This window comes from Embleya sp. NPDC059213 (assembly GCF_042754445.1).
GTDB lineage: Bacteria > Actinomycetota > Actinomycetes > Streptomycetales > Streptomycetaceae > Embleya.
In genome coordinates this window covers 1-114,435 of sequence record NZ_JBHZAV010000014.1, presented here as the reverse complement: position 1 = coordinate 114,435, position 114,435 = coordinate 1, and the positions used below count along the sequence as shown (strand labels likewise).

At 70.9% G+C, this 114,435-nt stretch carries 101 protein-coding genes and 4 tRNA genes (1 of these 105 only partly in view); 49 read left to right on the top strand and 56 right to left on the bottom strand.

Annotated features, from left to right (window positions below; genetic code table 11):
- From ACFXMF_RS08615 to ACFXMF_RS08605, 3 genes are all read right to left on the bottom strand, one after another.
- Window positions 1-773 carry the 5' portion of a DUF2637 domain-containing protein gene (locus tag ACFXMF_RS08615; protein WP_380020581.1) on the bottom strand. Its footprint begins 25 nt before the window's first position, so 773 of the gene's 798 nt are visible here — the first part of the coding sequence; the start codon lies at window positions 771-773; its stop codon lies off the left edge, out of view.
- 377 nt (window positions 774-1,150) lie between these two features.
- Window positions 1,151-2,254 (bottom strand): DUF3631 domain-containing protein, encoded by a 1,104-nt coding sequence (locus ACFXMF_RS08610; protein ID WP_379991955.1) that lies wholly within the window; start codon window positions 2,252-2,254, stop codon window positions 1,151-1,153.
- 479 nt (window positions 2,255-2,733) lie between these two features.
- A complete protein-coding gene (locus tag ACFXMF_RS08605) occupies window positions 2,734-3,009 on the bottom strand; it encodes a hypothetical protein (protein ID WP_379991956.1) in 276 nt (91 codons plus the stop codon).
- Between the two features lie 84 nt (window positions 3,010-3,093).
- Here ACFXMF_RS08605 and ACFXMF_RS08600 point away from each other — a divergent pair, with 84 nt between their 5' ends.
- Both ACFXMF_RS08600 and ACFXMF_RS08595 read left to right on the top strand, forming a co-directional pair.
- Window positions 3,094-3,747 carry a helix-turn-helix transcriptional regulator gene (locus ACFXMF_RS08600; RefSeq protein ID WP_379991958.1) on the top strand — a complete coding sequence of 218 codons (654 nt, stop codon included), beginning with the start codon at window positions 3,094-3,096 and terminating at the stop codon, window positions 3,745-3,747.
- A complete protein-coding gene (locus tag ACFXMF_RS08595) occupies window positions 3,744-5,327 on the top strand; it encodes a tyrosine-type recombinase/integrase (protein ID WP_379991959.1) in 1,584 nt (527 codons plus the stop codon). The genes ACFXMF_RS08600 and ACFXMF_RS08595 overlap by 4 nt, the downstream gene beginning before the upstream one ends.
- 51 nt (window positions 5,328-5,378) lie before the next feature.
- Here the strand turns inward: ACFXMF_RS08595 and ACFXMF_RS08590 are convergent.
- Both ACFXMF_RS08590 and ACFXMF_RS08585 read right to left on the bottom strand, forming a co-directional pair.
- Window positions 5,379-5,467 (bottom strand) — tRNA-Ser (locus ACFXMF_RS08590).
- 104 nt (window positions 5,468-5,571) lie between these two features.
- Window positions 5,572-7,119 (bottom strand): trypsin-like peptidase domain-containing protein, encoded by a 1,548-nt coding sequence (locus tag ACFXMF_RS08585; RefSeq protein ID WP_360311167.1) that lies wholly within the window; start codon window positions 7,117-7,119, stop codon window positions 5,572-5,574.
- Window positions 7,120-7,404: 285 nt separating this feature from the next.
- Between ACFXMF_RS08585 and ACFXMF_RS08580 the strand changes: the two genes are divergently transcribed.
- The 3 genes from ACFXMF_RS08580 to ACFXMF_RS08570 all read left to right on the top strand — a co-directional run bounded on the left by ACFXMF_RS08580 (window position 7,405) and on the right by ACFXMF_RS08570 (window position 10,035).
- Window positions 7,405-8,232, top strand: coding sequence for a glycerophosphodiester phosphodiesterase (locus tag ACFXMF_RS08580; RefSeq protein ID WP_360311169.1), 828 nt, complete (start codon window positions 7,405-7,407; stop codon window positions 8,230-8,232).
- 206 nt (window positions 8,233-8,438) lie between these two features.
- Entirely contained in the window at window positions 8,439-8,912 is a 474-nt protein-coding gene (locus ACFXMF_RS08575) for an ATP-binding protein (protein WP_379991960.1), read from the top strand.
- A gap of 151 nt (window positions 8,913-9,063) precedes the next feature.
- Complete coding sequence (locus tag ACFXMF_RS08570) at window positions 9,064-10,035, top strand: DUF5926 family protein (protein ID WP_360311171.1); 972 nt, start codon at window positions 9,064-9,066, stop codon at window positions 10,033-10,035.
- Window positions 10,036-10,120: 85 nt separating this feature from the next.
- Here the strand turns inward: ACFXMF_RS08570 and ACFXMF_RS08565 are convergent, their stop codons facing one another.
- Complete coding sequence (locus tag ACFXMF_RS08565; protein ID WP_379992604.1) at window positions 10,121-11,851, bottom strand: sensor histidine kinase; 1,731 nt, start codon at window positions 11,849-11,851, stop codon at window positions 10,121-10,123.
- Window positions 11,852-11,862: 11 nt separating this feature from the next.
- Complete coding sequence (locus tag ACFXMF_RS08560; protein WP_360311175.1) at window positions 11,863-12,606, bottom strand: response regulator transcription factor; 744 nt, start codon at window positions 12,604-12,606, stop codon at window positions 11,863-11,865.
- A 158-nt stretch (window positions 12,607-12,764) separates the two neighbouring features.
- Here ACFXMF_RS08560 and ACFXMF_RS08555 point away from each other — a divergent pair, with 158 nt between their 5' ends.
- Entirely contained in the window at window positions 12,765-15,002 is a 2,238-nt protein-coding gene (locus tag ACFXMF_RS08555; RefSeq protein WP_379992603.1) for an MMPL family transporter, read from the top strand.
- A 266-nt stretch (window positions 15,003-15,268) separates the two neighbouring features.
- On the opposite strand, the gene ACFXMF_RS08550 is transcribed toward ACFXMF_RS08555, so the two are convergent.
- Both ACFXMF_RS08550 and ACFXMF_RS08545 read right to left on the bottom strand, forming a co-directional pair.
- Window positions 15,269-15,892, bottom strand: a complete 624-nt coding sequence (locus ACFXMF_RS08550; protein ID WP_379991840.1) for a hypothetical protein — start codon at window positions 15,890-15,892, stop codon at window positions 15,269-15,271.
- A gap of 179 nt (window positions 15,893-16,071) precedes the next feature.
- A complete protein-coding gene (locus ACFXMF_RS08545) occupies window positions 16,072-16,680 on the bottom strand; it encodes a bifunctional DNA primase/polymerase (protein WP_380020579.1) in 609 nt (202 codons plus the stop codon).
- A gap of 542 nt (window positions 16,681-17,222) precedes the next feature.
- On the opposite strand from ACFXMF_RS08545, the gene ACFXMF_RS08540 reads away from it, so the two are divergent.
- Both ACFXMF_RS08540 and ACFXMF_RS08535 read left to right on the top strand, forming a co-directional pair.
- Window positions 17,223-17,984, top strand: a complete 762-nt coding sequence (locus ACFXMF_RS08540) for a glycosyltransferase (protein WP_360311181.1) — start codon at window positions 17,223-17,225, stop codon at window positions 17,982-17,984.
- Between the two features lie 49 nt (window positions 17,985-18,033).
- Window positions 18,034-19,509, top strand: a complete 1,476-nt coding sequence (locus ACFXMF_RS08535) for a glycosyltransferase family 87 protein (RefSeq protein WP_360311183.1) — start codon at window positions 18,034-18,036, stop codon at window positions 19,507-19,509.
- Here ACFXMF_RS08535 and ACFXMF_RS08530 read toward each other — a convergent pair.
- The 4 genes from ACFXMF_RS08530 to ACFXMF_RS08515 all read right to left on the bottom strand — a co-directional run bounded on the left by ACFXMF_RS08530 (window position 19,442) and on the right by ACFXMF_RS08515 (window position 24,297).
- Window positions 19,442-21,571, bottom strand: coding sequence for a hypothetical protein (locus ACFXMF_RS08530; protein WP_360311185.1), 2,130 nt, complete (start codon window positions 21,569-21,571; stop codon window positions 19,442-19,444). The two genes, ACFXMF_RS08535 and ACFXMF_RS08530, sit on opposite strands and share 68 nt — an antisense overlap.
- Before the next feature lie 81 nt (window positions 21,572-21,652).
- Entirely contained in the window at window positions 21,653-22,846 is a 1,194-nt protein-coding gene (gene larC / locus ACFXMF_RS08525) for a nickel pincer cofactor biosynthesis protein LarC (protein WP_379991842.1), read from the bottom strand.
- A gap of 93 nt (window positions 22,847-22,939) precedes the next feature.
- A complete protein-coding gene (gene larB, locus ACFXMF_RS08520; protein WP_379991843.1) occupies window positions 22,940-23,755 on the bottom strand; it encodes a nickel pincer cofactor biosynthesis protein LarB in 816 nt (271 codons plus the stop codon).
- A gap of 101 nt (window positions 23,756-23,856) precedes the next feature.
- Entirely contained in the window at window positions 23,857-24,297 is a 441-nt protein-coding gene (locus tag ACFXMF_RS08515; protein ID WP_360311191.1) for an ATP-binding protein, read from the bottom strand.
- 284 nt (window positions 24,298-24,581) lie between these two features.
- On the opposite strand from ACFXMF_RS08515, the gene ACFXMF_RS08510 reads away from it, so the two are divergent.
- The 7 genes from ACFXMF_RS08510 to ACFXMF_RS08480 all read left to right on the top strand — a co-directional run bounded on the left by ACFXMF_RS08510 (window position 24,582) and on the right by ACFXMF_RS08480 (window position 32,326).
- Window positions 24,582-25,310, top strand: a complete 729-nt coding sequence (locus tag ACFXMF_RS08510) for a hypothetical protein (protein ID WP_360311193.1) — start codon at window positions 24,582-24,584, stop codon at window positions 25,308-25,310.
- A gap of 128 nt (window positions 25,311-25,438) precedes the next feature.
- The gene (locus tag ACFXMF_RS08505) at window positions 25,439-26,191 is read left to right on the top strand and encodes a YcnI family protein (RefSeq protein WP_360311195.1); all 753 of its coding nucleotides are present in this window, start codon (window positions 25,439-25,441) and stop codon (window positions 26,189-26,191) included.
- Window positions 26,192-26,358: 167 nt separating this feature from the next.
- Complete coding sequence (locus tag ACFXMF_RS08500) at window positions 26,359-27,078, top strand: SCO family protein (RefSeq protein ID WP_360311197.1); 720 nt, start codon at window positions 26,359-26,361, stop codon at window positions 27,076-27,078.
- The gene (locus tag ACFXMF_RS08495) at window positions 27,075-27,668 is read left to right on the top strand and encodes a copper chaperone PCu(A)C (protein ID WP_360311199.1); all 594 of its coding nucleotides are present in this window, start codon (window positions 27,075-27,077) and stop codon (window positions 27,666-27,668) included. Before ACFXMF_RS08500 ends, ACFXMF_RS08495 begins: the two co-directional genes overlap by 4 nt.
- On the top strand, window positions 27,655-29,481 hold the full coding sequence (locus tag ACFXMF_RS08490) for a copper resistance protein CopC (protein ID WP_360311201.1): 1,827 nt from the start codon (window positions 27,655-27,657) through the stop codon (window positions 29,479-29,481). Before ACFXMF_RS08495 ends, ACFXMF_RS08490 begins: the two co-directional genes overlap by 14 nt.
- A 1,145-nt stretch (window positions 29,482-30,626) precedes the next feature.
- Window positions 30,627-31,895, top strand: a complete 1,269-nt coding sequence (efeB, locus tag ACFXMF_RS08485) for an iron uptake transporter deferrochelatase/peroxidase subunit (protein WP_379987940.1) — start codon at window positions 30,627-30,629, stop codon at window positions 31,893-31,895.
- 5 nt (window positions 31,896-31,900) lie between these two features.
- On the top strand, window positions 31,901-32,326 hold the full coding sequence (locus tag ACFXMF_RS08480) for a hypothetical protein (RefSeq protein WP_360311203.1): 426 nt from the start codon (window positions 31,901-31,903) through the stop codon (window positions 32,324-32,326).
- A 60-nt stretch (window positions 32,327-32,386) separates the two neighbouring features.
- Here ACFXMF_RS08480 and ACFXMF_RS08475 read toward each other — a convergent pair whose 3' ends face one another.
- On the bottom strand, window positions 32,387-33,328 hold the full coding sequence (locus ACFXMF_RS08475; protein WP_379987922.1) for an NADP-dependent oxidoreductase: 942 nt from the start codon (window positions 33,326-33,328) through the stop codon (window positions 32,387-32,389).
- A 67-nt stretch (window positions 33,329-33,395) separates the two neighbouring features.
- Here ACFXMF_RS08475 and ACFXMF_RS08470 point away from each other — a divergent pair, with 67 nt between their 5' ends.
- Window positions 33,396-33,803, top strand: coding sequence for a winged helix-turn-helix transcriptional regulator (locus tag ACFXMF_RS08470; RefSeq protein ID WP_379987923.1), 408 nt, complete (start codon window positions 33,396-33,398; stop codon window positions 33,801-33,803).
- A 78-nt stretch (window positions 33,804-33,881) separates the two neighbouring features.
- On the opposite strand, the gene ACFXMF_RS08465 is transcribed toward ACFXMF_RS08470, so the two are convergent.
- Window positions 33,882-34,700 carry an ABC transporter permease gene (locus ACFXMF_RS08465; RefSeq protein WP_360311345.1) on the bottom strand — a complete coding sequence of 273 codons (819 nt, stop codon included), beginning with the start codon at window positions 34,698-34,700 and terminating at the stop codon, window positions 33,882-33,884.
- Between the two features lie 8 nt (window positions 34,701-34,708).
- Window positions 34,709-35,776: an ATP-binding cassette domain-containing protein gene (locus tag ACFXMF_RS08460; protein WP_379987924.1), complete on the bottom strand. Its 1,068-nt coding sequence runs from the start codon at window positions 35,774-35,776 to the stop codon at window positions 34,709-34,711.
- Between the two features lie 150 nt (window positions 35,777-35,926).
- Between ACFXMF_RS08460 and ACFXMF_RS08455 the strand changes: the two genes are divergently transcribed.
- Entirely contained in the window at window positions 35,927-36,682 is a 756-nt protein-coding gene (locus tag ACFXMF_RS08455; protein ID WP_379987925.1) for a TetR/AcrR family transcriptional regulator, read from the top strand.
- A gap of 98 nt (window positions 36,683-36,780) precedes the next feature.
- Entirely contained in the window at window positions 36,781-38,841 is a 2,061-nt protein-coding gene (locus ACFXMF_RS08450) for an FGLLP motif-containing membrane protein (RefSeq protein ID WP_379987926.1), read from the top strand.
- Window positions 38,842-39,297: 456 nt separating this feature from the next.
- On the opposite strand, the gene ACFXMF_RS08445 is transcribed toward ACFXMF_RS08450, so the two are convergent.
- Window positions 39,298-40,929, bottom strand: coding sequence for an alpha/beta hydrolase (locus ACFXMF_RS08445; protein WP_379987927.1), 1,632 nt, complete (start codon window positions 40,927-40,929; stop codon window positions 39,298-39,300).
- A complete protein-coding gene (locus ACFXMF_RS08440; RefSeq protein WP_360311219.1) occupies window positions 40,923-41,252 on the bottom strand; it encodes a hypothetical protein in 330 nt (109 codons plus the stop codon). Before ACFXMF_RS08440 ends, ACFXMF_RS08445 begins: the two co-directional genes overlap by 7 nt.
- A gap of 322 nt (window positions 41,253-41,574) precedes the next feature.
- Here ACFXMF_RS08440 and ACFXMF_RS08435 point away from each other — a divergent pair, with 322 nt between their 5' ends.
- Both ACFXMF_RS08435 and pheA read left to right on the top strand, forming a co-directional pair.
- Window positions 41,575-42,408, top strand: coding sequence for a BRO family protein (locus ACFXMF_RS08435; protein WP_379987928.1), 834 nt, complete (start codon window positions 41,575-41,577; stop codon window positions 42,406-42,408).
- Window positions 42,409-43,259: 851 nt separating this feature from the next.
- Entirely contained in the window at window positions 43,260-44,210 is a 951-nt protein-coding gene (pheA, locus tag ACFXMF_RS08430) for a prephenate dehydratase (protein ID WP_379987929.1), read from the top strand.
- A gap of 19 nt (window positions 44,211-44,229) precedes the next feature.
- Here the strand turns inward: pheA and ACFXMF_RS08425 are convergent, their stop codons facing one another.
- Window positions 44,230-45,876 carry a diacylglycerol kinase family protein gene (locus tag ACFXMF_RS08425; RefSeq protein ID WP_379987930.1) on the bottom strand — a complete coding sequence of 549 codons (1,647 nt, stop codon included), beginning with the start codon at window positions 45,874-45,876 and terminating at the stop codon, window positions 44,230-44,232.
- A gap of 30 nt (window positions 45,877-45,906) precedes the next feature.
- Entirely contained in the window at window positions 45,907-46,719 is an 813-nt protein-coding gene (locus ACFXMF_RS08420) for a phosphatase PAP2 family protein (protein WP_360311227.1), read from the bottom strand.
- A gap of 102 nt (window positions 46,720-46,821) precedes the next feature.
- Between ACFXMF_RS08420 and serS the strand changes: the two genes are divergently transcribed.
- Complete coding sequence (serS, locus tag ACFXMF_RS08415) at window positions 46,822-48,099, top strand: serine--tRNA ligase (protein WP_360311229.1); 1,278 nt, start codon at window positions 46,822-46,824, stop codon at window positions 48,097-48,099.
- Entirely contained in the window at window positions 48,096-48,890 is a 795-nt protein-coding gene (locus ACFXMF_RS08410; protein WP_360311231.1) for an HAD family hydrolase, read from the top strand. Before serS ends, ACFXMF_RS08410 begins: the two co-directional genes overlap by 4 nt.
- 1 nt (window position 48,891) lies before the next feature.
- Here the strand turns inward: ACFXMF_RS08410 and ACFXMF_RS08405 are convergent, their stop codons facing one another.
- The 5 genes from ACFXMF_RS08405 to ACFXMF_RS08385 form a co-directional block, all read right to left on the bottom strand.
- Window positions 48,892-50,151 (bottom strand): CynX/NimT family MFS transporter, encoded by a 1,260-nt coding sequence (locus ACFXMF_RS08405; protein WP_379987931.1) that lies wholly within the window; start codon window positions 50,149-50,151, stop codon window positions 48,892-48,894.
- On the bottom strand, window positions 50,148-50,918 hold the full coding sequence (locus ACFXMF_RS08400) for a FadR/GntR family transcriptional regulator (RefSeq protein ID WP_379987932.1): 771 nt from the start codon (window positions 50,916-50,918) through the stop codon (window positions 50,148-50,150). Before ACFXMF_RS08400 ends, ACFXMF_RS08405 begins: the two co-directional genes overlap by 4 nt.
- 72 nt (window positions 50,919-50,990) lie before the next feature.
- Window positions 50,991-51,467, bottom strand: coding sequence for a hypothetical protein (locus ACFXMF_RS08395; RefSeq protein WP_360311237.1), 477 nt, complete (start codon window positions 51,465-51,467; stop codon window positions 50,991-50,993).
- Window positions 51,464-52,282 carry an alpha/beta hydrolase fold domain-containing protein gene (locus ACFXMF_RS08390; RefSeq protein WP_360311239.1) on the bottom strand — a complete coding sequence of 273 codons (819 nt, stop codon included), beginning with the start codon at window positions 52,280-52,282 and terminating at the stop codon, window positions 51,464-51,466. Before ACFXMF_RS08390 ends, ACFXMF_RS08395 begins: the two co-directional genes overlap by 4 nt.
- 56 nt (window positions 52,283-52,338) lie before the next feature.
- The gene (locus tag ACFXMF_RS08385) at window positions 52,339-53,733 is read right to left on the bottom strand and encodes an MFS transporter (RefSeq protein WP_360311347.1); all 1,395 of its coding nucleotides are present in this window, start codon (window positions 53,731-53,733) and stop codon (window positions 52,339-52,341) included.
- A 170-nt stretch (window positions 53,734-53,903) separates the two neighbouring features.
- Between ACFXMF_RS08385 and ACFXMF_RS08380 the strand changes: the two genes are divergently transcribed.
- The 4 genes from ACFXMF_RS08380 to ACFXMF_RS08365 all read left to right on the top strand — a co-directional run bounded on the left by ACFXMF_RS08380 (window position 53,904) and on the right by ACFXMF_RS08365 (window position 57,554).
- Window positions 53,904-54,575, top strand: a complete 672-nt coding sequence (locus ACFXMF_RS08380) for a TetR/AcrR family transcriptional regulator (RefSeq protein WP_379987933.1) — start codon at window positions 53,904-53,906, stop codon at window positions 54,573-54,575.
- Window positions 54,576-54,633: 58 nt separating this feature from the next.
- Entirely contained in the window at window positions 54,634-55,521 is an 888-nt protein-coding gene (locus ACFXMF_RS08375; protein WP_379987934.1) for an LLM class flavin-dependent oxidoreductase, read from the top strand.
- An 85-nt stretch (window positions 55,522-55,606) separates the two neighbouring features.
- The gene (locus ACFXMF_RS08370) at window positions 55,607-56,410 is read left to right on the top strand and encodes an HAD-IIB family hydrolase (protein ID WP_360311245.1); all 804 of its coding nucleotides are present in this window, start codon (window positions 55,607-55,609) and stop codon (window positions 56,408-56,410) included.
- Between the two features lie 169 nt (window positions 56,411-56,579).
- Window positions 56,580-57,554: a phosphotransferase gene (locus ACFXMF_RS08365; RefSeq protein WP_360311247.1), complete on the top strand. Its 975-nt coding sequence runs from the start codon at window positions 56,580-56,582 to the stop codon at window positions 57,552-57,554.
- 69 nt (window positions 57,555-57,623) lie between these two features.
- On the opposite strand, the gene ACFXMF_RS08360 is transcribed toward ACFXMF_RS08365, so the two are convergent.
- From ACFXMF_RS08360 to ACFXMF_RS08285, 16 genes are all read right to left on the bottom strand, one after another.
- Window positions 57,624-59,192, bottom strand: a complete 1,569-nt coding sequence (locus ACFXMF_RS08360; protein ID WP_360311249.1) for a protein kinase — start codon at window positions 59,190-59,192, stop codon at window positions 57,624-57,626.
- Between the two features lie 395 nt (window positions 59,193-59,587).
- Window positions 59,588-60,739: a protein kinase gene (locus tag ACFXMF_RS08355; RefSeq protein WP_360311251.1), complete on the bottom strand. Its 1,152-nt coding sequence runs from the start codon at window positions 60,737-60,739 to the stop codon at window positions 59,588-59,590.
- Window positions 60,740-60,904: 165 nt separating this feature from the next.
- Window positions 60,905-61,438 (bottom strand): bacterial proteasome activator family protein, encoded by a 534-nt coding sequence (locus ACFXMF_RS08350; RefSeq protein WP_360311253.1) that lies wholly within the window; start codon window positions 61,436-61,438, stop codon window positions 60,905-60,907.
- Between the two features lie 27 nt (window positions 61,439-61,465).
- The gene (locus tag ACFXMF_RS08345) at window positions 61,466-64,303 is read right to left on the bottom strand and encodes an FtsX-like permease family protein (protein WP_379987935.1); all 2,838 of its coding nucleotides are present in this window, start codon (window positions 64,301-64,303) and stop codon (window positions 61,466-61,468) included.
- Window positions 64,300-65,049, bottom strand: a complete 750-nt coding sequence (locus tag ACFXMF_RS08340; protein ID WP_379987936.1) for an ABC transporter ATP-binding protein — start codon at window positions 65,047-65,049, stop codon at window positions 64,300-64,302. The genes ACFXMF_RS08345 and ACFXMF_RS08340 overlap by 4 nt, the downstream gene beginning before the upstream one ends.
- The gene (locus tag ACFXMF_RS08335) at window positions 65,046-65,630 is read right to left on the bottom strand and encodes a PadR family transcriptional regulator (RefSeq protein ID WP_360311259.1); all 585 of its coding nucleotides are present in this window, start codon (window positions 65,628-65,630) and stop codon (window positions 65,046-65,048) included. Before ACFXMF_RS08335 ends, ACFXMF_RS08340 begins: the two co-directional genes overlap by 4 nt.
- Window positions 65,631-65,728: 98 nt before the next feature.
- Window positions 65,729-66,541: a hypothetical protein gene (locus tag ACFXMF_RS08330; RefSeq protein ID WP_360311261.1), complete on the bottom strand. Its 813-nt coding sequence runs from the start codon at window positions 66,539-66,541 to the stop codon at window positions 65,729-65,731.
- A 152-nt stretch (window positions 66,542-66,693) separates the two neighbouring features.
- On the bottom strand, window positions 66,694-67,413 hold the full coding sequence (locus tag ACFXMF_RS08325; RefSeq protein WP_379987937.1) for a hypothetical protein: 720 nt from the start codon (window positions 67,411-67,413) through the stop codon (window positions 66,694-66,696).
- A gap of 196 nt (window positions 67,414-67,609) precedes the next feature.
- Window positions 67,610-68,590: an NAD(P)H-quinone oxidoreductase gene (locus ACFXMF_RS08320; protein ID WP_379987938.1), complete on the bottom strand. Its 981-nt coding sequence runs from the start codon at window positions 68,588-68,590 to the stop codon at window positions 67,610-67,612.
- A 10-nt stretch (window positions 68,591-68,600) separates the two neighbouring features.
- Window positions 68,601-69,749: a potassium channel family protein gene (locus ACFXMF_RS08315; RefSeq protein WP_360311267.1), complete on the bottom strand. Its 1,149-nt coding sequence runs from the start codon at window positions 69,747-69,749 to the stop codon at window positions 68,601-68,603.
- Window positions 69,746-70,936 (bottom strand): molybdopterin molybdotransferase MoeA, encoded by a 1,191-nt coding sequence (locus ACFXMF_RS08310; RefSeq protein ID WP_360311269.1) that lies wholly within the window; start codon window positions 70,934-70,936, stop codon window positions 69,746-69,748. Before ACFXMF_RS08310 ends, ACFXMF_RS08315 begins: the two co-directional genes overlap by 4 nt.
- A 23-nt stretch (window positions 70,937-70,959) precedes the next feature.
- Window positions 70,960-71,817 (bottom strand): DUF6457 domain-containing protein, encoded by an 858-nt coding sequence (locus tag ACFXMF_RS08305; protein ID WP_379987939.1) that lies wholly within the window; start codon window positions 71,815-71,817, stop codon window positions 70,960-70,962.
- Window positions 71,814-72,566, bottom strand: coding sequence for a TrmH family RNA methyltransferase (locus ACFXMF_RS08300; protein WP_360311273.1), 753 nt, complete (start codon window positions 72,564-72,566; stop codon window positions 71,814-71,816). Before ACFXMF_RS08300 ends, ACFXMF_RS08305 begins: the two co-directional genes overlap by 4 nt.
- A 91-nt stretch (window positions 72,567-72,657) precedes the next feature.
- Window positions 72,658-73,953, bottom strand: coding sequence for an HTTM domain-containing protein (locus tag ACFXMF_RS08295; protein WP_360311275.1), 1,296 nt, complete (start codon window positions 73,951-73,953; stop codon window positions 72,658-72,660).
- A complete protein-coding gene (locus ACFXMF_RS08290) occupies window positions 73,940-74,761 on the bottom strand; it encodes a DUF5819 family protein (protein WP_360311277.1) in 822 nt (273 codons plus the stop codon). Before ACFXMF_RS08290 ends, ACFXMF_RS08295 begins: the two co-directional genes overlap by 14 nt.
- Before the next feature lie 227 nt (window positions 74,762-74,988).
- Window positions 74,989-76,635, bottom strand: coding sequence for a long-chain-fatty-acid--CoA ligase (locus tag ACFXMF_RS08285; RefSeq protein ID WP_360311279.1), 1,647 nt, complete (start codon window positions 76,633-76,635; stop codon window positions 74,989-74,991).
- 122 nt (window positions 76,636-76,757) lie between these two features.
- On the opposite strand from ACFXMF_RS08285, the gene ACFXMF_RS08280 reads away from it, so the two are divergent.
- A complete protein-coding gene (locus ACFXMF_RS08280; protein WP_360311281.1) occupies window positions 76,758-77,447 on the top strand; it encodes a PaaI family thioesterase in 690 nt (229 codons plus the stop codon).
- Window positions 77,448-77,471: 24 nt separating this feature from the next.
- Here ACFXMF_RS08280 and ACFXMF_RS08275 read toward each other — a convergent pair whose 3' ends face one another.
- Both ACFXMF_RS08275 and ACFXMF_RS08270 read right to left on the bottom strand, forming a co-directional pair.
- The gene (locus tag ACFXMF_RS08275) at window positions 77,472-77,804 is read right to left on the bottom strand and encodes a rhodanese-like domain-containing protein (protein ID WP_360311283.1); all 333 of its coding nucleotides are present in this window, start codon (window positions 77,802-77,804) and stop codon (window positions 77,472-77,474) included.
- Window positions 77,805-77,938: 134 nt separating this feature from the next.
- Entirely contained in the window at window positions 77,939-78,757 is an 819-nt protein-coding gene (locus tag ACFXMF_RS08270) for a hypothetical protein (RefSeq protein WP_360311285.1), read from the bottom strand.
- 182 nt (window positions 78,758-78,939) lie between these two features.
- On the opposite strand from ACFXMF_RS08270, the gene ACFXMF_RS08265 reads away from it, so the two are divergent.
- Window positions 78,940-79,527, top strand: a complete 588-nt coding sequence (locus ACFXMF_RS08265; protein WP_020557109.1) for a TetR/AcrR family transcriptional regulator — start codon at window positions 78,940-78,942, stop codon at window positions 79,525-79,527.
- Between the two features lie 222 nt (window positions 79,528-79,749).
- Here ACFXMF_RS08265 and ACFXMF_RS08260 read toward each other — a convergent pair whose 3' ends face one another.
- Together ACFXMF_RS08260 and ACFXMF_RS08255 are read right to left on the bottom strand one after the other, a co-directional pair.
- Window positions 79,750-81,132 carry a DUF2252 domain-containing protein gene (locus ACFXMF_RS08260; RefSeq protein ID WP_360311287.1) on the bottom strand — a complete coding sequence of 461 codons (1,383 nt, stop codon included), beginning with the start codon at window positions 81,130-81,132 and terminating at the stop codon, window positions 79,750-79,752.
- Between the two features lie 122 nt (window positions 81,133-81,254).
- A tRNA-Leu gene (locus ACFXMF_RS08255) sits at window positions 81,255-81,338 on the bottom strand.
- A gap of 387 nt (window positions 81,339-81,725) precedes the next feature.
- On the opposite strand from ACFXMF_RS08255, the gene ACFXMF_RS08250 reads away from it, so the two are divergent.
- The 8 genes from ACFXMF_RS08250 (at window position 81,726) to ACFXMF_RS08215 (ending at window position 90,673) form a co-directional block, all read left to right on the top strand.
- Window positions 81,726-82,616: a DUF3662 and FHA domain-containing protein gene (locus ACFXMF_RS08250; RefSeq protein WP_360311289.1), complete on the top strand. Its 891-nt coding sequence runs from the start codon at window positions 81,726-81,728 to the stop codon at window positions 82,614-82,616.
- A gap of 10 nt (window positions 82,617-82,626) precedes the next feature.
- A complete protein-coding gene (locus tag ACFXMF_RS08245; protein ID WP_360311291.1) occupies window positions 82,627-83,163 on the top strand; it encodes an FHA domain-containing protein in 537 nt (178 codons plus the stop codon).
- Between the two features lie 5 nt (window positions 83,164-83,168).
- Window positions 83,169-84,755, top strand: coding sequence for a PP2C family serine/threonine-protein phosphatase (locus tag ACFXMF_RS08240; protein ID WP_360311293.1), 1,587 nt, complete (start codon window positions 83,169-83,171; stop codon window positions 84,753-84,755).
- A 10-nt stretch (window positions 84,756-84,765) separates the two neighbouring features.
- Window positions 84,766-86,427, top strand: a complete 1,662-nt coding sequence (locus ACFXMF_RS08235; RefSeq protein ID WP_360311295.1) for an FtsW/RodA/SpoVE family cell cycle protein — start codon at window positions 84,766-84,768, stop codon at window positions 86,425-86,427.
- A gap of 37 nt (window positions 86,428-86,464) precedes the next feature.
- Window positions 86,465-87,979, top strand: a complete 1,515-nt coding sequence (locus ACFXMF_RS08230) for a penicillin-binding transpeptidase domain-containing protein (protein ID WP_360311297.1) — start codon at window positions 86,465-86,467, stop codon at window positions 87,977-87,979.
- Between the two features lie 206 nt (window positions 87,980-88,185).
- Entirely contained in the window at window positions 88,186-90,078 is a 1,893-nt protein-coding gene (gene pknB / locus ACFXMF_RS08225) for a Stk1 family PASTA domain-containing Ser/Thr kinase (protein WP_360311299.1), read from the top strand.
- A gap of 249 nt (window positions 90,079-90,327) precedes the next feature.
- On the top strand, window positions 90,328-90,465 hold the full coding sequence (locus tag ACFXMF_RS08220; RefSeq protein ID WP_020557117.1) for a DLW-39 family protein: 138 nt from the start codon (window positions 90,328-90,330) through the stop codon (window positions 90,463-90,465).
- Between the two features lie 135 nt (window positions 90,466-90,600).
- Window positions 90,601-90,673: transfer RNA gene (locus tag ACFXMF_RS08215), tRNA-Ala, on the top strand.
- Between the two features lie 78 nt (window positions 90,674-90,751).
- On the opposite strand, the gene ACFXMF_RS08210 is transcribed toward ACFXMF_RS08215, so the two are convergent.
- On the bottom strand, window positions 90,752-91,354 hold the full coding sequence (locus ACFXMF_RS08210) for a DUF5324 family protein (protein WP_360311349.1): 603 nt from the start codon (window positions 91,352-91,354) through the stop codon (window positions 90,752-90,754).
- A 201-nt stretch (window positions 91,355-91,555) separates the two neighbouring features.
- Here ACFXMF_RS08210 and ACFXMF_RS08205 point away from each other — a divergent pair, with 201 nt between their 5' ends.
- Window positions 91,556-92,086, top strand: a complete 531-nt coding sequence (locus ACFXMF_RS08205) for a peptidylprolyl isomerase (RefSeq protein ID WP_360311301.1) — start codon at window positions 91,556-91,558, stop codon at window positions 92,084-92,086.
- Window positions 92,087-92,148: 62 nt separating this feature from the next.
- Window positions 92,149-93,030 carry a rhomboid family intramembrane serine protease gene (locus tag ACFXMF_RS08200; RefSeq protein ID WP_360311303.1) on the top strand — a complete coding sequence of 294 codons (882 nt, stop codon included), beginning with the start codon at window positions 92,149-92,151 and terminating at the stop codon, window positions 93,028-93,030.
- Between the two features lie 216 nt (window positions 93,031-93,246).
- Here ACFXMF_RS08200 and crgA read toward each other — a convergent pair whose 3' ends face one another.
- Window positions 93,247-93,498 carry a cell division protein CrgA gene (crgA, locus tag ACFXMF_RS08195; RefSeq protein WP_020557121.1) on the bottom strand — a complete coding sequence of 84 codons (252 nt, stop codon included), beginning with the start codon at window positions 93,496-93,498 and terminating at the stop codon, window positions 93,247-93,249.
- 130 nt (window positions 93,499-93,628) lie between these two features.
- On the opposite strand from crgA, the gene ACFXMF_RS08190 reads away from it, so the two are divergent.
- The 6 genes from ACFXMF_RS08190 (at window position 93,629) to ACFXMF_RS08165 (ending at window position 98,178) form a co-directional block, all read left to right on the top strand.
- A complete protein-coding gene (locus ACFXMF_RS08190; RefSeq protein ID WP_360311351.1) occupies window positions 93,629-94,378 on the top strand; it encodes a DUF881 domain-containing protein in 750 nt (249 codons plus the stop codon).
- A 49-nt stretch (window positions 94,379-94,427) separates the two neighbouring features.
- Window positions 94,428-95,120 (top strand): class E sortase, encoded by a 693-nt coding sequence (locus ACFXMF_RS08185; RefSeq protein WP_380020574.1) that lies wholly within the window; start codon window positions 94,428-94,430, stop codon window positions 95,118-95,120.
- A 46-nt stretch (window positions 95,121-95,166) separates the two neighbouring features.
- The gene (locus ACFXMF_RS08180; RefSeq protein WP_360311308.1) at window positions 95,167-95,424 is read left to right on the top strand and encodes a hypothetical protein; all 258 of its coding nucleotides are present in this window, start codon (window positions 95,167-95,169) and stop codon (window positions 95,422-95,424) included.
- Window positions 95,421-96,059: an aminodeoxychorismate/anthranilate synthase component II gene (locus ACFXMF_RS08175; RefSeq protein WP_360311310.1), complete on the top strand. Its 639-nt coding sequence runs from the start codon at window positions 95,421-95,423 to the stop codon at window positions 96,057-96,059. The genes ACFXMF_RS08180 and ACFXMF_RS08175 overlap by 4 nt, the downstream gene beginning before the upstream one ends.
- Window positions 95,984-97,351, top strand: a complete 1,368-nt coding sequence (locus tag ACFXMF_RS08170; protein WP_379992363.1) for a class E sortase — start codon at window positions 95,984-95,986, stop codon at window positions 97,349-97,351. The genes ACFXMF_RS08175 and ACFXMF_RS08170 overlap by 76 nt, the downstream gene beginning before the upstream one ends.
- Before the next feature lie 65 nt (window positions 97,352-97,416).
- Window positions 97,417-98,178 carry a class E sortase gene (locus ACFXMF_RS08165; protein WP_360311314.1) on the top strand — a complete coding sequence of 254 codons (762 nt, stop codon included), beginning with the start codon at window positions 97,417-97,419 and terminating at the stop codon, window positions 98,176-98,178.
- A gap of 107 nt (window positions 98,179-98,285) precedes the next feature.
- Here ACFXMF_RS08165 and ACFXMF_RS08160 read toward each other — a convergent pair.
- The 9 genes from ACFXMF_RS08160 to dnaA form a co-directional block, all read right to left on the bottom strand.
- Window positions 98,286-98,359 (bottom strand) — tRNA-Ile (locus ACFXMF_RS08160).
- 50 nt (window positions 98,360-98,409) lie between these two features.
- Window positions 98,410-98,832, bottom strand: a complete 423-nt coding sequence (locus tag ACFXMF_RS08155; protein WP_380017933.1) for a DUF3566 domain-containing protein — start codon at window positions 98,830-98,832, stop codon at window positions 98,410-98,412.
- Between the two features lie 393 nt (window positions 98,833-99,225).
- Window positions 99,226-101,850, bottom strand: a complete 2,625-nt coding sequence (gene gyrA / locus ACFXMF_RS08150) for a DNA gyrase subunit A (RefSeq protein WP_360311316.1) — start codon at window positions 101,848-101,850, stop codon at window positions 99,226-99,228.
- Window positions 101,851-101,932: 82 nt separating this feature from the next.
- Entirely contained in the window at window positions 101,933-103,969 is a 2,037-nt protein-coding gene (gene gyrB / locus ACFXMF_RS08145) for a DNA topoisomerase (ATP-hydrolyzing) subunit B (RefSeq protein ID WP_360311318.1), read from the bottom strand.
- A 403-nt stretch (window positions 103,970-104,372) separates the two neighbouring features.
- Window positions 104,373-104,900 carry a DciA family protein gene (locus ACFXMF_RS08140; protein ID WP_360311320.1) on the bottom strand — a complete coding sequence of 176 codons (528 nt, stop codon included), beginning with the start codon at window positions 104,898-104,900 and terminating at the stop codon, window positions 104,373-104,375.
- On the bottom strand, window positions 104,893-106,035 hold the full coding sequence (recF, locus tag ACFXMF_RS08135; protein WP_360311322.1) for a DNA replication/repair protein RecF: 1,143 nt from the start codon (window positions 106,033-106,035) through the stop codon (window positions 104,893-104,895). The genes ACFXMF_RS08140 and recF overlap by 8 nt, the downstream gene beginning before the upstream one ends.
- A 19-nt stretch (window positions 106,036-106,054) precedes the next feature.
- Window positions 106,055-106,996, bottom strand: coding sequence for a phosphogluconate dehydrogenase (NAD(+)-dependent, decarboxylating) (gene gnd / locus ACFXMF_RS08130; RefSeq protein WP_360311324.1), 942 nt, complete (start codon window positions 106,994-106,996; stop codon window positions 106,055-106,057).
- 227 nt (window positions 106,997-107,223) lie between these two features.
- Entirely contained in the window at window positions 107,224-108,357 is a 1,134-nt protein-coding gene (gene dnaN, locus ACFXMF_RS08125) for a DNA polymerase III subunit beta (RefSeq protein WP_360311326.1), read from the bottom strand.
- 843 nt (window positions 108,358-109,200) lie between these two features.
- On the bottom strand, window positions 109,201-111,189 hold the full coding sequence (gene dnaA, locus ACFXMF_RS08120) for a chromosomal replication initiator protein DnaA (RefSeq protein ID WP_379991256.1): 1,989 nt from the start codon (window positions 111,187-111,189) through the stop codon (window positions 109,201-109,203).
- 350 nt (window positions 111,190-111,539) lie between these two features.
- On the opposite strand from dnaA, the gene rpmH reads away from it, so the two are divergent.
- The 5 genes from rpmH (at window position 111,540) to ACFXMF_RS08095 (ending at window position 114,324) form a co-directional block, all read left to right on the top strand.
- Window positions 111,540-111,677 (top strand): 50S ribosomal protein L34, encoded by a 138-nt coding sequence (gene rpmH / locus ACFXMF_RS08115; protein WP_010849920.1) that lies wholly within the window; start codon window positions 111,540-111,542, stop codon window positions 111,675-111,677.
- Between the two features lie 16 nt (window positions 111,678-111,693).
- Entirely contained in the window at window positions 111,694-112,197 is a 504-nt protein-coding gene (rnpA, locus tag ACFXMF_RS08110; protein WP_360311331.1) for a ribonuclease P protein component, read from the top strand.
- Window positions 112,194-112,538: a membrane protein insertion efficiency factor YidD gene (gene yidD / locus ACFXMF_RS08105; RefSeq protein WP_020557146.1), complete on the top strand. Its 345-nt coding sequence runs from the start codon at window positions 112,194-112,196 to the stop codon at window positions 112,536-112,538. Before rnpA ends, yidD begins: the two co-directional genes overlap by 4 nt.
- A gap of 2 nt (window positions 112,539-112,540) precedes the next feature.
- On the top strand, window positions 112,541-113,707 hold the full coding sequence (yidC, locus tag ACFXMF_RS08100; RefSeq protein WP_360311333.1) for a membrane protein insertase YidC: 1,167 nt from the start codon (window positions 112,541-112,543) through the stop codon (window positions 113,705-113,707).
- Window positions 113,708-113,772: 65 nt separating this feature from the next.
- Entirely contained in the window at window positions 113,773-114,324 is a 552-nt protein-coding gene (locus tag ACFXMF_RS08095; protein ID WP_379991255.1) for a protein jag, read from the top strand.
- Window positions 114,325-114,435 lie beyond the last annotated feature (111 nt).

Genomic DNA, 114,435 nt, shown 5'->3' with positions numbered 1-114,435 from the left:
GCGGCGTCGGCCTCGTCGCGCAGGGTCCGCATCAGGTCGGTGAGGCGCTCGTTGGAGACGCGGCGGCCCTGGTCGCGCAGGGCGTTGGCGACGATCGCCCGGGTGATCCGGCCGCCGTCCGCGACGGCCCGGCGGGCGGCCGGCAGAAGGTCGTCCTCGGCCGTGGCGGGGTCCGGCTCGGCGGAGAACACGGTTGCCTCCGGTCCGGCGAGGGCGAGTTCGGTCTGCTCGACGTCCCCAGTGACCGTTGCTGTGGGCATCCGGTCGGTCACCGGGTCGCCGATCCGGGACGGGTGTCCGGGCGCGATCCGCCGGTCGGTCGCGGCGGTGGCGGGTGCCGGTTGGCGGGCGATGAGGATGTAGAGGTGGACCGCTCCGGCGAGGGCGAGCGGGGCGAGGGTCGACAGGACGCCGACGGTGGTGTCGCCCAACCGCAGCCCGGGGTCGCTCGGGTCGGTCTGCTGGTTGATGCGGACGGCGTGGAGGGCGTTGGCCCAGATGCTCGCGCCGGTCGCCGATCCGAACAGCAGCCACACGTACACCCGGGCGGCCGGTGGTGCGGTCCGCAGGACCAGGAGTGCGCGGATGCCGTAGGCGATGAACCCGTCGATCAGTAGCGGGAACAGGAAGCTCAGGGCGCCGCGTACGTGGACGGCCACGGCCATCTGCCGCAGCGCGTCGTAGGAGAGGGCGAACCCGGCGAGGCCGAGCCCGGCGATGGCCGCGCGGTCCCAGGCCGTCGCCTGGGCGTGGCCGGTGGTGGTGTCGGTGATGGTGGTCAGGGTCGCTCCTTGTGGGGGCGTGGGTGGGGTGGGCAGGGGTTTGGGCGAGGGTCGGGCGCGGTGCCGTTGCACTCGTCCCACTCGTTGCATGGCTGGTCGGCGCGGTACGGGTCGTGTCCGTGGGACGGGTCGACTCGTCCCATGCGGAGGTTCGCCCCGGCGCCGACCTGCGCGGGGACGGCTGGGACGAGTGGGGACGGATAGCGCCCGAGATCGGTCTCGTCCCGGTAGCCGCAGGTGTGCCGACGCGTGGTGGAGGTCCGGTGCGGTGGGTGCGTGGGACGGGTCGACTCGTCCCGCCCGGGGACTCGTCCCCGCGCTGACCTGCGCAGGGACGAGTGGGACGGGTGGGACCGGTAGCGGTCTCGTCAGGGACTCTGGGCCGGCTCCGTCCCCGGCGCAGGGCAGTAGCGGTGCCATGCGTCGGCGAACTGGTTGCGGGTGAAGCCCTTGCGCTGGTTGTGGTCGGGGAAGCGGATGTTGGACGAGGTGATCCCGTAGTCCTTGAGCAGGATCCCCAGTGCACGCGGGGTGAGGCCGTTCGCGCCGTGGTCGGCCCAGGGAGCCTCGGCGTCGGCGCGCAGCGCGTTCAGGAGTTGCCCGGTGGACAGCGCCGCGATGTCGTTGTGCTGGGCGAACACGCTCCGGCAGTCCGCGAGCAGGCGGATGCCCAGGCCGCCCTGGTCGTCGTTCGCCTCCTCGGCGGCGGTCATCTCCGCGCATGCCACGCGCGCTGCCCGGGGCCAGGACCCGCCGGCGAGGTCGGCGACCACGACCAGGGGCTCCCAGGTGTCGGCCGCTCGGTCCTCGACGGGCATCTCGGGCTCCGCGTCGGCGGCGGCGTCGGCCACCGAGCGCAGCCACGCGGCGAGCCGGTCGCGCAGGTCGTTGAGCGCCGGCTGGTCGCGGCGGGTTCGGAAGGGCGCTGCGCGTTCTCCCTTGATCTTGCGGCGCATGCGGATGACCACGGCGCGGTCCATGATCGTGTCGGGGAGGTCACCGATCCCGGCTATCGCCGCCATGGCGAAGGTGTTGAAGCGGTGCGGCTTGTGGTCGTTGCCCACCACCCGCAGGGTGTAGCGGTTGCGCTGGTGGCCGGCGTTGAGGAGACCGCGCATCTCCTCATTCTTCTCCGCGACCTTCGCGCTGCCGAACAGCGTGTCGGCCTCGTCGACGAGCAGTGTCGGCGGCTCGTCCGTGATCGAGCGGAAGATCGCCGCCGGCGTCGCGTTCACCGTGATGCACGGGTCGTGCACGGTCTCGTGCAGGACGTCCAGGAGGCGGGACTTCCCGCACCGCTTCGCCGGAGCCACCACCGCCAGGCGCGGCGCGTGCTGGAACGCCGGCTGCAGGTGGGTCGCCGCCGTCCACAGGGTCACCGCGTCCAGGGCGGTGGCGTGAGGCAGGATCACGTAGCGCGCGATCGCGGCACGCAGCTCGTTGAGCAGGGCGTCGCCCTCGGTCGCGGGCATGTCCGGCAGGGAAACCGGCGGGCGCGGACCGTCCACATCGTCAGGCATCGACGCGTCAGCCGCCGAGCCCGGCTCTGCGGCGACCGGTCCGCCGGGGATCCGAACCGGAGGCCAATCCGCGTAGCGGGGCGGGCGCTCGTCGGTCGACGACGCGCTTGGCGTCGAAGGACGCGGCGTCGTACTGTGGGGCACAGATTCTCCTCACCCGGTGGCGACGAGCCCGGCAAGGCCCGCCGCTACCGCGCAGTGATCGTTCAGGACTGGGCGTATCCGGTGTGGATCTTGAGGCCCTTGGCGTTGGTAGACGCCAGGGGCTTCTTCATGTCCGAGGTGGCTGTCAGGTGTCCCCTTGCGATGTGCGGGGCGTGGTAGCGCCTCGCAGCGGTCCCGCAGGGCTGGCACCCCGGGGCGGACCAGGAACATACGTGGTAGCCGCCTGAGAGATCTAGTTTTTCTCGCCGCTGCGACACAATCGACATCTAGGCGGCCTCTCGCCCGTGCTCTGCAGCCCGATCGGGCTGCTCCTCGATCTGGAGCAGACGGAGCAGGTCGGCGGTGATCACTCGGTACACGTTGCCGAAGTGGAGGACCGCGCATGGGTACTTGCCTTGCTTGGCCAGCTCGTATCCCTTGGTACGCCCCAACGAGAGGGCTCGGTTCGCGGTGTCGAGATCGATCGCAGCAGGCAGGTTGAGCAGCTCCGAGCGAGTCATGCCACGTGTCGCAGAGGCACTCTTCTTGTCGTTCAAGGGCATCTCCTTCGGGTAACGACGGTTCCTTCCGGAGAAGTTGTATCACACGAGTCGCACACACACTTTTCTCTCTGCTATTGTGCATCTATGACACAGAAAGATTTCGACTCGGCGGTGGTCGCGATGATCGCCGGCCAGATCAAGCGGTACAGGAAGGAGAAGGGCTGGAGCGCCCAAGAGTTGGCCGACGCGTGCGCGGCGCTCGGGTACCCGATCCCGCGGACGGTGCTGGCCAACCTGGAGAGCGGACGCAGGTCGCTGGTCTCGGTGGCGGAGGTCTTCATCCTCGCCAGAGCTCTGGACGTGGCCCCGATCAGCCTGATCTTCCCCCTGGGCACGGAAATCGACGTGCAGCTGGAGCCGGGCAAGAACACGCCCACCTGGGAGGCGATGACCTGGTTCACGGGGGAGTTGCCGGCGAAGGAGGAGCCGCCGGAGGGATCGCCGTGGGCGGTGCTGCACGACTACCGACTGCACTGGAACGCGGTGGTGGGTCTCCGTCGGATGCTGACGGTCTACCAGGAACGGCAGTTGGAGGCGGTCACCGCGCGGAGCGCGAAGCGCCGAGAGGAGCTGAACCTGTCCAACACGCAGCTCGGATTCATGATCCACAGCGAAGCGCACGCCCTGCACGAGCACCGTCTCGAAATGGTCCACGCCGGCTACGCGCTACCCGCGCTTCCCGATGATCTGGCTTTTGTGGACGAGGACTTCGACGACGACGAGGAGGGCGATGCGTGAAGGGATCCACCACACGGCGCTGCGGGTGCCAAGACCCTAAGACGGGCAAGAAGCTGGGCACCAAGTGCCCCCTGCTGCGTAAGAAGGGCCACGGGAGTTGGGCCGTCCGGCAGGAACTGCCGCCGACCGCCGAGGGGGAGCGCCGGTATTTCCGCCGGTCCGGATGCGAGAACGCGACGAGCGCCCAGGCGGTCCTCGACCACGTCCGCGCGCTGCTGTCGGCGCCCGCCGAGAAGGACACGTTCGCTCGTGACCTCGTCGCCGAGCTCCTGGTCGCGGTCGCCGCCGACAAGCGGCTCCCGCTCCCGGACATCGACCGCTTCCGGGGCATCCTCGCGCTGTCCGTCGACGAGGAGCCCGAGGACCGCAACGCGATCGCCGCGTTGTTGCGCTCGTGCGTCACCAGCGGCGAACCGCTCCCCGAGGTCGACGAGACGGCCCGAAGGCTGAGCACCGGTCAGTCCATGACCAGCCGCATCACCGTTGGGGACCACCTCGACGCGTGGCTGGCCGGCAAGAAGCGTGTGGGCGAGGGCACGCTGCGCGGCTACCGCTCGATCGTCGAGCTCTACCTCAAGCCGTTCCTCGGGCACCGACGCCTCGATCGGCTGCGTACGACCCACGTCGCCGACCTCTTCGACTGGATCGAGGAGCGCAACGAAACGATCATCGAGGCCCGCGCGACGGGCAACCGCGAGCAGTTGGCCGACCTGCCCGGCCTGCGCAAGTGCCTGGTCGGCCGCACCACCATGGGCCGCATCCGCGACGTCCTGCGCAACGCGTTGAACGACGCGATCCGGCAGCAGTTGCTCACCTTCAACGCGGCGCAATGGGTCGAACTGCCCCCGGCCGAGCCGGCCCGGCCGATCCTGTGGAACGACGAACTGGTCGCCCGCTGGCGCGAGACCGGTGAGCGTCCCTCCCCCGTCATGGTGTGGACCCGCGAGCACACCGGCGCCTTCCTCGACCACGTGGTCGACCACCCGATGTACGCCCTCTTCCACCTCGTCGCCACTCGGGGCCTGCGTCGCGGCGAGGCGTGCGGGCTGCCCTGGACCAACGTCGACCTGGAGGCCAACCGGCTGACCATCTCGCAACAGATCGTGCACTACGGCACGACCGTCAAGATCAGCTCGCCCAAGAGCGAGACCAGCACGCGAACCGTCTCGCTGGGGACGAGGAACGTGCCCGTTCTCCGCACCCACCGCGTCCGGCAGAAGGAGCAGAAGCTCGCCTGGGGCGCGGCCTGGGTCGACAACGGCCTCGTGTTCACCCGAGAGAACGGTGAGTCGTATCACCCGGCCGACCTGACCGACGAGTTCCGCGCCCTCGTCGAGTCCGCCGGCCTCCCGCCCATCCGATTCCACGACCTCCGGCACGGCGCCGCGGCGATCCACCTGGGCAGCGGCGGCAACATGAAAGAGGTCCAGGTCATGCTCGGCCACTCCACGTACGCGTTCACCGCAGACGTCTACGCGACCCTCTTCGAGGAGGTCGCCGCCGCATCGGCCGAGGCCGCCGAGCAGTTCATCCCGCGCGCCAACGAGAAAACCGCCGGGCACACCTCGGGCACACCTTAGGTCCCGAGACACGCACCGGCGGTCTCTCAACTCCGCATTCCTGCAGGTCAGCGGAGGACGTGGGATTCGAACCCACGAACAGAGTCACCCCTGTTAGCAGTTTTCAAGACTGCCGCCATCGGCCACTAGGCGAGTCCTCCAGCGCCGCGACCTGGTTGGGGCGCGGGCGGCATCAGTCTCTCATGAGCGGTGGCTCGGATCACTGGGGATTCCGGGCGGGCCCACGGGTGGCCGGGGGCGGGGGTCAGTTGTCGCCCACCCGCTGACCCAGGGTGACCTCGGTGGTGGCCTCCTTGCCGTCGCGCTGGTAGGTGACCTTCACCTTGTCGCCCGGACGGTGGCTCCAGATCTCGCTGAACAGGTCCTCGTAGGAACCGATCGCCCGGGTGTTCAGCTTGGTGATCACGTCGCCGGCCTTCAGGCCCGCGTTCGCCGCCGGGCCGTTCGCGGTGACCGGGTCCTGGCCGTTGGTGCCCTGCGCCATGATCTTGGCGCCGGTGCCGGTGTAGCGCGAGTCGGGCAGGACGCCCATCTGTGCGTAGACCGGCTTGTTGCCCTGGATCAGCGTGTCCGCGACCCAGCGGGCCTGGTTGACCGGGATCGCGAAGCCCAGGCCGATGCTGCCGGACTCCTGCTGCTGGCCGAACGGCGACTGACCGCCGCCGCCGGTCGAGCGGATCGCCGAGTTGATCCCGATCACCTCGCCGGCCGCGTTCAGGAGCGGACCGCCGGAGTTGCCCGGGTTGATCGCCGCGTCGGTCTGGATCGCGTTCATGTACGAGACCTTTTGCTGGTCGCCGGAGGCCACCGGGCGGTCCTTGGCGCTCACGATGCCCGTGGTCACCGTGTTGGACAGGGTGAACGGCGCACCGATCGCGATCACCGGGTCGCCGACCGCGACCTTGTCGTTGTCGCCCAGCGGCAGCGGCTGGATGCCGGCGGGCATGTCGTCGACCTTGATCACCGCGAGGTCGTAACCCTCGGCGCGGCCGACGATCTTGGCCGGCTTGGTGGTGCCGTCGGAGAAGGTCACGCTCAACTCGCCACCGGCGGCGGCCAGCGACACCACGTGGTTGTTGGTCAGGATGTGGCCCTGCTTGTCGTAGACGAAGCCGGCACCGGTGCCGCTCTCGGTGCCCTGGCCGGACACCTTGCCCTTGGTCTTGATCGTCACCGTGCTCGGGACCGCCTGCTTGGCGATGCCCGCCACGCTCGTGGGCGAGCGGTTCAGCGAGGCCGGGTCCACCGGAGAGGAGGACGGGCCGACACCCGCCGAGGCCGGCTTGTCGTCCCGATCCACGATCCACGCGCCCACCCCGCCGCCGACGCCGCCGGCGAGCAGCGCGGCCACCACGGCCGCGACCAGGATTCCGGACGGCCGACGCTTGGGCTTGGGCGGTGCGCCGAAACCGGGGTAGCCCGGGTAGCCCGGATAGGCGCCGGTCCCCCCGAACGGCGGAGCCCCCGCCCCACCCGCGGCGGGTCCGGCCGCGAACGCGGCGGGCACCTCGGCCGTCGGCTCACCCACCGGCGGCAGCGCCGCGGTCGGCGCCCCGACCTCCCCGTACGCCCCGGCCTCCCCGTGCGGCTGTCCCACGGTGGGCGCCCCGACCGGCTTGGCCGGCACCTCGGTGCGGAACTCCGGCTCCGCCGCCGGGCCGACCCCCGGCTGCGCCGCCTCGGACCCGATCCCCGGCTGCGCCGGCAGTGGTGTGGCGGAGGACGATCCGTGGCCCTCCCCCGGCACCGGTGAACCGACTTCGCCGCCGGTCACGTCGCGGTCGTCGCTCACGGTCTTCCTCCCACACACATCGGAATGTTTGATGAGCACAGACTCCCCGACGCCCTGTCTGAACACCGTAAGCGCCGGACGCGCCGGACGCCCCTCCCCCTTATCCCGGGGTTATCCGTGCAGGTCCGGCCACGCGCGTCGGCACGGAAATCCCGGCGGAATCACCGAGGATCGGCCCCGAAAGCACCCCGACGACCCGATTCGGGAGCCCGTCCGGGCGCGGGACACCGTCGCCGGACACCCGGCCGTCACCGTGCGCTCACCTCGGGATGGCACGATTGTTCCGTGTCCACCACCGGGGCGCGCCCACTGCGCGCCAACGTGCAGGTCGTCGCCCACCGAGGCGCGTCCGACACCGTCCCAGAGCACACGCTCGCGGCCTACCTCCAGGCCATCGAGGACGGCGCCGACGCCCTGGAATGCGATGTCCGCCTGACCGCCGACGGCCATCTGGTGTGCGTCCACGACCGCAAGGTCGACCGCACCTCCAACGGCAGCGGGATCGTCTCGACGCTGGAGCTCGCGGACCTGTCCGCGCTCGACTTCGGCTCCTGGAAGGAATCCGGCGTCGAACGCGAACGCCCCGACGAACCGGAGGCCCCCGACTGGGACCGCCGCTCGGTGCTCACCCTGGAGCGCCTGCTCGAACTGGTGGTGGACTCGCCCCGCACGGTGCGCCTGGCGATCGAGACCAAGCACCCCACCCGGTACGCGGGCCTGGTCGAGCGCCGCCTGGTCGATCTGCTGGAGCGGTTCGGGCTGACCCGGCCCGCCACCGAGGACCCGTCGCTGATTCGGGTGATGAGCTTCTCCCAGCTGTCCCTGCGCCGGATGCGACTGATGGCGCCCGAGCTGCCCACCGTGTTCCTGATGGAGCACGTGCCGCTGCTGTTCCGCGACGGCACATTGCCCCGCGAGGTGCGCATCGCCGGCCCCAGCATCGACATCGTGCGCGCCCACCCGCGCTACGTCGCCCGCCTGCATCGAGCCGGGCACCGGGTGCACGTGTGGACCGTGGACGCGCCCGAGGACGTCGAGCTGTGCCTGCGGCTCGGCGTGGATGCCATCATCACGAATCGGCCACGACAGGTACTGGCCCAGGTGTCCGGTTAGACCCCATTGGGGGGCGTACGCTGGTGGCCTTTCGAGACGTTATATCCGTCTTGGCGGGATCACATACCCCTATACGCCCCCGAGCGAGTCTCAGCGCACAGCGCCCCGCCGTTTCCCGTCCGTCGGCATCGGGCATCTCAAGCCCGACGCGCGCGAGAGACCTGTGCGCAAGGCAGACGTGTGCACTAAGGAGGCCGGGGGTGGCAATGGTCGTGGCCCGTGGGGTGCCCGATTCCGCGGCGGTGTTGGTACCGCACGCTCCGGTCGGTGTGTCCGCGGCTCGGCACCGCCTGGCCATCGATCTCGGCGAACGCGGCATCGCCGGGGCCGTCGTGGACGACGCGGTGTTGATCCTTTCCGAATTGTTGAGCAACGCGCTGCGCCACGCCCGCGCCCTGCCGTCCGGCAACGTGCGCGCGGCCTGGTGGGTGCGTCCCGACGGGTTGTTGGCGATCGAGGTCACCGACGGCGGCAGTTCCACCCGTCCCCGGCAGGCCAGCCCGTCACTGAGCGCACACGGCGGTCGCGGTCTGTCCATCATCGGCACGCTGGCCGCCGACTGGGGCGTGCGCGGCACGCCGGACGAGGTCACCGTGTGGGCGCTGGTCCCGATCGAGTCCCGCGCCGCCGACCACCTGTGGGACGAATTCGACCTGGACGCGGTCGACCCGCTCGACTGAACCCGGCGCGCCCCGGTGCCGCCCGCCCCCGGTCGACGGTCGCGTCGTGCACGCGTTCGAGCGTCCACTCGTGCTCGCGGAACTCAGTACCCTCGGACCTGGTGAGTCGTCGACCACCATCCCCCCGACACCGAGGCGGAGAGACCGCAGCATGGGCAAGAAGGCCGCGCTGAAGGGCCACACCGGCAACAAGACCCAGACCGCAGCCGCCACGGGATCCGTCCCGGTCGTCGGCGGTCGCGAACCGTGCCCGTGCAACTCGGGCCGCCGGTACAAGGCATGTCACGGGCGCGAGGCATCCGTCGCCGCCGAGACGCTCGTCCTGCGTCCCTTCCAGGGGCTGCCGAACGAGTGCGACTGGATCGCGCTGCGCGAATTGGTCCCGGCCGCGACCGCGCGGCTGACCCTGACCGGCGAGCACGCCGACCAGGTGGTCACCCTCGCGACCGTGCTGCCGATGGCCTGGCCCGCGCTGCGGCGCGCCGACGGCGCCATCCTGGTCGGGCTGCAGACCCACACCAGCTCGGGCGACGTCAGCCGGGACATCGCGCACGCCCTCGAACGCGCGCTCGCCCAGGAGGACGGCACCTCGGTCGCTCCCGGCCCGCTGCCCGAGTCCGGCGACCGGCTGCAGGACCTGCTCGACCTGTCCAAGCCGCTCGAGATCACCGTGCACCCGGGCTTCGACTTCTGGGTGGACGACCCGGCCGCGATGAACGCCGAGGTGAGCGCGTCGCTGGAGCGGGCCAACGCGGCGGCCATGCCGACCGTCCGGCTGACCTCGGTGGACGCCGCGTACTGGTGTGGCACCACCGAGAAGAACCACCTGCGCTGGGTCATGCCGCACGCGGAGGAGGAACTGCTCGACGCCATCGCGCGGCTGCACGCGGCCGGCGAGTCGAGCCTGGGCGAGGGCACCCGCTTCGTCGGCTCGTTCCGCGCGCACGGGCTGCTCGTCCCGGTGTGGGACCTGCCGACCGCGATGACCGCCGAGGACGTGGAGAAGCCGGCCCGCGAGTTCGGTGAGCGTCTCGCCGCCGCGATGGCGGACACCAGCCCGCTGACGCCGCGTCAGCGCAGCGCCCGCAACGGTCTGCTGAACCGCCAGATCACGCTGAACTAGGCGACCCCCGGCCGACCCGCCTCGACGTGGGTCGGCCGGGACGAGGGCCGAACGCCCCGGGCACCGGCCACCCGGGGGAACGCGCCTATCGGGATTCCGGGGACACGAGCGCCGGCGGCCGGGTGCCGGCCGCGTCGCCGTCCCGCTCGTCCACCCCGCCACCGGGCCGGCACACGTCGACGTTCGCGGCCGGCAGTTCGATCACGACGGTCAGGCCCGCGCCCGGTTCGGTCTCGACCCGCACACTGCCCCGGTTCGCGGCCACCCCCGCCCAGACGATGGCCATGCCGAGCCCGCTGCCCGTACCCGAACCACTGCCCGAGTCGGCACCGCCCGCCGTACCGGTACGGCCGTGCTCGCGCGCGGCCCGGAAGAACCGGTCGAAGATGCGCTCGGCATCCTGCGGTCGCATGCCCGGTCCCTCGTCGCGCACCCGCAACACCGCACGCCGCTCGCCGTCGTCGCCCGCGGTCTCGGACACCGACACGTGCACGTCCGCCGACACCGGCGTGTGTGCCCGGACATTGGCCAGCAGATTGCCGACCACCTGACTCAGCGTCGCCTCGTCGGCCAGCACCACACAGGTGTCCGGCGCGTCCGTATGCACCCGCCGAGTCGCCTGCTGCGCGGACAGATCGGCGACCGCCCCGCGCACCATGCCCACCAGGTCGATCGGGCGCGGTCGCAACTGCGGGCGCTGGTCCAGCCGGGCCAGCGCGAGCAACTCGTCGACCAGCCGGGCCATGCGCTCGGCCTCGCCCCCCATCCGGTTCAGGGCCCGGGTGCGCTCGTCCTCCGAGACGAGCATGCCCTTCTCGTACAACTGCAGATAGCCGCGAATCGCCGCCAACGGTGTACGCAGCTCGTGCGACGCGTCGGCCACGAACCGCTTGAGGTGCGTCGCCGCGTGCTCGCGGATCTCGAACGCCGACTCGACCTGCTGCAACATCGCGTTCAACGCGGTCCGCAACTGCTCGACCTCGCTGAACGACCTCTTGCGCGCCGCCACACGCGCGGACAGGTCGGGCCGGTCCGGACCGCCCTCGGCGATGCCCGACGCCGTCTCGACCATGTCCTCCAACGGCCGCAGCCGCCACCACGCGAGGCAGTAGATGGAACTGCCCAGCAGCACCAGCAGCACGCCGCCGACCATCAGTTCGAAGTGCACGACCCGGTCGACCACGGCGTCGAGCTCCTCGGTCGAGCGGGCCAGCAGGATGTAGCGGCCGTCGCCGAGGCGCACCGCGGCGGACCGGTAGGAATCCCCACCGAGCGAGATGCCGCGCGGCCCGGCATGCGGCATCAGGCCGCGCCCGTCCCGAAACGTCGACGCCAACGCGCGTTGCAGGGCATCCGGCGCCCGGTCGGCGATCGGCAGGGCCACGCCCCGCTCGTCGACCAGCACGAAGACCTTGCCGTGCAGCCCGGCCGACATCAGCACATCGCGCATGCCCGCGGTCGGGCCCGGTTCGGACAACTGCGCACTGGTGATGCCGGTCCGCTCGATGCCGGTCCGGCCGGTGGACAGGTCCTCGTCGACGCCCGACTCCAGATAGTGCCGAACACCCATCATGCTGAACCAGATCAGCAGCGCCAGGCCGGAGGCGAGCAGCGCGATGCTGCTGAGCGCCAGCGTCGCCCGCATCGCCACGATGTGCGGACGCTTGCGCACCGGCCGCGGCAGGAACCGTCGACGGACCCGGCCGGCCCGCCCACTCTCGCCGTCGCCACCACCGGCGGACCTGCCCGCGTCCCCCGGCCGTTGCCCCGGTGCGCCCGGCCCCTCGGTCGACTCGCCCACGTCGCTCCGCTTCATCGGCCCGCCCGTCATGCGCCGTGGCCCGCCGGCCGCAGCCCGTACCCCACGCCCCGCCGCGTCGTGATCAGGGGCGGCCCGTCCGGCACCAGCGGATCGAGCTTGCGGCGCAGATAGCTGATGTACGTCTCGACCACCGTCGACTCCACGACGTGCTCGTACTTCCAGACCTCGCGCAGCAGTTGCTCCTTCGGCACGATGCGATCGCCGTGCCGGATCAGATGGCGCAGGAGGGCGAACTCGGTCGGGGTCAACTCCACGCCGTGCCCGCCCCGGCTCGCGGTGTACGTCGCCTCGTCCAACTCCAGGTCCCCGTGCCGTAGTACCGGCGGACGCGGGACCGGCGGCGCGGCCTCGTCCGGCGCCGGCCGGGTGCGCCGCAGCACCGCGCGGGTGCGAGCGACCAACTCGTCGACGTTGAACGGCTTGGTGATGTAGTCGTCGCCGCCCAGGGTCAGCCCCTTGACGACATCGGCGGGCGCGTCGCGGGCGGTGAGGAACACGATGGCGACGTCCGGTCGTTCGGCGCGCAACACGCGGCACACCTGGCGTCCGTCGCCGTCCGGAAGGGAGATGTCCAACAACACCACGTCGGGCCGCTCCCGGCGGGCGGCGGCCAGGGCCGTGTGTACGCCGTCCGCGGTGACCACCTCGAAGCCGTGGAACCGCAGGGTGATGGCGAGGACGTCGCTGATGCTCGGCTCGTCCTCGACCACCAGGACCGTGGCACCCGCGCGTGGCTGACTGCTGCTCATGTCCCCAGTATCCGGCGGAAGTTTGCGGAAGTTCGGGGGACAGATTGTGAGCTTCCTGTGAGTCCGCCGCCGGCTCGCCGGACCGCCCGCGCGTCGACCGAATCTGGCCTGGAGACGCACGACCGGGCCTGGCGGCCCGCATGAGGAAGGAAACGGCTATGGCGGCCTGGGCGCGATGGTGCCTCAATCACCGGTCGACGGTGATCCTGCTCTGGGTGGCCGCACTGTTCGGATCCGTCGCGGCGAGCGTGATGGCGGGCAGTGCGTACTCCAATGTGTTCAAGATCCCCGGAACCGAGTCCTCCAGCGCGTACGAGCGCCTGCAGAAGGCGTTTCCGGACACGGCGGGCGACGTGGACAACGTGGTGTGGCGGACCGAGCAGGGCACCGTGCACGATCCCGCCGTCCGCGAGCGGATGAGCGCGCTGCTCGCCGACATCGCGCGCATGCCCGACGTCGGTCGGGTGGTCGGCCCGTACGACCCGGCCGGCGCCGCGCAGGTCAGCGCCGACGGCCGGATCGCGTTCGCGCAGGTGACCTTCGTCAAGCAGCAGTTCGAGCTGGACACCAAAGACCTCAAGCACCTGATCGAGCGCGCCGAACAGGCGCGGGCACCGGGGTTGCGGGTCGAGCTGGGCGGACCCGCGATCGAGGCCGCCCAGGAGCCGCCGGCCGGGCTCGCCGAGGGCGTGGGCATCATCGCGGCGGGCGTCATCCTCTTCCTCGCCTTCGGATCGTTGTTCGCGATGCTGCTTCCGCTGGTCAGCGGAGTGTTCGCGGTCGGCACCGGGATATCCACGGTCGTCCTGCTCAGCCACGTCACCGACATCCCCGAGACCGCGACGCTGCTGGGCAGCCTGATCGGGCTCGGTGTGGGCATCGACTACGCCCTGTTCATCGTGACGCGGCACCGCAACGGCCTCAAGGCCGGCCTCGCCCCCCGGGAAGCCGCGGTGCGGGCGTTGGACACCTCCGGCCGGGCCGTCGTGTTCGCCGGCGGCACGGTGTGCGTCGCGCTGCTCGCGCTGTTCACCGTCGACATCGCCCTGTTCGACGGAATCGCGGTCGCCACCACCCTCGTCGTGGTGCTCAGCGTGCTCGCGTCCGCCACCCTGCTGCCCGCCCTGCTCGACCTGCTCGGCACGCGCGCGCTCAGCCGCCGCGAACGCCGGGCCCTGGCCGCGCAATCCGCCGCCGGCACCGTGCACAGCGAGGAAGCCGGGCGTACCGCCGTGCGCTGGGCGAGCCTGGTGCAGCGCCGGCCGCGCACCCTGGGCCTGGTCGCACTGGTCGTCATGGCGGCCCTGTCGATCCCGGCCCTCTCGCTCCGCCTGGGCACCAACGACCAGGGCAACCAGCCGACTTCGCAGACGGTTCGACAGGCGTACGACCTGCTCGCCAAGGGCTTCGGCCCCGGCTTCAACGGCCCGCTGCTGATGGTCGCCGAGCTGCACGGCCCGCAGGACCGGCAGGCACTGGACGCCCTGATCGCCGACGTCCGCGGCACCCGCGGCGTGGTGCGGGCCGACGAGGTCCCGGTGCCCGCCGACGCCGCCGGCCTCGCCGCCGGCACCCGGGTCGTGCAGGTCGTGGCCGCGACGTCCCCGCAGGCCGAGGCCACCGACAAGCTGATCGACACGCTGCGCGACCGGACCGTCCCCGCCGCCGCGAAGGGCAGCACGCTCAAGGTGCACATCGGCGGCGACACCGCGCTGCAGAAGGACTTCGCCGCCGTGGTCGGCGATCGTATGCCGGGCTTCATCGCCCTGATCGTGGGGCTGGGCGCGCTGCTCATGCTGGTCGCCTTCCGCAGCCTGCTGGTGCCGCTGACCGCCGCGCTGATGAACCTGATCGCCGCGTGCGCGTCGTTCGGCCTGCTGGTCGCGATCTTCCAGTGGGGCTGGGGCATGGACCTGCTGGGGCTCGGCAAGGAGGGCCCGATCATCTCCTTCCTGCCGGTCATCATGTTGCCGCTGCTGTTCGGGCTTTCGATGGACTACCAGGTGTTCCTGGTCAGTCGCATGCACGAGGAATGGCTGCGCACCGGCGACAACGCCCGGGCGGTACGGGTGGGTCAGGCCGGCACCGGGCGGGTGATCAATTCGGCCGCGCTCATCATGATCTTCGTGTTCGGCTCGTTCGTCCTCAGCGGCGACCGCGGCGGCATGATGGCGGGCCTCGGCCTGGCGGGCGCGGTCGCGCTGGACGCCTTCATCCTGCGCATGTTGCTCGTCCCGGCCATGATGCATCTGCTCGGACGCGCCAACTGGTGGTTGCCCGGATGGCTCGACAAGCGGCTGCCGCACCTGGCGGTGGACCCGCCCGACCGGCCCGTGGACGGTCCGTCGGGGGACGCCGAGGGCAGCGCGGACAAGGTGCTCGCACCCAGCCGGTAGCGAATCGGGGGCCGGCGTCGGTGTCCCCGGCGCTCGGCACCCACCGGGTACGACGATCGCCCGCACGCCCGACCACGGGCGTGCGGGATCGGTCGGGGAGGGTCGCCGACCGGCCCCGGATTGGAGATCCGCCGGCTTGTTGTTACCTTTGATCCAGCTCGGTCGCTGATGCATCCCCCGTCTTCAGCGGCCGGGCCTCTCACTTTTCCGGGGTCTTTTCCCGGTCCCACCGACCCGGTTTCACCGGCGCGTCGGGGTGGTGCGGGTCAGCGCTGAGCGGTCGCCGAGCCCGAACGCAGCAGCTTGGTCAGGCCGTCCTTGGAGGCCAGCTCGGCCACCGCGGACCAGCCGTCGAGGCCCTTGGGCGCCCGCACCCGCGGGGTGTCGCAGCGACCCGCGTCGTCCTTGGCGGCGACCGTGCAGTTCACCCGCAGGGTGTTGCCGTCCGGCTGCAGGACACTCATCACCAGCAACAGCGGTTCGGGCGTGGGGTTTCGGTAGTAGACCCGGCCCCAGACCTCCGAGCCGTCGCGCTCGACACACGTCTGCGCGCGCACCGCCTGGGCGCCCTCGACCGCCTTGCCACACACGCTCTCGGTGCCCGCGGCCGGCAAAGTGGCGCTTCCCGCCGAGGACTTCGCGGTGGGCTTGCCACCGATCAGTTCGAGCAGGCCGGCCGAGCCGGAGCGATCGCCGTCGCCGACGCCGTTGCCGAACTCGGCGGCCTTGACGGCGCTCGGGCGGGTGGTCGGCCCCGAGTCGGCGGTGTGGCGGCCCTTGTCCGGGCCCGCCGAGTCCGCGGAGGCGGCGGCGAGCGGAACGATCAGGGACAGACCCACGACCGCGCCCAGAGCCACCGTGCGGATGTGACCCGTGCGTGGGCGCTGCATGGTGTCTCCTAGCGCGCGAAGCCCCCTTCACGCGCGGCCCGACGAGCGGGAAGTGTTGCGCGGAACGGGGCCGGAATGATCGGCGCGCCGAGCCTATCGCGCCGCCACGACGTGCAGCGATCACCACATGTTGCGGTTACGCCACAACGATCACTCCATCGCGTGACGGCGCGCCTCGATCAGGCTCTGGGCTCGGCGTGTTGGCAGGTGTCCACGAGCGTGCGGACCAGGTCGGCGACGGCCGGCAACCACGGTCCGCCGGCCGTCGGATCCCCGGAGGGAGCCGGTGGCCGGGCCCAGCGCAACACACCGCCCTGCACCCGGGACGGCGGCAGCGCGAGATAGCCGCCACCGCCGTGGAAGCGCAGGGTCGAGGGCACCGTGCCGTACCGATCGAGGCCGTATCGGTCCAGCAACTCGCCCAGTTCGCCCAGCTCGTACGGCTCGACCAGGAACGCGTAGCGGCCCGGCGCGGCGACGACCGGACCGGTACGCACACCGAGCCGGGCGAGTTGGTCGAGCGAACGGGCACCGGCTTCCGACGGCACACTCAACGCCGCCACCCGCCCACCCGTCGCCAGGATCACCGACGCGTCCGGTGTCTGTTCCCACCACCAACGCGCCATGCGTTCGTCACACGTGGCCGCGAGCAGGGGAGGTTCACCCGGATGGGCGCCCGGCACGCGACAATCGGTCGCACCACAACGACACACGCCCGACCAGCGGTCGTATCCGACGCCGGGCACCACGGGCCAGCGCCATCTCGCACACGTCAGCACGGCCGACATCAATGCGGTGCGTTCCCTCCGTCGTCTTCCGAGGATCTCGCGCAGCATGCGCTCGTTCCTTTCCGTGAACGTGGAAGCACTATGCGTGATACTCAGGTACTCCGCAGCCGACCATGACGAGGCCGCTTGGCGGCACATGGCGCGAGGTGGCGCAGGGGTGGCGAATTACGGCGCCCGGTACGGGTGTTGCCCTCGCGAATCGGGCCTCGGGCGGGAGATGGGGGCTCCCGAGCGGACCCTCGTGCCATCCGTTGCTGCGGTTGCGCTGCGGTTGGGTCTGTTGGTCTCTGCCTGGGGCGGCACCGCGTCCGATGCGACGCCGCGCCTGTTCCAGCTCTCCTCACCGAGGACGACGAACGGCCGGCCCTCGGAGGTTCCGCAGATGTCACGAGACCGCGATCACAGGATCCTGGGGGCATCCCCGCGATGTGGCTCTCTTCCGTTGTACCCCCAACGGCGTTGACCTTCACGCCGCCGCGCCGCGTCGTTGGGCAGGACGGGTGGAACCGGCCGGTATCCGGGTCGGCTCGTAGGATCACGCCATGGCGGAGCACACGACCGGCACACCGACCGGCGACACGGCCGTGGTGATCCCGGCTTACGACGAGGCACAACGAATCTCGGCCACGGTCGAGGCGGCGCGATCGATCGCCGGCGTGGATCTCGTGGTGGTGGTGGACGACGGTTCGCGGGACGACACCGCCGCCGCCGCACGGGCGGCGGGCGCGGTGCCGGTGCGCCACGGGCGCAATCGCGGCAAGGCCGGCGCGATGGAGACCGGTGCCGCCGTGGTCGCCGCGATCGACCTGCGCGAGGGCCGGGAACGGCCGCGTCACCTGCTGTTCCTGGACGCCGACCTGGAGCACACGGCCGCCGCCGCGGCACCGCTGATCGACCCGGTGCGGTCCGGGACGGCGGCGATGAGCATCGCGGTGTTGCCGCCCCAGCTTCGCGCCGGCGGCGGCCACGGCTTCGTGGTCCGGGCCGCCCGGGACGGGATCGCCCGGGCCTGCGGGTTCACCGCGACGCAGCCGCTTTCCGGCCAGCGCTGTCTGACCCGGGCGGCGTTCGAGGCGGCGCTGCCGCTCGCGGGGGGCTTCGGCGTCGAGACCGGGCTGACCATCGACCTGGTCCGCAAGGGTTTCCCGGTCGAGGAGGTCGAGGTCGAGTTGCACCACCGGGTGACCGGTACCGACTTCGCCGCGCAGCGCCATCGGGCCCGGCAGTACGCGCACGTGGCCCGGGCCCTGGCCGAGCGAGGCGCGGCGGGCGCGTTGCCCGGGGCGATCCGCGGTCGTGGCTGAACCGGTGGCGGCTCGGCCCGCCGCGGCGCGTCGCCCGTCGATGTTTCACGTGGAACACCCGTTTGGGGCGCTCGCCGTCGGCTTGTGCGCGCTGGCGATCGCCCTGATCGTGCTGACCGGCCTGCTCGGGCCCTCGGCCGCGCAGCCGCCGTTGCCGGGTGGGCCGTCCTGGCTGCCGCCGTACCGGTTCACGGCCCGGCCCGCCGCCGGGGTGGTGACCGGTCTGTTGCTCGCGGCGGCCCTGTCCGGGGCGATCGGCCTCGCGCTGGCGCTGCGCGCGCTGGGCCGGGGCTGGGCGCCGGACCCGGGTCGGCTGACCCTGGGCGGCGCGGTGGCCGCGCTCGCGGTGGTGTGCGTGCCGCCGATGGGCTCGGCCGACCACCTCGTCTACGCCGCGTACGGTCGCCTCGCGGCCACCGGTGGTGATCCCTATCGGGACACCGCGGCGACGCTGGTGCGCGACGGCGACCCGGTCGGTGTCGCGGTCGAGGCGCCGTGGACCGACGTGCCGTCCGTGTACGGGCCGGTGGCCACCGCGGAGCAGTGGTTCGCGGCCCGGATCGGCGGCACCTCGGTGCATACGATCGTGCTGGTGTCGACCCTGCTCGGAGCGGTCGCGTTCGTGCTGACCGGGCTGCTGTTGCAGCGCGCGGCCGGCCCGGATCGGGTCGCCCGGGCCCGGGTGGCGATCCTGTGGTCGCTCAATCCGCTGCTGCTGTTCGTGGCGGTGGGCGCCGGCCATCTGGACGCGTTCGCGCTGGTGTTCGCGGTGGGCGCGCTGCTCGCGGTGCGCCGCTCCCCCGTGCTCGCGGGTGTCCTGGTCGGCCTGGCCTGCGCGGCGAAGGTCTCGCTCGGGCTGTATGTACTGGCCCTGGCCTGGGGCCTGCGCGGGCGGCCGAGGGCGCTCGCCGCGATGATCGGGTCGGCCCTCGTGGTCGGCGTCGCGACCTATCTGCCGGTCGGCCTCGGCGCGTTCGATCAAATGCGCGAGAACACCAAGCTGGTCTCGCTCGCGGTGCCGCTGCGACTGGTGCTGAAACCGCTGGAGTCGGCCGTCGGCCACGACACCGCGCGTTCGCTGATCGGCCTGCTCGGCTGGCTGCTCGGCGCGCTGGTGGTGTGGCTGCTGGCCCGAACCGCCGCCCGGGCGCGGCCGGCGGCGATGGCGCACGTGTTGCGGGACAGCGCCGCGGCCGCCGCGCTGTTGTCCCTGGCCTGGTTGCTGACCACGCCGTACAGCCTGCCCTGGTACGACGTCGCGGCCTGGGCGCCGCTCGTGTTGCTCGCGCCCTCCGCGCTCGACGGGCTGCTGTTGGCCCGCAGCACGCTGCTGGTGTGTGCGTACGTCCCCGGCCGGGTGGTCCCGCTGCCGGACGCGGTGGACACCCTGCAGCGCACCCTGCGCGGCACCGTCGGCCCGTGGGCGGGCGCGGCGATCCTGGTCGCGGTGGTGCTGGTCAGTCGGCGCGCGGGCGTCCCTCCGATGCCGCGATCACCGCGATGGCCAGCGGCGCGGCGATCGTGAGCGCGACCGCCGGGATCTGGATGCCGGAGTCGTTCACCGCGTAGCCGACCACCGAGGTCAGCCAACACGCGATCAGTGTCGAGCGCAGCCACGGCACCGCCTCGAAGGACCGGGCCAGGGCCGGCGCGCGCCACTTGGCCGGATCGCGCACGGCGAGGATGAGCAGCACGAACACGACCGGGATGATCAGCGTGAACGGCGTGGTGAACGAGTGCAGGTTGCCCATGATCTTGCGGTGCAGGGTGTCGCCGGCATCGCCGTCCACGATCTCCTGGACGAACCGCCCCAGGTGCGAGCGGCTCGCCGCCGGGCGAAGCCAGTCCAGCACGGCGATGGTGCCGATCACCACGACCGCGCCCAAGCCGACCAGGGCGACCTTGGCCCACGAGATCCGGGTGCCGGTCAGCAGCAGGCCGAGCACCGCCAGGCCCGGGATCAACGCGAGCACCCCACCGAAGTCGCTGCCGAACGCGGGCCAGCCGTCGGCCACCACCGCGACCGCGCCCACCACCGAGAGCACCACGATCGCCGCCCGTCGGCGGCCTGCGGCGAGCAGCCGGCCCATCGGCCAACCGACCGCGAGCAGCACGGCCATCGCGAAGATCGTCCAGGCGACGTTGCCGAAGCCGTAGAACCGGCCCGCGACCAGCGGGGACAGGCCGAACAGGGTGTTCAGTTGCAGTGGTGAGCCGAGCATCACGTCGCCGGCCAGGATCACCGCGGTGGCCGCGGCGACCACGCCGGCCGGGCCGTACGGCTGGTTGCGCCAGGGGCCGAGCAGGGCGAACGCGGCAAGCACGGCGGCGAAGGCGACGGTGAGCCCGAGCAGCGTCCAGGCCGGGTCGCCGGCCTGCTCCCAGGGCACCAGTCCGACCAGGAAGGATCCGCCGGGGACCGCGCCGAAGAACACCCCGATCCCGGTCGCGGCACGTATCACCGTGTGCCGGGCCCGGGTTCGTCCGCTGCGGCCGAACCGCACGGCGAGCCACAACGCGACCGCCGCGCAGGCGATCGGCAGCAGGGTGAGCCAGGTGAAGAAGTACCAGACCTCGCGCACCGTACGAGATGCCTGGGCTCCCGCGTCGAACAGGCGCAGCTCCTCGATCGCGGCGCCGCCGGAGGGACCGGCCACCCGCGTGTACACCGCGCCCACCAGCTCGCTCGGCGCGTCGATGCCCAGCGGCGCGAGCAGGCTCGGAGCCAGGTCGGTGAGCTGGACCAGGCCGTCGTTGCGGGTCGAGGTCGCGGTCAGGTAGCCGGAGTCGAAGGTGGTGCCCGACCCCGTGCCGGGGCCGCCGACCAGGAGCGCGCGCAGGTGCGGGGTGCCGGTGTCGTCGGCGAGGCCGGCCACCACGAGTTGGCTGCGCGGCGGCAGCGCGGCGGCGATCCGGGCCACCTGGGCGTCCACCACCCGCAGCCGGTCGGCCCGGTCGACGCCGGGTCCGGTCAGGCCGCCGAGGTCGACCAGGGTCAGTGCGGAGCGCTCGATCAGCGCGGCGTCCACGGCGGCCGGGTCCGGCAGGTAGGCGCCGCGCACCCGGCCGGTCGGGTCGGCGCTCGCGTAGGCCGCGCCGGGGCCGACCGAGGTGACCGCGCCGCCGTGCTCGGCGACCGAGGCGGCCAGTCGGCCGTACTTGGGGTTGTAGCCGAACTTCTCGTTGCGCTTGACGATCGCGCGCATGTTCGGCACCGTCGCCGTGCCGTCCGGGGCCAGGGTCGGCGGCGGCGGCTCGGCGCACGGTTCGGCGCTCTTGGCGCTGGTGCGGGCATCCGTCGAGCGGGCCCCCGCGCCCGTGGTCAGCCACCCGTCGACGGGACACGCCCGCGGATGCACGGTGCGTACCGACATCGCGGCCGAGGTCGCGTGCCCGGCCAGGTCGGCCAGCGCCGGTGTACCGCGACCGTCGATGTCGGCCCAGGTCAGGCCCGGGATGCCGAGCAGGACGACGTGGTCGGCGGCGGCGGTGCGGGCGGGCGCGGCGCCGGCCGACCCGGGCAGCGCCGACAGCGCGACCACCGCCGTGAGCAGCGCGAGCAGCAACCGGAGGGGACGAGCGATCACGGGTGCCTGCTCCTCGACGTACGCGGCCTACACGGGGACGGATGATCGCCCCAGGCTATGCGCCGCGCCCCGCTGCCATGTTCACGGCAGCAGTCCGGCCGCGTACGCCGCCGCGGTCGCCGCGCCCATCACCACCTTCACCGGTCGGCCCAGCGACGCGGCCGCGGCGGCCACGTCCTCGTACTCCGGCTGGGCGTTGACCACCCTGCCGTCGAACATCGCGGTCTTGATCCGCACCGGCAGGCCCTCCACCTGCACCGTGCCGAACTCGCGGGCCAGCGCCCGCTTGGCCACCGGCAGGACCCGCGCCCCTATCGTCGAGGTCTCCACGAACACCGTGTGCAGCGCGGCGTCCACCCGATCCGCCGGGACCAGCACGCACAACGTGTGGGCGGGGCGGCCCTTCTTCATCAGGATCGGCACCAACCACGCGTCGCCCGCGCCGATCGCGAGCAGCTTGCCCAGCACCGCCGGCCACAGGCGCGGGTCGAGGTCGTCCACGTTGGTCTCGATCAGCACGTCCTCGCCGGTCGGTCGCAACCGGTCCGCCTCGTGCCGCTCGCCGAGCACGACCCGCAGGATGTTGGGCACCTCGTCGATCCGCCGGCTGCCCGCGCCGCTGCCGTCCGCGGTGATCCGCAGGGCCGGCATCGGTCCCCAGGTCCGGCACACCGAGGTGAGCAGGGCGGCGCCGGTGGGCGTGCACATCTCGTACGGGGCCGGGCCCGCGTATACCGGGGCGGCGGCCACCCGCATCAATTCGAGCACGGCCGGCACCGGCACCGGCAACACGCCGTGGGCGGCCCGCACGCTGCCGCTGCCCAGCGCGACCGGCGACCCGACCGCCTCGTCGATGCCCAGCGCGTGCAACGCGGTGCAGGTGCCGACCACGTCGGCGATCGCGTCCAGCGCGCCGACCTCGTGGAAGTGCACCTCCTCGGGCGGACATCCGTGCGCGCGGGCCTCGGCGTGCGCCAGACGGCCGAACACGTCGTGCGCCCGGGCGTGCACGGGCTCGACCAGATCGGCCCGGTCCAGCAGGTCGCGGACGTCGTTCCAGGTGCGATGCACGTGGCTGGGCACGGTCTTGACCCGGACGTGCGTCGCGACCAACCCGTGTCTGTCGGTGCGTTCGGCGGTGATCAGAATCGGTTCGACGCCCACCGCGTCGACGGCTTGCTGGACGGCCTCCAGCGGGGCACCGGCGTCGATCAGGGCACCGAGCAGCATGTCGCCGCTCGCACCGGCCTGGCACTGGAACCATGCGATGGCCACGCGGCTACCTCCCGTCGCGGCCACTGTCGCAGCCGACGGGGGGTCCTGCCGGGAAACCGATGAAGCGACCGAAACCGACCGCTTTCTTGCGTTTCACGGTTGCCCGGCTTCGACGCCCGCCTGCCTACGACGTGCCGCGGGTCCGGTCCCCCGGGCGGAGCGCGCCACCCGGGCCGCGAACACGCCGGCCCCGAAGCCGTTGTCGATGTTGCACACCGCGACCCCGGGCGCACACGAGTTGAGCATCGCCAGCAGCGCCGCGAGGCCGCCGAAGGACGCGCCGTAGCCCACGCTCGTGGGCACCGCGAGCACCGGCACCGACACCAGGCCCGCCACCACGCTGGGCAGTGCGCCCTCCATGCCGGCGACCACGATCAGACAGTCCGCCGCGTCGAGTTCGGCGAGCACCGCGAGCAGCCGATGGATGCCGGCCACGCCCACGTCCTCGATCCGCTCCACCTCGGCACCGAACAACCGCGCGGTGAACGCGGCCTCGCCCGCCACCATCGCGTCCGAGGTACCCGCGGAGACCACCCGGACCAGGCCGCGGGTCGGCGGGGGCGGGCCCACCGCGACGCAGGTGCCGCCGTCGTCGGTGTAGGTCTCGCCGGGAAACGCCGCCCGCACCGCGTCGACCACGTCCGCCGAGGCGCGGGTCGCGAACGCGGGTCGCCGACTCGTCTCGCGCAGTCGGCGAAAGAGCGCGACGGTCTGTTCGGGGGTCTTGCCGGCCGCGAAGACCACCTCGGGGTCACCGGTGCGCAGTTCCCGATGGGTGTCCACCCGGGCGAATCCCAGGTCCGCGAAACCCTGTGCGGGCCCGCGCACGAGATCGTCGAGGGCCTCGTCCACGCCCGCCTCGCCGGCGGCCACGCGGTCGAGCAATTCCCGTAACTCGGCCCGGTCCACTTCCCCGATCGTAACCTTCCACCGGAACTTCCCCGTCCGGCACGGCCGTTGGTGGTCCGTGCCGCTTCGTCCGCAGCTCGCCGGGAGCCGCCGCACAGGTGCTACGACACCGGCACCAGCGCGTCCTTGCGCCAGCGCAGCGTCTTCTCGAAGCGCAACACCGCACCCCGCCTGGGATGGTTGCTGAGCTGCACGTGGTCGGTCATCGCCCGGATCAGCATCAGCCCGCGACCGTTCTCCGCGCCCGGGCCGACCGTCAGCGCCGAGCCGCGCAGCCGCTCGGGCGGAAAGCCCGGGCCGCCGTCGATGATCTCCACCCGACAACAGTCGCCGGTGATACCGGCACGAATCTGATATTCCGAATACGGTCCGCCTCGGGCATGTTCCACCACATTCGCGCACGCTTCGGACAACGCGAGGCCGATCTCCATCGCGATCTCTCGGTCCACCCCCGCGGTCTCCATCGCGCCGACCAAAAGCCTGCGCGCCATCGGCACGCTCGCCGCATCCCGTGGCAGGTGGACAGTCCACCTCATGTCCATGAGCGGCCTTTCGACTTCTCTGGGAGTCCGGCTGAATCCGGCGGATCACACACCTGGTTTTATTGCCGCCGCTCGGTCCCGGTATGCGCACATCACTTGATCGGTCGTCAATAGTCCGTGAAGACGATTCGTTCGGGCGTATCCGGGCCACGCCGGTGCGCGTCCGGGGTGGCGTCGGGGCCGCGGCGGGCGCCGGACGGACATTGTCGGCCCGGCGCACGCGATGCCGTCGTGCGATGAGACGATGGGGCGTCATGCAGGCCGTGTCCGTACCTTTCCGCGCTGTGCGCGCCGCCGTGTTCGCGGCGGTCTGCGCCGCGCTCGCGGCATGCGGTCACGCGTGGATGTCGACCGCGCCGCTGCCGCTGTGGGCGCCCGTCGCCGGCTTCGGTGTGGTGTTCGTCTCGGCCTTCGCCGGCGCCGGTCGGCAACGCTCGCTCGGCTCGATCACCGCACTGCTCGCGGTGGGCCAACTCGCACTGCACTCCCTGTTCGCCGCGGCCGCGAGCGCCGCCGTGCCCACCGGCGCGGCCGGGACCGGCGGCTCGGGAACGAGCTTCCTGCTGGACCGACTGTTGTGCGGCCCGCGCGACTCGGCCGGGCACATCCTGATGCCCTCGGGCTGGACGTCCGAACAGATCATCACCGCGGCGCGGGTGGATCCCGCCATGTTCCCGACCCCGGCGTCGGGCGGGCACCACCACATGTCCGGGTCGGGCCCGATGTTGCTCGACGGCGGCGCCGCGATGCTGGGCGCCCACCTGGTGGCGGCCCTGCTCACCGGTTGGTGGCTGCGCCGCGGCGAAGCCGCGCTGTTCGCGCTGCTCGAACTGGCCGCGGCACCGCTGCGGGTGGTGCTCGCGGTCTTGTACGGCCCGGTGGTCCCGGTCGCACAGACGCCGGGCCGGGTCCGGCGGACCGGCGCGGAGCCGCATCCGATCATCCATCGAACGCTGCTTCGGCACGCGGTGACCCGGCGCGGCCCGCCGGCGGAGTACGCGCTCGCCTGCTGATCCCGGGTGACCCCGCTCGAACGGGTGCCGGATCGGCGGTGGCGCACGTCCGCCTTCCTGCCGTCCCCTCCCGGACCGAGGTCGACCACGTGTGTCCTCGGCCGGATCACCCATGGAGCAGACACCCCATGACCATGACCACCACGCGCCGCAGGTTGTCCGTGATCGCCGCCTCGGTCGGCGCCGGCATCCTCGTCTTCGCGGGCTCGGCCTCCGCGCACGTGAGCGTGCAGCCGGGCACCGCCGACCAGGGCTCCTACGCCAAGGTCGCCTTCCGGGTCCCCAACGAGCGCGACGACGCGGGGACCACCAAGCTCGAGATCACCCTGCCCGCCGACAAGCCGCTCACGTCGGTGCAGACCCGGGCGATGCCGGGCTGGAAGGCCGAGGTCGAGAAGACCAAGCTCGCCACGCCGATCGACAACCACGGCAAGCCGCTCACCGAGGTGGTCAGCAAGATCACCTGGACCGCGGAGGCCGGCACCCGGGTGAACCCGGGCACCTTCGAGGACTTCGAGGTGTCCATGGGCAAGCTGCCCACCGACACCGACAAGCTCGTCTTCAAGGCCGTGCAGACCTACGACAGCGGCGAGGTCGTGCGCTGGATCGACCTGGCCGGCGCGGACGGCAAGGAGCCGCAGTACCCGGCCCCGACCCTCAAGCTCACCGCCAAGGCGGGCGCCGCCGGCACGCCGTCCGCCGCCGTCTCGGCCAAGCCCTCGACCGACGCCAAGGCGTCCGTCGCCGCGGTCGCCGAGGACAAGAGCGACGACTCGACCGCCCGCACGCTCGGCGTGGTCGGCATCGTGGTCGGCGTGCTCGGCCTGGGCGCCGGTGTGTTCGCCGTCCTGCGCGCGTCGCGTCGGAGCACCTCCGCCTGATCCTCGTGGTCCCGCTTCGGGCCGAGGTCCTGCCACGGTTCCGGGCGCGAACTTCCCGGCCCGGGTACGGGCACCGATGCCATCGGTGCCCGTACCCGGGCCACCGGGTCCACGCCGACGCCGAACGCGTCGGATGCGGGCCCTCGGCAGCAACGACCTGGAGAACGATGAGCAACGCAACGCAATCCCGCGGCCGGACCCGCCGCACCGGCCTTCGCCTCGCCGCGCTGGTCGCGGCCGGGCTGCTCCTGGCCACGGGGTGTGGCGACTCCGACAAGTCCGCCGACGGCTCGCCGGTGAAGGTGCGCGAGGCGAACTCCAAGTACAAGGGCATCGCGGTCGACCCGCCGTGGAGCAAGCCGGAGCTGACCCTGACCGACACCTCCGGGCAGCCGTACGACTTCCGGGCCAAGACGGCCGGGCGCACCACGCTGTTGTACTTCGGCTACACCCACTGCCCGGACGCGTGCCCCACGGTGATGGGCGACATCGTCCGGGCGCTCGGCAAGCTGCCCGCGCCGGACCGGGCCACCGTGGACGTGGTCTTCGTGACCACCGACCCGGAACGCGACACCCAGGCGGCGCTGCGCGAGTGGCTCGACTCGCTGGACAAGTCCTTCGTCGGCCTGACCGGCCCGTTCGACAAGATCCAGGCCGCCGCCCGCCAGGTCGGCGTCTCCATCGACCCGCCGACCGTCGGCCCCGACGGCAAGGTCGTGAGCACCCACGGCACCCAGGTGATCGCCTTCGCGCCCAACAACGAGGGGCCGGTCATGTACAGCGCGAGCAGCGGACTGCTGCCGGACGGCACCGCGAACGGGAACTCGTCCGACGACTTCGCCCATGACCTGCCGCTGCTGATCCACCCCGAGGACGCCAAGAAGTGAAGCTCTTCCCGCTCCCCCGCAAGGCCGTACCACTCGCCGTCGGCGGCGTACTCGCGCTCGGGATCGGCGGTGTGCTGGTGGCCTGCGCCGATTCCGGATCCGGCGACTCCACCGACCGCAAAGCCGCCGCCCCCGCGAACGCGGGCGCCGCCAAGGGCATCCCGCAACTGCGCATCGTCGACCCGTACATCCCGCAGCCCTCGTCGGCGGACGTCGCGGCGGGCTACCTGGTCGTGCAGAACGACGGCGACACCGCCGACCGGCTGCTCTCGGTGACCAGCCCGCTGTCCGGCGAGGTGATGCTGCACCAGACCAGCGGCAACTCGATGCAGCACATCCCGGGTCTGGACGTCCCCGCACACGGCAAGGGCGTGCTGGCGCGCGGCGGCAACCACATCATGTTCATGAATCCGAACAAGGCCGTGAAGAAGGGCGACACCGTGCCGCTCACGCTGACCTTCCAAACCACCGGGCCGGTCACCGTACAGGTGCCCGTACTCGGGGTGACCGAACGCCCCGGGGACGCGCCGGCCCCGGGTGCCTCGTCGGCCGCCCCCGCCGCGGATCCCGCGGGCCATGCGGGTCACTGACCCGGCCGGCCGCCCGGCCGCCGTCCCCGCAGCGCCCCCGTCCCGGGCCGGAACCGGCGGCGGGGCCGGCCGCCGTGCGCTCGCGTGGCTGCTCGCGCTGCCCCTGTTGCTGGCCGCGCTCGTGCTCGGCGGAGCCGGGGCGGCGTCGGCGCACGCCGTGCTGGAGTCGTCCAATCCGGCGTCCGGTTCGACGTTGTCGACCGCGCCCGCGACGGTCACGCTGAGATTCAGCGAGGGCGTGGAGATCGGCCTCGGCGGGGTCAAGGTGTTCGACCCGACCGGCACCCGGGTCGACAACAACCAGACCAAGCACGGGCCGGACGGCGACACCAGCGTGGTCACCCCGCTGCGCGGCGGCCTGCCCACCGGTACCTACACGGTCGCCTGGCGTGCGGTCTCGGCCGACTCGCACCCGATCTCGGGCGCGTTCACCTTCAACATCGGCCAGGCGTCCGGCGGTGTGCAGGTCTCCGACCTGACCGACCAGGGCTCCACCGCGACCGACGTGCTGGAGCGGGCCTCGACCGGGGTCGCCTACCTGTCCTTCGCGGTGCTCGGCGGCGCGGTGCTGTTCCTGCTGCTCGCCCGGCCCGGCGCGATCGGCCGATTCCGGGTCTGGCTGCTGCTCTTCGGTGCGTGGGGCGGGCTGCTGCTGGCCTCGCTCGCGGTGCTGATGTTGCACGGCCCGAACGCCTCCGGCCTGGGGCTGTCCTCGGCCTTCGACGCGGAGGTGCTGCGCGCGACGCTGGACACCAAGCTGGGCAAGGCGATCGCGGTCCGGGTGTTGCTGCTCGGCGCGGCCGGCGCCCTGCTCGGCTGGCTGATCGCCTCGCTCGCGCACGCGGCCGACCGTACCCGGCACATCCTGGTCGGCGTCTGGGCCGTGTTGTGCACCGCGATCGCGATCACCTGGCCGATCGCCGACCACGCGTCGGTGGGCCGTCAAGTGGAACTGGCGATGGCGGCGGACACGCTGCACCTGTTGGCGATGTCCACCTGGCTGGGCGGGCTCGCGGTCGTGGTCACGCTGATCGTGCGCCCGGGCGAGCCGGCGCCGGAGGCGGGGCTGGACGTGCCGACGGTGCGGATCTTCTCCCGGACCGCGTTCGCCTCGGTGTGCGCGCTGGTGGCGACGGGGTTGTACGCGAGTTGGCGGCAGGTGGGCTCCTTCGCCGCGCTGTTCGACACCACGTTCGGTCTGCTGCTGGTCTTCAAGGTCGACCTGGTGCTGCTGATGCTGGCCGGTGCGTGGGTCTCCCGGCGCTGGCTGATGCGCCGGTTGGCGGCGGGCGGCAAGGGTGTGGCGGGCGGGACCACGGCCAAGTCCTCGGGGGGCGGCCCGAAGTGGGCCGTGTTGCGCAAGGCGGTCGCGATCGAGGCGGCGCTGGCGATCGCGGTGCTGGGGGTCACCACGGTGCTCACCGACACCGAACCCGGCCGCACCGCGCACGAGCGCAAACAGTCCGAGGCGGCGGGCCCGGTCAGTCGCACCGTCCCCTTCGACGCCGGCGGCGCGGCGGGCAAGGGCAAGCTCGACATCACCGTCGACCCGGCCCGGGTGGGTCCCAACGAGCTGCACATCTACCTCTCCGATCCGCTCGGGCGGATCCGTGAGGTGGAGGAACTGACCGTGTCGATGGCGCTGCCAGGCAAGGGCATCGACGGCGCGGACGTGCAGGTGCGCCGGGGCGGTCCCGGACATTGGCTCGGCGATCTGTCGATGCCGATGGCGGGACGCTGGGAGTTGTCCTTCGCGATCCGTACCTCCGATGTCGATCGCATCACCGTGACGGTGCCCGTGGAGGTCGAGTGAGGCAGCTACGCCGCCTCGTGCTGCTGTTGGTCGGGGTCTTGGCCTGCACCTGGCTTGCCCCGGCGGGCAGCGCGTTCGCGCAGGAGTTGTCCGGCCAGGGGCCGAGCAATTTCCACACCGTGATGACCTCGCCGAGCGGGCTCGATCCGGGCCTGACGGTGCGGGTGATCGAGAACGGCGCGCGGATGGAGGTACGCAACACCGGTCCGCGGGACGTGATCGTGCTCGGGTACATGAGCGAGCCGTTCCTGCGGATCGGCCCGGGCGGGGTGTTCGAGAACCGCCAATCGCCCGCCGTGCAACTCAGCAGCGAACGCTGGGGCTCGGTCGACGAGAAGTCGAACCTGCAACCGACCGGCGCCCCGCAGTGGCACCGGATCTCCGCCGAGCCGGTGGCCCGCTGGTACGACCAGCGGGTGCACTGGATCGTGCAACAGCGGCTGCCGCCACGGGTGATGGCCGATCCGGATCGCGCCCAGCGGATCTCCACCTGGACCGTGCCGATGCGGATCGGCGACCGGGAGGTGGCCGCCACCGGCGAACTGCGCTGGGTGCCCGGGCCCAGCCCGTGGCCGGGCATCGTCGGGTCGATCGGGCTCGCGCTGGTGGTGCTCGCGGCGGTGTGGCTGCGGCCGGTCCGTCGGCGGGCCCTGCGCGGCTACGGCGTACTCGCGGGGGTGGTCGCGGCGGCGAGCGTGCTGCACCTGGCGCTGGTCGCGGCGGCCCGGGCGGGCGGCTTCGGGGCCTGGGCGGGCACGTTCCTGGCCGGCAACCTGCTGCAACTGTTGTCCTGCGCGGTGGCGTTCGCGGGTGCGGCGCTGCTGGTCCGGGGGCGGGTCGGCGGTGCGTGGTTGGCCGCGCCGGCGCTCGGCGTGTTGGCGCTGCGGGTGGCCGGCTACGACCTGCCGGTGTTGTGGCGCTCGTCGTCGCCGTTCGTGGGCGGGCTCGTGCTGGACCGGGCGCTGACCGTGCTGGTGCTCGGCGCCGGCCTGGGTGCGGCACTCGCGCTGGTCGTGGTGGTGCGCCGGGGGCCCTCCCCCGCCCTGCCGGGCGGCGTGGCCGTGGTGGACGTGGTGGATGTGATGGACGGTGAGCGGGATGCCGAGTGCGTCCGCGAGCCGCAGGAACCTGCGAAGGACGACGTGATGAGCAGCCCGGAATCCTCCGATCGAGCGAGCAGCGGTTCCGCCGTCTCGCGCCGCCGCTTCGTCGGTGTCGCGGGTGCGGCCGGCGCGGGCGGCCTGGTGGTCGGTGCGGCCGGCGGTGCGGTCGCCCTCGCCGGCGAGTCCGACGGCGAGGCCGGCCCCGCGCTGGCCCGCGTCGGCACGGCCGTCGTGCCGTTTCACGGGAAACATCAGGCCGGCATCACCACCCCGGCCCAGGCCAAGGGTGTCTTCCTGGGCTGGGACCTGGAACCGGGTGCGGACCGGGCGGCGGTCGCCGCGCTGATGCGGCGCTGGTCGGACGCGGCCGCGGAGCTGACCTCGGGCCGACCGGCGGCGGGCGACGGCCAGGTCGCGGCGGACGCCGGGGCCTGCTCGTTGACGGTGACCTTCGGCTTCGGCACGACCCTGTTCGACAAGGTGGGGCTGGCCGCCCGACGGCCCGCCGCGCTCAAGCCGCTGCCGCCGTTCCCGGACGACGCGTTGGACCCGGCTCGCGGCGACGGCGACCTGTTCGTCCAGGTGTGCGCGGACGACGGTCTGGTCGCCTTCGGCGCGGTCCGCGTGTTGCAGAAACTGGCCAAGGGGGTGGCTCGGGTCCGCTGGCAGATGAACGGCTTCTCCCGCTCGCCCGGAGCCACGGACAAGCCGAGGACGCACCGCAACCTGATGGGCCAGATCGACGGCACCAACAATCCGAAGCCGGCCGATCCCAAGTTCGACGAGAAGATCTTCGTCGCCGCCGGGGCCGGTCCCGAACAGGGCTGGGCCACGGACGGCACGTATGTGGTCTTCCGCCGGATCCGGATGTTGCTCGACACCTGGGACGACCTGGACAAGGGCCATCAGGAGCGGGTGATCGGCCGAGCCAAGGACACCGGCGCGCCGCTGACCGGTGGCGGCGAACACAGCGCCGCCGACTTCGGCAAGCGCGGCCCGAACGGCGAACTGGTGATCACCGCGAACGCGCACATGCGGGTGGCGGCACCGGAGTTCAACCGAGGGGCGACGATGTTGCGCCGCGGCTACTCCTATCACGACGGGTTCGGCACGGACGGCGCTCCGGACGCCGGGCTGCTGTTCGTCGCGTGGCAGCACGATCCGGACGACGGCTTCGTGCCGATCCAGCGCAAGTTGGCTCGTGGCGACGCGCTGTCCCCGTTCCTGCGGCACGAGGCGAGCGCGCTGTTCGTGGTCCCGCCGGGGTGCGCCCCGGGCGGGTATGTCGGTCAATCCCTGCTGGAGGGCTGAGGGCGATGCGACGTCGATGGTTGGCGGGGGCGCTCGCCCTGCCGCTGCTGCTCACCGGCTGCGGGAGTTGGGGCGCGGAGGGCGGTCCCGGTTCGTACATGAGCGAGGCCGAGGCGACCGCAGCGGCGTCCGAGGGGGTCGCGGCGCTGGGCGCCGACGGGGTGCAGCGGATCGAGTTGCGGGTGGACGACAAGCTGCGCTTCTCGCCGTCGGTGATCCGCGCCCGGACCGGGCCGTTGGTGATCACGCTGGCGGACACCGGGATCACCCCGCACCAGATGATCCTGCCCGGCGGTGCGCCGGTCGCACCGTCCGAGGGCGGCAAGTCCCAGGACATCAAGCTGAGTTTCGGCCGGCCGGGCTCGTACACGTTCAACTGCATGTACCACGTGGGCACCGGCATGGCGGGCACGATCGAGATCACCGAGTAGCGGCTGCTCGGCTTCGATCGGCCCGCCTCGCGGCGGTGCGGCGGCAGCGACGGATGCCGCTCAGGGGATCAGCACGATCTTGCCGGTGGTGCGGTTCGCCTCGGCCAGTTCGTGTGCCTTGACCACCTCGGCCAACGGGAACGTCTCAAAGACGATCGGGCGCAGGTCGCCGGCGTCCACCGCCGCCGCGATCAGGGCCAGGCGTTCGGGGTTGGGGTCCAGGTCGAAGGTGAGCCCTCGGCGGCCCGCCGCCTCGGCCTTGGCCGCCGTGACGTCGGCGGCGGGCGGGTTGGTGATGTTGAGCAGCAGGCCGCCGGGGCGGAGCGTGGGCAGCGAGCGGTCCTCGTAGTCGCCGCCGATCAGGTCGAGCACCACGTCGACGTCGCGGACCGTTGTGCCGAAGTCGGTGGTCGTGTAGTCCACCACCTCGTCCACCCCCAGCTCGCGCAGCAGTTCGTGCTTGGCCGCGCTCGCCGTGCCGATCACGTACGCGCCCCGGGACTTGGCGACCTGTACCGCCAGGTGTCCGACCCCGCCCGCCGCCGCGTGGATCAGCACCCGTTGGCCGGGCCCCACCTCGGCGCCCTCGACCAGGGCCTGCCACGCGATGGACGCGGACAGCGGCAACGCGGCGGCGTGCACGTGGTCGAGCGAGGTCGGCTTGGGCGCGAAGGACGCCTCCGAGGCCACCACGAACTCCGCGTAGCCACCCGCCGGGTGCGGGAAATCCGGGAGGCCGTACACCTCGTCGCCCACCGCGAGGCGTCGCACCCCGTCGCCCACACCGGCGACGACGCCGGAGACGTCCCAGCCGAGCGTGAACGGCGGCACCAGCCACATCCCGCCGGCCCGGATCTTCACGTCGATCGGGTTGACCCCCGCGGCTCGCACTTCGACCAGTACCTCACCCGGTCCGGGCGTGGGTATCGCGGTCTCGATCAGCCGGAGAACCTCCGGGCCGCCGAGCTTGTCCTGATGCACGGTGATCATCTTCGTCGTCATGTGGGCAAGCATCGGCGTGCGGGTACACAGTTGTGAAGAAGGCACTTTCCTGGTACCTGGGTACCTCATGCATACCCCTCCTGACCTGCGCCCTTTCGGCGGTGCCGATGTCTATCTCAGCGACTGCGCGTCGCGCGCAGTGCTGCACCTGATCGCGAACAAGTGGGTGGCGCTCGTCGTCGGGGCGCTGCATCCGGGGACCCTGCGCTATGCCGAACTGCGCCGCCGATTGGGCGGGATCACCAAGAAGATGCTCACCCAGACGCTGCGCGACCTGGAGCGCAACGGCCTGGTCCGGCGCACGGTCCATCCGACCGTCCCGCCGCAGGTCGAATACTCGCTGACCGCACTCGGCGAGAGCGTCAGCGGCCTGATGCAGGAGATCCGGACCTGGTCGGAAAGCCACATCGAGGAGATCGCCGCGGCGCAACTGGCCTACGAGGAAGGGGCGTCGAGCCGCCCCGCGGCGGTCTGACCGTCGCTGGCGCCGCCGATCAGCGCCGATCCCGCGCTTCGCGTTCCGTAGCAGATCTATGTGTGCCCGAGAGCGGACCTACGTACGCCCGAGCGCCTGGAAGCGCCGCACCGCGAGCGGCAGGAAGATCGCGGTGATCAGCAGCGGCCAGAGCATCGCCATCGACAACGCGTGCTGCTCGATCCAGCCGCCGCCGTGTGGTGCCGGGTTCCCGAACAGGTCGCGGATCGCGTTCGCGGTGGAGGAGACCGGGTTCCACATCGCCACCGTGCCCAGCCACTGCGGCATCATCGACGGCGGCGTGAAGACGCTGGAGACGATGCCGAACGGGAAGGCCACCGCGAACAGGCTGCCCGCCGCCTCCGCGTTGGGCACCAGCAGACCCAGGTAGACCCCGACCCAGGTCAACGCGAAGCGCAACAGCAGCAACAGCCCGAAGGCGGCCAGGGTTTCGGGCAGGGTGCCGTCCGGGCGCCAGCCGACGACGAGCGCGATCGCCGCGAGCACGGCGAGGTCCAGGCTCGCGCCGAGCACATCGGCCACCCCACGACCGGTGACCACCGCCGAGGGTGCCATCGGCATCGAGCGATAGCGGTCCATCACCCCGAGTTGGCGGGTGAACGCGACGATGCTCGCGGTGTTCATGAACCCCTGCGCCATGGTCATCGCGAACATCCCGGGCAGTGCGTAGTCCTGGTAGTCGACCGCCCCGCCCACATCCATCGCACTGCCGAAGACGTACACGAACAGCAGCACGGACACGATCGGGAAGCCCAACTGCCAGGCCAGCGCGCTGGGTTGTCGGGCGATGTGCACCAGCTCGTTGCGCACGACGGTCAGACAGTCCGTGATCGCCCAGTACAACCGGCGCTCGGGCGCCTGAATCGGTCCTGCCATGGTCGCGCTCACGGACGGATCGCCTCCTCGACGGGTGCGGCCTGCGGCCGGTCCGGTGTGGACCCGGTGGACGGCGGGTCCGGCTCGTGGGCGCGCCGGCCGGTCAGTCGGAGGAAGACCTCGTCCAGGGTCGGCCGGCGCACACCGATGTCCTCGATCGCGATCCCCGCGTCCTGGCAGTTCCGGGCCACGTGGGTGAGCGCCGCGACCCGATCGCCGACCGGCGCGGTCACCCGTCGTTCCTCGCGGTCGGTCACCGGCTCGCCGCCGCCGTCGGCCACCCGGGCCACCACCTCGACCAGGCGCGGCAGATCGGCCGTGTCGCGTACGACGATCTCGATGCGATCGCCGCCCAGGTCGCGCTTGAGCCGGTCCGGCGTGTCGTCGGCGATCTTGCGGCCGCGATCGAGCACCGCGATCCGGTCCGCCAACTTGTCGGCCTCGTCCAGGTATTGCGTGGTCAACAACACGGCGGTGCCGCCCGCGAGCAACGAACGCACGGCCTCCCAGACCTCGTTGCGCCCGCGCGGGTCGAGGCCGGTGGTCGGCTCGTCCAGAAAGAGCACGTCCGGCGCGAGAATCATGCTCACCGCCAGGTCGAGCCGCCGACGCATGCCGCCGCTGTACTGCTTGACCCCCCGGTCGGCGGCCTCGACCAGGCCGAAGCTCTCCAGCAGTTCGTCCGCCCGGCGGGCCGCCCGGCGGCGGTCCAGATGGAACAGCCGTCCGAACAGGGTCAGATTGCGCCGACCCGTCACCGCCTCGTCGACCGCCGGGTGCTGGCCGACCAGCCCGATGTGCCGACGCACCCGGCGGGGATCCCCGGTCACGTCGTGGCCGGCGACCATGGCCCGGCCGCCGTCCGGGCGCAGCAGCGTGGACAGGATCCGGACCGCCGTGGTCTTGCCGGCCCCGTTCGGGCCGAGCAGTCCCTGCACGGTGCCGCGCGGCACGGTCAGGTCGAAATCGTCGAGTGCGTGCGTGTCGCCGTAGCGCTTGGTCAGGCCCTGCGCGAGGACCGCGGGGCCCGTTGTCCTGATCGGCCGTTCCGGCTGTGTGCCGAGCGACGTTCCCATCGGTCTCCTTCCCGACCTCCAGTAAACCGAGTACACCGTACCCGATTGCGCGTACGGCGTACTCGGTTTTCGCGGACGGGTTCTGTCGGGACGTCGAGGGGGCGGCGCACCGACCTCGGCGGCCGGTCCGGCTCCTACGATGGGGACACCATGACGAGCACCGACCACACCGGCAGCGGCGACCTCGCCCGCAGCCTCGAACTGCTGTGGGGCGTGGACCGCAAACCCGCCCGCGGCCCCAAGCCGGCGCTGACCCTGGACCGGATCGTCACGGCCGCGATCGCGGTGGCCGACGCCGAGGGGCTGGAGGCGGTCTCGATGCGGCGGGTGGCCGCCGAGATCGGGTCCGGCACGATGTCGCTCTACCGGTACGTCCCGGGCAAGGCCGAGTTGATCGACCTGATGGTCGACAAGGTCAACGCACCCGGCGACTGCGCCGAATTCCCCCCGGGATCGGGCTGGCGCAACGCACTGGAACAGGTCGCGCGCGGCATCTGGCAGATGTACAACCGGCACCCGTGGTTGCTCGGCGTCGATCAGGCCAGGCCGGTCCTGGGCCCCAACTCGCTGCTGGCCCTGGAACTCACGCTGGCCGCGATCGGGGACGCGGCGTTGTCGGACCGGGAGAAGATGACGATCCTGTCGATCATCGACGGCGGCTACGTCAGCGGTATGGCACGCACCCACTTCAACACCGTGCACGCGGAGCAGCGCACCGGCGTCAGCGACGAACAGTTCTGGGCCGCGCAGGCCCCGCTGCTGAACGCGGCGATGACGAGCGGGCGCTATCCGAGACTGGCCGCGCTCGCCGAGGACAGCTTCACCCAGGACGGCGAGGCGGTCTTCGAGTTCGGCCTGCGACTCCTGCTCGACGGCTTGGAGACGTTCATCGACCGCCGATCCTGACGTCCGGTATCCGTCCGATGTCGGATTCGACGGACCGGTCCCCCGAAGCGGAACCGGCCGGCATCATCGTCGGTGCTCGGCTACGGGGAACGGGGATCATGAACTCCAGAATGCTGCGGAAACGGGTCGCGCTCGGGACGGGGATCGGGGCGGTGGTACTGGCGCTGGCGCCGATCGCCCTGGCCGCCCCGGCGACCGGGGCCGCCGGTGCGTCGGTGACCGTGACACCCGGCACGGCGAAGCCCGGGGACGTGGTGGCGATCCGCGGCTCCGGACTGACCGGCTGCGCGCTGAACAAGGTGGACGTATATCTGCTGTCGGCCAACGGTGGCAGTTCCGGGCAGTACCAGGACCTGCTCGCGGCCGACCTGCCCGTGGACACCGCCCACGGCGGCTCGATCGCGTTCCGACACGAGGTTCCGGCCCCGGTCTACAGCTCGAACGCGGCGGGCAGCATCCCCGGGCCGGTGAACCGGATCGCCGTGCGCTGCATCGGCGAGGAGGAGAAGGTCCTCGCGCAGACGCCGATCGAAATCGACACTTTTCGGCCCGAGGAGACCCGCAGGGCACCGGCCGACCTGTCCGCGAAGCGGCTGATCCTGGAGCCGGCCACCGGGGCGCCGGGCACCGAGGTCACCCTGTGGACGGACCTGCACTGCGGCGTCGACAACGCGAGCGACGACGCGCGGGTGACCTGGGGTGGGCGGGACCTGACCAAGCTCAGCGTGCAGTCCACCGGGAATCGGGGCGAGGCGTACCGCTTCAACGTGCCGGACGGGCCGAATCGCGGCCCGCAGCCGGTCACCGTGAGCTGCTTCGCGCAGGGGCCGAGCATGCCCGACAACGGGGTCACCCTGCGTACCGACTTCCGGGTCGCCCAGCCGGAGTTGACCCTGACGCCCACGCAGCCCACCGCCGGGCAACCACTGCGGATCGCGGGCAGCGGATTCGTCGCGTGCGGCCGACCGGTCGACGGGACCGGCACGCTGACGGTGCGTCATGGCACCACCGAGCTGGGTACGGTGCCGGTCGCCGCCGACGGGCGGTTCGCGGGCGAGCTCCGGGTGCCGCGTGAACTGCCGGGCGGAGACGGGACGTTGACAGTCGCCTGCACGGCGGGTGCGGGGTACGACGGCGACTTTTCGGTACGGGTCGCGGTCCTCGGCGCGGCCGCGAGCGCGACGGCGGCGGACCGGTCCGAGGCTGCGATGAACCTGCCGAGCCCGAGCATGTTGTTCGACGAGCCCCGGCCGGTGCTGCTGGCCGGCGCGACGGCGGTGGTGGCCCTGCCCGTGCTGGGCTTCTCGGCCGAACTGTTCAACAAGACCTGGGAACGCAACCACCTGCGGATCCGACGCCGGCTGCGCCCGGGCGCGGCGCGGCCTCGATCGCAGCCGCGAGTACCCGAGTTGCAGGTGCTCGCCTTCATCCTGCTCTCGGCCGCGTTCTGCGTCGCGGTCGAACCGGGCACGGGCTGGAACGCGGGCACCGCCGCACTCGCGCTGGCCCTGGTGGCGGCGGTACCCCTGGGCGTACTGGCGTACGAGGGCTCGGCGGAGGCGTACCGACGCCGCGTCTCGCGCATCCGGGCGCTGCCTCGGCTGTTGCCGGGGGCGCTGGGCGTCGCCCTGGTCCTGGCCGCGGCCTCGCGCCTGCTGCATCTGACGCCCGGCTACGTATACGGCCTGTTCCTGGCCTTCACCTCGGCGGGCCTGCGGCGGATGTCACCGGCCGACGAGGGCCGGGCAGTCGCGCTGGGCTCGTGGTCCCTGGCGGGCCTCGCGGTGGTCGCGTGGGTGTGGCGCATCCCGGTCACCCACGTCCTGAACGAATCGGACGGCGCGCCCTTCGGCTGGGTCTTCGCCGAGGACCTGCTCACCCAGTGCTTCGTGGCCGCAGTGGTCGGCCTGGTCTTCGGCCTGCTCCCGATGCGATTCATGGACGGCCACGCCCTGTGGCAATGGAACCGCTGGGCCTGGGCCGCCATCTACGCCTTGGCCATGTTCCTGTTCGTCCTCGCCCTCCTCGACCCCACGGGCGCCGCCGACGGCATCACCAAGGACATGTGGCTCCGCTCCACCATCCTCTTCACCACCGCCGCACTCACCTCCGTGACCTTCTGGGCAATATTCCGCCTCCGGCCACCTAGGACAACCTGACACAAGGCGAGGAAACCCGAACGAGGACACGATTTTTGTCCTCCACGCCTTTGACCCAAACTCCGTACCCATCACGGGGGTTGGTCGCACTAACGACAGCACTCGGCACTGTCGGTGGGCGCTCATACCTGCCAATAGTCCACCCCTCATTAAGCAAGTAGTCATAGATTCCGCGAACTGCCGTTTCGACCTGGCGGGCCGGCACATTGTCAGCCTGCCAGAAGTGCTCCACTCCATAGCCGTGGTAGCCGTCCCGCGCCGGACAAAGAAGTGGGATTCGCTCCTCATTTTTCCCAGTTATGAAATCCACCTTCAACGCATCAAAGATTCGACCCGAGTACTGATCGGTTCGCATATCAACTTCTGCCCGGCTCATCTTCGGGCCATTATCAGCCTGCTGATGGCCACAAGCAGAAGATAGTGACATTACGAACAGCACTCCCCCCAGAAAGATCCTCACGGTCGCCTCCCCCAAAGAAGACTTGTCTCGTCGTAGCGACCAACGACCACAGCAGCCTGGTTATCCAAACTGTCGGGACTCTCTAGGTTCCAGTACTCACTATGACCCTGTGCACCTTTTGTGCTCATTCGATTTGCGCCGAAACCTTCATCATCAGGCGTCCTCCGCGCAGGCCGACCGCTGCCCTCCACCACTGGCGCATGAGCACCGGACCCCAAGGTTGGAACTGGGTCATCACTGGCAGCAAGCACCCAGACGTGACTCGGGTTCATGTTGAGATCCTTGGCCTGGGCAACATGCATTCCAGGGCTTCCGGCAACAATCATGTCTTGGGCGTATACACTCTCGCCATTTCTCGCTGCATCCGCGATGACTACGGAGCCATAGCTATGGCCAATAAGCGTAATATGCCTCTTGGAATCAATTCCTTGGGAAATGCCGACCCCTCGCAGGAATTTCCTGAGAACAGGCGCCGCATTTTCCGCATCAGATGAACCCATCGCATGAAGCAACGTATCTGGGGCGTCATACGAAAGCCATGCAATAGCACTCACATCCTCGCGCTCGGCATAGCCACGCGCAGCGGTTACGAGGCGTCGCATCCTGTGAACGTGATCGCCGATGTTGGCCAATTCCGACCCCGTCCCCGGGACGTAAACCGCCGTGTGGGCCGCCGTGTCCGGGTTGCCGATGGCGACGATCGCGCGGCCGTCGCCTTTGGCGCTGAAGCCCATCAAGTACAGGTCGCCGCCGGAGCGAAGTGTCGCCTCCAGGCCCTCGATCGCCGCCAAGCGCTCCTTGAGCGCCGTGACGCGGAATCGCCACTTCGCATCGTCCGTGCGCCCCGCCGCATCCCGCTTCGCCCGCGCGGCGGCCAATTCCGCAACCAGCGCGACCTTCGTCTCGGCCAACGCGACCCGATTGGCCCGGTCGCGAACCTCCGTCGGCAACCCGTCCATCGCCCCCAACACCGCCGGATAGCCGGCCAGATACATCGCCCGCTCGGACGGATTCAGCCCCGCCCACCACTTGGCCGCCGCGACGGGATCACCCTTCGGAATGGTGGCGAGGTCCAGGCCCGCCAACGCCGTCACGCACGCGCCGTCCGCAGCCGTATCCGCCCAGTCGGCCGTCCCGGTCGGATGCAACCGGCCCAGCGCCTGCGCACACTGCGCGTCCACCTCGGTCGCGGCCCGAATCGACGTGGCCAACCGTCGCTCCAACTCGTGTCGTCGCGAGTTCATCGCCCCGTCCGCACGCCGTGTCGGATCGGCCGGCTCCACCCGCCCGTCCTCGAACACGGTGAACCCCGAAGCAGCGGCCTCCGCCAGCCCCGCCCACAACTCCTGCTGCGCGACGCGGAGTCGGTCGGCCGCCGTGTCCAGGACGGTCAGCACACAGCGGGCCTCCTGCGCCGCCACCATGACCTGCTCACCCCGCGCGGCCACCCCCCGCTCCGCCGCATCCGCATCCGCGCCCTCCCAGCGCGAGGCCCGCAACGGCCCATCGACACCCGTCGTCGCCCGCCCGACCAACCCGTCCAACGCGGACGCCAGTTCGGTCCACTCGGCCACCGCCCGATCAAGCCCGCCCAAAGCGGCGTCGCGCAGTTGCGTCAGCGTCACCATCGGCGCCGCGCCTCCGCGAACGCACCCGCCGCCGCCTGATCGGTGCGATCGTGCGCGTCGGCGTTCGCCGTCAGCACCTCACCCAGCCCGCCGTACCCATCCGCGAGCGCCCGCAGGTGATCCGCCCACGCCGCCGTCAACGCGCCGGCCGCCGCCGCAACCGCGAACCCGGGACACCCGACGACCGCCACCCCCGGCTTGCCGGCCGCCTGCCGCAACGCCCCGGCCACCTCACGAGCCGCCGCCGCCCCCTGCCGCAGCGCCCCCGTCTCGACCCGAACCCGCGCCGAGCCGCCCCCACCGACACTGCCCCCACCAGCCAAGATCCCTCCCAGCGACCGCTCGATTACCTACTGCAACCAAACGATACCCATCGAAATCAACCGCCCGACCACCGAATTCCGCGAATCCCCCAAGAGCGAACAGATTCACCAACCAACGCGTAACCAGATCGCAAGCCGACTCGTTCATACGTATGGGCGAACGAAGTGAGCCGTTCGGGGGACGCGGGGGGTGCCGCAACAAAAGCCGACGGCGCACCAAGCACGATCCCGCTCGCCCGAAAACCGCAGGTCAGACGGGTTCCGCGTCAAAAGGACATAGAACTAATCAGAATAATTCACAACAAACGAGCCAGGAGTCGAAGTGAGCCACCCGAACATCGTCGAGATCTTCACCTACGGAACCCACGGAGGGGAAAGCCAAGTGCGCGTCGTCATGATCGACGACGACCCGTGGTTCTGTGCCCGCGACGTGTGCGCAGTGCTGGAGCACACCAACTCACGGATGGCGGTGACCAACCTCGATCACGACGAGAAGACCAGCATCCGTGTTGAGAAAACCGCAGGTCAGAGGTCTTCCGTAAGCAATCCTTACGGAACCTCCGACCCGGGCGGCAACCCGAACATGACCTTCATCAGCGAGGCCGGTCTCTACTCACTGATCCTGCGAAGCAACAAGGCAACGGCCAAGCCCTTCCGACGCTGGGTCACCCACGACGTCCTCCCCACCATCCGTCGCACCGGCTGCTACATCCCCGCCACCAGCGAAAACATGGATGACCTGCTCTCCCGCGCGATCGGCTCGATCACCGATCTCGCCGCCCGTACTGGGGACCTGACCAAAGCTGTGGAGATCAACACGATGGCCGTGTCCCGCCTCACCGCCGGGTTCGAGTCGGCGACCCAGTTGTCCACAGCTACTGCTCACACGACCCCTCCCACCTCGGAAACCCACAACCCGGCCCAAGTTCTCCACAGCGATTTCCACAGGGTTATCCACAGGCCCGTCCCCCTCCCCACACCCGGTGATCGACGTCGCCTCACCCCCGAGGTCGTCGCCGAGTGTCGGCGCTTGGCGCGGGACGGGGTGTCGGTCTATCGGCTCGCCCGCCGGCACGGCGTGAGTGACTCGACCATGCGCTCGGCGGTGCGCGGCCAGACCTACCGCTACGTGCCCGAGCCCCCCGTGGGCCCCTGACCCGACTCCGTCCGCGCCGGCCCCCGCCCCGCGCGACCGCCTCAATGGTCCAGACCACCGCCACCACCCGCGCCGAAGCAGCCCCCGCGCCCCGATCACCTCCACCGCCCACGCCGGCAGTGCCATCGCCCAGCCGAGCGGCCGGCCCACGCAAGCCCCGGCAGGGTCACCGACCCGCCGTCCCGCCCCGGCCCGAAGCCCGGACCGGAACCCCGACCCAGCCTCCCGGCGACTCCCCCCTCGCCGCGTCGCAACCGGTGAAACCCCAGGTCAGAGCCGATTCACGCACACCGTGACGGCATGTCGAATCCCCGGGCGCCCGCCACCCTCACCGGCCCCGTCACGGTCCCCGTGCCCCCGCTCGCGCCGCCCGCGATCGGAATCGGCCCAACGCCCCGACCGGCGGCGGACCGAACACCCAGCGCAAGCCGGGTGCGGCCCCCTCGCCGTCACGATCGGCACCACTCCTCGAAACAACCATCGGTTCGCCGCCACCCACCCGGCCACCGACAGGGACCCCGACGGTGCGCGTCCCCACCCCGCACCGACCCACGAAGCCGACCCGCCCCAGCACGCGTGTGACGACGAACAGCCCCGCCGACAACCGCCCCGTCGCCCGAACCCCGAACCCCACCAGCACCCGGTCGAAGCCCCGTCGCGCCACCCCCACCACCACCGGCCCGGCGACCGGGAGCAGCCCGGCGACGCCCCCGGGCCCGCAGTCCCCGACAACCAGCCTCGCCGCGTTTTCCACAGGCTCACCCGCACCCTCGCGGCGGCACCACACACCGCGACCGTCCACACCACGGAACACGACCGGAGCACGCCGGCCGGCTCAGTACAGTGACGACATGTCCGACGCCCGCACGCCCGCCGCCGCGCCCCGCTGGACCTACCTCGGCCCTGCGGGCACCTTTACCGAGGCCGCCCTGCGCATGCTGCCGGGCGCGGAGCACGCCGAGGTCACCCCGATGGAGTCGGTGCCCGCCGCCCTGGACGCGGTCCGCCGCGGCGACGCCGACGGTGCGGTGGTCGCGCTGGAGAACTCGGTCGAGGGTGCCGTGTCCATCACGCTGGACGAACTGGCCACCGGCGCCCCGCTGGTGATCACCGCCGAGATCCTGCTGCCGATCGCCTTCGCGCTGCTGGTCCGTCCCGGGGTGACCCTGGCCGACATCAAGACCCTTTCCAGCCACTCGCACGCCCAGCCGCAGGTGCGCAACTGGCTCTCGGCCAACCTGCCCGACGCGCACTGGTACTCGTCCGCGTCCAACGCCGACGCCGCCCGCCTGGTCCAGGAGGGTCGCTACGACGCGGCCCTGGCCGGCGAGTTCGCCGCCGGGCCCTACGGCCTGGTGCCGCTGATCACCGACATCCACGACGTCGAGGGCGCGGTCACCCGGTTCGTCCTGGTCGAGCGCCCGGACCGGCCCACCGTGCCCACCGGCGCCGACCGCACCACCGTGGTCGCGTACATCGTGGACGACCACCCGGGCGCGCTCCTGGAGATCCTCCAGGAGTTCGCCGTCCGCGGGGTCAACCTGACCCGGATCGAGTCACGGCCGACCGGGGACGGGCTCGGGCACTACTTCTTCTCGATGGACGCCGAGGGCCACGTCGCCGACGCCCGGGTCGGCGAGGCGCTGATGGGGCTGCGGCGGGTGTGCGCGGCGGTGCGCTTCCTCGGGTCCTACCCGCGCGCCGACCGGGTGCGTCCGCAACTGCGCCGGGGCACCTCGGACGCCGAGTTCGCCAACGCGAGCGAATGGCTGGCCCGCGCCCGCGGCGGTGGCGGGATCTGAATCGGTACGGCGCCGCCCCTCAGGGCACCCGCACCGTGAGCGAGCCGGGCCGGATCCGCACCGCGAGCCGGGTGCCGGGCCCGATCGCATCGCCGTCCAGCTCGCGCGGCTCCGGCCGATCGGTCTCGATCAGCACCCGTCGGCCGGTGAAGTGCTCGATCGGGCGCAGCCGTTGCTGCTTGACCGGCACCACGGCCGGCTCCTGGGAGCGGCGCCGGCCTATCACCCGGACCGTGGCGTGTGCCCAACCGGTCATCCCGTAAGGCGCGAACACCACCACGTCCAACAGCCCGTCGTCCGGCGCCGCTCCCGGCAACAACTGCATGCCGGCCTGGAGCGCGCCCACGTTGCCGACCAGCACCATCCGGGCCCGTCGCCGGATCGGCTCACCGTCGTCCACGGTCAGCGTCACCCGCATCCGCCGATCGCGCAGGTGCCGGGCACCGGAGACCACGTAGGCGGGCCAGCCGACCTTCTTCTTGAGCGCGTCCGGCGCGTCCGCGACCATCGCCGCGTCCAGCCCGATGCCGGCCATCGCGGTGAAGCAGCGCGGCTCGGTGCCCGCCGTGACGGCGAGTTCGTCGTCCGGGTCCACCGTGCCCAGGTCGATCCGCCGATCCCGCCCGTGCATCGCCACATGCAACGCGTCGGCGATGTCGATCGGCAGGCCCAGGTTGCGCGCGAGCAGGTTGCCGGTGCCCGCCGGGATCACCGCGAGCGGGGTGTCCGTACCGGCCAGCGCACCGGCGCACTCGCGGATCGTGCCGTCGCCGCCCGCCGCGATGACCAGGTCGACCCCCTCGGCCAACGCCTTCGCGGTCACCCCGGCGCCCGGATCGAGCACCGTCGTCTCCAGCCACAGCGGTTCGGCCCACCCGGCGTCGTACATGATCCGGTCGATCCGGGTGCGCGACTCGGCCACGTCGAGCTTGATCGGATTGACCACCAGCGCCGCCCGCGGCAGCCCGCCGTCGGCCCCCTGCGGGGCCTCGCGTCGCCGGGACCGATAGCCCCAGACCGACTTCGGGGACAGCAGGGCGCGGTTCATCACCACCAGCACGACGCTCGCGTACACCATCGACAGCAGCACGTCGCTGGGGTGGTGCATGCCGCGGTACATCCGGCTCCCGGCCACCGCGAGCGGTATCGCGCCGAGCAACACCCAGACCAGGACCGCCGGCCGGCGCCCGCGCAGCCGACCGGTGAGCAGCACCGCCAGCCCGCCGTACAGCGCGAACGCCGCGCCGGTGTGCCCGGACGGGAAGCTCGACGTCGCGGCGGCCGCGTCCAGGCGCGGGACGTCCGGGCGATCGCGCGCGACGAAGAGCTGGACGAGGAAGAACACCAGCGCCTGCCCGGCCACCGAACAGGCCAGGAACATCGGACCGCGCCAGGAGTGGCCGACGATGCGGGCCACCACGACCGCGAGCAGCGTGGTGGCGATGATCACACGGGTGTCGGCCAGTGTGGAGAACAACCGCGTGACGTCGTTCCAGCCGCCCGAACGATGCTCGGCGAAGGTGCGATCGAGGTCGTCCTCGACGGTGAACGGCCAGACGCCGTCGAGGGTCTTGGTGATCAGCAGACCGAGGCCGACCATGACGAACGTCAATATCGCGAGGGGCAGGACGATACGGCGCAGGAACCGTCCTGCTTCGGTGAGCATGACCGACATTCTTACCCGGCCGTGCTTCCTTCAGTTCCGCCGATCCGAGGAGTGCCCGTCGGTTCCGGGTCGAATGTGTGAAATCTCCGGATCGAGGTCGTGCCCCTCGATCTCCGGTTCCAGGCCCTCCTCGGTCGCGTCCACGTCCCGTAGACCGGCGTCGCGGCGCCACCATTCGAAGACCGCGGAGGTCGCGGCGAGCACGATCAGGCCGAGCACCCAGCCACCGACCACGTCCGTGACGTAGTGCACGCCGAGCGCGACCCGGGTGAAGCCGACGCCGATCGCCGAGCCGATCGCGACCACCCAGGCGATCGGCCGATACACCCGAGGTATCAGCGGCAACAGCGCCAGCAGCAGCACCCCCGGGCCGACCACACCCATCAGCGCGTGCCCGGACGGGAAGGACCAGCCGCCTGCGTGGTCGACCGGGTTGGGCAGATTCGGCCGGGCCCGGGTGAAGACGAGCTTGAGCCCCGCACCGAGCAGGCCGCCGATCACCATGGTGGCCACCGCCCACACCACCAGTCGGCGGGCGCCGCGCCACCAGAGCCAGACGCACATGACGGCGACCAGCAGCCGGTACATGTTCGGATCCCAGACCCAGTCGCTGAGGATCCGCAGCGCGTGTTGCCAGTCGGGATGTTCGCGGACCCAGTCGTTGAGGCCGGTCGCGACGTCCTTGTCCAGGTCGAGCAACGGCGACCACTTGGTCTCCACCAGCAGCGCGAGCAGCCCGAACGGCACGGCGCCCACCAGCAGCGCGAGGGCGACCAGGGTCAGCCTGAGGCCGAATCGCCGGTCCGGGTCGAGGCGCTTCCTGGTCCAGGTGGGAGTGCTCATCTCTCATTCTTAGCCCGGATTCGGGCCGGCACGTGTGTTTGCGGGTGGTCGGCTTCGTCGCACTCGCGAAATCCGTTGGCGGGGCCCCGGTAGGCTTTGGCCGTGATCGACCTGCGACTGCTCCGTGAGGATCCCGACCGTGTCCGCGCTTCGCAGCGCGCCCGCGGCGAGGACGAGACCATCGTCGACGCGCTGCTCGCCGCGGACGAGCTCCGCCGCTCGTCCGGTTCCCGGTTCGACGCGCTGCGCAACGAGCAGAAGTCGATGGGCAAGCAGGTCTCCAAGGCCAAGGGCGACGAGCGGCAGGAGCTGCTGACCCGGGCCCAGGCGCTGGCAGCCGAGGTCAAGACCGCGGACGCGGAGCAGGCCGAGGCCAAGGCCGAGACCGACCGACTGCTCAAGGCGCTGGCCAACCTGATCGACCCGGACGCGCCGGTCGGTGGCGAAGAGGACTTCGTCACGCTCGAGGAGATCGGCACGCCGCGCGATTTCGCGGCCGAGGGCTTCGAGCCGCGCGACCACGTCGAGCTGGGTCGGATGCTCAAGGCGATCGACGTCGAGCGGGCCGCGAAGGTGTCCGGCTCGCGCTTCTACTACCTCACCGGCGTCGGCGCGCTGCTCGAACTCGCGCTGGTCAACATGGCCATCGCGCAGGCGACCGAGGCCGGCTTCACGCCGATGTTGACGCCCGCCCTGGTGCGTCCGCACGCGATGGAGGGCACCGGCTTCCTCGGCCAGGCCGCGGAGAACGTGTTCCACCTGGAGGCCGACGACTACTACCTCGTGGGCACCGCCGAGGTGCCGCTCGCGGCGTACCACATGGACGAGATCATCCCGGCCGCCGAACTGCCGCTGCGCTACGCGGGCTTCTCGCCGTGCTTCCGCCGCGAGGCGGGCACCTACGGCAAGGACACGCGCGGCATCATCCGGGTGCACCAGTTCGACAAGGTGGAGATGTTCTGCTTCGTCGCGCCGGAGGAGGCCGAGGCGGAGCACCGGCGCCTGGTGGCGTGGGAGAAGGAGTTCCTGAACCGGCTCGAACTGCCGTACCGGGTGATCGACGTCGCGTCCGGCGACCTCGGCGCCTCGGCCGCGCGCAAGTTCGACATCGAGGCGTGGATCCCGACCCAGGGCAAGTACCGCGAGGTCACCTCGACCTCGAACTGCACCGAGTTCCAGGCCCGCCGGCTTCAGGTGCGGATGCGCGACGAGCAGGGCACCCGCCCGCTGGCCACGCTCAACGGCACGCTGTGCGCGGTGCCGCGCACGATCGTGGCGATCCTGGAGAACCACCAGCAGCCGGACGGCTCGGTGGTCGTGCCGGCGGCGCTGCGTCCGTTCCTCGGCGGCCGTGAGGTGCTGGAACCGGTGCAGGCGTGACCTTCTCGCTGGTCGCCACCGACCTGGACGGCACGCTCCTGCGCGAGGACCACACCGTCTCGGCGCGCAACCGTGCGGCGCTGGCCCGGGTCACCGCGGCCGGTGCGAAGCACGTGATAGTGACCGGGCGCGCGGTGTCCTGGACGCGTCCGGTGTTCGAGGCGTTGGGCTACCGGGGGCTCGCGGTGTGCGGGCAGGGCGCGCAGGTCTACCACGCGGGCGAGCAGCGGCTGCTCACGTCGGTCACGCTGGACCGGGCACTGGCCAGGCTGGCCACCGAGCGGTTGACCGAGGAACTGGGCGACGTACGGTTCGCGGTCAGCCGGGACGGGTTGACCGGCGAGGTCGCGGTGGAGCGCGGTTATCCGTACAACCCGGTGTTGCCGGTGCACGTGCTCCGTGACCGCGACGAGCTGTGGTCGGAGCCGATCCTCAAGCTCTACCTGCACCACGACGACTACGACGACGACCGGCTGACCGCGTGCGCCCGCAAGATCTGCGCCGGTCTGGTGGACGTCACGCATGCCGGCACGAACATCGTCGAGTTGTTGCCGCTGGGCCTGAGCAAGGCGGTCGGCCTGTCCCTGGCCGCGCGCAGGCTGGGCGTCAAGGCCGCCGACACCATCGCGTTCGGCGACATGCCCAACGACGTCACCATGTTCAAGTGGGCCGCCCACGGCGTGGCCATGGCCAACGCCCACACCGAACTGCTCGCCGTCGCGGACGAGGTGACCCTGTCCAACATGGACGACGGCGTCGCGGTGGTCCTGGAGCGGCTGTTCCCGGCCTGAGTCAGCCGACGGGTGGCCCGGCGGGCACCGAAACCTCCCGCGCCACGCGCACGTGGATCGGCCGCGAGGCGCCCACCCCGCAGACCAGCGCGCACCCGGACAACACCAGCATCAGCACGATCGGCACGGTCCACCCGCCCGTGGCCTGGTGCAGCGCCCCGGCGGCCAACGGCCCGAACGCGGCGAGCACGTAGCCGACCGCCTGCGCCATCCCGGACAATTGCGCGGCCGTGTTCGGATCCGGCGAGCGCAGCACGATCAGGGTCAGCGCGAGCGACACTGCGGCGCCCTGGCCCAAGCCCAGGATGGCCGCCCACGCCCACGCCCCGCCGGTGGGCGCGACCATCAGCCCCACATAGCCGACCACGATCAGGCCGACCGAGCCGAACACCAGCGGGCTCTGGTTGCGCATCCGACCGGCCAGGATCGACCCGACGAACGAGGCCGGGATCTGCACGAACGTGCTGAACGCGAAGATCGTCGCCGCGGTGCCCTTGCTCATCCCGTTGTCGGTGAGGATGGTCGGCATCCAGGCGAGCAGTACGTAGAACAGCAACGACTGCAGGCCCATGAAGCCGGTCACCAGCCAGGCCAACGACGACTTCCACAGGCCCGGCACGTGCGGCATCGCGGCCGGGACACTCCCGCGCCGGCGGCGCACGTGCGGCAGCCAGACGGCCACCGCCACGAAGGCCAGGAGCGCCCAGACGCCGAGCGCCGGCTGCCAGCCGTGTCCGATGGTGTTCTCCAGCGGCACGGTCGCACCCGCCGACACGGCGGCGCCGAACACCATGGCGGCGCTGTACACGCCGATCATCGCCGCCGCCCGGTGCGGGAACTCGCGCTTGACCACGCCCGGCATCAGCACGTTGAGCACCGCGATCCCGGAACCGACCAGCGCGCCGCCCGCGAACAGCGCGGTCAGGTCCGGAACCACGCGCAGCAGGATGCCGAGGCCGACCACGACCAGCGCACCGAGCAGCACGAGTTCGGTGCCGTACCGGCGGGCCGCGAGCGGCGCGAGCGGCGAGATCAGGCCCAGGAACAGCACCGGTATCGCGGTGATCAGGCTGCCCGTGGTCGCGGACAGATGGAACACCTCGCGCAGTTCGCCCACCAGCGGGGACACGCTGGAGAGCCCGGCCCGCATGTTGAGCGCGATCAGCACGATGCCGGCGAGCAACAACGCGCCACCGGTCGCCCGGGCGGTGCCGCCGGCGACCTTGCCGGTCGGGGGTATGCGCAGCTCGGTCGTGCTCATGCGTCGTGCTCCCTGCGGTGGTGCTTCATCGGGTCGTGCAGCAGTGCGTCGAGGGCGAGCACGGCGGGTTCGAGAATGCGGCGCACGGCCGACTCGGCCGCGTCCGGATCGGCGGCCTCGATCGCCTCGGCCAGCGCCACGTGCAGGCCGTGCGACGCGTCCGGGAGGGTGCCGTCGCCGACCACCGTGCGAATGGCGCGCCACAACGAGTCGCTGAACCAGCGGTAGGTGGCGACCATCGCCGAGTTGTGCGACGCGATCGCGATCGCGGTGTGGAAGGCCACGTCCTGTTCGACCAGGTCGTCCAACTCGCCCTCGGCCGGCTCGCCCCGGTCGAAGTCGTGCGGCTCCGGGCTGTCCGCGCTGCCGTCCGCCGCGCCGCGACGGATCAGTGCGCGGCGGATCCGGTCCAGGTCCTCGGCGGTGCGGCGCTGGGCGGCGAGCCGGGCGGCCTCCACGTCCAGCGCACGGCGCATCTCGAAGATGTCCCGCAGGTCGGCGTGCTCGATCCGGCGGACCAGGTCGCCGGGGTCGGTGGTGGAGCGTACGTAGGTCCCGTCGCCCTGGCGCGACTCCAGCATCCCGGCGTGCACGAGCACGCGGATGGCCTCGCGCACGGTGTTCCGACCGACCCGCAGCCGTTCGGCGATCACGCTCTCGCTGGGAATGCGCGCGCCGACCGGCCAGGTGCCGGCGGTCAGTTGGGCGCGGAGCTGATCGATCGCATCGTCGACGAGGGAACGTCTACCGGCTGCCTGGAGCGACATGGACTCTCCCGAATTCGTGGGGTTGCCCAGTCATCCTACAAGTAGCTGCACAATGCATGCACCGGGGATCGCTCAGCGGCCCGTCGTCGCCGGGACGATCCGGAAGTCCCGCCGGAAGACCAGGTTGTGCAGGTCCGCGGCGGCGATCGCGCGCAGCGTGGGCAGTTCCTCGGCGGCGTCCTCGGGAGTGAACACGTTCAGCGGCCAGTCGCCGACCGTGCCGCCGCGCAGGTGCGGGTGGTGGAAACCGGCGCCGTAGTACGCCCGCAGGAGGATCGGCGCGAGGCCGGCCGCGCGTTGTCGCGGCCAGGACAGCTCCCAGACCGCCTCCAGGCCGCCGTCCCGCGCGGGTCGCACGCCGGTGGCGGTGCACTCGCCGGTGCCCAGCAGCAGATCGTGGTCCAGGTCCGCCAGGGCCCGGCGGGCGTGCGGGTCGAGCAGCGCGACGGCCGCGCGGAACAGCGCCTCCTTATCCGCACGCGAGACCGCGTCGCCGTGGGTGCCATCGCGCAGGTCCGCGAAGTGCCGAAGCAGAGCGCCGTTGTTCATCGGTTCCTCCGGGTGGGTCGGGCCGCGTGGTGGGTCGCCGCGTACGCGGTGCCCAGGCGGTGTCGAAAGCTCGGGTCGGTCAGGAAGGCGCCGTGGCCGGTGCCGGCGGGTTCGTGCAGTTCGACCGGGACACCGGCGGCGCGCAGTCGTCGGGCGTGGTCGCGCACGTCGTCCACGACCGGGTCCAACGCGCCGGCCGCGAGGATCGCGGGGGCGACCCCGGCGAGGTCGGCGGCCTCGCGCGGGGTGCTGTACAGCGCTCGCGCGCCGACGGCGGCCGGGTGGACCGACGCCTGTCCCCGGTACGCCCGCCAGGCCGAGCCGAGCGCGGCCCGGGACGGGAAGGCGGTGGGTCGGCTGCGGTAGGACTCGGCGCGGCGGTCCGGGTCGATCGGCGGGTAGGCGAGCAGTTGCGCGGTGAGCGGCCGGCCCCGGTCGCGCCGGACCAGTGCGGCGCAGGCGGCGATCGTGGCGCCCGCGCTGTCCCCACCGACCGAGAGCGGCTCGGCGCCGACCCGGTCACCGGCCCAGTCCAGCACGGTGAGCAGGTCGAGCAGGGCGGCGGGGTGCGGGTGTTCGGGGGCCAGCCGGTAGTCGACGCCGACCACCGTGGTCGAGGCGACCCGGGCCAGGTGGGCCAGCGCGGGCGCCCAGTCCTCGGTGCCCCCCGAGTGCCAACTCCCGCCGTGCGCCCAGACCAGGAGGCCGGCCGTGCCGGGGCCGCCGGCGAAGATCCGGACCGGGACGTCGTGGTCGGCACCGGGCAGGGTGATCGCCGGCGGCAGGGTGTCGAAGGCGGCGTGGGTCGCGGTCATGACGGATCTCCTCGGTCTGCTCGGCGGCACAGTGTCGAGACTCGCCCGGCCATCGCTCAGGTGGCCGAGCGCCCGGTCCGACGCGGGGCCAGGAACAGGCCCGCCAGCAGCGCGCCGAGCAGGACCAGGGCCGAGTCGACCAGGATCGCCACGCCGACCCCGGACAGGACCGCGTCGGGTCCGGTGCTGCCGAGCGAGTTCATCCGCGCGGTGGCGATCGCGCTCATGATCGGGATGCCCATCGTGATGCCCACCTGCTGGGTCATCGTGGCCAGACCGGTGGCCAGGCCCTGTTCGTCGTCCGGCAGGCCGGAGGTCGCGGTGATCATGAAGCCGACGATCATCAGCATGTTGCCCACACCGCCGACGAAGGTCGCCGCGAGCAGCAGCCAGATCCAGCCGCCCGAGCTGCCCAGGGCGACCAGCGACACGGTGGCCAGGGCCTGGACCACGCCGCCGGCGACGATCGTGGTGCGGGTGCCGAACCGGCCCACCACCCGGCCGCCGAGGGTACCGCCGAGGACCGTGCCGATGCCCAGCACGCCGAAGGCGAGCCCGGTGGCCAGCGGCGAGTAGTCCAGGACCTCCTGGAGGTAGAGCGTGAGCAGGAAGACCAGCGAGGTCTCGGTCACGAACGCGATCAGACCGGTGAGGTTGCCCCACAACACCGAGCGGCGCTTCATGATGCCGACCGGGACCAGCGGCGAGGCGGCGCGGCGCTCGATGAACCAGAAGGCGACCAGGAGCACGACGCCGGCGACCAGCGAGCCGAGCGTGCCGGCCTCGCCCCAGCCCTCGGCGCCCGCCTGGGTCAACCCGAAGACCAGGGCCAGCAGGCCGCCGGTGACCGCGATCGCACCGGGCACGTCGAGCCTGGGCCGGTGGGTCGGCCGGGCGTCGGTGATCACCGACGGCGCGAGAATCAACACCAACGCGGCCACCGGCACGTTGACGAAGAAGGCCCAGCGCCAGGACAACATGTCGGTCAGCAGGCCGCCCAGCACCGCGCCCGCGGTGAATCCGGCCGACATCAGCGCGCCGTTCAGGCCCAGCGCCCGGTCCCGCAGCGGCCCTTCCCGGAAGGCGGTGGTCAACAACGACAGACCCGCCGGAGTCACCGCCGCGGTGGCCAGTCCCTGGAGCACCCGGGCGGTCAGCAACATCTCGGGCGACGTGGCGAAGCCACCGAGCGCGGAGGAGGCGCCGAGCAGCGCCATCCCGCCCAGGAACAGTCGCTTGCGGCCGAACAGGTCCGCGACCCGGCCGAACAGCAGGGTGAAGCCGGCGGCGGTCAGCGCGAACGCGGTGGCCACCCATTGCAGGTTGTTCAGCGAGAAGCCGAGGCCCTCGCCGACCACGGGCAGGGCGACGTTCAGGATCGAGAAGTCCACCGCGATCATGAACTGGGCGCCGAGAAGGAGGGTGAGGATCAGCTTCTGCCGGCCGGTCATCGAGCTGCGCTCGGTGTCGGGTACGGCGGTGGGTGGGGCCGCGACCGGCCTGTCGGTGTGCTCGAGCGTGGACATGTGAATCTCCCGAGATGCTCTAACGGGTCTACTTTCCCGTTAAGATGCTCCGAAGGTAGCACGCTGGAACGACTTAATGGAACAGGAGTCCCGTTATGACCTCGGACGGTCTCGCCGGCGATCCCCCTCCCGGCTCCGCAGGCCATCCCCCGGCGCCGGGAGAGGGGCCGGCCGACCCCGGCACGGTCCGCCCCGGCGGGCGCACCGCCCGGGTCCGCGAGGCGGTGCTGCGCGCGGCCGGGGACGCCCTCGCCGAGCACGGCTTCGCCGGCCTGGACCTGGCCGACGTCGCGCAGCGGGCCGAGGTCGGCAAGACCACCGTCTACCGACGCTGGGGCAGCACCACCGCGCTCGTCGCCGACCTGCTCGTGGACATGGCCGAGAGCTCGGTCGCGCGCACCGAGACCGGCTCACTGCTCGGCGATCTGCGGGCCAACGCGCACTTGGTGCGCCGCACCCTCACCGACGAGCGGCAGGGCGCGCTGTTCAAGGCGGTGATCGCCGCGGCGACCTGCGACGCCCGCACCTCGGACGCGCTGCACGCGTTCTACGCCACCCGGATCAAGGAGTGGGCGCCGTGTGTGGAGGCCGCGATCACCCGCGGCGAGGCGCCGGCCGGAACGGACCCGCACGAGGTGATCCGGGCCGTGTCGGCGCCGCTGTACTACCGACTGCTGGCGAGCGGCGACCCATTGGACGAGGCGAGTGCGGAACTCGCCGCGACGGCCGCCGCCGCCGCGGCCCGGGCGGGGGCGTACGTGCGCTGACCGAACCGAGGCGCCGGCCCGTCGCGGGGTCGGCGCCGCGGGCACGTATGGTCGAGCGATGCGTTTGAGCACTGTGATCCTCCCGATCCACCGCTGGACCGAGGGCCGAAAGGTGTGGCGTCGCGCCGAAGACCTCGGGTTTCACGCCGCCTACACCTATGACCACCTGTCCTGGCGCAGCTTCCGCGAGCTTCCGTGGTTCGGGGCGATACCCACCCTCACCGCGGCCGCGACGGCCACCGAGCGGCTGCGGCTGGGCACCATGGTCACCTCGCCCAACTTCCGCCACCCGGTCACCCTGGCCAAGGACCTCGCCGCCATCGACGACATCAGCGACGGCCGGTTGATCGCGGGCATCGGCGCCGGCGGCACCGGCTTCGACGCCACCGCGCTGGGCCAACGGTCGTGGTCCCCCCGCGAGCGGGCCGACCGGCTCGCCGAGTTCGTCCCGCTGATGGATCGCCTGCTCAGCGAACCGGCGGTGACCCAGGAGGGCACCTACTACACCGCGCACGACGTGCGGATGATCCCGGCCGGCCGGCAACAGCCCCGGGTGCCGATGTACATCGCGGCGACCGGTCCCCGAGGCATGCGCCTGACCGCACGGCACGGCGAGGGCTGGATCACCTACGGCGACCCCCGCGGCCCCAAGGACGTCCCGGCCCAGGACTGCCCGGCCGTGATCGCCGAACAGCTCGCCCGCCTCTCCGACGTCTGCGCGGCCGAGGGCCGCAAGCCCGACGAGTTGGCGAAGGTGCTGCTGCAGGGCTCGACCCTGGAGCGACCGCTGGACTCGCTGGACGCGTTCGTCGACTACGCGGGCCGCTACCGCGAGCTGGGTATCACCGAACTGGTGCTGCACTGGCCGGTGCCGGACTCCGTCTTCGCGGCCGACCCGGTCGTCTTCGAACGCATCGCCACCGAGGGACTGCGCCAACTCGACTGAGCGATCCGGTCCCGCGCACCGGGCGCCCGGACACCGCGCCCGGCCCCGTGGACCCGACGAATCGTTTCTGAGCGAGGATGTACCCGTGACGATCACGAATCGCCCACGCCTAGTGGCCACCGACCTCGACGGCACCATCGTGCGCGACGACGGGTCCATCTCCGAACGCACCCTCGCCGCGCTGGAACTGGTCGAGTCCGCCGGCGCCGAGGTGGTCTTCGTGACCGGCCGTCCACCGCGCTGGATGAACCGCGTCGCCGAGGTCACCGGCCATCACGGCCTGGCCATCTGCGGCAACGGCGCGGTCGTGTACGACCTGCGCGCCGAGCGGATCGTGGGCACCCACACGATGGACGTGACCGCCGCCCGCAAGGTCACCGAGCTGCTTCGCGAGGCGGTGCCGGACGTGTGCTTCGCGGTGGAGACCGAGACCGGGTTCATGCACGAGCCGGACTACCCCGCGGTGGAGCGCGACGTGTCGATCGTGCACGCGGTCGGCCCGGTCGAGGAACTGTTGACCGGGCCGGTGCTCAAGCTGCTCGCCCGGCACCACAGCCTGGACCCGGACGTGTTCCTCGCGCTGGCCCGCGAACGGGCGGGCGCGTACGCGGAATTCACCCACTCCTCGGCGATCGCCCTGGTGGAGATCAGCGCCTTGGGCATCAGCAAGGCCAGTACCCTGGCCTGGTTCTGCGCGCAGCGCGGGATCCGTACCGAGGACGTGGTGGCGTTCGGCGACATGCCCAACGATCTGCCGCTGTTGGCCTGGGCCGGACAGGCGTACGCGGTGGCCAACGCGCACCCCGACGTGCTGGCCGCGGTGGCTCGGCACACCGGCAGCAATCAGGAGGACGGCGTCGCCCAGGTCCTGGAAAAGTTGTTCGGCTGAGTCGGGCCGGCGCCGGTCGGTATCGGTGTACGCACCGGCCGGCTCCTCGAACGCGTGACAACAAAAACACGCTTACGCGTGAAGGTTGCACAGTGTAGTTACTCGATTGCTTTCCGTGACATAGATTGGCGCCGTGTACACCCCCTCCCGGCCAGGGTCCCCACTGGCTGTGACGATCGACCGTTACCGGGTCGGCGAGGCTCTCTCGTTCCGGCCCATCGCCGAGGGCCTCCTCAACCGAGGCTACGAGGTCGTCACCACCAGGGGACGCTGGTTTCTCAAGCACTATCTGGACCAACGACCCGACACCATCCGCTTCCAGCACCACATCACCCAGCGGCTCGCCGTCTGCGGGATACCCGCGCTCCCGCCGGTGGCCGACCGGCGCGGGCGCACCGTGCTCACCTCGCGCGGCCGCTGGTTCGCGCTCTACCCCTGGGTGGAGGGCACCCACCGACGCGGCACCGAGCTCGACGCCCGGGGCTGTGCCCGGGTGGGTGCGCTGCTCGGCGGCGTGCACGTGACGTTGCCCAAGCTGCTCCCGCCTGTCCAACAACCGCTGCTGGTGCCCACCGCCGACCCGCACGAATCGTTGGCCACCGTCGAGCGCCTGCTCACCCGGATCCGCACCCGATCCGAGCCGAGCGCGTTCGACCGGCTCGCCGAACTGCGGCTGATCGAACGGCGCGCGATGTTGCTGCGGCACGCGCACCGACGGCCACGCGACCACGAGGCACCGCGCACCGGCTACGTGCACGGCGACTTCCACCCGCTGAACCTGCTGTATCAGGGCACCGAGCCGGTGGCGATCATCGACTGGGATCGGCTGGCGGCCCTGCCCGACACCGAGGAGCTGGTGCGGGCCGCGCTGATCTTCTTCACCGACCCGATCTCGGGCACCCTCGACCTCGATCGGGTCCGCGACTACGTGGCCGGCTACCGAGGCGTGGTCGACCCGGGACCCACCCAACTCGCCGCCGCCGTGCACCGACTGTGGTGGGAACGACTGAACGACTTCTGGATGCTCACCCGGCACTACCTCGAACACGACCCGCGCTGTGCCCCGCTGTTTCCCGCCTCCGCCGCACTGATCGTGTGGTGGACGATGGCCTACGACGAGGTCCTGAAGGCGTTCCTGGGCTGACGACCGACCCGGTACGCGAAAACCCGCAGGCGCCACGATTCGTGGCGCCCGCGGGTTCGCGGGCTCGGATCAGGGGGTCGTGCCGGTGCCCGGATTGCCCGGACCACTGCCACCGCCACCGACCGGGTCCGGCGGCTTCGTCCCGCCACCCTTGGTCGGTGTGGTGGACGTGGTCGGGCGCGTCGTCTCGGACGGCTTGGTCGGCGGGGGCGAGGTCGGCGGGTGCGTCTGGCCCGTGGTCGTCCCGCCCGGATCCCGCGTGTTGCCGAACGTCGGGTTCGAACGCCACGTCTGCGTCGGAGGGGACGTGACCGTACCCGACGTCGCCTTGCCCGCGTCGGGCTTGTTGCTCGTAGCCGGCTGGGCGACACCGTTGTCGCTCGTCGTGGCGGCGGGCGACTCCCGCTTCGTCGACGGACTGTCGCCGCCCCCGAACCCCTTGGCCAGGAACACCGCCCCGACCGCCACCAGGACCACCGCGAGCGCGGCCACCAGGAAGACCGGCAGCCTGCGCTTGGGCGGCGGGTCGTGCGGCAGGATCGGCAGCGGCCCGGTGCCGCCGTCGTTGGCGGACTGCCCGGGCAGCGTGCCGGTGCCGGGGTGCCCCGCGAGCGGCGGCATCGCGGCGGTGGCCTCGGCCGAGCCGGAGTGCGCCGAGCCCACCGCCGTACCCGCGGCGGCCTGGCTCCACGAACCGAACTCGGGCCGCGGCGCCTGCTGGGTCGGCACCCGCGGCGGAACCGCGACCGAGACCTGCTGACCGGCCAGCGCCCGGCGGATGTCCATCCGCATCTCGTCGGCGGTCTGGTACCGGTCGTCGGGGTTCTTCGCCAGCGCCTTCAACGCGATCGCGTCCAGGTGCGGAGGCACCCGCGGATCCATCATCGACGGCGGCCGGGGATCGTCCTGGACGTGCTGATACACCACCGACAGCGGCGTATCGCCGTTGAACGGCGGGCGCAGGGCCAGCAGTTCGTAGAGCAGGCAACCGCTGGAGTACAGGTCGCTGCGCGCGTCGACGGTCCGGCCCAGGGCCTGCTCCGGCGACAGGTACTGCGGCGTGCCCATGACCATGCCGGTCTGGGTCATCGTGGTCGCCGCGCTGTGCATCGCGCGGGCGATGCCGAAGTCCATCACCTTGACCGCGCCCGAGTTGGTGATGATCACGTTCGCGGGCTTGATGTCGCGGTGGATGATGCCGTGCCGGTGGCTGTACTCGAGCGCCTCCAGGATGCCCTCGGTGACCCGCAGGGCCTGCTCCAGCGGTATCGGGTTGCCCTCGCCGAGCAGTTCGCGCACCGTGCGGCCCTCGACGCACTCCATCACGATGAACGGCACCAGCTCTTCGCCGACCCGGTCCTCGCCCGTGTCGTAGACCGACACGATCGCGGGATGGTTCAGCGACGCCGCGTTCTGCGCCTCGCGGCCGAAACGCGAGCGGGCCACCGGGTCCTGCGCGAGGTCCGGGCGCAGCGTCTTGACCGCGACCGTGCGGCCCAGCCGTACGTCGTGGGCCATCAACACCTCGGCCATGCCGCCGCGACCGAGCTGGCGACCGAGTTCGTAGCGGCCGGATCCGACCGTCTTCACCTGTGTGCCGGACGCCTCGTGCTCGTCCGGTCCCTGCGGCGGGGTCATCGCTCCTCGCCCTGTGCGTCGGGGCGGCCCGCCCGGGGCCGCCGAACTGGGGCGATGGAGTCCGCCGCGTGCAGATCGGAGCGGAAAACACCACGGGAGCGGGGGAGCACGACGGTTCCAACGATCGGCCGGCCACAAAGGCACGCCGACTCGGACGTCAGGGTGGTGGCCGGGGACTCGGCGATCATCCTCGGCAGTCCCCTCACGTGGCGCCCGGGGGTGAACCCGCGCCGAAGTGCAGATGAAATGTGGTGCTTCCTCGGTTCAAGTCCCGAAACGATACCGGGATCGGTGGTACTCCCGGGTGAAGAGCCCATGGTAACGGGATTCCGGCACCCCGGCCGATGCCTTGGGCGGCTGCCGGCACCGGACCGCGCGATCGTGCCCGTCGCGAATCAGCGCAACATCAGGATCGACGCGAGCACGGCCAGCACACCCAGCACGGTCGCCGCGAACGCGGCACCCGCACCGCTCCTGCGACCGTAGGCTCCCGGCGCACTGTGCGCGCCCGCCGAGCGGGCCCTGGGCCCGAACCCGGACAACATCCGCACCCACGGCGGACCGCCGCCCGGCGGCCGCGTCGGCCGCTGCCCCATCGGCCCCGCCGACATCGCCGGTGCCGGCGGTCCCGGCGGCGGCGCCGGGACGCCGGCCCCGTAGAGCACCGAATCCCACACGTCCGCGGGCAGGATCCGGCGCACCGACTCGCGCATCCGCCCGGCGGTGTCGAAGCGCAGACGCGGGTCCTTGCGCAGCGCGTGCAACACCAGATCGTCCACCGCGCCGGGCACGTCGGGCCGGTACGCGGAGGGCGGGGTCGGCTCCTCGCGCATGTGCCGATACGCGATGTGCACGGCCGTACCGCCGTCGAACGGCGGCACCCCGACCAGCAGTTCGTGCAGCAGGCAGCCCACCGAATACAGGTCGCTGCGGGTGGACGCGGGATGGCCGAACGCCTGTTCGGGGGAGAAGTACTGCGGGGTGCCCATGATCCGACCGGGGTCGGTGAGCGCACCGTCGGTGACGAACAGCGCGCGGGCGATGCCGAAGTCCATCACCTTGACCTCGCCGCTCGGCGTGATCATCACGTTGACCGGCTTGATGTCGCGGTGCACCAGGCCGCGGTCGTGGCTGTACTCCAGCGCGTCGAGCACCTTCGCGGTGATCGCCAGGGCACGCGGCCACGGCACCGGGCCGTGCGCCTCCAGCAGATCGCGCAGGGTCAGGCCCTGGATCAGCTCCATCACGATCCACGGCACCAGCACGCCGTCCTCACCGGGATCGGCGCCGGTGTCGAACACGGAGACGATCGTGGGGTGGTTCAGCGCGGCGGCGTGCTCGGCCTCGCGGGCGAAGCGCGAGCGCGCGACGGTGTCCTCGGCCAGGTCGCTGCGCAGGCGTTTGACCGCGACGATGCGATCGAGCAACAGATCGTGCGCCTCGTGCACGACGGCCATGCCGCCACCGCCGATCCGGCGCCCGGTGCGATATCGCCCACCGCCGAAGACACGCCCGCTCGCCCGAGCCGGGTCCCCCGAAACGGTCACCGTCAGGCCGCCCTCCACGCCGCACGACTCGCGCACGCCCTCGGCCCGAGTCGACCTACCGAAAAGCGCTCCCGTCGCATCGCCGACAGCCTGTCAGAGACACGACGAGAGCGCAGCGGGTCGGTGCCATCGCGCACCGACCCGGGGTACGCCCCTACCGGAACGCTAGAGGTAGGGACCCGACTGGGTGTGTGGCGGTTCGCCCTGACCGCCCGGAGCCATGCCGGGCGGCAACGCCCGGCGCATCGTCTCCAGTTGTGCGCGCGCCGCCATCTGCTGCGCGAACAGCGCGGTCTGGATGCCGTGGAACAGGCCCTCCAGCCAGCCCACCAACTGTGCCTGGGCGATCCGCAGCTCGGACTCGCTGGGCACCGAATCGTGGGTGAACGGCAACGAGAGCCGATCCAGCTCCTCCACCAGCTCCGGCGCGAGCCCCTTCTCCAGCTCCTTGATCGAGCTGGCGTGGATCTCCTTGAGGCGTACCCGGCTCGCCTCGTCGAGAGGAGCCGCGCGCACCTCCTCCAAAAGCTGCTTGATCATGCTGCCGATGCGCATGACCTTCGCGGGTTGTTCGACCATGTCGGTCACCGCGAGTTCACCGCCCTCTTCACCGAGGCCGCCGCCGAGCGCCATGCCATCCGGCCCGACGATCACCACCTGCGGGTTTTCACCATTCGCTTCGTTGTTCGGCGTATCCATACATCTCATCCTAGGAGCGCCGGAGGGTTATCCCGTCCTGCTGCGCACCACCGCGCGCGATCGTGTCAAAAGCGCCGCGAGCAGGGCCGCGAGGATCGGCAGCACGATCAGCGCGAGACCCATCCGGGTCCATGGAATCACCAGTTCGGGAGCATGCAGCCGGCTCTTCGCGTCGGCCGGCATCGCGTCCCACAGCGCCGACTTCTGTCCTCGCCGCACGACCACCCCCGCCAGCACCCCGGCCGCCAGCCCCAGCGCGGTGCCCAGCAACGCGATCACCCCGCTCTGGAAGGCGGACAACCGGCGCCGCACGCTCGGCGGCGCGCCCACCGCGCCCAGGGTGGCCAGATCCTTCTGCGCGTCGGCCAGGGCCAGTCCGGTGGCCACGCCGGACGCGCCGACCGTGATCACCAGCGCGAACACCGCGAGCAGCAACATGCGCGCGTCGCTCGTCGGCTGGAAGCCCCGCTCGACGAAGACGAAGCTCTGTTCGGAGACCTTGGCCACCTGGTCCTCCAGCCGCTGCTTCTGCACGTCCGAGGGCGAACGCCCGGCGTCGTAGACCAGACCGGCCGGCTCGACCGCGGCCCCGAGCACCCGAGCCGCCTCGGGCGAGGCGAACATGCCCGACAGACCGAAGGGGCCTCGCACCGCCACGGCGGGCAGCCGGACACCGGGCGCATCCGCTGGAACCCGGTTCGGGGAGGACGGCCGGACCGGTCCGGTGACGACGAACGTCTCCTGCGCCTTGACCTCGACCATGCCGTCCGGCCCGACGTATCCGTCCTCGAACAGCACGACCCCGCCCCGGGACAACACCTCCACGGCGCGCGGGTCGTCCGCGCCGGTCAGCATGCGCAGCAGACTCGCGTCCCCGACGACCGATTGGAAGAAGCCGTTCTGGGACCGCGTCTCCAGCCGGCATCGCGGATCGTCGCGCCACCGCTGCCCGTCCTCGCCGCTGCGGGCCGGGCAGCGGGCCTCGGGCAACTTCTCCGGCTGATACGTGACGCACCGGCCCGCACCCGTACAGGGAGCGCCCACGGTGCCCAACACGCCGCCCTTCGCGTCGGGCAGGATCCGCTCCACGGCCTGCCGGACGTCCTCGGCCTGTGCGGCACTCACCCCCGTCTCACCCGGTATCCCGCTCATCGGTATCCGCCCGGGGAAGCCGATCAACACGTGGTTCTCCCGGGCATTGGGGTGGTACTTGTTGCGCTCGTCCGCGTTCTCGCTCGACCAGACCACCGCGATCACCACCGAACCCGCCACCGCGGCCATCACCGCGGCCATCGCGGGCGCGCTGCGCGGACGACTGCGGGCCGCGTCGCGCAGCGCCAACCGGGGTGTCAGCGGCAGGAATCGACCGAGCCTGGCCGTCGCACCGATCAGCGCCGGACAACACGCGACCAGGCCCAGTTCGGCCGCCACCACCCCGGCGATGATGATCGTGTCGTCCGCCCGATCCGCGCCGAACAACGCGACGCCCACCCCGAGCGCGGTGACCGCGGCCCCGATGAGCGGCAACACGCGCGAGCCGCGCCGCACCCCCCGACGCCCGGTCAACGAAGCGGCGATGTCCTCGCGGGAGGCCAGATAGGCCGGGACGAGCGCGGCGAGCACACCGACGGTGACGCCCACCGCCCCGATGCCGAGCAACTCCGGCGCTCGCACGTCGTAGCGACCGGACAGCGCGCCGGAGCGCTCGGCGATCCGCGTCCGGATCGCCGCCGCGACGCCCAGGCCCACCGCTGTGCCGAGCACGGCGCCGACCACGCCCAGGACCAGCCCGCCGCCGAGCACCACCGCGCCGATGTGCCGACGGCCGCCACCTGCAACCCCGATCAGCCCGAGTTCGCGTCGCTTGCGGCGGGCACCCACCGCGAAGGCCGGGCCGGCGAGCAGGATCATCTCCAGCAGACCCAGGCCCAGGCCGATGCCGCCGAGCCTGAGGGCCCGCGAGTCGGCCCACTGGCGCGGGCTGTCGAAGGTCCAATCCGCCCTGGCCGGCGGGTCCCGCAACACCGCGGCGGATCTGATCAACAGACCCTGCCGGTTGGCGGCCGACACCTTGGACCACGGCATGCCGCCCTGGACCCGGATCAGCGTGAAGTTGTCCATGCCGAAGACCCTGATCGCGCCCGGACGCGCGTGCATCTCGTCGATCAGGGCGCCCGGCGCGGCCATCACCAGGTGCTCGCGCAGGCGGCTCGGCAGCACGATCGTGCCGACGATGCGGAAGGTCTTGTTCGTGGTCTTCTCGGTCAGCGTGCCGCCGACCCGGTAGCCCGCGGATCGGCGCAACTCCTCGGTGACCACGACCTCGTCCGGGGCGCGGGGAGCCCGCCCCGCGCGTTGCACGACCATGCCCTTCGCGATCGGCGAGGTGTAGTCGAGTTCGCGGATCCGCACGTCGGTCCGGCCGTGCGCGGTGGACACCGCGCCGAAGGTGGAGCGGTCGACCAGCTTCTCGGTGACACCGGGGATCATCGAGGTCGGGTCGCGAGGCGGCGGCTCGGTCGGCTCCGCCTCGGCCTGCCCGGACCCGGCCGGTGGAAATTCCCCGTTCGCGTCCGCGGGCCGCCACTCGTCACCGGTCGGATCCTGGCGAATCGCGACCGAACGATTCCCGTTTTGGGAGTTCCCTCGCTCCGCGGTGTCCGACACCAGCGCGTCCGCCCGCCCCATCGAGCGGGAGATCACCTCGTCGGTGTCCAACTGCACGCTCCGCCAGGTCACATCGGCCGCGCTCATGCCCAGCACCGGGACCGCGATCATCGCGACGATCAGCGCGCTGCGGCCCTTGGCCCGCAGCGCGTCCCGACGGGCGATCCGCAGCGTCGCCCGCCACGAGCTCACGCTCATCGCGAACCGCCCCGGGACAGCAGCGACTCGGCGTCGGCCGAGGGGCCGGTGTCGTCCACGAGCCGACCGTCGCGCAGGAACACGATCCGGTCCGCCCAGGCCGCGTGCCGGGCCTCGTGGGTCACCAGGACCACCGCCGCGCCGGACTCGCAGCGCGCGCGTAACACCCGCAGCACCGCCTCGCCGGTGGTCGAGTCGAGCGCGCCGGTGGGCTCGTCGGCCAGCACCAACCGGCGCTCGCCCACCAACGCCCGGGCTATCGCCACCCGTTGTTGTTGGCCGCCGGACATGTCGTCGGGAAATCGCTCGCCGAAGTGTTGCAGGCCGACCTCGGTCAGCGCCTCGTGCGCGGCCTGCCGGGCCCGGCGGATCGACATGCCGTCGAGTTCGAGCGGCAGCGCGACGTTCTCCGCGGCGGTCAGCGCCGGCACCAGGTTGAGGTCCTGGAAGACGTAGCCGATGCTGCGTCTGCGCAGCGCGGCCATCCGGCGCCGATTGAGCCCGCCCAGCGGCCGGCCCTCGACCAGCACCTCGCCGTCGGTGGGCCGGTCCAGACCGCCCGCGAGCATCAACAGGGTCGACTTGCCCGAGCCGCTCGGTCCCATCACGGCGAGCATCTCGCCCGGTACGACGGCCAGATCCACCCCGGCCAGGGCTTCGACGCGGACGTCGCCCCGACCGTGGACGCGGCCCACCGACCGGAGTTCCAGTATCGGTTCCACAGTGCCCCCTGTAGCCGTGGTCATCGGCGCGCGCCGCGCCTGCGGACGGGTGTGGGCCGCTCGTCCGGCGCGGGCGCGGCCGGCTCCCGCTCGGCCGCCCGGCGGGCCAGCCGCGCCTCGCAGTGGTCGAGCCAGCGCACCTCGGCCTCCGCGTGGAAGATCAGTGATTCCAGGACGAGTTGCCACGCCATGTCGTCCTGGGCCGCGCGGGTCTTGAGCCGGGTGTAGTCCTGCAGCGCCCGCAGCGTGTGGGTGCGCTGTCCCTGGACCACCACCCCGACGTCGATGCCGGGAACGGTGACGGCCATCGCGAGCTTGATCGCGAGTTCGTCCCGCGGCGGGTTGGTCCGCGACACCGGCGCCTCGAACCACGCGCGCAGTTCGAGCCGACCTTCGTCGGTGATCCGGTAGAAGACGTGCCCTTCGTCGTCCTCGCCGTCCGGCGCGACCAGTCCGTCGCGGTCCAACCGGCCGAGTGTGGTGTAGACCTGACCGACGTTGAGCGGCCAGGTGGATCCGGTCCGGGCCTCGAACTCGCTCCGGAGCTGATAGCCGTAACGAGGGCCCTGATCGAGCAGTGCGAGCAGACCGTGCTTGATGGACATACCGAGTATGTATACCCGGTATGCTCGACGGCGCAAGACGGCACGCGGTCGGAAAGGTGGGTGCGAGGTGCCGGATCGGCCGGCGAACGGGCCAGTCGTCAGTTGTCGTTGGGGATTCCGACGCGGCAATTGAAGTCGAACGTGTACCGCTCGGTCTGCGCGTTGGCGACCGGTTGCAGAATCAGCAGTTGCACGACCCCGTTCACGTCGCCGAACAGTTGCGGCGGGATGCGCCAGGTGACCGCGATGCTCTGCTGGCGCGGGCCGCTGCCGGTGAAGTGCAGGATGTCCTGCGGATACACGAACACCTTCTCGTACACCCACTGGAAGACCACGTCCCCCGGGCCCGCCCCGTCCACGAGCACGGTCCCGAGGAACTCCACCTGATCGATGCCGTTGCAGCGCACCCAGGAGCCGTTCGCCCGGTCCGCGCCCAGCCGCACGTCGCTCACCCGGAACCGCTGGCCCAACGGCGGTGGCGGGGTCGGCGAGGCACCACCGGGGCCGGCCGTCGTGGGACCCCCGCTCGATCCGCCGGACGGTCCGCCCGGGGCCGAGGTGGCGGGCGGGTTGCCCGGTCGGTCGCCCGAGCCCGGGGAGTTCCCGGGCGGGGCGGTCACCGTCTCGGTCACCGTGACCGTGGGCACCGGGACCGGCTGCCCGTTCGTGGTCGGCGAACCGGCCGACGTGGGTGCGCCGCCGGTCGGCGCGGGGGTGCCCTCGATGCTCTGGTCCTGGGCGGGCAGTTGCGGCGGGATGTCCGCGGGTGTGGGTGCGGATCCGTTGTGGCGGGCCGGCATGCCGGGGCCGGAGCCGCAGATGTTGGTGAGCACCAGCAAGGTGATCAGGGTCAGCGCGATGATCGTCGGGCCCAGCGGTATGCGCCGGTGAAATCCGCCGATCGACCCCATCACGCCTCCTTCCCCACCACCGGTCGGACGTTCCCGGAAGGTACCGCCGCCTCGGGACGCGTCCTCGACGAGCCTGCACCCTTCATTCCCGATGCGCCAGACACACAGTCTGCCCGGCGGAACCGACGCCCGTCCCGCCGCTCAGTGTCCGCTCAGTGTCGTCGCGGCGCCGGGAAACACCGGATGAGCAGTCCACCGGCGCAGACGATACCGGCTCCTCCGAGGGCAATCAGAGTCAAATTCACAACGGATGGACCGGTTCTGGGCAGCGTGGGCGGCGCATCGAAGGCCCAAGGGGTGACAGGAGCGGAGGTGTCGGTCGAGCCGATCGGGTCGGACTCGATCAGATACCGCGCCACGACGCGCCCGCCGGAGCGCACGGCGTACACCCCGGGCCGATCGTCGCGGGTGATCTCCGCCCCCCAGGAACGGAGTTCGTCCAGGCCGTCGGTGCCGCCGGTGAGCAGGAGTTCCCGCTCGACGTCGAGCACCGCCCGGCCCGATTCGTCGGTCACCGGACGGGCGCCGTGGGCGGCCAGCCGGTCCAGGAGTCGATCCCACTCCTGTTGGGTGGGCGGATCGGTGACCGGGGCGGGCTTCGGCGGGCCGGTGGGCTCGGCCGGCGCGTGTCCGTGCACCGCCGGGTCGGGATGCAGTTCGGCCGTGCCCGGCGCCCGCCCGCGTGGGGAGGCGCCCGATTCCGCGTCGCCGGGCGGGGGCGTCACGGGCGGCGACCCGTCGGTCGGGGCGGGCGTCCCGGCACCGGTCGGCATCGACGCGCCGGCGATGACCGGGGCACCGGGGAGGGCAAGGGCCGCCGCGAGCACACACCCGGCAGCCAATCGACGCGCGAAGCCGCCGGGGGTAGGCATGTCGTCAGACTAAGGAATATCGACAAAAGACCCATCCAGCGACATTCGCCTCGGCGGACCGATCATCCGATTTTCATTCATCCGGCGGCAGGTCGCACCGACCCACCGCACGGACACCACCCGCGGCGACCCGCCGACCCCTCGGGACTCACGCCCGCCTGCGGGGACCCGCAGCCGCGACCCGCGTCCCGGCGGGTCAACGCACCTTCAGCAGCACCTTGCCGATGTGCCCGCTCTCCTCGACCACACGGTGCGCGTCGGCCGCCTCCGCCATCGGCATGATGCGGTCGACGATCGGCCGCACCCGCCCCGCGTCCAGGAGCGGCCACACGTGCTCGCGAACGGCCGCCACGATCGCGGACTTCTCCGTCGTCGGGCGGCCGCGCAGCGAGGTCGCCGCGATCGCGGCCCGCTTCGTCAGCAGCTTGCTCAGGTCCAGTTCGCCCCGAGCACCGCCCTGGAGGCCGATCACCACGAGTCGGCCGTTGACCGCGAGCGCGTCCACGTTGCGATCGAGGTACTTGGCACCCATGTTGTCCAGGATCACGTCCACCCCGGCCCCGTCGGTGGCCTCGCGGACCCGGGCCACGAAGTCCTCGTCCCGATAGTTGATCGTGACGTCGGCGCCCAGTTCGCGGCAGCGCGCCAGCTTGGCCGCCGATCCCGCGGTGGTGAACACCCGGGCGCCCGCGGCCGCGGCCAACTGGATCGCCATCGTGCCGATGCCGCTGGACCCGCCGTGCACCAGGAAGGTCTCGCCCTTGCGCAGATGGGCGACCATGAACACGTTCGACCAGACCGTGCAGACCACCTCGGGCAGCGCGGCGGCCGAGACCAGGTCCACCCCCTCGGGCACGGGCAGCAGTTGACCGGTGGGCACCCGGACCCGCTCGGCGTACCCGCCGCCCGCGAGCAGCGCGCACACCTCGTCGCCGACCGCCCAGCCGGACACCCCGGCGCCGACCTCGACGATCCGGCCGGAGGCCTCCAGGCCGGGATGGGGCGATGCGCCCGCGGGTGGATGGTAGAACCCCTGGCGCTGCAACAGGTCGGCCCGATTGACCGCCGACGCGGCCACCTCCATCAGCACCTCGCCGGGTTCGGGTTTCTCGTCCGGGACCTCGGTCCAGGTCAGTACCTCGGGTCCGCCCGGCTCGGCAATCGTGATCGCGTACATGGCATCCAGCCTATGAGTCGCCCGTTTTCGGCTGCGGTTTGTGCGATTTGATCACCACGAGTCGGTCACCCGCACCGAGCACCGCCGCCTCAGGGTCATCGTGCCGCAACGTACGGTGTCCGCGCACCACGGCCACCACCAGATCGCCGCATTCGCTCGGCGACTTGCCCGCCTCGCGCTTGTCGATCGGCCGCTCGACCAGATCCATGCCCTCGCCGTAGTGCATGAGGTCCTCCATCACCTCGCCGACGTTCGGGCTGAGCATCGAGAGCCCGAGCAGCCGACCCGCCGCGCTCGCGGTGGTGACCACCGAGTCGGCCCCGCTCTGCCGGATCAGCGGCGCGTTCTCGTCCTCGCGGACCGCGACCACGATCCAGGCCCGCCGATTCAACTGCCGTGCGGTCAGCGTGACCAGGGCGGCGGTGTCGTCCCGGTTGACCGAGACGATGATGTTCCGCGCCCGCTCCACCTCGGCCCGGCGCAGCACCTCGGCCCGGGTCGCGTCGCCGGAGACCACCACCAGCTTGTCGTCGTCGCTCGCCTCGGTGACCGCCTCGGGGTCCGAGTCGACGACGACGATGTTCTCGCGCGAGACGCCCTGTGCCATCAGCGTGTGCACCGCGCTGTACCCGGTCGTGCCGTATCCGACCAGGATCGTGTGGTCGCGCAACGTGGACCTCCAACGGTTGAGCCGCAGCAGCTCCCGTGTGCGCTCGGTGAGCACCTCCAGGGTCGTGCCGACCAGGATGATCAGGAAGATCACCCGCAGCGGGGTGATCAGGACGACGTTCACCAGCCGGGCGCTGTCACTCGCGGGGGTGATGTCGCCGTAGCCGGTCGTGGAGAGGGTGACCGTCGCGTAGTACACCGCGTCGAGCAGCGAGACGTGCTCGTCCACCGTGTCGCGGTAGCCGTCCCGATCCAGGTAGACCACCGCGATGGTGACCGCCAGCACCAGCAGCGCCATCCCGAACCGGCGCAACACCTGGACCAGCGGGCCGGGCCGGTCCTTGGGGATGTGTACGCTCGCGCCCGCCTGACCGGCCAAGCCCGCCGGTTCGTCGGTGTTCCGCTTGAGCGTCGGCAGCGGTCGGGCGAGCGAACCGCGCGGCCCGCGGCGATCGGCCGGCCGGTCGTCCGGAAAGCGCACGGTCTTCATCGCGGCGCCCCGAGCACCTCGACCCGATCACCCGCGCGCACGCCGCCCGGCGGCACCACCGCGATGCCGTCGGCGACCGCGAGCCCGCGCAACATCGCCGGGCCGGAGAAGGCCAGCGGGCGATCCGCGCGCATCGGCACCAGGCGGGTGTCGTGCGGGTGGCCGGCGATGTCGGCGCCGACCCGGATCCGGCGCGGGCGCGGTTCCGGGCGGCCGGAGAGTCGGCGCAGCAGCGGCACCGCGAGGGTGAGCATGCCGGCCACCGCGGCCAGCGGGTTGCCGGGCAGGCCGACCAGATAGCGGCCCGCGCCGGGGCGCTCGCCGGGCAGGTGGGCGAGCAACATCGGATGCCCGGGGCGGACCGCGACGCCGTCCACCAGGACGTCCGCCGCCAGCTCGGCGAGCAGCCGGTGCACGTGATCGCGCGGACCGTCGGCGGTGCCGCCGGTGGTGATCACCACGTCGGCGCGGGACGCGCTCACGTGTCCGCGCAGCGTGTCCGGGTTGTCCCCCACTCGGCGAACCCGCAACAGGTCGGCGCCGAGCGTACGCAACCACGGCGTGATCAGCGGGCCGAGCGCGTCCCGGATCCGCCCCTCCCGGGGCAACCCCGCGTCGAGCAACTCGTCGCCCAGCACCAGGAGTTCCACCCGGGGCCGGTCGACCACCACGAGTTCGTCGTAGCCGGAGGCGGCGGCCAGCCCGGTGACCCCGGGGGTGACCGTGGTGCCGGCCGGCAACAACTCGTCGCCGCGCCGGCATTCCTGGCCGCACGCGCGAATGTCGGTGCCCTGCTGGATGTGCACGTCGCCGAACAACGTGCGGCCCTCGACCCGGCTCTGTTCGCTGCGCAGCACGGCGGTGGCCCCGTGCGGGACCCGGGCGCCGGTGGCGATCTCGACCGCGTCCCCGTCCCGCATCACGCCGATCTCCGTACCGGCGTCACCCGCGAGCAGCCGCCCGCGCACCCGCCACGGCCCGGGGCCGGCGACCGCCCACCCGTCCATCGCCGAGGTGTCGAAGGAGGGCAGGTCGGTGAGCGCGACGATGGGCCGGGCCAGCACGTGGTCGCGGGCGTGGTGCAGCGTGCGCGAGACCGCGGGCAGCGCTCGCCCGGCCGCACGGGCGGTGGCGCGGGCCTCGGGCCAACCCAGCGCGTGCTGCGGGTGTGGCTCGGCACGCGGCATGGTCCGACTCTCCCCAGGGATCATCAGGCGCCCGGCTCGGCGCCCGGGCCGCGACGCTCGGCGAGGTCCTGTGCCTGGCGCAGTGCCTCGGCCACCGCCGCAGCACCGCCGCCCCGACTCGCCGCCGCGTAACCGACCAGGAAGGAGGTGAGCGGCGCGGCCGGTCGCTGTACGTTGTGCGCCGCCACCCGGGTCATGTCCAGCAGCGCCGTGATGTCCACGTCCAGTTCGATGCCCAGTTCCTGCTTGACCGCTTCGGTCCACTCTTCCAGGCCAGTCATGTCTCTCCTCTTCGGGGCTGTGTCCATCCTCCCCGACCGTGTACGCGCCTCGCGCACATCCGCCCAGGTGTCGCAGTCGAACACGGCGCCGGGCTCGGCCCGGATCCGGCGCACCGCGAGCGGCCCGACCACCCGGCGCAGCGGCGCCCCGGCCGGTTCGGCCAGGGTCGCGACGCCGGCCCGCAGGGCCGCACTGCGATAGGCGGCGAGCAGGATCTGGTCACGCCCGTCGGCGTCGACCGCGACCGCGCCCGCCGATCCGGGGTCCGCGTCCAGCACGGCCACCAGGCGCTCGATCAACTCGCCGGGCACGAACGGCAGATCGGCCGCGAGCAGGACGACCACCTCGGCCCGCACCAGCGGCAGTGCGGCGGCCAGCGCGGCCACCGGGCCGCCGCCGGGCGGTTCCTCGCGCACCCACACCACCGGGCGCCCGGTGGCTCGGCGCGGCCCGGCGACCACGATCCGCTCGGCCCCGGCGACCGCGGCGAGCACCCGGTCGAGCAACGAGACGCCCGCCACCAGCAGTCCGGGCTTGTCCGCGCCGGCCAGCCGACGGGCCGCGCCGCCGGCCAGGACGACCGCGTCGTAGCGGCTCACGTCGGTGCGTTCGCGGAGGTCGTGGACCAGCGGAAGAGCGTCATCCCGACGCTGGTCGCGAGGTTGTAGCTGGACACCCTGGGCCGCATCGGGATGGCCACGAGCAGGTCCGCGCGCTCGCGCAGCGCCGCCGAGACGCCGTGGCGCTCGGTGCCGAACGCCAGGATCGCGTCGTCCGGGATCTCGGTCGTGCGCAGGTCGACGCCCTCGGGGTCGAGCACCAGGATCGGTCCGGCCGGCAATGTCTCCGGGCCCACCCGCGCGACCGCGGTCGCGAAGTGCAGCCCCGCACTACCCCGGACCACGTGCGGGTGCCACGGGTCCAGGTCGCCGGTGGTGAGCACGGCGGCGACGCCGAAACCGGCGGCCAGCCGCACCACCGCGCCGACGTTGCCCAGGTTGCGCGGGTTCTCCAGGAGCACGATCGGCGCGGTTCGGGCCCGCCCCGACGCGAGGTCGGACTCGGGTCGACCGGCGAGTGCCACCACCCCGGTCCGGCCGGCGCGCGGGACCAGGTCGCGCAGGAACGGCTCGGACACCTCCTGCGCCGTCTCCTCCAGAAAACCGCCCACGTCGGCCGCGAGTTCGTCGGCCAGGGCCCGCACGGCCGCCCGGTCGGTGGTCACCACGAGTCTGATCTCGGCGCCGAACCGCACCGCGTGCTTGACCGCGTGGAAGCCGTCGAGCAGCACCGCCCCGGGCGAGGCGGCCCGCCACAGCGCGAGGGTCTGCATCTCGTGGGGGTTCATGACAGCAGCGTAGGACCTGTCCGAGCGGGTCCCGGACGCGCGGCGGCGGCATCGCGCCGCCGAGCGCCGGGGCCTTGTTCGAGCGGCCGGATCAGGCCCGGCCCGAGGCCGTGGCCACTCCCTCGAGTCCGTCGGAGGGGTCCGGGGCCGATGCTTTCGGGTCGACCGCGGCGGCCGGTTTCGCGGCGGCCGGCCTGCGGCGCAGCCGCGCCGTCAGCCGGGCGATCACCCGCGATCGGGTCCAGATCAGGAACGCGGTGGGCAGGAACAGCGCGTCGCCCACCGACATGGACGCGGAGAACGCGGGCAGGCCCAGCAGGATCGCGATGCCGATGTGCATGCCGATCAGAACCACGATCGCGGCGTACTTGACCCGCTTGGCGAACAGCATGAACACGAAGCCGACCTGGATGAACACCGTGAGGTAGCCGATCAGCACGCCCATCTCGGCGTTCTCGGCGAGCCGGTGGCTGAGCCCGGGCCACGGCGCGAAGTACTCCAGGTTCAGCACGTAGTGCATCGCCGTGCCGTCCTGCCAGTACGAGCCCTGCACCTTGTACAGCCCGGCCGCGCCGTAGATGAAGCACACCTCGGCGGCGATCACGAACAGCGCGCAGTTGTGCACGACGGTCACCAGGCCGGCCCGCACCTGCTCGACCTGCCGCGGCAATCGCCACAGCGCGCCGAAGGCGACCGCTATCCCGGGGACCCAGATCCATTGGCAGACGAACGCGAAGGAGAACTCGGGATCCGGAGTCCACGAATCGGCGCGACAGGTGGTGCCGAGCGCGACCATCGCGAGCAGCGCGACCAGCACGCCGACCTCGTGTCCGGGGCCGGTGCCGGGTCGGATTCCGGTGCGCCTGGCCCGGCGCGCGTCCAGCGACCAGACCCGTCCGCACGCGGTGAAGGCGAGGTAGATCGCCATCAGCAGCAGCACCGTGTCGCCGCCGTCGGTCATCAGGATGGACCGGCTGTTGAACGACACGACCATGATCGCGAACAGGATGCTCATCGCCCGGGTGTGCCACCCGAGCACGAACAGCGCGGAGATCACGATCGCCGCGAGGTAGACGCCCTCGAACCACAGGCGCGAGTCGCTCTCCAGGAGCAGGCTGACCCCGCCGATGCCGCCCAGCAACTCCCGGGCCATGTCCGGCGACCAGGCCGACTGGTCGCCCCAGATCTCCCGGCGGTTGAAGTACTCGCGGATCAGGCCGACCAGGAAGACCAGGCCGTAGCCGATCCGCAGCAGGGCCGACTGGTGCACGGCGAAGGTACGGGTGCTGACGGTGTCGAGGGTGCGCACCAGCCACGCGCCGACGGCGTCCTCCGCCCGGCGGTACACGCTCGCCGCGACGCGCGGCTGCGGCTCAGCGGAAGTCATCGGGCTTCGTCTCCCACCAGCCGAGCGTGCGGTACGCGGTTTCCGGCTCGGGCTTGCCGCCGGGCTTGCCGACCGGCGTGGTCGCGACCCGGATCCGGATGGATTCGAGCCTGCGGTCGGCTCCCGCGTCCTGGAAGCGGTGCACCACGATCCGGCGCAGGTAGCGCTGGGTCAGCGGGCCGCGGGTGCCGATCGCCGTCTCGTCCTTGGCCTCGTGCGCGTCGGTGTAGCTCGACCACGCGCGCCGGATCATGTTCTGGTCGGCCTTGCTGGGATAGGGATTGCCCCGGATGTGCTTCAGGTCGTCCCCGGTCAGGTCGGACCAGCCGGACTCGACGACGGTGCCGTCCGCGTTGCGCACCCGCGACTGGGCCTGCAGGCGGAAGTTCTCCGACATCGGATTGGGCGCGAACAGCGCCCAGTTCTGCTCGAAGTACGGATAGACCCAGGTGCCGGTCTCCTTGCGGTAGTCCTGGGACAGCGTGTTGCTGGGCGCGACGTGCAGGAACACGAAGAACACGTGGACCAGCGTCACCAGGATCGCGAGTATGGCGAACAGCGCGGAGATCGAACGCACCGCGGTCGAGCGGCGCTCGTCCGAGGGCACCGCCGTCTCGGTCGGTGTGTCGACGGGGGCGCGCTCCCCCGCCTGGGCCGGGATCCGGGCCGAGGCCGGGTCCGGTTCCGGCACCGGAGCTCGGTCCGCCGCGTCGGCGGTCGAGGTGCCCACCGCCGTCGTACCGGCCTGGGGGCCGGGCTGCGACCGATCCGCCGGTTGCCCGGGCGCCGCGTCGTCAGGCGACTGCATGCCTCTCCCGTGGTCGATGGGTCCGCCGGTCCGGACCCGTGCTGCCGGCACGCTACCGGGTCGAGTCCGCCGGACGTGTCGAAACCGCTGCCAACCACCCGGTCGGGACGGTTTCCGTGACCATAGAACGTGTTCTACTCTGAGCGCCGGTGCGATCCCGACCCCGCGGCGATGTCCGGCACGGGGGTGCGGACATGCCGGGCCGGGATCGCACCGTCACGGCCGACTCACAGGTCCAGCACGCCCTCGCGGTCGTACGCCCGGTAACGGCCGAGGAGTTCCTCGCGCCCCGCGTCGTCGAGCAACCGGTAGTCCGCGCCCCGCTCGGGCCGCCACCACACCTGTCCCGCCGCCCGAAAGCCCGCCCGACGCAGGCCGACCTTGTGCACCTTGTTGGTCGCGGTGGTGGGCACCTCGTCCACCACCCGGACGAACACCGGCGCCATCTTGGTGCCCAGATCCGGCTGCTCGGCCATGAACGCGGCGAACTCGCCCGGGTCGAACTCGGCCCCCTCGCGCACCTGTACGCACGCCATCACCTGGTCCCCGGTGACCGGATCCGGGACCCCGTACACCACCACGACCTCGAACGGGGCGAAGCGCGCGAGGATGCCCTCGATGCCCGCCACCGCCAGGTTCTCGCCGTCCACCCGCAACTTGTCGTCGGCGCGGGCGGCGAAGTAGAGGTATCCGGCCGCGTCCCGGTAGAAGTGGTCGCCCGTCCAGTACTGCCCGTCGCGCGCCCGGGCCGCCGACGCCTCCTCGTTGCGCCAGTACCCCTCGAATCCGTTGCGCCCGGTGTTGACCAACTCCCCGATCGCCGCGTCCCCGTTGACCAACCGACCCGCCGCGTCGAACTCGGCCCGCGCGCACTCCGCCCCGGTCGCCGGATCCAGCACCGCGGCGTGCTCGGGACACGGTCCGACGGCGCCCGCGGGCGTGCCCGGCCGCCAGTTGACGCTCATCCCGCCCTCCGAGGAGCCGTATCCCTCGGTGAGCGCACAGCCGAACCGGGCCTCGAAGCGCGCCATGTCCACCGCACCCGCCTCGGTGCCGAACCCGGCGCGCAGCGGGTTGTCCCGGTCGTCCGGCCGCTCCGGGGTGGCCAGCAGATAGGAGATCGCCCGGCCCACGTAGGTGAAGTAGGACGCGCCGTAACGACGGATGTCGGGCAGGAACGCGGACGCGGAGAAGCGCCGACGCAACGCGACCGCGCCGCCCGCCCGCAGCGCCGGCGACCAGTTCGCCATCAACGCGTTGCCGTGGAACATCGGCATGCAGATGTAGTTGACGTCGTCCGGCCCGAAGCCGAACTGCTCGGACAACACCGTCCCGGCACCCGCCAGCCGGCCCTGCGAGCAGACCACGCCCTTGGGCGCACCGGTGGACCCGGAGGTGAACACGATCAACAGGCGGTCGGCGGGGTCCGCGACCAGGGCGGGCAGCGCCGCGTCCGCGTACGGGCGCAGCAGTTCGTCGTACGCGGGGTCGTCGACCACCAGGATCCGCTCCGCCGGGATACCCAGGTCGAGCCCTTCGAGCAGCGGCAGATGCGCGCGCTCGGTGACGATCACCCCGCACTCGGCGTGCGTGATGTCGCGTGCCAGCTCGGCGCCGCGCCGAGTCGAGTTCACCCCCACCAGGGTGGCGCCCGCCACCGCCGCACCGGAGAGCCAGTGCGGGAACTCGGGCACGTTGTCGAGCAGGACGCCCACGTGCGGCTCGACCCCGCGCGGCAGCAGGTCGGTGAGCAGCGCCGCCCGCGCGGCGGCGGCCCGGGCCAGCTCGTGATGCGTCCAGGTTCGATCCTCGAAGTGGAGCCCGGTCCGTTGGTCGCCCCATTGGTGATGGACGAGTTCCGCGATCGTCACCATGCCGCACTCCCTCACCGAGATCCGCTCAGGCCGGATCTGATAGACCGTTAGATCTGATGCACCGTCATATTCTTTGCCCGCATTCTTGGCAAGATCAAGAAAAGTGTCACGGAGGTACGGGTATGAACTCGAACACCAGGCCGCTGCCGCCGGCCTCGGCCACCGCGCTCGCCGAGCTGATGGCCGGCACGCTGCCCGACCCCTCGACCGTGACCGCGGAGGCGCTGGACCTCGCGGATCGGGTCCGGGACCTGGTCGAGGCGGTGGTGTGGACGGACGTGGACGCGGCGGTGCGCGCGGACGCGGCCCGACGGGTCGCCGAACTGACCGAGTTGCTGAGCGCCGCCCGGCGCCCGCAGGCGGTGTCGCTCATCCGGTATCCGAACGGCCGACTGGAGCACCTGACCCAGATGGGCTCGGGACGGCTCAACCCGCAGGCGCCCAGGCTGATCTTCGAGGACGTGGAGCCCCGGCCGGACGCCGCCGCCGACCCGGAGTCGGTACAGATCCGCGCGCACTGCACGCTGACCGCGGCGCACGGCGGGCCGCCCGCCCGGGCGCACGGCGGGATCGTGGCGGTCGTCCTCGACCAGTTGCTCGGCGTCGCCGCGTCCGCGGCCGGCGCCCCCGGGCTGACCGCCGGGCTGGACATCCGCTACCGCCGGGCCACGCCCTACGACGTGCCGTTGGAGCTGACCGGGCGCTGGACCGGTCGCGAAGGCCGCAAGAGCTTCGCGACCGGTGAGATCCGCGCCGACGGCGAGGTGACCGCCGAGGCGACCGCGGTGTTCATCGCGGAACGCCGATCCTGACCGGTCCCGCGACCGGTCCGCGGGTCAGACCACCGCCGGGGCGGCCGTCGTCTCGCTGACCATCGGCCGTCCGGCGGCCTCCCAGGCCAGCATCCCGCCGTCGACGTTGACCGCGTCCCACCCCTGCTGCCCCAGATAGTGGGTCACCTGGGCGGACCGGCCGCCGACCCGGCACATCACGTATACGCGGGTGTCGTGCGGGACCTCGGCGATCCGCTCCAGGAGCGTGCTCATCGGGATGTGCCGGGCGCCGGCCACATGACCGGCGTCCCATTCGTGCACCTCCCGTACGTCCAAAACGAAGGCGTCGTCAGGGACCGCGGCGGCGGGCACGGCCGGCGGGGGCGACAGGTGCATCACATCTCCGGGAGTTCGGGCGTCCGGAACCCGTCCGGCCGCGCTCATCGCACATTGTCGACCATCGGCGCCGGGCACCCGCGCCTCGCACGAGCGAACGATCGAGTCCGCCGCGCCGGGCCGGGGGTCGCGGGTCAGGGGTCGACCAGCGTGCCGAGCACCTTCTCCTTCTCCGCGATGTCGTGCAGGAGCTGATCGGCCAGGTGCTCGAGCAACCCGTCCGGGTCGTTCGGGGCGAGCTGGAGCAGTTGCCCCATCGCGCCCTCCATGAGCTGATCGCGCAGACCCGACAGCTCGGCCCGCCGGTGGGTGAGCCAGGCCAGTCGGCTGCGCAGCCACTGCCCGCGACTCTCCGCGTCCGGCCCGGTCGCGCCCTGCGGGGAGGTGGCCCATTCGGTACCCAGGGCCAGCAGCTCGGTCACGTCACCGCGCGCGTAGGCGGCGTTCACCCGGGCGATGAAGGTGCCTCGGCGCTGCTTCTCCTCGGGATCCTGGACCAGGTCGGGGTGCGCCCGGCGGGCCAGCTCGCGAAAAAGTTTGCGTGCCTCGGCACCGGGACTGACCCGGTGCACCTCGGGCACCGGCATCGGCTCGTCGGCCGCCTCGCCGGCGCCGCCCGTCGCCCCGCCCGCACCGTCGAGGGCGCCCAGCAGCGAGTCCAGGTCCGGCATATCCGTGACCACACCACGCAACTCGACCGCGCGCCGGATGTCCGCCGGGTCGCCGGTGTGCGCCGCGATCGCCTCCGCGATCAGGGCGTCCAGCTCGTCGAGTCGCTCGTAGAGCGGTCCCAGCCGGCGGTGGTGCACGATCGCCAGGTTGTCCAGCTCGACCTGAAGGGTCGTCACATCCACTTCGTCGTCGAGCAGCGCCGTCTCTGCGGCGGCGACCTGTTGCTCCAACTCGGCGATTTCGGGGTCCGACCAGGGGGTCGGCGCGCTGACCTCGTCCATCACGTCCCTTGTGTGCTGTTCTGTTCCCGCGCGACACCGGCCGGCGGGCGCGTCTGCCGGACTTTGAAGATCAAATCACTCGCAACACCCCCCAGCAGCCTATGTGGTAGGGCAGCATGGTCAGGCCGTCCCTGGCCAGTCGATCCAACAAAGCAGTTGGCTAGAGGGGATAAGATCCAGCCATGCCGCCCGACACCGCACGCACCCGAGCCAAACTTCTCGACGCCGCCCGCGCGGAGTTCGCCGAGCACGGCATCGCCGGCGCCCGCGTCGACCGCATCGCCCTGCGCGCCGGGGTGAACAAGGAGCGCATCTACGCGTACTTCGGCAACAAGGAGCAGCTCTTCCAGCACGTGCTGACGGAGTCGCTCCAGGAGCTCAACACGGTCGTCACGATGCCCAACGACGACCCGGCCGAATACATCGCCCAGGTCTACGACTTCTACTGCGCCCGCCCGGAGCTGCTCCGGCTGCTGGTGTGGGAGGCGTTGTACTACGGCCACGACCCGGTTCCGGACGAGGAGCGGCGAGTCACGAGCTACGCCGCGAAACTTCAGGAGTTCGCCGATCATCTCGGCGTGAAGCCCTCGCCCGACGTCGCCCAACTGCTCTTCTCGCTCATCGGCGTCGCCGCCTGGCAACAGACGATGCCGCAGATGTCGCGGGTACTGCTGGGGGCCGACTCGGAATCCGAGGAGGCCCGGGCGAACCGGCGCAAGCACCTCATCGAGTTCACGCGAGCGTCCATCGCATCGATGAAGCAGTCCTAGGGCGCACGGCCGGATGAAGGGTCCACCCTTCATCCGGCATGCCCACGCGATACCGCTCTTCCCGCGGCTCCACCGGACGGCCCGCGAATTCCCGCACCGTCACCCGTATCCTTCGCAGCCCGACGCCACATCCGGTGGAGATCCCGCGCTGCTCGTCGGCGGGCAGGTCCGGGACCTGCCCGCCGACGTCCCGGCCGGCCGCCGCGCACGGCCGACCCGGGATCAGACCCCGGTCTCGGCGGGCAGCCGCCCCGACCGCACGGCCGCGAGCAGTTGTTCGTGATCGGCCTCGGTGCGATCCGCGTAGCGCACCGCGAACCGGGCGAACGCGTCGTCCAGCCGGTCGCTCTTGCCGCAATAACCCGCAAGCACCTTGGGGTCCACCGAGTGGCTGTGCGCGCGGGCCAACAGCGCGCCGGTCATCCGGGCGTAGTCGTCTATCTCGTGCGCGGCCAGCACGCTCGGGTCGATGCTCCCCTTCATATTGCGGAACCGGCGCACCATGTACGCCCGCCCGTCGATCGAGGTCCACCCGAGCAACGAATCGGTGCCGGCCTGCATCCACTTCTGGCCCACCACGACCCGACGCCCCTCGTGCTCGACGTGCGCGGGCGGCAGATACGGCGCCAGCGCCGAGGGCCGCGCCTCCTTCACCTGGAGCACCAGCGGCTCGTCGCCGTTGCCCAACAACAGCACCACGTAGGCCCGGGTGCCGACACTGCCGGTGCCCACCACCCGAAACGCCACGTCCTCGACCGCGAACCGGGCCAACAGCGGCCGACGTTCGGTGGAGAGCGTGTCCACATAACTCTCCAGGCCCGCCGCCACCGCGTGCGCGAGCGCGTCGTCCACCGCGGTGAGCACCGGCGGCTCCGGCACGAAGTGCCAGGTGCCGTCGGAGCGCCGCCGGGTCGCCTTGGCCGCGAACCGGGCGCTGGTGTTGCGCCGCGCCTTCGCGGTGACCTGGGCCAGCAGACCGGACAACTCGGCCGCGTCCGCGTGCGCCACCAGCGACTCGTCGGCGATCGCGTGCCACGCCTGCAACACCGGCATCCGGGCCAGCACCGACATCGTCCTGCGATACGAGGCCGCCGCGTCGAAGGCGGCCTTGTGGCACGCGTCCGCGTCCAGGCCGCCGACCCGGCCGGCCACCACGAGCGAGGCGGTCAGCCGCTTGAGGTCCCACTCCCACGGGCCCTGGACCGTCTCGTCGAAGTCGTTGAGGTCCATCACCAGCCGACCCTCGGCGGTGCCGAACACCCCGAAGTTCCCGGCGTGCGCGTCGCCGCAGATCTGCCCGGTCAATCCGGTGACCGGCTGCGCCGCGAGATCCGCCGCCATCAACCCGGCGGAGCCGCGCAGGAACGCGAACGGCGAGGCCGCCATGCGTGCGATCCGCAGCGGCACCAGATGATCGAGCCGCCCGATATTGGCCCGCTCGACGCTCTCCACCACGTCGGGCCGATCCACCGCGGGTTCGAAGTTCGCGTGCGCGGCCCGCGACACCCGCTCGCGCAGGCCCTTGCCCAGCGCCTTCGACGCCACATCAGACCTGTCCCGAAAACCCGGAACGGTGAATTCCCGCCCCACCGAAGTCCCCGACATGTACCGATCCTCCTCCGGAGCCTGTGCCCGGCCCACACCCAGAGACGACCGGACCGGCAAGCAGTCCGGACGCACGGACATACAGAAAGGCCCCAGGTCGATGACCTGGGGCCTTTGCTCGGTGCGCGAGGGGGGAGTTGAACCCCCACGCCCTTTCGGGCACTGGAACCTGAATCCAGCGCGTCTGCCTATTCCGCCACCCGCGCGAGCAATCAAAGATTAGCACGGGCCCAAGGTCCGATACGAATCCATACCCGCAGGCCCCACCGCTCACACCATGAGCATCCGTATGGACACCCTGAGCAACCAACGGTTCATCTTTGTGGACCGGGATCCCCACGACCCCCGCCTCTCCGGCATGCTTGCCCTGCACCGTACGGTGAACGGGCTTCGACCCCGGCCACGCACACGGTCGCGGCACAACTACTGCAAGCGAGCCACGGAGGAGCCAACAGGGTGTAGGAATCCCTGTGAAAGCCAACACTCCTTACAGTGGCCACGGTAGGGAACCGCGCCCGTTTCCCACGCGTGGATACGATCAGTGAGCAGACTGTAGGACCGGACCGGCCGATCGCGTACGGAAGGAGGTGCCCGTGGGTCCCCTGAAGAAGTTCGAGCAACGGCTTGAGGGCCTGGTCAACGGCGCCTTCGCCAAGGCGTTCAAGTCGGATGTCCAGCCCGTCGAGATCGCCAGCGCGCTCAAGCGCGAGTGCGACAACAACGCGACGATCTGGAACCGCGACCGAACCATGGTCCCGAACGACTTCGTCGTCGAGCTCGGCCAACACGACTATGAGCGCCTGAGCCCGTACGTGCAGCAACTCGGCGGCGAGCTGGCGACCGTGGTGCGGGACTATGCGCAACAACAGCGCTATTCCTTCATCGGTCCGGTCGAGGTCCACTTCGAGCATGCCGACGACCTCGACACGGGTCTGTACCGTGTGCGTAGTCAGGCGCTCGCGGGCAGTCAGTCGCACCATGAACAACAACAGCCCCCACAACAACCGCCCTTCCCGGGCGGGGGGCCGCAACCGGAGCAGCCACCACAGGGTTATGGATACGGTCGACCCGGCGGGCCACCCCCGCCCGGGGTGCCCGCGCCACCACCCTTCGGCCCGCCCGGAACCCCGGGAACGCCGACGCCTCCCCGGCCGCAGCCGGGGGAGCAGGGCGCCTACGGTCAGAATCCGCCGCCGGCACCACGGCTGCGAACCTGGCTGGAGGTCAACGGGGTGCGTCACGAGCTCACTGCCCCGGTCGTGAAGTTGGGCCGCAGCACCGATGTGGAAGTTCGCGTGGACGATCCGAGCGTCTCGCGACACCACGCCGAGATCCGCATCGGCGCTCCGGCGTCGATCACGGACCTCGGTTCGACCAACGGGATCGTCGTCGACGGCCAGCACTGTCAGCGTGCAGGCCTGCGAGACGGATCGCGCATCGTGCTCGGCAGCACCACTGTCGTGTTCCGCCAAGCCGAGGGGTGACAACGGGCGCATGTCTGAGCTGACCCTCACCGTTATGCGGTTGGGTTTCCTCGCTGTGCTGTGGTTGTTCGTGATCGTCGCCGTACAGGTGATCCGTAGCGACCTCTTCGGCACACGCGTGACCCAACGACCCGCGCGGCGCAGAACCGCCGCGCCCGCCGCCGGTGGAGGAGGTGCCGCTCCGCCTCAGCAGGCGCAGCCGGCCCCGCCCCCGCAGCGGCAACAGGCCCGGCCTCGCCGCGGCCAGCGCAACAATCCCAGCAAGCTGGTGATCACCGAGGGCTCGCTGACCGGCACGACGATAAATCTGACGGACCAGCAGATCACCATCGGCCGGGCCCACGATTCGACCATCGTGCTCGACGACGACTACGCGTCGAGTCGGCACGCCCGCATCTACCCTGCGCCCGACGGCAGCTGGGTGGTCGAAGACCTCGGGTCGACGAACGGTACCTACTTGGACCGTACGCGCCTGACCGGTCCGACCCCCGTGCCACTCGGAGCGCCGATCCGTATCGGCAAGACCGTTATCGAGCTGCGCAGGTAGCCTGAATGAGCCTCTCTCTCCGCTTCGCCGCCGGATCCCACAAGGGCATGATCCGAGAAGGCAACGAGGACTCCGGCTACGCCGGACCTCGCCTGCTCGCGGTCGCCGACGGCATGGGCGGGCAGGCAGCGGGCGAAGTCGCCAGCTCCGAAGTCCTGTCCACCATCGTCGAACTCGACGAGGACGTGCCCGGAGCCGACCTGCTGGACGCGCTGCGTTCGGCGGTCGATCGCGCCAACGACCGACTGCGTGTGATGGTCGACGACGATCCCCAGCTCGAAGGCATGGGGACCACGTTGACCGCGCTGTTGTGGACGGGGAGCCGACTCGGCCTCGCCCACATCGGCGACTCCCGTGCCTACCTCCTGCGTGACGGCGCCCTGGAACAGATCACCCAGGACCACACCTGGGTGCAGCGCCTGGTCGACGAGGGCCGCATCACCGAGGAGGAAGCCGACCACCATCCGCAGCGCTCGCTGCTGATGCGGGCCCTGGACGGGCGCGGCCACGTCGAGCCGGACCTGTCCGTGCGCGAGGCCCGGCCCGGCGATCGTTACCTGATCTGCAGCGACGGCCTGTCCGGGGTGGTCAGTCGGGAGACGATGGAGGGCACCCTCCTGACCTACGGCAACCCCGGCGACGCGGTGCAGGAGCTGATCCAGCTCGCGCTGCGCGGCGGCGGCCCGGACAACATCACCTGCATCGTCGCGGACGTGGTGGACCCGGCCGATCAGCCCTCGGACAGCCCGATCGTGGTCGGCGCGGTGGCCAGCGTGGTGGACGACACCACGACGCTGCCGACCACCCCGGCGTCCCGGGCCCGGGAGTTGACCGCCGGCGAGTACGAGACCGAGGCCCTGGTCTCCGAGCCGGGCAGTCGGCGCAAGCCCAAGCCGAAGTCCACGCTGCGCCGGACGCTCCCGATCTGGGGCGGCATCGCGGTGCTCGTGGCGGCGGTCGGCGGCGCGTACTACTGGACGCAGACCCAATACTTCGTGGCCGACAAAGGAGACCACGTCGCGATCTATCGGGGCATCGACTCGAAGATCCTGGGTCTCAACCTCGCGAGCACCTACCAGAGCTACGACGACCTGAAGCTCACCATGATCGGCCAGCCCAACCGGGACGCGGTCAACAGCACGCTCGACGCGGCCAGCCTGACCGAGGCCCGGCACACCATCGACCGGCTCAGGCGGCAGGCCGACGTGTGTCGCAAGGCGTATGCGAGCGAGGACGCGAAGAAGGCGGCGGAGGGCACCCCCGGCGCCCAACCGGCGGGCAGCGTGAACCTGTTCCCGCAGCAGAACCCGGGCCTGCCGGCCACGCTGAACAGCAACGCGCCGGGCGCCAAACACACGCCGACCACCGCGTCCCGAAGCACCCGGAGCTCGTCGACCTCGTCGGCCGACCCGGGGTCCAAGGGCAGAGGCAGCTCGACGACGAGTCCGACCGCACCGGCGAGTTCGGCCCCGCCGAGTACCTCGCCGCCCGCCGCGGTGCCGGAGGCGCCCGGAACGGGGCTCTCCGCCGAAGAGGCCGACCTGGCCAAGCAGTGCTATCCGCGACCGCCCGGAACCACCGGAACAAACTGAGGGGAGCGCCGTGAGCAACACGACGATCACCCCCCAAGCCGCACCGAATCGCCGCAACACCGAGTTGATGATGCTCGGCTTCGCGGTGCTGGTGCCGATGCTGGCTTATGCCAACGTGGGACTGGCGGGGGACGGGTCACTGCCGGTGGGGAGCCTGGTCAAGTACGGGTTCGGCCTCGGCGTCTTCGCGGGCCTCGCCCACCTGCTGGTGCGCAAGTTCGCGCCGTATGCCGACCCGCTGCTGCTGCCGTTGGCGACCTTCCTCAACGGCATGGGCCTGATGTTCATCAATCGGCTCGACCTGGACATCGTCAAGGGGATCGGCCTCCCCAACAACGTCAAGGGCACCGCGGCGGCCACGTCCCAGCTCATGTACTCGGCGATCGGCATCGCGCTGTTCGCGGTGGTCGTGGTGATCCTGAAGGACCACCGGCTGTTGCAGCGCTACACCTACTCGTTCATGGCGCTCGCGCTGGTCCTGTTGGTGTCGCCGATCCCGTTCCCGGGCGACATGTACGGCGCCAAGATCTGGATCCGGCTCGGCCCGTTCAACTTCCAGCCCGGCGAGTTCACCAAGATCGTGCTGACGATCTTCTTCGCGGGCTACCTGATGGCCAAGCGGGACGCGCTCGCGCTGGCCAGCCGCAAGGTGATGGGCCTGTACTTCCCCCGCGGTCGGGACATGGGCCCGATCGTGGTGGTCTGGCTGCTGAGCATCCTGATCCTGGTCTTCGAGCGCGACCTGGGCACCTCGCTGCTGTTCTTCGGCCTGTTCGTGGTGATGCTCTACGTCGCCACCGAGCGCACCAGTTGGCTGCTGTTCGGCGTGATCATGGCGGTCGGCGGCGCGACCATCGTCGGCACCTTCGAGCCGCACGTGCACGACCGCGTGGCGGCCTGGCTGGACCCGCTGGCGGTCTACAACGGCGACGGCTCGGTGCAGTCCGAGCAGCTCGCCCAGGCGCTGTTCGGCTACGGCACCGGCGGCCTGCTGGGTACCGGCCTCAACCAGGGCCACCCGACCGAGATCGGCTTCGCCGCACGCAGCGACTTCATCCTCACCACGGTCGGCGAAGAGCTGGGCCTGGCCGGGATGATGGCCATCTTCATGGTGTACGCGCTGCTGATCGAGCGTGGTCTGCGTACCTCGCTGGCCGCCCGCGACCCGTTCGGCAAGCTGCTCGCGGCCGGCCTCTCGGTCTCCATCGCGCTCCAGGTCTTCGTGGTCGCGGGCGGCGTGACCGGCCTGATCCCGCTGACCGGCATGACGATGCCCTTCCTCGCGCAGGGTGGTTCGTCCGTGATCACCAACTGGGCCCTGGTCGCGATCCTGATCCGGATCAGCGACACGGCCCGGCGACCCGCGCCGCCGGCGGGCGCGTTCGACCCGAGCGAAGGCGTCGCGCCGCGGCGCGGCTCGCACGCCTCGGGCCGGAGCAACACCCCCGCCGCCGGCTCCACCCCGCCGCCGCCGAGCTCGACGCCGGCCGAGGGCTCCGCCTCTCCCGAGGCGCTGACCGTGGCGGGCGGAGTGCCCGCCGCACCGGGTGGGCCGGCGCCCTCGGGCGGGTCCCCGACACCACCCAGACCATTCGTTCCCCCGCCGAACCCCGGCGGCGGAACGCCATACGGCCCACCGGGCCAGAGCGGCCCCGGCGGGCAGCAATCATGACGGCCGCCGCAACGCACGCCCAGGGGAGGGACATACCGTGAACAAGCCTTTGAGGCGGGTCTCCGTCTTCTGCCTGATCCTGGTCGCGGCGCTGATGCTGCGGGCCAACTGGGTCCAGGTCGTCAAGGCCGACGACTACTCGAACAACAAGCACAACAAGCGCGCCGCGTACGAGAAGTACTCCCATCCGCGCGGTGACTTCCTGGTCGAGGGCAAGCCGATCACCAGCTCGGTCAAGACCGACGACCGACAGTTCGAATACCTGCGCAAGTACGAATTCGGCCCGATGTACGCGCCGATCACCGGCTTCATCTCGCCCTTCGTCGGCAGCAATCTGCTGGAGAACCTCGAGGACGACATCCTCAGCGGCAAGGACAGCCGGCTGTTCGTGCGCAAGGTGCTCGACACCGTGACGAACAAGGGCACCCGGGGCGGCAACGTCGCACTGACCATCAACGCCAAGGCGCAGGAGGCCGCGTTCAACGGCCTCGACGGCAAGACCGGCGCCGCGGTCGCGATCGACCCCGACACCGGCAAGGTGCTCGCGATGGCCAGCACGCCGTCCTACGACCCCAACGCGCTGGCCTCCAACGACCGCAACGCGGCGTCGAAGGCGTACGACGAGTTGACCTACGACAAGAACAAGAAGGACGACAAGTTCGACCCGAAGAAGCCGATGGACAACCGGGCGATCCGGTACACCTACGCACCGGGCTCGACCTTCAAGTTGGTCACCGCCGCGGCGGCGCTGTCCTCGGGTCAGTTCAAGCCGGACACCGTGCCGAACGTCCCGCTCCAGGGCGGCAAGCTGTTCTACCCGAACTCGACCCAGTTCCTCCCGGACTCGCACCCGGAGGAATGCGCCGGCGCGACGATGCAGAAGGCTCTCGAGCTGTCCTGCAACACCGTGTTCGCCAGCGTCGGCCAGCAGTTGTCCCAGGAGAAGGTCAAGGCGCAGGCCGACGCGTTCGGCTTCAACAACTTCGGCAAGGGCACCACCCAGAACCCGCTCGACATCCCGAGCCGGGTCTCGCCCAGCGTATTCCCGGCCGGCCTGGACACAGGCCAGCTCATGCGCTCGTCGATCGGCCAGGACAGCGTTGCCTCGACCCCGATGCAGATGGCCATGGTCGTCGCCGGGATCGTGAACAACGGCAAGGTGATGAAGCCCTACCTCGTGGACGAGTTGCGCGCGCAGAACCTCTCGGTGCTGGAGAAGACCCAGCCGCAGGTGGCCAGTCAGGCGGTCACCCCCGAGGTCGCGCAGATGCTCCAGGACATGATGAAGGGCGTCGTCGAGAACGGCACCGGCAAGGCCGCCAAGATTCCCGGGGTCACCGTCGGTGGCAAGACCGGCACCGCGCAGCGCGGCGTCAAGAACAGCGAACCGCCCTACGCGTGGTTCGTCTCCTACGCCAAGGGCGCCGACGGCAAGAAGGTCGCCGTCGCGGTCGTGGTCGAGGACAGTGACGCCGAGCGCAACGAGGTCAGCGGCAGCAGCCTCGCCGCTCCGATCGCCAAGGCAATGATGGAAGCCGTGGTCAAGAAGTGAGCCATGGCCCGCGATCACACCGTTAGAGACTCCGACCACTACTGCAATCAGATACCGACGTGTCCTCGTGACTCGGGTGTGGCGACCCCCCGGGCCGTCACACCGGTACCGTGTCGGAGAACGTGCCGGACCGGTCGGGCAACCGCCCCGGTCTCGGCCGGCCGAAGACCGAAGGCCGTGGACCGGTAAGGGAAGGGCTGGAAGTTATGGAAGAGCCGCGTCGCCTCGGCGACCGGTACGAGATCGGCGCGGTCCTCGGCCGTGGTGGCATGGCCGAGGTTTACATGGGCCGTGACATTCGTCTGGGACGCAGTGTGGCGGTCAAGACACTGCGCGCCGATCTCGCCCGTGACCCTACGTTCCAGGCCCGGTTCCGACGCGAGGCGCAATCCGCCGCCTCGCTGAACCACCCGGCGATCGTCGCGGTCTACGACACCGGTGAGGACTACATCGACGGGATCTCGATCCCGTACATCGTGATGGAGTACGTGGACGGCTCGACGCTGCGCGAGCTGTTGCACTCCGGCCGCCGATTGTTGCCGGAACGGGCGCTGGAGATGACGGCCGGCGTGCTCCAGGCCCTGGAGTACAGCCACCGCAACGGCATCATCCACCGCGACATCAAGCCCGCCAACGTCATGCTGACGCGGCAGGGCACGGTCAAGGTGATGGACTTCGGCATCGCCCGGTCCATGGCCGACAACGGCATGACGATGACCCAGACCGCGGCCGTGATCGGCACCGCCCAGTACCTCTCCCCGGAGCAGGCCCGCGGCGAGACCGTGGACGCCCGCACCGACCTGTACTCCACCGGCTGCCTGCTCTACGAACTGCTCACCGAACGGCCGCCGTTCATCGGCGACTCGCCGGTCGCGGTGGCCTATCAGCACGTCCGCGAGGACCCGCTGCCGCCGAGCACGTTCGATCCGGAGGTCTCGCCGACGATCGACTCGATCGTGCTCAAGTCGCTGGCGAAGAACCCGGACAACCGGTACCAGAGCGCCGACGAGATGCGGGCCGACATCGAGCGGGCCCTGCACGGGCTCCCGGTGGGCGCGCCGAGCGTGATGGCCGCGCCGATGGGGGCCGACCCGGCGACGCAGTACCTGCCGCCGACCGCGGGCGGGGCGACCCAGGTCATCCCGGCGCACGGTCGCGGACCGAACACCGGTCAGTACGAACTCGACGACAACGATCGCCGCCGGGACGAGCCCAGGAAGTCCCGGGGCGGCGCCTGGATCCTGCTCGCCCTGGCCTGTGTCGCCGTCCTGATCGCCGCGTTCTTCGTGGGCAAGACCCTGATGGGCGACGGCGAGGACAAGTCGGCGAGCGCGCCGAGCCTGATCGGCAAGAACCTCGAGGAAGCTCGCACGGCGGCGCAGAACGCCGACTTCAAGGTCAACATGAACGACGACCCGAGCAAGTGTCCGACCGGCGCCACCGGGACGAAGGGGAACATCTGCAAGCAGACCCCCGAGGCCGGGGCGAGTGCCAAGAAGGGCGACACGATCCAGGTCTGGGCCTTCGGCGGCCCGAAGAAGGCCACCGTGCCCACCGGCCTCAAGGGCTTGTCCGAGGAAGAGGCCACGGCCAAGCTCAAGGCCGCGAACCTGGTGGGTGTACCGCAGCGCAGCCAGACGCTGACCAACTGCCAGCGCGACACGGTGTGTTCGACCAGCCCCGATGCCGGCCAGGAGCTGAACGAGGGCGACCAGGTCACCCTGAACATCTTCAGCGGCAAGCCCCAGCACGACATGCCGAACGTGGTCGGCGCCTCGTACGAGGACGCCAAGGTCCAGCTCGAGAACCTGCAGCTCAAGGTCACCAAGTCCGACCAGTACAGCGCGGACAAGCCGGTGGGCACCGTGATCAAGCAGAGCCAGACCGCAGGCTCGAAGATCACCGAGGGCAACGGGGTCAACCTGACCGTCTCCAAGGGCCCGCAGCCGGTCAACACCTCGCCACCGCCGACCAACTCGACGGGCTCCCCCGGCGGCAACCCCGGCACCACCCCGCCCCCGTCCGGCGACAACCGCGGTGGCGGCAACCCGATCATGGGCGGCGACCTCCGCGGCGGCCACGGCGGCCTGCCCGACTGACCCGCAGCGCCGAGTCACCCACGCCGACGCCGAAGGCCCCGGAAGCAACCGCTCCCGGGGCCTTCGGCGTTGCCGACCCCATCCGTCGCACCGATCGCCGCGCGTGCCGTCGATCGGGGCCTGACCGGGGGTTTCGGTATTGGTCGGTGCCTCGGTGCACCTGTTATTGTCGAGCCCAACCCGACCGCGGCGCCCCAGGCGTGCGGACAGGTGCACGAACGTCACTCGCAGGACGGAGAGGCCACGCTGATGAAGAAGCTGATCCTGGTGGCTTTGGCTGCTGTAGGTGGCCTGTTGGTCTACCGCCAGATCCAGGCGGATCGGGCCGAGCAGGATCTGTGGACCGAGGCGACGGACGCGGTTCCGGCGGGCACTGCCACTCGCTGAGCAGATCCTGTGGGAGATCCCGCAGAGGCTTGAACCCGCCCGGGGAAACGCGCGTTTCACGTGAAACGTCCGTTTCCTCGGGTGAGGTGTCGTCCACGCCGAACCGGATTACCGGTAATCTGGTGCGGACACCGAGGGGCCTTAGCTCAGCTGGTAGAGCGCTGCCTTTGCAAGGCAGATGTCAGGGGTTCGACTCCCCTAGGCTCCACAACCGTTGGACCGCGACACGACGAAGGGCCCGGCGCACCATCCGGTGCGCCGGGCCCTTCGTCGTGCGGTGCGCCGGTCAGTCGGTCTTCGGCGCCGTCGAACGGAACTCGTCCTCGGCCGGCTTGACCTCGTTGTGCGTCGAACCGGCCGGCCGCCGGATGGTCGCCGTCTCCGGCGGCATGGTCTCCGGCTCGTCGGTCAGCCACTCCGGCTGCGCGTTGTGCCGACGCCACCACGTCAGGGCCACGAAGCCGCCGCCCACGACCACGGTGATCAGCAGCAGGCGCCGGCCGCGGCCGCGGCGTCGCTTCTTTCGGGCGACCTTCTCGATCTCCGCCGCGGTCACCTCGCCCTTGATCACCGAAAGCGCCGCGCCGGCCCGGGACCAGGCCTCGTCGCGGACCGGCTCGGCGGCGACCCGGGCCTGATCGACCGCCTGATACACGCGCGGCACCACGTCGTGGCGGACCCGGTGCCGGGCCACCTCCACGGCGTGCTCGACGCGTGGAGCGGCGTTGTCCTTGGCGTGGACCAGGGCGGGAACCACACGTTCGCGCGTGGTCTCGACCGCCCGATCACGTGCCGCGCCCGCGTAGTGGGCCGCCGCGTCCTTCGCGTTGGCGGCGTGTGGGGCGAGCCGCTCCCTGGTCCTACCGGTCGCCTCACGTACCGGATCCATGCGGGTCACGACATCCTCCTACTCGCCGGGTTCATCCGCTATCTGTTCCCGACGATCCCTGGATCATGCACCGCTCGACGGGCGGGGATCCGTACGGTGGAACGGTGCCCGGGGCCCTGTCGTGGCAGGAGCCGGCCGCGGCATGCGAGGATTTCGAGGATTCAAGAACACCGTCCGTGTAACCGTAGGGAAGGCGCAACAGTGGCCGAGGATCTTTTCGCCACCATCAAGACCAACCACGGGGACATCCGTATCCGCTTGTTCCCGAATCACGCGCCGAAGACGGTCGCGAACTTCGTGGAGCTCTCCCAGGGCCGGCGCGAGTGGGTGCACCCCGGCAAGGGCCAGAAGACCACCGATCGCTTGTACGACGGCACCGTCTTCCACCGCGTCATCTCCGGCTTCATGATCCAGGGCGGTGACCCGCTGGGCACCGGCACCGGCGGCCCGGGCTATCGCTTCGCCGACGAGTTCCACCCGGATCTGCAGTTCTCCAAGCCGTACCTCCTGGCGATGGCGAACGCGGGACCGGGCACCAACGGCTCCCAGTTCTTCGTCACCGTGGGTGCCACGCCGCACCTGAACCGCAAGCACACCATCTTCGGCGAGGTCGCCGACGCGGAGAGCCGCAAGGTCGTCGACGCGATCGCCGGTACCGAGACCGACATGCGCGACCGCCCGACCTCCGATGTCCTGATCAACACCGTCGAGGTCGAGACCGTCACGTCCTGAACCCCGAGCACGCGGGCCGGGGCCTTCGGGTCCCGGCCCGCGTCACGTGTTTGAAGGTGAGCATGAGCCCCGACGAACAACCACCGGCCGCGACCGGACCGGCCGGTCCGCCCGTGTGTTACCGGCATCCCGACCGTGAGTCGAACATTCGCTGCACCCGCTGCGAGCGGCCGGTGTGCGGCGATTGCATGGTGAGCGCGTCGGTCGGTTTCCAGTGCCCGGATTGTGTCCGCCAGGGCACCGGTCGAGTCCGTGAGGCGCGCACCGTGGCCGGCGGCCGGATCTCGTCCACGACCGCGAACGCGGTGGTGACCAAGACCCTGATCGGGCTCAACCTCGCGGTCTTCCTGCTGGTCCTGGTGATCGGCGACAAGTTCGTCGACAAGATGATCCTGGTCGGCCGGTTCTTCGACGGGGGCGAGTGGCAGGGGGTCGCCGAGGGCCAGTGGTACCGCCTGCTCACTGCGGCGTTCCTGCATCAGCAGGTGTGGCACATCGGGTTGAACATGGTCGGCCTGTGGATGCTGGGCCCTCCGCTGGAGGCCGCGCTCGGCCGGACCCGGTTCATCGCCCTCTACCTGGTCTCCGCGCTCGGCGGCACCGCGCTGTCGTATCTGATCGCCGACCCGCGGCAGGGCTCGCTGGGGGCCTCCGGGGCCCTGTTCGGGCTGTTCGGCGCGATGATCGTGCTCGGTCGCCGACTTCGGTACGACCTGCGGCCGCTGACCATCCTGCTCGTGCTCAACCTGATGATCACGTTTCTCAACATGGGCACGATCGACTGGCGTGCGCACATCGGCGGCCTGGTCGCCGGCACCCTGGCCGCGATCGGCCTGGTCTACGCACCGCAGCGAAATCGCACGGCGATCCAGGTGGGCAGCCTGCTCGCGGTGTCCGCGGTGATCGTGGCGATCGTGGCGATCCGGACCGCGCAGATCCTCTGATCGAGCGCCCGGCACGGTCGCGGGGTGGTCACGCGGCGATCACGCAGTGAATCATCCTAATGACCCATGGTGATGAATCCGGGATGCGAGCCGTTACCCGCATCCCGGTCGCTCGTTGGACCGTGAAGGGTTATCCACAGGATCTGCCTGGTTATCCCCACTGTGGATAACTCTGTGGAGTCTTCCCCGGAAAGCTCGCTGAGCTGCGTCGATGCGCTATTTCCACTGGGTGGACACGCCGAAGCCGGCGGCGATGAAGCCGAAGCCGACCACGATGTTCCAGTTCTTCAGGGACTCGACCGGGAAGCGCATGTCGGTCACGTAGAAGACCACGATCCACAGCAGGCCGATCGCGAAGAGAGCCAGCATGAACGGCGCCACCCAGCGGCGCGAGTCCAGCTTTATGGTCGTCTTCTTGGGCGGCGGCGGGGTGAAGTCGTCCTTCTTACGGATCCGGGACTTCGGCACGAGAGTCTCTCCTGTCGATGTAGCCGGACGAGTGGGTGCGCAGCACACGCGACACGATCCGGTGATGTGTCGGTTAGCGTAGTCGCTGTCAGGTCCGGAAGGAGGGTACGGCGACGTGCGTATCTTCGCCATGCGGCCAACCGGAACGTCTTGGCGAGCGATCGTACCCCGGTTGTCCGCTCTTGTGGTGTTCGCCCTGGCCGGACTGCTGTTCTGGATCAGCGCGGACACCTCGCACGGCACCAATCTGCGCAGCGACGCGCAAATGCTTCGGCTGTCCGATGTGATCCGGGACCAGGGTCGGCGCAACGAGAGTGCCCAGCACGATCTGTCCGAGCTGCAAAAGGACGTGGACTCGCTCGTCCAGGAGCAGGCCAACGACCCGCAGGCCCGCGGTCGCATCGACGCGGTCGCGGATCCGGCCGGGGTCACCCCGGTGTCCGGGGAGGGCCTCACGGTGACCCTGACCGACGCCCCGCCGGACGCGAAGTCGCGGGTGCCCGGGGTGCGCGAGCCCACCGCGGACGACCTGGTGGTGCACCAGCAGGACATCCAGGGCGTGGTGAACGCGCTGTGGAGCGGCGGCGCCCGGGCGATCCAGATCATGGACCAGCGAATCGTGGCCACCTCCGCCGTGCGGTGTGTCGGCAACACGCTGATCCTGCACGGCCGGGTCTACTCGCCGCCGTACGTGATTTCGGCGGTGGGCGACACCAATGTCCTGCGACGCGCGTTGGACCAGAGCAAGAGCGTGTCCAACTACACCGACTACGTCGAGGCGTTCGGACTCGGCTGGAAGGTCGAGGACAAGAAGCGCCTGGATGCGCCGGGGTATACGGGGCCCCTTGGCCTGGAGTATGCGAAAGTCTCCGGGACGTGATCGGCAGCGGTGAACCGAGGGGAGTCTGACGACAGTGTTGCGGACCACGATGCGGGGCCTCGGGGAGGTCTTCATCACGCTGGGCGTCGTCATCCTGTTGTTCGTCGTCTATCAGCTCTACTGGACCGGCGTGCTGGCCGATCGGGCGCGGGCCGACGAGATGCACAAGCTGGACGAGGCGCGCAAGCGGATCGTGGCGACCAAGCCCAAGGACGTACCGGTCGCGCAGATGCCGGCGCAGGCTCCTTACCACGACGACGAGCCGTTCGGCACGATGTACGTGCCGCGTTTCGGGAGCAACTGGTACAAGACGATCCGTCCCGGGGTCACGCCCAAGGAGCTGCAGAGGGGCCTGGGCTGGTACAAGGGCAGCGCGCAGGCGGGCGAGGACGGCAACTTCGCGATCGCCGGGCACCGCAAGACCTACGGCGACCCGTTCCTGAACGTGCCCAAGTTGCAGGTGGGCGACAAGATCGTGATCGAGGGCATCTCCGAGTGGTTCGTCTACACGATCGACAAGCCGGTCAGCCTCAGCGGTGACAAGGCGGTCCTGAAGACCATCCCCGAGGACGTGCACGTGCTCGACGCGGTCCCGGAGAAGGCCTACAAGACTCCCGGGAAATACATCACTCTGACCACCTGCGAACCTGAGTTCGGCAGCACGCACCGGTTGATCGTCTGGGGTCACCTGGAGTCGCGTACACCGTTGGCGGCGGGCAAGCCGGCGGCGTTGCAGGGATGAGCGAGTCGAGCCGCGCGGGCGGCGAGCGAGAGAGGGCCTGGGCCTGATGTACGGCTGGATCTGGCGCACTCTGCCGGGTAACGCGTGGGTGAAGCTGTTGATCTCCCTGCTCCTGGTGTTGGCGACCGTGTACGCGCTGTTCACGTGGGTCTTCCCGTGGGCGGAACCCCTGCTCCCGTTCAGCGATGTGACGGTCGATCAGGAGAACGTCACGAGCACCACCGGCCCCGGCGGCGCACCGCGCCCCACCGGTGCGGGCGGGGCGACTTCCCCCGCGGCGTTGCCGGGAGGGCTGCCCGGATGAGCGCGCGCATTCTCGTCGTGGACAACTACGACAGCTTCGTCTTCAACCTCGTGCAGTACCTGTACCAGCTCGGCGCGACCTGCGAGGTGCGCCGCAACGACGCGGTGACCGTCGAAGAGGCCGAGGAGTTCGACGGCGTACTGCTCTCGCCCGGCCCGGGGACACCCGAGGATGCCGGGATCTGCATGGAGATGGTGCGCCGCGAGGGCGGCCGGGTGCCGGTCTTCGGCGTGTGCCTGGGGATGCAGTCCATCGCGGCGGCGCACGGCGCTACCGTTGGCCGGGCACCCGAGCTCCTGCACGGCAAGACCAGCCCTGTGGTGCATGAGGGGGCGGGCGTCTTCGCCGGCCTGCCGTCGCCGTTCACCGCGACGCGCTATCACTCACTCGCGGTGGATCCGGACACGATTCCGGCCGAACTGGAGGTGACCGCATGGACCGGGACCGGCGTGATCATGGGCCTGCGGCACCGCGCCCGACCGGTCGAAGGCGTGCAGTTCCACCCGGAGTCGGTGCTGACGGAGTACGGCCACCTGATGCTGGCGAACTGGCTGGTGAGGTGCGGGGACCCGACGGCGCCGGCCCGGTCGGCGGGTCTGGCTCCCGTCGTCGGGCGCACGCCGCTCCCGGCCTGACCGAGACGCCGATACCCGAGGTCGAGTACGGATCGGCCGAGATCGCCCCGTACGCGCCCGGAGCGTACTCGGGCGAGTTGGTCCAGCCCGGCTTCGCGGAACCGCCCGCAGCGGCCCTCCCCGCCGTTTCCGAGCCGAGTCCCGGTGGTCGCGCGGCGCGCCGGCGGGCCGCGCAGCTCCGGGCGGCCGAGGCCGGGGCGCAGGCTCCGGCCCGGGAGCCGTTCACGGGGACACCACCGCTCGGGACGACGCAGCGGTTCTCGCTGCCGCCGGGAACGGTGGCGGGGCCGCCCGCCGTTCGACCGCCGGCGTCCGAGTCCGCGACCGGGCCGGACGCGTGGTTTCGCACCGACACGGAGACGCCGGTCGACGCACCGGGCGAGCGGGCGTTCGATCCGTCGCTCGCCCCGGCCGTGCGGTCGGGTACGACGACCGGGAGCGCCGGCCCGACCGCGCCCGCGGCCGGTGGGCGGGCGGCCCGGCGCAAGGCGCAGCGCGGGAAGCCCGGGCGCGGCGGCGGCCGACCACCCGCGAGCCCGGCGGTGGCCGAGGGCGCCGGTCGGGCCGCCCGACGTCGGGCGGCCAAGCCGTCCACGGGTGCGCGGATCCTGACCGCGAGCGCCCGCCTGGTCGGCGAACTCGCCATGACGGTGGGCGTGCTGCTGGTCCTGTACGTGGTCTACCTGACCTGGTGGACGAACGTGGTGGCGGCGGAGAAGGCCCGCGACGAGGCGCACGACATACAACAGAGCTGGAACGACCCGACCGGGGTGGACCCGCGCAATCCCGGTCAGTTCGTGGCCCCGAACAAGGGGTTCGCGCTGTTGTACATCCCCAGGATCGGGATGGAGAAGCAGGCGATAGCGGAGGGCACCGATCGGGCCAAGGTGCTCAACAACGGCCTGGTGGGCCACTACACGGACCCGCAGACGGCGATGCCGTGGGATGCCCAGGGCAACTTCGCGGTGGCCGCACACCGCAACGGGCACGGTGAGCCGTTCCGTTACATCAACAAGCTCAAGCCCGGCGACAAGGTGGTCGTGGAGACCGCCACGACGTACTTCACGTACACCATCGACGCCGACCTGCCGCAGACCTCGCCGCAGCACATCGAGGTGATCGACCCGATCCCGGACCGCGGCCCGTACAAGAAGGCCGGCCGCTACATCACCCTCACCACGTGCACCCCCGACGGCGCGTCCACATACCGGCTGATCGTCTGGGGACATCTGGAGGAGGAACGACCCCGGACGCAGGGGAAGCCGGACGCGCTGCTCGCCGCCGCCAAGTGACGGCTCATCACATTCCGGTCTCCGGGGCCTGACCAAACTGCTTGTCTGTGCCAAGCTGTCGACCCATGGGCGTTGTACGCAAGACGATTCGCGTCGGAGCGGAACTCCTCCTGACGCTCGGCCTGATCGGTCTGCTGTTGTGTGTCCACCAGCTCTACTGGACCAACTTCGAGGCCCAGGCCGAGGCCCGGAGCGAAGTGGAGCAACTGCGCAAGGACTGGGCCAAGGCACCGGTGGCGGACGCCGAGCCGCCTGCGGCGCTACCGCCCAGCGACGTCCAGGACGGCCCCACCGACGTGAGCGTCGACGGCGGCCGGGACGGCCAGCGGGTGCCGGGTTCGTACAGCATCCGCGGCGAGACGCTGGCCATCCTGTGGATCCCCCGACTCGGCTCGGACTGGGCGCAACCGATCATCGAGGGATCCAGCCTGGCGTCCCTGTCCAAGGGCGTCGGCCACTACACCTACCCGCCCTACATCGGCCCCGGCGGCCCCGGCAACTTCGGGCTCGCGGGGCACCGCAACGGCCACGGCGAGCCGTTTCGCCACCTGAACCGGCTCAAGGCGGGCGACAAGGTGGTCGTCGAGACCAAGACCCAGTGGTTCACCTACACGATCGTCAAGGGCCCGTTCATCACCAAGCCCTCCAACGGCTCGGTGCTCACCGCGCAGCCGCCGGACCTGGGCGGCCCGGCCGGCCGCCGCCTGATCACCCTGACCACCTGCGATCCGGAGTTCACCTCCCGGAACCGAATGATCTACTGGGGCGAACTCACCACCACCGACCCCAAACAGGGCAACACCAAGCCGGCCGCCCTCCGCAACTGACGGGCGGCTCGGCCCGCATCCCCCACGCCACTCCCGCCCGACCCCGGAAACGCTCAAGGGCCCTTCCCCGAACCACGGGGAAGGGCCCTTGAGCCATGTGCGCGAAGTGGGCCTAACAGGACTTGAACCTGTGGCCTCTTCCTTATCAGGGAAGCGCTCTAACCGTCTGAGCTATAGGCCCGCGTGCGTGCTCAGAGAGCGTACCGCACCGCTTGCCCGCCTCCAAAATCCTTAGTCCTCCTCGGCCAGCGTGACCTCGATGCCGCCCGTGAACGACGCGGTGAGGTTGTAGAGGAACGCTCCGAGCGTGGCCAACGCGGTCACCAGGATCACGTCGACGATGGCCACGACGCCGCTGAAGAAGAGGGTGTTCTTCAGCGACAGGAGGTGTTGGAGGTCGAAGCCGTTGTTGTTCTCCGACTGGGTCGCTTCCTTGACCGTGTCCCCGACCGAGGCGAACACGCCCAGGCCGTCCAGGACCAGCCACAGCACGGTCACCGCGACCAGCAGCACCACGCCCAGTGCCAGGGACAGCAGGAAACCGACCTTCATCACCGACCACGGGTCCACCCGCGCCGCCCGCAACCGGGCCCGGCGGGTGCGCGCGATCGGTCGGGGCTGTGGCTCCGGACCGGTCCGCCCCTGCTGCGCCATGGACTGCCCCACTCGGTGAGCGGTCGACGGGACGCCGCCGGCCGGGGTGCCCCGGGTCGGGCGCGGTGAGGTCATCGTGCCGCCGCCCGTCGGGCGGGCGGCCTTGCTGCCGTTGATCGCGGCCGGCGGCCGCTCCGTACCCTCGCCCGCCGCTGCCGCGGGCGGGAAGGGGGACGTGAACGGAGTGGGCGCGGGACGCGGCGGGCGAGCCGCCGCGTCCCCGGTGGGCCCGGCTCCGTGCACGGGGGGTGGGGCTGCCGGCTTCGGCGGCACCGGCCCCGTGGGGGGCGGTGTCGCAGCGCTGCGGCTCGTGCTGTCAGCGCGCCCGCCGGCCCGACCCCGGTCGGCGCGCTCGCCTCTCCCGCCGGCCGACTTCCGGTCTGTGCTCACGCGTCACCCTTCCTGCCCGCCGGGCGCGACCTCCCCTTCGACGGTGGAGGTCGGCTCGTGCGTGCCATCGGCCGCACCGGCTTCGGCCCCGTCGACCTCTGGGTCGATCTCGGCCTCGGGCTCAGGTTCGGCGTTACGTGCGATGCCGACAACGGCGTCGCCCTTACCCAGGTTGATCAGCTGCACACCCATCGTGTCACGTCCGGTGTGCCGGACACCCGCGGCGCGGGTGCGGATCACTCCACCGCCGAGCGTGATGGCGAGGATTTCATCCGTGTCGTCCACGACGAGTGCCCCGACGAGTGAACCTCGGTCCTCGACGATCTTGGCGGCCTTGATACCGAGGCCCCCACGTCCCTGGACGCGATACTCGTCCACACTGGTTCGCTTTGCGAAGCCCCCATCGGTGGCGGTGAACACGAACGTGCCCGCACGCACCACGTTCATCGACAACAGTTCGTCGCCTTCGCGGAAGCTCATCCCCTTCACCCCGGATGTCGCCCGACCCATCGGCCGCAGCGTCTCGTCCGTGGCGGTGAACCGGATCGACTGCGCCTTGCGGCTCACGAGCAGCAGGTCGTCGTCCGCGGAGACCAGTTCGGCGCCGATCACCTCGTCGTCGTCACCGGCCTCGTCCGAGCGCAGGTTGATCGCGATCACGCCGGCCGCGCGGTTGGTGTCGTACTCCTTGAGCGCGGTCTTCTTCACCAGACCGGCCTTGGTCGCCAACACCAGGTACGGCGCGACCTCGTAGTCGCGCAGGTCGAGCACCTGGGCGATCTTCTCGTCCGGCTGGAACGCGAGCAGGTTCGCCACGTGTTGACCACGCGCGTCGCGACCGGTGTCCGGGAGCTCGTACGCCTTCGCCCGATAGACCCGGCCCTTGTTCGTGAAGAACAGGATCCAGTGGTGCGTGGTGGTCACGAAGAAGTGGTCGACGATGTCGTCCTGCTTCAGTTGCGCGCCGCGCACCCCCTTGCCGCCGCGCTTCTGCGAGCGGTACAGGTCGGTCCGGGTGCGCTTGACGTAGCCGCCGCGCGTGATGGTGATGACGATGTCCTCTTCGGCGATCAGGTCCTCGATGGACATGTCACCGTCGAAGGGCACCAGCGCGCTGCGCCGGTCGTCGCCGAACTTGTCGACGATCGCCGCCAGTTCCTCACTGATGATCTGCCGCTGCCGGTCCGGCGAGGCCAGGATCGCCTGGTAGTCGGTGATCTTCGCCATCAGCTCGTCGTGCTCGGCGGTGATCTTCCGGTGCTCCAGGGCGGCCAGCCGGCGAAGCTGCATCTCCAGGATCGCGTTGGCCTGGATCTCGTCGATCTCCAGGAGCCCGATCAGGCCGGTGCGCGCCTCGTCGACCGTGTTCGAGGCCCGGATCAGCGCGATGACCTCCTCGATCGCGTCCAGGGCCTTGAGCAGACCACGCAGGATGTGGGCGCGCTCCTCGGCCTTGCGCAGCCGGAAGCGGGTCCGCCGGACGATCACCTCGATCTGGTGCTCCACCCAGTTGCGGATGAAGAGGTCGATCGAGAGCGTGCGCGGGACGCCGTCCACCAGCGCGAGCATGTTCGCGCCGAAGGTGTCCTGCAACTGGGTGTGCTTGTACAGGTTGTTCAGCACGACCTTGGCCACCGCGTCGCGCTTGAGCACGATCACCAGGCGCTGGCCGGTACGCGAGGAGGTCTCGTCGCGGACGTCGGCGATGCCGCCGATCTTGCCGTCCTTGACCAGGTCGGCGATCTTCTGCGCGAGGTTGTCCGGGTTGACCTGGTAGGGCAGTTCGGTGACCACCAGGCACTGCCGGTTCTGGATCTCCTCGACCTCGACCACCGCACGCATGGTGATCGAGCCGCGGCCGGTGCGGTACGCGTCCTCGATCCCGCGTCGGCCGACGACGAGCGCACCGCTGGGGAAGTCCGGGCCCTTGATCCGCTCGATCAGGGCGTCCTGGAGTTCCTCCGCCGACACGTCGGGGTTCTGCAGGAACCACTGCGCGCCGGAGGCGACCTCGCGCAGGTTGTGCGGCGGGATGTTGGTCGCCATGCCGACCGCGATGCCCGCGGACCCGTTGACGAGCAGGTTCGGGAAACGGGCCGGCAGGACCGTCGGCTCCTGGTTGCGGCCGTCGTAGTTGTCCTGGAGATCGACGGTGTCCTCGTCGATGTCCCGGAGCATCTCCATGGACAGCCACTTGAGCTTGCACTCGGTGTACCGCATGGCCGCGGCCGGGTCGTTGCCCGGCGAGCCGAAGTTGCCGTTGCTGTCCACCAGCGGCATCCGCATCGACCACGGCTGGGCCAACCGGACCAGCGCGTCGTAGATCGAGGTGTCGCCGTGCGGGTGATAGGTGCCCATCACGTCGCCGACGACGCGGGCGCACTTGTAGAAGCCCTTCTCGGGCCGGTAGCCGCCGTCGTACATCGCGTAGAGCACGCGGCGGTGCACCGGCTTGAGACCGTCGCGCACGTCGGGCAGGGCGCGCGAGACGATCACGCTCATCGCGTAGTCGAGGTAGCTGCGCTGCATCTCGGTTTCGAGCCCGACGGGCTCGATCCGCAGACCGCCGGTGCTGTTCACCGCGTCCGCCGGGTCGCCTTCGGGCGCCGGGGTGTTCTCTTCGGCCATTGCTGGTCAAAGTCCTTTCGAGGTGTGGCGTGGGGCCGACTCGGATGTGGACATCCGCGCTGCGGCGGATCCCCCCGGCGGGTCAGATGTCCAGGAACCTGACGTCCTTGGCGTTTCGCTGGATGAAGGAACGGCGAGCCTCGACGTCCTCACCCATGAGCACCGAGAACAACTCGTCGGCCTGGGCCGCGTCGTCGAGCGTGACCTGGCCCAGGACCCGGTGGTCGATGTCCATGGTGGTCACCCGAAGCTCCTCGGCGTTCATCTCGCCGAGGCCCTTGAAGCGCTGGATCGAGTCGTCCTTCGCGCGCTTGCCGGCCTGCCGGCCGAGTTCGAGCAGCGCGTCGCGCTCGCGGTCGGAGTAGGCGTACTCGAAGTCGTCCCGGCTCCACTTGATCTTGTAGAGCGGCGGACGGGAGAGGTACACGTGCCCGGCCTCGACCAGCGGCCGCATGAAGCGGAACAGGAAGGTCAGCAGCAGCGTGTTGATGTGCTGGCCGTCGACGTCGGCGTCCGCCATCAGGATGATCTTGTGATAGCGGAGCTTCTCGATGTCGAAGTCCTCGTGCACACCGGTGCCGAACGCCGAGATGAGCGCCTGGACCTCGGTGTTCTGCAGGATCTTGTCGATCCTGGCCTTCTCGACGTTCAGGATCTTGCCGCGAATCGGCAGGATCGCCTGGTACATCGGGTCCCGGCCGGACTTGGCCGAGCCACCGGCCGAGTCGCCCTCGACGATGAAGATCTCGCACTTGGACGGGTCGTTGCTCTGGCAGTCGCTCAGCTTGCCCGGCAGCGACGCGGTCTCCAGCAGGCCCTTGCGTCGGGTCAGGTCGCGCGCCTTGCGGGCGGCCATCCGCGCGGTGGCGGCCTGGATCGACTTGCGGATGATGTCCGCGGCCTCGCTCGGGTTGCGGTCGAGCCAGTCGGTGAGGTGCTCGTGCACGACCCGCTGCACGAAGGTCTTGGCCTCGGTGTTGCCCAGCTTGTCCTTGGTCTGGCCCTCGAACTGCGGGTCGCCGAGCTTGACCGAGATGATCGCGGTCAGACCCTCGCGGATGTCCTCGCCGGCGAGGTTCTCGTCCTTCTCCTTGAGCAGCTTCTTCTCCCGCGCGTAGCGGTTGATCAGCGCGGTCAGCGCGGATCGGAAGCCCTCTTCGTGGGTGCCGCCGCCGTGCGTGTGGATGGTGTTCGCGAAGCTGTGCACACCCTCGGTGTACTGCGAGTTCCACTGCATCGCGACTTCCACCGAGATGGTCCGGGACTTGTCCTCGGCCTCGATGTCGATCACCGACGGGTGTACCAGCTCGCCCTTGCGCGAGTTGAGGTAGCGCACGAAGTCGGCGATGCCGCCCTCGTAGTGGTACGTGACCGAGAGCTGCTCGCCCTTGTCGTTCACGTGGTCCGGACGCTCGTCGGTGAGCGAGATGGTCAGGCCCTTGTTGAGGAAGGCCATCTCCTGGAAGCGCCGGGAGAGCGTCTCGAACGAGTAGACCGTGGTCTCGAAGATGTCCGCGTCGGCCCAGAAGGTGACCTGGGTGCCCGTCTCGGCGGTCGCCTCGTGCCGCTCCAGCGGCGCGGTCGGCGTGCCCAGCTTGTAGTCCTGCGTCCAGCGGTAGCCGTCGCGGCGGATGTCCACCGCCAGGCGCGAGGACAGCGCGTTGACCACCGAGACGCCGACGCCGTGCAGACCGCCGGAGACCGAGTAGCCGCCGCCGCCGAACTTGCCGCCCGCGTGCAGGATGGTCAGCACGACCTCGACCGCGGGCTTCTTCTCCACCGGGTGCATGTCGACCGGGATGCCACGCCCGTTGTCGACCACCCGCACGCCGCCGTCGGCGAGAATGGTCGCCTCGATGTGTGTCGCGTGCCCTGCGAGCGCCTCGTCGACCGAGTTGTCCACGACCTCGTAGACAAGGTGGTGCAGGCCGCGCTCACCGGTGGAACCGATGTACATGCCTGGGCGCTTCCGGACCGCGTCGAGGCCCTCCAGGACCTGGATGTCACTCGCGCCGTACGACGGCGAGTCGAGCGCGGCAGAGGTTTCCGGCGAGCCGGCCACGTCATTCTCCTTGGGGTTGCCGGAATCGGCCACGAAGCGCCCTTTCTGGCACAGCACGGCTCCCTGCCCGGGAGCAGGATCGGCAGGGTGTGTCGAACGGCAGGCAGCCGGCCCGACACGCCCCCGGGCACGGAGCCGCGGAAGTCGAAACAGGATCCGCATGAGCGGTATTGCTGCTTCAGTCTACCGGTCGGGGCGACACAAAGATGGGTTCCCAAGGGGCCTGGGTTCGCGTGTGGCGCCCTGATGTGCCCTGTCGCATGTCCCCCTACTTGCCCCGGGGTCCCGAATCGCTCTCATGCCTGTCCACGCGGTGCGACCGACCCGGACGGTAACAGCGTGTCAGACCGGTATGACACCGGACACATCGCCCCCACCGGCGCGACCGAGCGGGCGCGTGGGCGTGCGCGGGCGCATTCGGGGGCGCATTCGAGCGGTACCGGTCGTGGCCGAAAATCGCCTACGGCTGTGCGCGCCACTGGCCCCGGCGACGCTCCTGCGCGGGGCCGAGCACCCGGATGAAGGTGACGGTGCCGTCGCCCAGCTCCTGATTGAGGCGGGCGAGCAGTTTCGGCGCGAGCCAGCGCACGTGGGTCGCGTAGTTGTCGGACTCGGCGCGAACCACCAGTTCGCCGTCCTCGAAGCGCTCCGGGCGACAGTTGGCCGCCATCGCCGGGCCGACGATTTCCGGCCAGCGCTGGAGCACGCCGTGCACCGCCGCGGGAGTCTGCCATCCGCGCTCGGTGACCAGGCGTCCCATGATCTGCCGCAACGGCTGCGGGTCGCGGTCGTCGGGCCCCGAACCACTACGTTTCAAGCCACGACGGGCCTGACCCTGGTCCTGCCGAAGATCGTGCCGGGTCCGGGCCTGGGCACGGGCCTGGGTCAGCGCCGCGCGGGCCAGATCGATGCCGCGCGTCGGCTCGGCGGGAGGCTGCTCGGCCCGCCCGGGCCCGCCGGCGGGCCCGATGTGGGACTCGTCACTCATCCTCGACCCTTCGCACCTCGCCCGCGGCGACGTCGTAGCGCGCACCCGCGAGCGCGGGCGGCACATCCTCGGCCACCGCGGCGGTGACCAGAACCTGCTCGCCGTGCGCGACCATCTCGGCCAGCCGCGCGCGACGCGTGACGTCGAGTTCGGCGAACACGTCGTCGAGCACCAGGACCGGCTCGCCGCCGTCCGCGCGCAGCAGTTCGTAGGAGCCCAGCCGCAGCGCCAGTGCGTACGACCAGGACTCGCCGTGGCTGGCGTAGCCCTTGGCGGGCAACGGGCCCAGCCGCAACACGAGATCGTCGCGATGCGGGCCGACCAGCGTCTGACCGCGCTCGACCTCGGCCGCCCGACCGGCGGCGATCGCCGCCGTGAGCACCGCGTGGATGCCGGCCCGGTCGGTGGGCAGCGGATCCTCCGACATCGAACTGCGGTAGTCCAGCACGATCGGTCCACCGCCTGTGGACAACGCGTCGTAGGACTTGTCCACCAGCGGTTGCAGCGCGGCCACCAGATCGAGCCGGGCGAAGGTGAGTTCGGCCCCCGCCGCGGCCAGGTGCTCGTCCCATACGTCCAACGTGCTCAACGCACCGCTGCGCCCACCGCCCGCCCGCCGGGCCAGGGCCGCGGTGCGCAGCAGCGTGTTGCGCTGCTTGAGCACCCGGTCGTAGTCCTGGCGCACGCCGAGCAGGCGCGGGGTGCGCGCGGTCAACAACTCGTCCAGAAACCTGCGGCGTTCGCCCGGATCGCCCTTGACCAGGGCCAGGTCCTCCGGCGCGAACAGCACGGTGCGCAGCAGGCCGAGCAGGTCGCGCGGCCGGGTCGCGGGCGAGCGGTTGATCCGGGCCCGGTTGGCCTTGCCGGGGTTGATCTCCAACTCGGCCAGCGCGCTGCGGCCGTCCTCGCGCACGATGCTGGCCCGTACGTACGCCCGTTCGGCGCCGAGTCGGACCAGGGGCGCGTCCGAGGCGACCCGGTGGCTGCCGAGCGTGGCCAGATAGCCGATCGCCTCGACGAGGTTGGTCTTGCCCTGGCCGTTGGGGCCCACGAATGCGGTCACGCCCGGTTCGAGGGGTACCTCGACCCGGGCGTACGACCGATAGTCGACGAGAGACAGATGCGCTACATGCATGGGCGGGCGGGCCGATTGCTCAGCCCGCGTCGGCCTCCTTCGGCGGCGAGACGTCGGCGCCCGGGGCGTCGGCGCCCTTGTGCGTCGACGCGGCGGTGACCGCGTGCCCACCGAACTGATTGCGCAGTGCGGCGACCATCTTCATCTGCGGCGAGTCGTCCTGACGGGAGGCGAATCGGGCGAACAGCGACGCGGTGATCGCGGGCAGCGGAACGGCGTGGTCGATCGCCGCCTCCACGGTCCAGCGGCCCTCGCCGGAGTCCTCCGCGTAGCCGCGCAGGCCCTCCAGGTGCTCGTCCTCGTCCATCGCGCGCACGGCCAGGTCCAGCAGCCACGAGCGGATGACGGTGCCCTCCTGCCAACTGCGGAACACCTCGCGGACGTCGGTGACCACGTCGGCGGCCTCCAGCAGTTCCCAGCCCTCGGCATACGCCTGCATGAGCGCGTACTCGATGCCGTTGTGCACCATCTTCGCGAAGTGCCCGGCGCCGACCTTGCCCGCGTGCACGAAACCGGCCGGGCCCTCGGGCTTGAGCGCGTCGAAGATCGGCTGGACCTTCTCGATGTTCGCGGCGTCGCCGCCGCACATCAGCGCATAGCCGTTGTCCCGACCCCAAACGCCGCCGGAGACACCGCAGTCGACGAAGCCGATGTTCTTCGCGGCCAGCGCCTCGGCGTGCTTGATGTCGTCCGTCCAGCGCGAGTTGCCGCCGTCGACGACCACGTCACCGGGGGACAACAGTTCGCCGAGCTCGTCGACCGTGGCCTGGGTCGGTGCACCCGCGGGCACCATCACCCACACCACGCGCGGTGTCGGGAGGGCGTCCACAAGTTCCTTGAGGCTGTGCACATCCGCGATCTCCGCGTTGCGGTCGTAGCCCACCACCGTGTGGCCCGCGCGGCGCAGACGCTCGCGCATGTTGCCACCCATCTTGCCGAGGCCGACGAGTCCGAGCTGCATCCTGAAATCCTTCGTTCGCTGCTGCGATGCCGGGTGGGGCACCGCCGAGGCCGCTGTCCACACCCCTTGTGGGGGCTTTTCACCGCGTCGACGGTACGCGGGTAGCGGTTGCCCGTGCTGCTGCGGGGTCATGCACGGTGGATGAGCCCGAACCCGGGTGCCCATTCGGCCGGATCGACCGCGGCCCGATCGGCCGCGGGTGCGAGCCGATTCGGCCGCGGCCCGGATCAACCGGAGAGGCGCACCGGCATGATCAGGTAGCGGTACTCGTCGGTGGCCTCGGCCTCGACGTCCGGCTTGCCGGTCATCACGGCCGGCTTCGTGGACGTGGTGAAGGAGATCTGGGCGACCGGGGAGCCGATCGCGCTGAGCCCTTCGAGCAGGAACGTCGGGTTGAAGGCGATCGAGATCTCCTCGCCCTCCAGCGTCGCGTCGATCGCCTCGGAGGCCTGCGCCTCGTCGCCGGAACCGGCTTCGAGCACAAGTCGGCCGTCGGAGAAGGACAGCCGCACCGGGGTGTTGCGCTCGGCGACCAGGGACACGCGCTTGACCGCGTCCACGAACGGCGCGGTCTCCACCGTCGCGACGGTCTCCGACTGCTCCGGGAACAGCGCGCGGTACTTGGGGAATTCGCCTTCGAGCAGGCGGGTGGTGGTACGCCGACCGGCACCCTCGAAGCCGATCATGCCCTCGCCGATCTTGTCCCCGGACAGCGCGATCTGCACGCTGTCGCCCTGGGTCAGCGACTTGGCGGTGTCGTTGAGGGTCTTGGCGGGCACCAGTGCCACCGCCGAGGAGAGGCCGTCGGCCTCGGGCTTCCAGTGGAACTGGCGGACCGCGAGCCGGTATCGGTCGGTGGCGGCGAGGGTGACCAGGTCGCCCTCGATCTCGACCCGGACGCCGGTCAGCATCGGCAGCGTGTCGTCGCGGCCGGCCGCGATGGCCACCTGGGCCACGGCGGCGGCGAACACGTCGCCCTCGACGGACCCTGCGGCGGTGGGCATGTCCGGCAGCGCCGGGTAGTCCTCCACCGGGAGGGTGGGCAGGGTGAACCGAGCGCTGCCACAGACCACGGTCACCTTGGCGCCGTCGGTGGACACCTCGACGGGGCGGTTCGGCAGGCTCTTGGAGATGTCGGCGAGCAGTCGCCCGGACACCAGCACCCGGCCCGGCTCGTCGATCTCGGCCTCGACGCCGCCGCGGGCGGAGACCTCGTAGTCGAAGCTGGACAGCGTCAGTCGCTGGTCCGCCGCTTCCAGGAGCAGTCCGGCGAGGACGGGAACCGCCGGCCGCGCCGGGAGACTGCGTGCGGTCCACGCCACCGCATCAGCGAGAACGTCACGCTCGACCCGGAACTTCACCGGTTCACCGCCTCCTGCCGTTACCGGCCGTCTGTCTGTCGTGTGTCTGCCGTTCGTTCGTTCGGCATCGGTGACGGGCCGTCGGGGCCTACCACCGGGACACAGTCTGACGCACCGCGCCGACAGCCCGCGCAGCCCCCGGCAAACCGGCAGTCCACAGATTCGGCCCGACCCGACCGTTTTCCGTGGATCTCTCTTGAACTACGTGTGGTCGTAATAGTAGGGGGTGTGGATACCGTGGATAACCGGTATACGCGCAGGTCAGGGCCGGTTTTTTGTCCACTTCGAGGTGTGGGTGAACCCGTGGATAAACCCCCTGTGTCTGTGGATGCCCGAATTGGCTCCACAGACCGTCCCCAGGCGTACCCGCACTTGTCCCCAGACAATCCCCAGGTCGGGGACCACTTGTCCCCACCCCTGGCGGACGCCACTCGGCTCGGGATTCACCGTAAGGGGTGAAACCGGCCCGACTGTGGACAGATCCGTGGACAACCTGGGGACAAGCCCCGAATTTCGGTGGACGGGACGTGGACAACCAGACAACACGGCGGTGGACGGTGTGCGGCCGAAAAGTTATCCACAGTCTGTGGAGGAATCCATTCCACATCACCACAGGAACCTGACCTGCCGGCTCGCCGGCTTTTTCCCCAGGTTCCCGAAGCCATTGTGGGGAACTTGGGGGCCGATGCGTCATCCCCACGGTGTGGATGTCCCGGACGGCGCCGATCGGTGGATAACTCGGCCCCGATTCGGGCGTTGTGACCAAGCTCACACCGCACATGTGAAGGCCGGCGGCCCCAAAGGGGAACGCCGGCCGGTTCTCAGCGGTGTGCGGGTGCCGATTCAGCTCTTGATGCGGTTCGTCAACTCCGTCACCTGGTTGTAGATCGAGCGCCGTTCGGCCATCAACGAACGAATCTTGCGGTCCGCGTGCATCACCGTCGTGTGGTCACGCCCGCCGAACTGGGCGCCGATCTTGGGCAGCGACAGGTCGGTCAGCTCGCGGCACAGATACATCGCGATCTGGCGGGCGGTGACCAGCACCCGGCTGCGCGAGGTGCCGCACAGGTCCTCGACGGACAGACCGAAGTAGGCGGCGGTGTGCGCCATGATCGTGGTCGCGGTGATCTCGGGTCCCGCGCTGTCCGGGATCAGGTCCTTGAGCACGATCTCGGTGAGCTGCAGATCCACCGGCTGCCGGTTCAGACTGGCGAACGCGGTCACCCGGATCAGCGCGCCCTCCAGCTCGCGGATGTTCCGGGAGATCTTGCTGGCGATGTACTCCAGGACGTCCGGCGGCGCGTTGAGCCCCTCCTGGATCGCCTTCTTGCGCAAGATCGCGATCCGGGTCTCCAACTCGGGCGGCTGGACGTCGGTCAACAGTCCCCACTCGAACCGGTTCCGCAGCCGGTCCTCCAGCGTGACGAGCTGCTTGGGCGGCCGGTCGGAGGAGATGACGATCTGCTTGTTCGCGTTGTGCAGCGTATTGAAGGTGTGGAAGAACTCCTCCTGGGTCTGCTCCTTGGTCTCCAGGAACTGGATGTCGTCCACGAGCAGCACATCGACATCTCGATAACGTCGGCGAAAGCCGTCGGCCTTGCCGTCACGGATCGAGTTGATGAATTCGTTGGTGAACTCCTCCGAGCTCACGTAACGCACCCGGGTGCCCGGATACAGGCTCTTCGCGTAATGCCCGATCGCGTGCAACAGGTGGGTCTTGCCCAGCCCCGACTCGCCGTAGATGAACAGCGGGTTGTACGCCTTCGCCGGCGCCTCGGCGACCGCCACCGCGGCCGCGTGCGCGAAGCGGTTGCTGGAGCCGATGACGAACGTCTCGAACAGGTACTTGGGATTCAGCCGGGCGGCCGGCTCGTGTTCCACCACACCGTGCTCGCGCCCGGTGCCCGGCCGGGCCAGCCGCAGCGGTCGCCCGCCGGGCACGTCGACCGGCGGCACGGGCGGGGACTGGTGCGGCGGCGGGACCTGCTGTGGAGCCTGCGGGGCACCCGAAGACTGGTCCCTGTCGCCGGATTGATGTGTCGAATTATCCACAAAGCTGTGGACGGACGGTGTGGAAAAGCCGGGCGGCCCGAACAGATCCTCGCGATCGGCGAAGAGGGTCCCGTCGGAAGGCGGGATTCCCGGGTGATCGGATACGCCGTTCGCATTTCCCCCGTAGCCATATTGGTCACGAGCGTCCCGCGGATCGCGCGGATCACGAGCGTCCCGGGACTCGCGCGGTTCCCGGGGATCACGCAGATCGCGCTGCTCACGGGCATCACGCGCGTCCCGCGGATCACGGGGGTCCCTGGCGTCGCGCGGGTCGCGCGGGTCGCGCTGATCCCGATACGGTCCGGGCGCGTAGCGGTCGTGCGGGTAGTCCTGCTGATACTGCGGCTCGGCGTACGGATCGCGGTCTTGGCGGTACGGCTGCTGGCCGTACGGCTCCTGCGGATAGCCGTCGCGGCCGTACCGGTCGCCGCCATAGGAGGAGCGACCGTAGGGGCCGGGGTTGTACTCGTCGTGCCGGGGTGCACGCTCGTGCCGTTCGGGTTCCGGCTCGCCCGCACCGGGCTCGACACTGACCGCGAACCGGATCGGCCGCCCGAAACCGTGGCTCAGCGCGTCCGTCACCACCTGGCGAAGCCGAGTCTCCAGGACTTCCTTGGCAAACTCGTTCGGCACCGCGAGCAGTGCGGTGTCGGAGAAGAGGGTCAGCGGCTGGGTGCGCTGGAGCCATCCCTTGTCCTTGGCCGTGACCGAGTCGTCGGTGGCCAGTCGTTCCAGGAACCGTGCCCAGACTGCGGCGAGGTCGCTGGTGATGTCAGCCACAGTGCACGCTCTTTCATTGCATCGACGCAGGTCTCGGGAGGGCTCCCAGTGTCCCGGACCCCGGGCGCGAGCGCTCCGGTCCGACCCACCTGTTCACGGTAGTGGCGCCCACCGGCCTGCTCAACCCGTTGTCCACAGGCTGTGTACAGCCTGCCCGAGACTGCGTTTTCGCAGGTGGGCGACGTGCCCCGGATCCCCCATTTGACCCCGTCGCCTGTTGGTACGTACCGTGGGCCGGTCTAGTTGTCTGACGACCGCTGCCGCATGTCCGAGATCATGTCGATGCGGACGTACGGTGGTGGCCGGCGGTCTTTTCTGCCGGCCCACGATTCAAATCCTGGAGCCCCCGAGTGAGCAAGCGCACCTTCCAGCCGAACAACCGTCGCCGGGCGAAGACCCACGGGTTCCGGCTGCGCATGCGCACCCGTGCCGGTCGCGCCATCCTTGCTGCCCGCCGCCGCAAGGGCCGCGCGGAGCTTTCCGCCTGAGTTCGCGGATCTCTCCGTGCTGCCTGCCGATAACCGGCTGAGGCGGCGCGAGGACTTCGCGATCGCGGTTCGCCGCGGGCGTCGAGCCGGCCGTCCGAATCTGGTCGTCCACCTGCATCGACAGGAGACGAGCGGATCCGTGACGTCCGAACGCGCCCCGGCGACCGCGCAGCCGTCCGAGCCGGACACCCTGCGCCAATCCGTGGCAGAGGACCCGCACGCGGTGGTGGAGCACGCTCCACCACCGCGTGCGGGTTTCGTCGTGAGCAAGGCTGTCGGCCCCGCAGTTGTCCGTAACGTCGTCAAGCGTCGGCTTCGCCACCTCATACACGATCGGATGGCCCTGCTTCCGGCAGGTAGCCTGGTCGTGGTACGGGCATTGCCACCCGCGGCCAAGGCGGAGCACTCCGACCTGGCCCGGGATCTGGACGCAGCGTTCGACCGGCTTCTGGGCCGGGCCGGGCGCCCTGTCGCGGTCCGCCCGCAACGGCCCGCGGCCAAGCCGGGAGCGACGGCGTGAAGTACCTGTTCATGGGGTTCATTCGGGTCTATCAGTGGACGATCAGCCCGATGCTGGGGCCGGTGTGTCGCTTCTACCCGTCGTGCTCGCATTATGGGTATGAGGCGATGTCCGTTCATGGCGCGTTCAAGGGCACCTACCTCACCGTGTGGCGCATCCTGCGCTGCAACCCCTGGAACTCTGGCGGTGTCGATCCTGTGCCGCCGCGCACACGCCGACCGTGGCGACTCCCCGAGCGGAAGTCGCGCTCGGAGTCGGAGCCGCACGAGCGGCAGCAGACGTCCAGCACCGGCCGTACCGAGCCCGCGCCCGGTGCGAACACCACCGCCCGAGGAGCTTGACCGTGGGGATTCTTGACCCCCTATACACCGCTGTCTCCTGGATCATCGTTCAGTTCCACTCGTTGTTCAGCCCGATCTTCGGCAAGGACAGCGGTTGGTCCTGGGGCTTGTCCATCGTCTGCCTCGTGGTCGTCATCCGGATCTGCCTGATCCCGCTCTTCGTGAAGCAGATCAAGGCGACCCGTGGACTGCAAGCACTGCAGCCGCGGATTAAGGAGGTCCAGAAGCGGTACAAGGACGACCGTGAGCGTCAGTCCCAGGAAATGATGAAGCTCTACAAGGAGACGGGTACCAACCCGCTCTCGAGCTGTCTTCCGATCCTGGTCCAGTCGCCGTTCTTCTTCGCCCTGTTCCACGTGCTGCAGCGGGTCTCGCAGAACCGCACGGTCGGCGTGATCGACCGCGACCTGGTGAACAGCGCCCAGCAGGCGCACATCTTCGGCGCCCCCATCGCCGCCAAGTTCACCGACTCGGCGGCGAAGATCGCCAGCCTCGGCGCCGACCTGACCACCGTGCGGATCGTCACCATCGTGATGATCGTGCTGATGTCCGGGTCGCAGTTCTTCACGCAGCGCCAGTTGATGACGAAGAACACCGACCCTGCTTCGCTCGTGGGCAACCCGTTCGCGAAGCAGCAGAAGCTGATGATGTACGCGTTCCCGATCATGTTCGCGGTCTTCGGCATCAACTTCCCGGTCGGCGTGCTGGTCTACTGGCTCACCACCAACGTGTGGACGATGGGTCAGCAGCTCTTCGTGATCAACCGCAACCCCACCCCCGGCAGCCCGGCGTACAAGGTGCGGCAGGAGAAGTTGTCGGAGAAGGCGCGCAAGCAGGGCAAGGTGCTGCTTCCCGACGGGAAGCTGATGGACCAGGCCGAGTACGACGCCCAGCAGGCCGAGATCAAGGCCCAGGCCGCCCGGCGCCAGCAGCCGACCAGGCTCACCAAGTCGCAGCGCAAGGCCCGGGCCCGAGAGGACGCGGACACCGCCGTCGGCGAGGACGCGGAGACCGCGGAGAGCGGTACGGCGGCGAGCAACGGCACCTCCGGCACCGCGCGCTCGAACGGCTCGGTGAAGGGCTCGACCGCGCGGACGCCGCACTCCGGTGCGCGTAACGCCGGCCCGCGCAAGCAGACCCAGAGCCGGAAGCACCCGAGGAAGAAGTGACCGCCCTCGACGGGCCGGCCGCCCCCTCCATCGACTCGCTCACTCGTCCACAAAGGAGTTCCCCTGTGACGGAAGGCACGACCCCCGCCGTCGACTCACCCGCCGCCTCGCGTCGGATCACGCTCACCGCGGAGGAGATCAGCCGGCTGGAGCAGGAGGGTGAGATCGCCGCGGACTACCTGGAGGCCCTGCTCGACATCGCCGACCTCGACGGCGACATCGACATGGACGTCGAAGGCGGGCGCGCGTCGGTCTCGGTGATCGCCGGTGACGAGAGCGCGTCCTCCGGCGCCGACCTCAAGCGGCTCGTCGGTCGCGACGGCGAGGTCCTGGAAGCCCTCCAGGAGCTGACCCGGCTGGCCGTGCACCGCGAGACCGGTGAGCGCAGCCGGCTGATGCTCGACGTGGACGGCTTCCGTGCCGCCAAGCGGGCGAACCTGGCGGAGATCGCGACCGAGGCGGTGGAAGAGGTCAAGGCGGCGGGTACGTCCCTCAAGCTGAAGCCGATGACCCCGTTCGAGCGCAAGGTCGTGCACGACACCGTCGCGGAGGCCGGACTGCGCAGCGAGTCGGAGGGCGAGGAGCCCAATCGCTGCGTCGTCGTCCTGCCCGCCTGATCGGATCCCCGGATCCGTTTCCGCAAACCGTCGCGCCGGCCCCCCCCCCCCCCCGGGGGGGCGGGGGCGGGAACGGGTTGAATTTGAAACCACTAAAACAGGCGGAGAAAA

Bases quoted from the DNA above. Each gene is read 5' to 3' on its own strand.
- ACFXMF_RS08610 (WP_379991955.1), bottom strand. From the start codon at position 2,254: ATGCCCGCGACCGAGGGCGACGCCCTGCTCAACGAGCTGCGTGCCGCG.
- ACFXMF_RS08605 (WP_379991956.1), bottom strand. From the start codon at position 3,009: ATGCCCTTGAACGACAAGAAGAGTGCCTCTGCGACACGTGGCATGACT.
- ACFXMF_RS08600 (WP_379991958.1), top strand. From the start codon at position 3,094: ATGACACAGAAAGATTTCGACTCGGCGGTGGTCGCGATGATCGCCGGC.
- ACFXMF_RS08575 (WP_379991960.1), top strand. From the start codon at position 8,439: ATGGTCGTGGCCCGTGGGGTGCCCGATTCCGCGGCGGTGTTGGTACCG.
- ACFXMF_RS08570 (WP_360311171.1), top strand. From the start codon at position 9,064: ATGGGCAAGAAGGCCGCGCTGAAGGGCCACACCGGCAACAAGACCCAG.
- ACFXMF_RS08565 (WP_379992604.1), bottom strand. From the start codon at position 11,851: ATGAAGCGGAGCGACGTGGGCGAGTCGACCGAGGGGCCGGGCGCACCG.
- ACFXMF_RS08560 (WP_360311175.1), bottom strand. From the start codon at position 12,606: ATGAGCAGCAGTCAGCCACGCGCGGGTGCCACGGTCCTGGTGGTCGAG.
- ACFXMF_RS08555 (WP_379992603.1), top strand. From the start codon at position 12,765: ATGGCGGCCTGGGCGCGATGGTGCCTCAATCACCGGTCGACGGTGATC.
- ACFXMF_RS08550 (WP_379991840.1), bottom strand. From the start codon at position 15,892: ATGCAGCGCCCACGCACGGGTCACATCCGCACGGTGGCTCTGGGCGCG.
- ACFXMF_RS08545 (WP_380020579.1), bottom strand. From the start codon at position 16,680: ATGTCGGCCGTGCTGACGTGTGCGAGATGGCGCTGGCCCGTGGTGCCC.
- ACFXMF_RS08540 (WP_360311181.1), top strand. From the start codon at position 17,223: ATGGCGGAGCACACGACCGGCACACCGACCGGCGACACGGCCGTGGTG.
- ACFXMF_RS08515 (WP_360311191.1), bottom strand. From the start codon at position 24,297: ATGGACATGAGGTGGACTGTCCACCTGCCACGGGATGCGGCGAGCGTG.
- ACFXMF_RS08505 (WP_360311195.1), top strand. From the start codon at position 25,439: ATGACCATGACCACCACGCGCCGCAGGTTGTCCGTGATCGCCGCCTCG.
- ACFXMF_RS08500 (WP_360311197.1), top strand. From the start codon at position 26,359: ATGAGCAACGCAACGCAATCCCGCGGCCGGACCCGCCGCACCGGCCTT.
- ACFXMF_RS08490 (WP_360311201.1), top strand. From the start codon at position 27,655: ATGCGGGTCACTGACCCGGCCGGCCGCCCGGCCGCCGTCCCCGCAGCG.
- efeB (WP_379987940.1), top strand. From the start codon at position 30,627: ATGAGCAGCCCGGAATCCTCCGATCGAGCGAGCAGCGGTTCCGCCGTC.
- ACFXMF_RS08480 (WP_360311203.1), top strand. From the start codon at position 31,901: ATGCGACGTCGATGGTTGGCGGGGGCGCTCGCCCTGCCGCTGCTGCTC.
- ACFXMF_RS08475 (WP_379987922.1), bottom strand. From the start codon at position 33,328: ATGACGACGAAGATGATCACCGTGCATCAGGACAAGCTCGGCGGCCCG.
- ACFXMF_RS08470 (WP_379987923.1), top strand. From the start codon at position 33,396: ATGCATACCCCTCCTGACCTGCGCCCTTTCGGCGGTGCCGATGTCTAT.
- ACFXMF_RS08465 (WP_360311345.1), bottom strand. From the start codon at position 34,700: ATGGCAGGACCGATTCAGGCGCCCGAGCGCCGGTTGTACTGGGCGATC.
- ACFXMF_RS08460 (WP_379987924.1), bottom strand. From the start codon at position 35,776: ATGGGAACGTCGCTCGGCACACAGCCGGAACGGCCGATCAGGACAACG.
- ACFXMF_RS08455 (WP_379987925.1), top strand. From the start codon at position 35,927: ATGACGAGCACCGACCACACCGGCAGCGGCGACCTCGCCCGCAGCCTC.
- ACFXMF_RS08450 (WP_379987926.1), top strand. From the start codon at position 36,781: ATGAACTCCAGAATGCTGCGGAAACGGGTCGCGCTCGGGACGGGGATC.
- ACFXMF_RS08445 (WP_379987927.1), bottom strand. From the start codon at position 40,929: ATGGTGACGCTGACGCAACTGCGCGACGCCGCTTTGGGCGGGCTTGAT.
- pheA (WP_379987929.1), top strand. From the start codon at position 43,260: ATGTCCGACGCCCGCACGCCCGCCGCCGCGCCCCGCTGGACCTACCTC.
- ACFXMF_RS08425 (WP_379987930.1), bottom strand. From the start codon at position 45,876: ATGCTCACCGAAGCAGGACGGTTCCTGCGCCGTATCGTCCTGCCCCTC.
- ACFXMF_RS08420 (WP_360311227.1), bottom strand. From the start codon at position 46,719: ATGAGCACTCCCACCTGGACCAGGAAGCGCCTCGACCCGGACCGGCGA.
- ACFXMF_RS08405 (WP_379987931.1), bottom strand. From the start codon at position 50,151: ATGAGCACGACCGAGCTGCGCATACCCCCGACCGGCAAGGTCGCCGGC.
- ACFXMF_RS08400 (WP_379987932.1), bottom strand. From the start codon at position 50,918: ATGTCGCTCCAGGCAGCCGGTAGACGTTCCCTCGTCGACGATGCGATC.
- ACFXMF_RS08395 (WP_360311237.1), bottom strand. From the start codon at position 51,467: ATGAACAACGGCGCTCTGCTTCGGCACTTCGCGGACCTGCGCGATGGC.
- ACFXMF_RS08390 (WP_360311239.1), bottom strand. From the start codon at position 52,282: ATGACCGCGACCCACGCCGCCTTCGACACCCTGCCGCCGGCGATCACC.
- ACFXMF_RS08385 (WP_360311347.1), bottom strand. From the start codon at position 53,733: ATGACCGGCCGGCAGAAGCTGATCCTCACCCTCCTTCTCGGCGCCCAG.
- ACFXMF_RS08380 (WP_379987933.1), top strand. From the start codon at position 53,904: ATGACCTCGGACGGTCTCGCCGGCGATCCCCCTCCCGGCTCCGCAGGC.
- ACFXMF_RS08375 (WP_379987934.1), top strand. From the start codon at position 54,634: ATGCGTTTGAGCACTGTGATCCTCCCGATCCACCGCTGGACCGAGGGC.
- ACFXMF_RS08360 (WP_360311249.1), bottom strand. From the start codon at position 59,192: ATGACCCCGCCGCAGGGACCGGACGAGCACGAGGCGTCCGGCACACAG.
- ACFXMF_RS08350 (WP_360311253.1), bottom strand. From the start codon at position 61,438: ATGGATACGCCGAACAACGAAGCGAATGGTGAAAACCCGCAGGTGGTG.
- ACFXMF_RS08345 (WP_379987935.1), bottom strand. From the start codon at position 64,303: ATGAGCGTGAGCTCGTGGCGGGCGACGCTGCGGATCGCCCGTCGGGAC.
- ACFXMF_RS08340 (WP_379987936.1), bottom strand. From the start codon at position 65,049: ATGACCACGGCTACAGGGGGCACTGTGGAACCGATACTGGAACTCCGG.
- ACFXMF_RS08335 (WP_360311259.1), bottom strand. From the start codon at position 65,630: ATGTCCATCAAGCACGGTCTGCTCGCACTGCTCGATCAGGGCCCTCGT.
- ACFXMF_RS08330 (WP_360311261.1), bottom strand. From the start codon at position 66,541: ATGGGGTCGATCGGCGGATTTCACCGGCGCATACCGCTGGGCCCGACG.
- ACFXMF_RS08325 (WP_379987937.1), bottom strand. From the start codon at position 67,413: ATGCCTACCCCCGGCGGCTTCGCGCGTCGATTGGCTGCCGGGTGTGTG.
- ACFXMF_RS08320 (WP_379987938.1), bottom strand. From the start codon at position 68,590: ATGTACGCGATCACGATTGCCGAGCCGGGCGGACCCGAGGTACTGACC.
- ACFXMF_RS08315 (WP_360311267.1), bottom strand. From the start codon at position 69,749: ATGAAGACCGTGCGCTTTCCGGACGACCGGCCGGCCGATCGCCGCGGG.
- ACFXMF_RS08310 (WP_360311269.1), bottom strand. From the start codon at position 70,936: ATGCCGCGTGCCGAGCCACACCCGCAGCACGCGCTGGGTTGGCCCGAG.
- ACFXMF_RS08300 (WP_360311273.1), bottom strand. From the start codon at position 72,566: ATGAACCCCCACGAGATGCAGACCCTCGCGCTGTGGCGGGCCGCCTCG.
- ACFXMF_RS08295 (WP_360311275.1), bottom strand. From the start codon at position 73,953: ATGACTTCCGCTGAGCCGCAGCCGCGCGTCGCGGCGAGCGTGTACCGC.
- ACFXMF_RS08290 (WP_360311277.1), bottom strand. From the start codon at position 74,761: ATGCAGTCGCCTGACGACGCGGCGCCCGGGCAACCGGCGGATCGGTCG.
- ACFXMF_RS08285 (WP_360311279.1), bottom strand. From the start codon at position 76,635: ATGGTGACGATCGCGGAACTCGTCCATCACCAATGGGGCGACCAACGG.
- ACFXMF_RS08280 (WP_360311281.1), top strand. From the start codon at position 76,758: ATGAACTCGAACACCAGGCCGCTGCCGCCGGCCTCGGCCACCGCGCTC.
- ACFXMF_RS08275 (WP_360311283.1), bottom strand. From the start codon at position 77,804: ATGCACCTGTCGCCCCCGCCGGCCGTGCCCGCCGCCGCGGTCCCTGAC.
- ACFXMF_RS08270 (WP_360311285.1), bottom strand. From the start codon at position 78,757: ATGGACGAGGTCAGCGCGCCGACCCCCTGGTCGGACCCCGAAATCGCC.
- ACFXMF_RS08265 (WP_020557109.1), top strand. From the start codon at position 78,940: ATGCCGCCCGACACCGCACGCACCCGAGCCAAACTTCTCGACGCCGCC.
- ACFXMF_RS08260 (WP_360311287.1), bottom strand. From the start codon at position 81,132: ATGTCGGGGACTTCGGTGGGGCGGGAATTCACCGTTCCGGGTTTTCGG.
- ACFXMF_RS08245 (WP_360311291.1), top strand. From the start codon at position 82,627: ATGTCTGAGCTGACCCTCACCGTTATGCGGTTGGGTTTCCTCGCTGTG.
- ACFXMF_RS08240 (WP_360311293.1), top strand. From the start codon at position 83,169: ATGAGCCTCTCTCTCCGCTTCGCCGCCGGATCCCACAAGGGCATGATC.
- pknB (WP_360311299.1), top strand. From the start codon at position 88,186: ATGGAAGAGCCGCGTCGCCTCGGCGACCGGTACGAGATCGGCGCGGTC.
- ACFXMF_RS08220 (WP_020557117.1), top strand. From the start codon at position 90,328: ATGAAGAAGCTGATCCTGGTGGCTTTGGCTGCTGTAGGTGGCCTGTTG.
- ACFXMF_RS08210 (WP_360311349.1), bottom strand. From the start codon at position 91,354: ATGGATCCGGTACGTGAGGCGACCGGTAGGACCAGGGAGCGGCTCGCC.
- ACFXMF_RS08200 (WP_360311303.1), top strand. From the start codon at position 92,149: ATGAGCCCCGACGAACAACCACCGGCCGCGACCGGACCGGCCGGTCCG.
- ACFXMF_RS08190 (WP_360311351.1), top strand. From the start codon at position 93,629: ATGCGGCCAACCGGAACGTCTTGGCGAGCGATCGTACCCCGGTTGTCC.
- ACFXMF_RS08185 (WP_380020574.1), top strand. From the start codon at position 94,428: ATGCGGGGCCTCGGGGAGGTCTTCATCACGCTGGGCGTCGTCATCCTG.
- ACFXMF_RS08180 (WP_360311308.1), top strand. From the start codon at position 95,167: ATGTACGGCTGGATCTGGCGCACTCTGCCGGGTAACGCGTGGGTGAAG.
- ACFXMF_RS08175 (WP_360311310.1), top strand. From the start codon at position 95,421: ATGAGCGCGCGCATTCTCGTCGTGGACAACTACGACAGCTTCGTCTTC.
- ACFXMF_RS08165 (WP_360311314.1), top strand. From the start codon at position 97,417: ATGGGCGTTGTACGCAAGACGATTCGCGTCGGAGCGGAACTCCTCCTG.
- ACFXMF_RS08155 (WP_380017933.1), bottom strand. From the start codon at position 98,832: ATGGCGCAGCAGGGGCGGACCGGTCCGGAGCCACAGCCCCGACCGATC.
- gyrA (WP_360311316.1), bottom strand. From the start codon at position 101,850: ATGGCCGAAGAGAACACCCCGGCGCCCGAAGGCGACCCGGCGGACGCG.
- ACFXMF_RS08140 (WP_360311320.1), bottom strand. From the start codon at position 104,900: ATGAGTGACGAGTCCCACATCGGGCCCGCCGGCGGGCCCGGGCGGGCC.
- recF (WP_360311322.1), bottom strand. From the start codon at position 106,035: ATGCATGTAGCGCATCTGTCTCTCGTCGACTATCGGTCGTACGCCCGG.
- gnd (WP_360311324.1), bottom strand. From the start codon at position 106,996: ATGCAGCTCGGACTCGTCGGCCTCGGCAAGATGGGTGGCAACATGCGC.